Source organism: Phenylobacterium sp. (assembly GCF_046291545.1).
In the GTDB taxonomy this organism is placed as follows: Bacteria; Pseudomonadota; Alphaproteobacteria; order Caulobacterales; family Caulobacteraceae; genus Phenylobacterium.
In genome coordinates this window covers 1-109,505 of sequence record NZ_JBKBSM010000004.1, presented here as the reverse complement: position 1 = coordinate 109,505, position 109,505 = coordinate 1, and the positions used below count along the sequence as shown (strand labels likewise).

The window sequence follows — 109,505 nt, the reverse complement described above, 5'->3', positions numbered from 1 at the left end:
GCGGCGGTGCTGTTGTTGCTGATGACGATGCGCGGATCGACGTCCAGCCGGCCGAGCCTGGCGGCGTCTACGATGGCGCGCAGGCTCGAGCCGTTGCGCGAGGCCAGGAACCCCAGGCGAAGGGGGCGCGAAGCATGGGTGTTCAAGCGGGAAGCTCGTGTTCGAAGCGAAGTCCGTCGACGGCCGGCTCCACGCCGGGAGGCAGCTTGGCGGCCAGCTCGGCGTAGTCCAGGTCGATGTGCATGTTGGTCAGGATCGCCCGCCGGGGTCTGGCCCGTGCGATCCACTCCAGGGCCTTGTCCACGTGGGCGTGGGTGGGATGCGCCCGCCAGCGCAGGGCGTCCACGATCCAGACGTCCAGGTTCTCGAGGGCGGCGAAGGCCGCATCGTCGAGGTCGACGACGTCGCTGGAGTAGGCCACCCCGCCGAAGCGGTAGCCGACCGAGCGGACGCCGCCGTGGTCCTGGTCGAACGTCGTCACCGGGATGGCGCCGGAGGGACCATCGATGCTCCAGGCTTGCCCGTGCTCCGGCAGCCGGTGATGGGCGCAGATCGCCGGATAGCCGCCCTCGGCCTCGAAGATGTAGCCGAAGCGGCGCATGAGCGAGGCTTCCGTCGCCTCGTCGGACCACAGGGGAATGCGCGCGCGCTGGCGGATGAAGAAGGCGCGCACGTCGTCGATCCCGTGGATCTGGTCGGCATGGTCGTGGGTGAGCAGCACCGCGTCGAGCCGCGCGACGCCCGCCGAGGCGGCCTGCAGCCGAAAGTCCGGCGAAGTGTCGACGATGATGGTGGTCTCCGCGTCCGGCGACGCGCCCCGGCGCCGCACGAGCATCGAGCAGCGCGAGCGAAAGTTCCGGGGATCGGCGGGGTCGCACGCTCCCCAGTCGCCGTCGGCCCGAGGCACGCCGCCCGAGGAGCCGCAGCCCAGGATCGTCACCTCCAGGGTCCCGGTCATGGGCGCGGTATCCGGTCGAAGAGGTCGAAGAAGGCCTGCTGCGTGCGGCCCTCGGCCTCCGAGAGGCTCCAGCCGCGCAGCTCTGCGAGCTTGGCCAGAACGTGCGGCAGGTAGGCCGGCTCGTTGCGCCGGCCGCGATAGGGCACGGGCGCCAGGTAGGGGCAGTCGGTCTCCACGATGATCCGGTCGGCAGGCATGTCCCGGATGATCGCCCGTACATCCTCCGCCGTGCGGAAGGTCGCGATGCCGGACACCGAGAACCAGGCGCCAAGAGCGGCGGCGCGGGCGGCCAGTTCCGCCCCGGAGGTGTAGCAGTGCATCAGCATGCGAAAGGGTGCGCGGGCGTACTCCTCCTCCAGGATGTCGCCCATCACCTCGTCGGCCTCGCGGGTGTGGACCACCAGCGGCAGGCCCATGCGCCGTGCGGCCTCCACATGGGCGCGGAAGACCTTCGCCTGCACGTCCCTGGGGCTGAGGTCATAGTGAAAGTCGAGGCCGGTCTCCCCAATTCCGACGACCTTCGGATCGCCAGCCAGTGCGCACAAGGTCTCGGGCGTAAGCGCAGGATCTTCCTTGGCTTCATGCGGATGCGTTCCGACGGTGCACCAGATGTCGGCGGCTTCGGCCACTGCGCGCACGGCGGGGAAGTTGGAGACCCGGTCGCAGATGTTGACCATCAGTTCGACGCCCGCTTCACGGGCGCGGTGGATCACCTCGTCCCGATCCGCGTCGAACTGGTGCGCGTGGAGATTGACGTGGCTGTCGATCAGCATGGCGGCGGGGAGCTTCAGGCGCGCGCGGCGAGGCGCAACTCGGACAAGGCGGTGAAGAAGGCGTCGGCGCGATCGAGATTGACGGCTTCCACCTCGCGGGGCAGGCGCTGCAGCGTCTCCCACGCCGCGGCCCAGCGATCAAGCGCTCCGGCGCCTTCCCGCGCGTGCTCGGCCAGCTGCTGGTGCAGGCGGTCGGCCAGGCGTTCGAACAGGAGGTTGAACTGGGCCTGGCCCTCGCCACCGCGAAAACGGTCCGCGAGCGCCAGGGCCGCGGCCTCGTCGAGCCTCGGCAGATCCTGCAGGATCTGTCGGGCCGCATCGTCGATCGCGACGGCCTGGGCGCCCGCCAGGGTGAGGGCCCGTCCCGGCGCGCCCCCGCTCATTCGCGCCAGCCGCAGGGAGTCCTCGACGGTCACACCGGTGCGCGCGCGCACGAAGTCGCTGGTGACGTCCTCCGGCAGGGGATGGAAGCCGAGCCGGCGGCAACGGGACCTGATCGTCGGCAGCAGCCGCCCCGGGGAATGGGAGATGAGCAGCAGCACGCCCCGCGGCGGCGGCTCCTCCAGCGTCTTCAGCACCGCGTTCGCGGCGTTGACGTTCAGGTCGTCGGCCGCGTCGATGATCGCCACGCGGTGCGCGGCGACGGCCGGCGACTTGGAGAAAAACTCCGACAGCCCGCGGGCTTCGTCGACCGGGATCACCTTGCGCGCCTTGCCGTCCTCGCCGATGCGCTCGAGCACCATCAGATCGGGGTGGGACCGGGCGATGATCTGGCGGCAGACCGGATGGGCGGGATCAGCGCCGAGGGCGCCCTCCCCGGCCGGCGGAGCGCCCAGGAGCCGGCGGGCTGCACGATAGGCGAAGGTGGCCTTGCCCACGCCCTCCGGGCCGTTCAGCAGCCAGGCGTGATGCAGGCGCCCCCGGCCGCGGGCGTCCTCGAAGGCGATCTGAGCGCCATCGTGCCCCATCAGCTCGAAGGTCTCGCGCGGGTGCGCGATGGCGGCGCGCTCAGCCATCGGGATTCGCCCCGACCGCGGCCTGGATCGCCGCGGACACCGTGTCGAGATCCGCCGCGGCGTCGATGACCACGCAACGGTCGGGCTCGGCCCGGGCGATCGCCAGGAACGCCTGGCGCAGGCGCTCGTGGAACGCCGCGCCCTTGGATTCAAAGCGGGTCTCGCCGCCGGCGCGGGCGCCGGCGCGCTGAAGCCCGACCGCGACCGGCAGGTCGAGGATGAGGGTCAGGTCGGGGCGGACCCCCTCCAGCACATGATCCTCCAGGGCCGCGATCAGGACGGCGTTGGTTCCGCCGGCCGCACCCTGGTAGGCCCGCGTCGAATCGGCGAAGCGGTCGCAGACCACCCAGGCGCCCCGTTCGAGCGCCGGGCGAATGACGCGCTCGATATGGTCGCGCCGCGCCGCGTACATCAGAAGCGTCTCGGTGACCGGGGACCAGCGGTCCGCCGCGCCGTTCACCAACAGGTTGCGGATGGCCTCAGCGCCGGGAGAGCCGCCCGGCTCGCGCGTGGCGACGACCTCGTGGCCCTCGGCCTTCAGCCGATCGACCAGCAGGCGAAGCTGGGTGGATTTTCCCGCCCCCTCTCCGCCCTCGAAAGTGATGAACCGCCCGCGCGCCACGGGCTCAAATTGGCCCGTTCGGCGGCGATGTCCAGAGGCGGCGCCCGCGTCAGAACGGCCGGATCACCTGGGCGTCCGAAAAGCCATAGCCGGCGAGCTGGTCGCGAAGGGCGAAGGCCGCGCTCTCGTCGCCGGAGGCCAGCACGATCACCCGGTAGATTGAGCCGCCGTCGCGATCGACCCGTTCGATCTCCGCCGCCGCGCCCGCGCGGTTCAGGATCTGGACCGCGCGCTCCGCATTGGCCGATTGGCTGAACGCCCCGGCCTGGATGCGGAAGCCGCTCCCCGAGGCCGGCGCGATGAGGCCGAGCGGAGCGGAGGGCGCCAGCCGCGCGACCTGCGGGTCCGGCGGATTGATCGGCGGCGGCGCCGAGACGAGCGGCTCGAGCGCGGCCGTGGCCACCGCGGCAGGCGCCGGCGCGGTCCAGGTGACGTCGCCCTCCTCGCCGCGGGCCTCGTCGGCGCCGACCGGCGGGAGCGGCGCCTGGGCCACGCTCACCGTCGCCGTCGCCGGCGCCGTGGGGGCGGGCTGCGCGGGCGGGGGTGAGGCGGGCGGCGGCGGGGCCGCAGCGATCCGGTAGTCCCCGAGGGGAGCGGGTCCCACGTAGCGAACCCGGACCTTGGCCAGGCCCTGGCGGTCGAATCCGAGTTCGCGAGCGGCCGCGTGCGACATGTCGATCACCCGGCCGCCGACGAAGGGGCCGCGGTCGTTCACCCGCACCCGCAGCGAGCGGCCGTTCTCAAGATTGGTCACCTCCACGATGCTGGGCAGGGGCAGCGTCGGGTGGGCCGCGGACAGGGCGTTCTTGTCGAACACCTCGCCGTTGGCGGTGCGCTTCATGTGGAATTGGTCGCCGTACCACGAGGCGACGCCCCGCACGTCGTAGTTCTTGTCCTCGCGGGGCACGTACCAGATGCCGCCGACCTGATAGGGCTTGCCCACCTTGTAGGTTCCCCCGGCGCCCGAGGGCATGCCGGCGTGGCCTGCATCGGGCGTGCGCGCCGAGTATCGTGGCTGCGGGGTGGCGCAGGCGGCGAGCGTAGCGGCGGCCAGCGCCAGCAAAGCGAGGCTGCGACAGGCGCTGAGCGAGCGTGCGAACGCGGGCATGTCAGCCCCTCCCCCGGAACGGCGTGCGTGAAACCGCCATCATGGTGAACAGAAGGTTTGGAGCCGGTTAAGCCGGATGGTTAACCGCCGGTCCTCCGGCCCGCCCGCCTGCCCTGTGGAGCGGCGCGCGCGGCCCTGCTATAGCCGCCGATCCGGACGGGTGGCCGAGTGGTTTAAGGCAGCGGTCTTGAAAACCGCCGTGGGTTCACGCCCACCGTGGGTTCGAATCCCACCCCGTCCGCCACCCGCGCGCGTTTCCCTTGCCAGCCGGCCGCTCCAGCGTAGGGTGAGGCGACGGGGCGTCGCCCAGGCGAGACTGGGGCGCTGAGGGGAAGCGGCGCTTCGGGGACTGGCTGCAGATGACGATCTATCTGGCGGCGCTTCTGATCGGGGTGATCGCGGGACTGCGCACAATGACCGCGCCGGCAGCCGTCAGCGCCTCGGCGGCGCTCGGGTGGATGTCGCTGGCCGGCACGCCCCTCGCCTTCCTCGGCCTGAAGATCACCGCCTATGTGCTGGTGGTGCTCGCCTTGGTCGAACTGGTGGCGGACCAGCTGCGTAGGACCCCAAGCCGCAAGTCCGCGCTGCCGTTCGGCGCCCGCATCGCCTCCGGCGCCCTGTCCGGAGCCGCCTTGGGCGCCACCGGGGGCGCCCTGGCCGGCGGGGCCATCGCAGGCGCCGCCGGGGCGGTCGTCGGCACGCTCGGGGGCTATGAAGCCCGCACCCGGTTGACGGCGGCGGCCGGAGGGCGCGACCGCCCGATCGCCCTTCTGGAAGACGTAGTCGCGATCGGGGGGGCGATCCTGCTGGTGGCCCCGCTCTCCTGAACCGCGCACGGCAGACGCGCGGGCCCTCATCGTGTAGAGGGGCGGCTCCTGCCCTTAGACGGTGACCAATGAACATGGACATGGCGGTCCTGCGGGCCCACGCCCACCAGGTGCTCGACGATGCGACGATCCCGGAACTGCCGGGCGCCTACCACGGCAAGGTTCGCGACAACTACGACCTGCCGGACGGGCGGCGGATCATCATCGCCACCGACCGCCTCAGCGCCTTCGACCGGATCCTGGCGGCCATCCCGTTCAAGGGGCAGGTGCTGACGCAGACGGCCCGCTTCTGGTTCGAGGCGACGGCCGACATCTGCCCCAACCACGTGCTGGACTACCCCGACCCGAACGTCGTCGTCGGCCGCCGGCTCGACATTCTGCCCGTGGAGATCGTGGTCCGCGGCTATCTCGCCGGAACGACCGCCACCTCGATCCTGACGATGTACCGAAGGGGCGAGCGCGAGATGTACGGCGTGCGCCTGCCCGACGGCCTGAAGCCCAACGAACGGTTGCCGGAGGCGATCATCACGCCGACGACCAAGGCGTTCGACGGCGGCCACGACGAGCCGCTGTCCCCTGTCCAGATCATCGATCAGGGCCTGCTCACCCCTGAACAGTGGAAGACCCTGTCGCACTACGCCCTGGCCCTGTTCGCCAGAGGTCAGGCCATGGCCGCCGAACGGGGGCTGATCCTGGCCGACACCAAGTACGAGTTCGGCGTAGACAAGGACGGGCGCATCCTGCTGGCTGACGAAATCCACACCCCCGATTCCAGCCGCTACTGGATCGCCGCGAGCTACGCCGAGCGCTTTGCGGCGGGCGAAAGGCCGGAGAGCTTCGACAAGGACTTCGTGCGCAACTGGGTGGCCGAGCGCTGCGACCCCTACAAGGACCCCATCCCGCCGATCCCCGCCGACCTGATCCTGGAGACCGCCGGGGTCTATGTGCGCGCCTTCGAGATGATCACCGGCCAGGCCTTCGCGCCGCCCTCGCCGGACGAGCCCATCCTGGAGCGCGTCCGGCGCAACCTGGCGCCCTACTTTTCGGGCTGAGCCCTACTTCTTCACCCAGGCGCCCTCGGGCATCTTGTAGTACTCGCCCGGCGCGATCTTGGCCTCGACGAGCGTCTTGAAGGCCGAGACGCCGGCCGCTTCGGGGGTGACGTTGTTGCGCGCGGCCGCCTGGCGATAGAGCTGGGCGCGTCCGGCGTTGATCTCGGCGACGGCGGCCTTGAGCGCGGGGTCCGACACGCTGGTGACGAAGCCGAGATAGCCGTCGTACTGCTCGCCGACCTCTCCGCGGGTCTTGGCGGCGTCCACAAGGGCCTTGGACTGGGCCGGATCAGCGGCGGCGGTCCCGGCCAGGGCCAGGGCGCCGATCGCGCCGGCCAGCATGGCGGTGAGGGTGTTCCTGGTCATCAGCAGGGTCCTTAGAACAGGTTTGGGTTCTGCTGGATCAGCGCCTTGACGTCCTCGTCGAGGCGCACGCGCACGTCGGCGTCCAGCTTGGCGTAGATGGTGATCGGCTGCACATCGAGCTTGATGGTGTGGGTGCATCCCGCAAGCGTCACGCCCGCGCCGCCTGCGGCCAGGCCCACGCCCAGCGATCTCCGCGTCAAATTCATCTGCCTCGCCCTTCCATGGGGGTGGATGTGTCGGTTGTCGCGCCTCAGGGCTGAACGGCGCCTGAACCGGCCCGTTGAGTCTCGGCGAAGTCCTTGAGGAGTTGATCCAGGTTGAGCGTGGTGTCGAGGGTCAAGTTGACCTTGGTGTGCGACGGCAGCGGCAGGCGGCGCTGCAGCAGGTCCTTGCGAAGCAGGTCGCCGATTCCGAGTTCCAGGCTCTGCTCCTGCGGCGGCTCGTGCGCTCCCTGGATCTTGAACAGCACGCCAAGACGGCCCTCTGGCAGGCTGTTGACCTCGGCCGAAAGGCTCTCGAACGCGAGGTTCTCAAGCGCCTGGAAGGCGAACTCCGTAACCGTGTTGGTCTCCTGGGGCGCTGCGAGGGCGGCCGCCGGCCCGTCGGCGACCGCCGCCTCGCCGCCCTCGGCCGCCACGTTGCTCAGAGCCTCGCGGCGGATCGACAGGCGGCCAGGCTGAACGGCGTGCAATTGGCCTTCTATGAAGCGAACGCCTTCGGGGCCCAGCACGAACGGCAGGCGCCCGCTGACCTTGGCGTCCAGGGACACCCGGTCGGCGAACGGCGAACGGGCGACGAGGTCCGACAGCTGCACGCCCTCGACCAGCACCACGCCTTCAAAGGCCGCGCCGCTCAGGGGCGCGGTCAGGGGCTCCAGTTCCAGTCGCCCGCCCCCCACTTCCAGCGAGCCGGCCTGGACCTTGAGGAGTTCGTCGACGAGCTGGAAGTCGAGGGCGACGTGGGTCAGAGGCGCGAGGCTCTCCACCGATTCGACGCGCAGTTGCTGGCCTGGAGCGGTCTCGAGGGGAACCAGGCTCGTGAACCGGATCGTTCCCGACAAGCCGACGACGGGGCCGGCCGCGCTGCGGAAGGCCAGCGAGGGCACCTTAAGGACGCCAGAACTGCTCAGGGTTTCCCCCGACCACTCCATGCCGCCCTCGAAGCGCGCCCGGCCATCGACCGGCGGGCCCAGCGCCGAGGCCATCGGCGACAGGTCGCCGGGCTGCAGCGCGCCCTGGGCGAACACGAGCTCTCCGGTGTCGAGAACGACGCCGCCGCGCTGGGCGCGCATGTCGTGCTCCAGGCGGGCGACGCCCAGAGCGCGGCCGGCGCTGTCGGACAGGTCGAAACGGCCCGTCCAGCGCTCGCCGGCGAGGCTAGCGTTCCCCGCCGCCTGCACGGGTTGAAAGCGCGTCTCGGACGCCGTGTCGATCAGCCGGGCCTGGGCGACCTGCGTGGTCAGCTTCAAGTCCTGCCCGGCGCCGTCCGCGGCCAGCCGTGCGGCGGCCTCCTCGATCCGGGTCTCCAGGAACGGCGCCTCGGCGCGGAGGCCGTCAAGCCTCGCGCGGGCTCGCCAGCGGCCCTGGTCCAGTGAGAACAGCGGCCCCTCCCCGGCGCAGATGCGCCCCTCCACGCCGGTGATGTCGGTCTCGCCGAGTTCGATTCGCGAGACTCGCGCCGGATGGCAGCCGGCCTGAACGAAGCTGACGGCGCCGCCCTGAACCGCCAGCGTCCCAGAGGTCGCAACGATCGCCTCTCGCATCGGCCCGAACGACCCGTCGGCGTTCGCCGCCACGGCCGCGTCGAGACCTTCCTCCGTCAGGGTGTAGCGGCCGACGGCGAGGTCGACCTCAGGCGCTTCGCCGCCGGTCAGGTGAAGCCGGAACGCGCCGGATCCGTCACCGTAGAGCGGCTCGCCGGCCTTGGCCGAGAGCACGGCCCGCACGCCGTTTCGGCCTCTCGCCTGGATGGGCGCGGGCAATCCGACGCGAAGGGTTTGCGGGCCGGCGGCGATGGCGACGGCCGGGGCGCTGAGGGCGAAGTCAGCGGCCGCCCGCTTGAGAGCGGCGAGTTCGGCCGCGTCCTGGGCCGCGGGCGCGCCGAGCGCGCTCCAGCCGCCACGCAGCCCGCCGGACGCGGCGCCCTGGACCCGCCAGTCCTTGGCCGACCAGCGGACCTGGCCGGCGAACCCCGCGTCGAGTTCGGACGCATGCGCGTCAGGCGCCCTGACCTCGCCGGCCCGCAGACTCGCGCGGATCGGTCCGGCCAGCGCCAGCGTATCGGCCCAGCCGGTGGCGCGCCCCTCGAACCGGGCGGTGAGCGCAGCCTCGCCCGCCTCGCTGCGCCCTGAGCGCAAGGTCTGCGCGGACGCGGCCAGGGTGGCGGTCACTCCCCCGTCTCCCCGCTTCCCCTCGAAGTCGGGATAGGGCGCAAGACCCGCCAGCGAGAGGTCAACCCGTTCCGCCGCGCCGGCGTCCGCCGCCACCGCCGGCGCGCGCAAGCGCAGGCTGATGGCGATGCGATCGCCCGTGGTCCGCAGCGAGAGGGCGCCGGCGGCGATCTGCGACTTCACGCCCTCGCCGCTCAGCTCTGTGGGGCCGAGCCGCGCGTCCAGCGACATCAGCTTGGCGTCGGCGATGCGGGCGTCGGCCTGAAGGGCCAGGAGGCCGTAGTCGGTCTCCACGCGTGCGCGCCCGCCCTCGACCAGGATAAGGGGCTTGGTCGCATCCGGTTCGGGTGGCCGCCTGCGGAATTCGTCGACGATCGGATCGAGGGAACCCAGGCTGAGGACGCCGTTGCGCAGGCTGGCGCGAACGACGGGCCTCACGAGCCGCACGGAACTGACATCCACCCCCAGCGGGCGCGCCGACCAGAAGCCCCGCGCCGAATAGACGACCTCCACCCGCTCGACGCTGAGCTCCGGCGCCTCGGGCGGCCCCACCCGGATGGACGCGGTGACGCCGTCCACCTCGAAGCGCTCGACGTCCACATCGGCGCGCACCCCGCGGGACTCCAGCCACCCGACCAGCACTTCGCGCGCAATGATGCGGCGAGCCAGGTAGATGGCGACCACCATGACAGCGAGAATCGCCAGCGCGCCGACGAGCACGCGCAGGAGTCCGAGGCGCCGTACTGCGGGAGCGCCCGGCGAGCTCTTGGATGGGTCGTTCAACTTGTGCCTGCCGGCGCCATGACTCAGCTCTTAACGCACGAGCCGCAGGCCGAGACCAGCCCCTGCGTCGGTCCGGCGTCAGGCGATCCGGGTCTGCTGGTGCGGCGGCGCCTCGGCTGCGGCCGCCTGCCTGGCCTCGATGATGGCCTCGATCAGGCTGGACGCCCGGATGGGCTTTGACAGGTGGCGGTCGGCGCCGGCCTCGAGGCTCGCCCGAACGTGTTCGTCGAGGGCGTTGGCCGTCAGCATGATCACCGGGGTGCGGGGCAGCCCCCGCGCCGCCTCGATGCGGCGCAGCTCCGCGGTCGCCGCGAGCCCGTCGAGCTCGGGCATCTGCATGTCCATCAGGACGATGTCGAACGGCTCGACCGCGAGACGGTCCAGCGCCTGACGGCCGTTCTCGACGATCTCCGGCTCGACCCCGATGGACTGCAGGATCAGCTGGACCACCTTCTGGTTGGTGGGGTGGTCCTCGGCGAGCAGGACGCGCAGGCCTGCGGCGTCGATGGCCGGGCCCTGGTCGGTGTCGCGGGCCGGCTTGGCCTCCTCCCCGCGTTGGAGAGGAAGGCGGACGATGAACTCCGACCCCTCGTTGGGGCGCGAGGTCACCTGGATTGTCCCGCCCATCAACTCGATCAGCGAGCGGCTGATCGCCAGTCCCAGCCCCGTGCCGCCGAAGCGCCGGCGTATTGAGGCGTCGGCCTGCTCGAAACGGCGGAACAGCCGCGCCTTGACCGCGTCATCGAAGCCGATGCCGGTGTCGCTCACGGCGATGCGGACGCCCTCGCCGTCGCCCTGCACGGCCAGGCGCACCACGCCAGCCTCGGTGAACTTCACCGCATTGCTCAACAGGTTCGAAAGCACCTGCGTCAGGCGCACGGCGTCGCCGACGAACGCCCCCTCGGCGTCCGGCTCGACACGCCATTCCAGGGCCAGTCCCTTGGCCTCGGCCGCCGCCCGGTGCAGTTCGGCGATACGCTCGACGAGCGCGGCCATGTCGAACTCGTCGCGGCTGAGGGTGATTTCTCCAGCCTCGATCTTCGAGAAGTCCAGAATGTCGGTGAGCACGCGTTCCAGGAGCCGGCCAGACGAGGCGATCAGCTCGGCGAGTTCGCGGCCTCGCGTCGTCGCCTGTTCGCGCGCCAGGGTTTCGGAAATGGCGATCACCCCATTGAGCGGGGTTCTCAACTCGTGGCTCATATTGGCGAGGAAGCGGGATTTCTCGGCGTTGGCGCGCTCGAGTTCCGCGGTCCGCTCATGCACCCGGTCTTCCAGGGAGGCCATGACGGTCTCGACTTTCTCGCGCTCGGTGCGAAGCGCCGTGGCCAGCACCCCGATCTCGTCCTGGCGCTGCTCGATGTCGATCACGTCGGGGCGCTGCTCTGCGCCAAACCGCTCCGGCTCGCAGGTCGCCGCCAGCCGTTGCACCGGCGCGACGATCGCCCGCCGGGCCATGCCCATGACCAGCATCGCCTGCACGATGCACGCAAGGACGCCCAGGATCAGGACCCAGGAGGCCGAACGCGCCGCCGAGGCTGCGACGGCCGCCCGCGGGTAGCTCATCAGGAGGTACCAGTTGGGCCCCTCAAGGCGACCGTAGGCGATGATGTCCTTGCCGCCGCGCGCCTGCACCACCCCGTACGGCTTCCGCTCCGCCGCGATCTGCCGCACCACGTGCTGAAGGTCCAGGCGGCGCTCCAACTCGGCGATCGTCGCCTCCGCCGGACCGCTCCTGGAGAGCCTGCCAGGAGCGCCGATGCCTGGATAGGCGATCAGTTGGCCCTTGTCCGTGACGATCAGGCTGGACGCCCCCGGCAGGGGGTTCTGCACGGCGTCGAGAAAGAAGCCGGAAAGCTCGATCGTCGAGCCGAATGAGCCAATGTAGCGCCCCTGAACATAGGCCGGGGTGATGCAGCCGGTGGCCAGGCGCTCGCCGACGTTGTCCTGCACGAGGCGCTGGAGATTGGTGCAGCGGGTCCGGCGGGTCGGGTCGTTCTGCGGCAAGGTGAGCTGGGCCATCTCCTCCTTGCTCACGTCCAGTTCCGGCGGCGCGTGCTGACGGTAGAACATCAGCCGATCCGGGCGGTCTGGTCCGAACATCACCAGCCGGGTGGCGGGGGTGAAGAAATAGAAGTTGTCATAGTCATGCCACGCCGCCTGGCCGAAGCTGGACACGAGGGGGAACGCGGCGACGAGCGCCTTGAGCTCGTGCATCGGGGTCTGCTCGGCGCGGCCGATGAACGCCCCCATGCCATAGGTGAAACCGCCGCCCGGCTCCTTGCGGCCGTCGAAGTATTCGGGCCGGCTGCGGCGCGTGCCGTCGGAGCGCATCGGGAAGTACTGATCCGCCAGGGCGCGGGCCTCGGCGTCGGACAGGTGTGCGACACGACGCTCAAGCTCAATCGCCGCACGCCGGTGAAGCGCGCTCAGGTTGGAGAACCGGCGGTCAACGTTGCGGCTGCGCTCGCGCACGTACTCGCCGAGATAGGCGATCTGCCGTTTGGACAGTTCCTGCTGGAAGACCACGAAGGCGCCCACCGAGGCGAGCACGGTCACCGCCAGGGACATCAGGCCGACGCCAAAAAGGAACCTTCTGGAGAGGGATTTCATCGGTCGGCCACGCCCAAGTCTTTGGCGATCCTAGAAAACCATCCTTGAGGAGGGGTTACGGAGGCCCGCATTCGGGTGCGGCAGGATGTCAAGCACGGGAGCCTCGTCCATAGTGGCGGCTGTGTATCGAGGAGCCGCTCATGTCCGTGACCGACACTGCGCTTGAAGACCTGATGCGCCTGTCGGGCCGCATTCGGCCGTCATGGCTGAGGGTGGAATCCGGCGCCAACGCGCTGAAGACCGCCGCTTTCGCAGAGGAAGCCGCCGCGGCCGCCCTGGGCGCCATCGGCGTTGAGGCGGCGGACCTGTGGACCCAGCGCACCGGTGAGGCGCAGGAGGTCCGCGTCGCCACCCGGGAAGCGGCCGCGGCCCTCGTCAGCTTCGCGCACCAGAGCTTCGCCGACCCGACCCGCGCGCCGCCGATGCGCCCCGACGACGCGGGAGGCGGCCGCGGCACTCCGGCCATGGGCTTCTTCCAGGCCTCCGACGGCGAATGGGTGTTCCTGCACCCGAGCTTCCCCGATAGCGCCGCCAGGCTGCACGCCCTGCTCGGATCGCCCGCCGACCGGGACGCCGTGGCCGCCGAGGTCCGGCGCTGGACCGGCCAGGGCCTGGAGGATGCGATCGCCGAAGCGGGGCTTTGCGGCGCCCGCGCGCGGCGGGCCGCCGAATGGGGCCAGACCGAACAGGGCCGGCTGCTGGCAGCCCAGCCGGTGATCGAGATCGTGCGGATCGGCGACAGCCCGCCGGAGCCGTTTCCGGCGGGCGGCGCGGCGCCCCTGCACGGCCTGCGCGTTCTGGATCTAACCCGGGTGCTCGCCGGCCCGACGTGCGCGCGCACCCTCGCTCAGCACGGGGCGGACACGCTCTACGTCTCCTCTCCCAATCTGCCGTCGACCGAATGGTTCGTCTCGGACACCAATCCCGGCAAACGGGCGACGTTCCTGGACCTGCGTGATCCCCGGGATCACGCACGCTTGCTCGAGCTTGTGCGGGACGCCGATGTGTTCAGCCAGGGCTACCGCGCCGGCGGCATGGATCGGCTGGGTCTTGGCCCGCTGGATCTCGCCCGCGTCCGTCCAGGCCTCGTCTATGTGGCGATCAACGCCTACGGCCATGAAGGGCCGTGGCGCGGGCGTCCCGGCTGGGAGCAGTTGGCGCAGACCGTCAGCGGCATGGCGTGGTCCCACGGCGACGACGTGTTCGGCGGCGAGCGCGGCCCCCAGCTGCAGCCCGGCGCCGTCACCGACTACACGACGGGGTTCCTGGCCGCGCTCGGCGCAATGATCGCGTTGGGGCGCCGGGCGCGCTTCGGCGGGAGCTATCTGGTGCGGGTGTCGCTGACACGGACGGCCATGTGGGTGCAGGGCCTTGGCCGCGCGCCCGCCAGGCTCGAGCACGCCGAGCCCCTCTCGTCGGAGGAGCTCTCCGCCTGGATGATCGAGGTCCCGCAGACCGGGTTCGGACCGATGCGCCGGCTTCGCCCGCCGCTGCAGATGTCGCGCACGCCGCCCGGCTGGTCCCTGCCCGTCTCGCGCCTCGGCGCCCATCCGCCGACCTGGATTCCCGAGGGAGCGGTCCTTGAAGCCGCATCGCCAATCTGACCGGAATGGCCTAAGCGGCGGATATGAGCGACGACGAGATCCTGGTGGACGCCCGCGGCCACCGCTGCCCTGTTCCCACCCTGCGCCTGAGGCGCGCGCTGGAGGCCGCCCGGCCGGGCGCGCGGGTGCGGCTCCTGGCGGACGATCCGCTGGCGCGCATCGACGTGCCGCACTTCGCCGGCGGGATCGGCGCGGAGATCCTCGAACAGGGCGCCGAGGGGGCGCTGCTCACCTTCCTGATCGCGAAACCAGCCTAGGCTTCTGAGGCGCCGCCGCCTCCGGCTCGGCCGGGACCGCCGCCGGGCGCCGCGCGGCGTTCAGCGCCAGTTCGATCTCGGTCGCCAAGGCGCCTCCGAAGAAGACTGCGTTCACGTTCCAGGACAGCCAGATCAGGAACACCACGACGGCGGAGACCGAGCCGTAGGTGGCGCCAAGGTGGGCGATCTGTTCGACATAGAAGGCGCTGGCCCAGGATGCGCCCAGGCACATAAAGGCCGCACAGACGCCGCCGGCTATGGAGGCGCGCCACGCCACCGGCGAGCTCGACATGGCGAAGCGGTAGATGAGGCTCATCGCCAGGGTCAGGCTGGCGCTTGTCCAGGTCCACTCGCTGTAGAGCCAGGAGACGCCCGCCAGGGGACGAAGATCGAAAGTCGCCGCGATCAGCCGCAGGCCGAGGAACAGGGCCGAGGCCAGGGACACCAGGGCGAAGGCGGCCACCAGCACCCCAAGGGCCAGGAGATTGAAACCTACGAATCCGCGCGGACGCACCTCGTCGTGAATGAACGAGAGGCCCGCGAGCAGGGCCTTGAAGCCGCGAAAGGCGGCGTAGCCCCCGATCACCAGGGCGACGCCGCTCTGCGCGGAAACCGCCTGGGTGGGCGCGTGCGCCAGGCGGGTCAGTTCGCCTTCAAAAAGCGACTGCGCCCCGGCGGGCATGAGCCGGGTCACGGCCTCGGCCTCCGCGGTCGCGTGGGCCGGGTTGGCCAGGAGACTGTAGACCCCGATCAGGATCGCCAGCGCAGGAAACACCGCCAGCATAATGAAGAACGAGACGCCGCCCACGTAGAGCATGACATCGCGACCCCACAGACGCGCGAGCGCCTTGCCGAGGATCTGCAGGGCGCGGCGCAGCCAGTGCGTCGGGTCCCAGTCTACTTCGCTCAGTCGCTGGCGAATCCGCGGGCTCAGCATTGCAGGACCCTGGGCAACTCGCGTCCGAGACGCAAGCTTGGACTCCAAATGGACGCGGCGCGCCACCCGGAACGGGCGACGCGCCGCCGATGGGCGTGCCAGTCCATCGAGCCGACCGTCGCTTCGAGGGACGGGAGATCGCAACGATCAGCCTGCACGCAGGATCGCTTCCCGCGCCTGAACCCCGGCTGAACGCGCCTGTCAGGTCGCGGCTCAGGCCGTCGCGGGAGCGGCCAGGGCGCCGGAGGCCTGCAGGCTCTCGATGTCGGCCTTCGAGAAACCCCACTCGGTGAGGGCGTCGACGTCGTGCGCGCCGATCGCCGGCGGCGGTCCCTGAATTCTGCCCGGCGTGGCCGAGAACCGGGGCGCCGGCGCCGGCTGAACCACGCCCGCGACCTCCACGAAGGTCTCCCTGGCCACGTTGTGCGGGTGGCGCGGCGCCTCGTCGAGGTCGAGCACCGGGGCGAAGCAGACGTCGGTCGCTCCCATGATCTCGGTCCACTCGGCCTGGGTCTTGGTGGCGATCACCTCGGCCAGCTTGGTGCGAAGGCTGTCCCACTGCCCCCGATCCATCTGGGCGGCGAAGGCCGGATCCTTGATGCCCGTCTTCTCCAGCAACAGGGCGTAAAACTGAGGTTCAATCGAGCCGATCGAGACCCACTTGCCGTCCTTGCACTGGTAGGTGTCGTAGAAGTGGGCGCCGCCGTCGAGCATGTTGGCGCGGCGCTCCTCCTTCCACATCCCCGACGCTTTGAAGCCGTAGAACATGGCCATCAAGGACGCCGCCCCGTCGCTCATGGCGCAATCGACGACCTGTCCCTTGCCCGTCTCACGGGCCTGGATCACCCCCGCCAGCAGGCCGAACGCCAGGTAGAGGGCGCCGCCGCCGAAATCGCCCACCAGGTTCAAGGGCGGCACAGGTTTGTCCTTGGTTCCGATCGCGTGCAGCGCGCCGGTGATGGCGATGTAGTTCATGTCGTGTCCGGCCGCCTGGGCGTACGGGCCGAACTGGCCCCAGCCGGTCATGCGCCCGTAGACGAGCTTGGGATTGCGCTTAAGCGCCACCTCGGGGCCCAGCCCCAGCCGCTCCATTACGCCCGGTCGAAACCCCTCGAAGACCGCGTCGGCCTTCTCCATGAGCTTCAGGCAGGTCTCCACCGAGGCGGGATTCTTCAGGTCCAGCGCCACCGACCGCCGGCCCCGGCTGGTGATGTCGGCGGGCGAACCGCGGCCGCCGCCCTTGCGGTCGATGCGGACCACGTCGGCCCCCAGATCGGACAGCAGCATGCCGCAGAACGGCCCCGGGCCGATGCCCGCGAACTCCACGACCTTCAGCCCGCTCAACGGTCCCTGGCGCATGCTCTTCCTCCCGGACTCCAACGATGTAGATGCATCTAACGGGCCTGACGCCCGGTCAGCCAAGCCTCTCAGCCAAGCCTCACGGGAGCGACTGGCCGTCGTCGATGGTGATCAGCGTGCCGGTGATGGCCCGCGCGGCGGGACCCGCCAGCATCAGGAGGGCGGCGTCCAGGTCGCTTGCTTCGGCCAGCCGGCGGCGCGGAAAGCCCTTCAACTGCTTCTGCCCCCCTTCGGTCCTGAACCAGTCGGCGTTGATGTCGGTCTCGATGTAGCCGGGACAGATGGCGTTCACGGCGATCTGGGGCCGCGCCCACTCGCGGGCCAACACCTTTGTCAGCATGCCGACCGCCGCCTTGGAGGCGCAGTAGGCGCCCAGGCCGCCCTTGGGCTCGAAGGTGTGGATCGAGGCGATGTTGATGATCCGCGCCTCGCCGCGCTCTGCGACGCCCGAGGCCATCATGCGGCGGGCGGCCTCGCGGGCGCAGAGGAAGACGCCGCGCACATTGACGTTGAAGGTCTGGTCCCAGTCCTCGACCGAAATGTCCAAGGCCAGGCCCTGGCCGCCGACACCGGCGTTGTTGACGAGGATCGCCAGGGGGCCGAGTTCAGCCTCGATCCGGTCCATGGCCGGACCGATCGCTTGGGGGTCGGCCACGTCGAGGGACAGCGCGAGCGCCTTTCCGCCTGCGGCGCGGATCGCCTCGGCCCGCGCCTCGACCATCGCCACCCGCCGCGCCGCCAGAGCCACCGTCGCACCCTCCGCCGCCAACCGCTCGGCGAAATGCGCGCCCAGGCCGCCCGATGCGCCGGTCACCAGCGCCACCCGCCCCGCCAGAGTCTGATCCATCCCCGCCTATCGACCTCCCATGCCTGTCCCGCGCCTGCGCCGCCGTATAAGCTGCATGGCGATTCTCTGTCGCCGAGAGGCGTGGAGACAGCAGGGGCGTGCGTCAAGGGTGAAGGAATGGCAGGGATCCAAGCGCGCGTTCTGATCGTCGCGCGCGACGATGCGCTGGCCGGCCCCCTCGCCGAGGGGCTGGATCGCCTCGGCTGGCGCACCATCACCGCCCGCGGGCCCTATGCCGCCGCGGCGGCGCTCGCTGACATGAAGATCGAGGCGGCGATCATCGACCTGTCCAGCGCCGGGGAAGACCCGGTCGGACTCGTGCGCCGGCTGAAGGAAGTCTGTTCGCCCCGCCGCCTGCCGGTCCTGGCCATCGGCGAGCCGCAGGGCGACGGGCCGCACGGCTACGATCTCATGCTTGCGCCGCCGCTGCATCCCTCGCAGGCGGTGCTCAGGCTGGAGAGCCTGGTGCGTCTGGCCGTGGCGGAAGAGGAGTTCGAGCTGCGCGCGGAAACCCTCGCCGAGCGCGGCCGCCAACTGGATCCGCCGGAGTTCGACCAGGCGCCGTTCCGCGTCCTGGCCATCGGCGAGCCGGCGCCTCAGTTCCTGGCCCTTTCGAACGCCCTCGCCCGCAGCGGCGCCGAGATCGTCGGCGCCTTCACGGCTTACACGGCGTTCGACTACCTGCACGAGCGGCCGTTCGACGCCGTCGTCCTCTGGGCGGGCGACAATTCCCAGGAGGCGCTGTCGATCGCCGCCGGAATGCGCCGCAACACTCGCCTCTACCACGTGCCCGCGCTGCTCTACATGCGCGAGGAATCCTACGTGACCACGGCGGAGGCCTATCATCGGGGCATCTCGGACGTGGCCTCCCCCGAAACGCCCGAGCGCGAGACGGCGCGGCGCGTCATCGAGCTCGCCCGCAGCTATCGCCGCCAGACCGGCATCCGCAAGGCCCTCGAGAAGGCGCGGAACTCCGGCCTGATGGACGCGGCGACCGGCCTGTTCACCCGCGACCTCTTCGCCCACCACCTCATCCGCCTCGCCCAGGCCTCGCGCCAGCGCAACCGCGCGCTGTCGGTCTGCGTGCTGCGGGTGGCCGACCGGCCTGATGTCGCCATCGCCCGCGCCGGCGGATGGCTGGAGCGCGCCGTGCCGCAGATCGGTTCGATGATCGGCCGGCTCGTTCGGGTCGAGGACACGGCCGCGCGACTGGGGCCCGAGGTCTTCGCCCTCGCCCTGCCCGCGACGGCGCAGGCCGCGGCGCGGGCCGCCGGTGAGCGGATCGGCGCGGTGATCGGCTGCACGGCCTTCGAATCCGGCGAGGGCAAGGCGCCGTTCGTCGTCGAGTTCGACATCGGCGTGGCCGAGGTCGCCTCTCCCGAACTTGCCGGCCGCGCGCTGGAGGAAGCGGCGGCCCGCGCCCTGACCCGGCAGGCGAGCTAGAGCCAGCCAGACTCCGAAAGCCGGTCCAGAAGCCACAGCCGCGCCGGCGGCAGCGGCCGGTTTAGGGGCGCGAAGACGAAGGCCTCGAGGAAGTGGGCGGTGAGGTCGAGCCCCGCGCGCACGTCGCCGGGCGCGAGCCGCGCCTGCGCCCCCAGCATGAACGGCGGCAAGGGCAGGAGCCGGTCCTTGTAGGGTTCGCCCGCCTGCCGGCTGACGGCGCGGCCGGTGCGCGGGCTCACATAGATCAGATCGTCCACCGCTCCCGTCGCCGCGCACCGGCTGAGATCGAGTCCAAAGCCGAGGTCCTGGAGCAGGCCCGCCTCGAAGCGCACGTACACCGCCGGCCAGATGTCTGGATGGGGCAAGGCGCTCTGCAGGGCTTCGAACGCAAGAAAAGCCCCCGGATGCGGCTCGCGCTCCGGCAGGGCCCCCGCCGCCACCGCCGCCGCGGCCGAGAGCCCCGCCAGGGCCAACGCATCGTCGAACAGCGCCGAAGGCCCCTCACCCACCGGCTCGAGGCTGGCCGAACCGAGCTGGTCGGAAACCCGCGCCCGGTAGCGGACCAGCGCCCGGGCGCCGGCCTGTAGGAAGGGGCGCAGCTTGCGCGAGGCGCCGCCCGCCACATGCGCCGCATACTTGCCGTGCCGTTCGGTCAGGAGTTCGACGATGGCTCCCGTCTCGCCGAAGGCGCGGGCCGAGAGCACGAAGGCGTCGTCCTCGAATTCCATGGCTCAGAGGCTCACGGGGTCAGGCGTCGAAGTCCAGCCCCACGTCCCCGTAGAGCTCGCGGCGGTCCTGCCAACGCTCGTCGACTTTGACGTGCAGGAACAGGTGCACCTTGCGCTCCAGCAGCCCCTCCAGCTCCTCGCGGGCGTGCTGGCCGATCCACTTCAGCGTCTGGCCGTTCTTGCCGAGGATGATCGGCCGCTGGCTCTCACGCTCCACATAGATGGACTGTTCGATGCGGACCGAGCCGTCCTTGCGCTCCTCGAACGCGGTCGTTTCCACGGCCGCGGCGTAGGGCAGCTCCTCGTGGACCCGCAGGTAGAGCTTCTCGCGCGTGATCTCCGCGGCGAGCAACCGCGCGGGCAGGTCGGCGGTCTGGTCTTCCGGATAGAGCCAAGGGCCTTCCGGCATCAGCTCCGCCAGCCGACGCTTCAAGTCCTCGACCCCAGAGCCGTCGGCCGCGGAAATCATGAAGACCTCGGAATAGGCCCCAGTGTCGAAAAGGGTTTTCGCCAGCTCGAGCAGGCGCTCTCGCTTGACGCCATCGATCTTGTTGAGCGCCAGGATCGCCTGCCGGCCGCTGGCCTTCAGGCCCTCGACGATGGTCTGGACGTCGTGGGCGGCGCGCTTGTCCGCGCTCTTGGCGCCGGGCTCCGCTGCGGCGAGTTCGGCGGCGGCGTCGACCAGGTGGAGCACCGCGTCCGCGTCTTCTGCCCCGGTCCAGGCTGACCTGACCATCGCGCGGTCCAGGCGCCGCCGGGGAGCGAAGATGCCGGGCGTGTCCACCAGCACGATCTGAGCTTCTCCCGCGATGGCGACCCCGCGCACCGGAAAGCGGGTCGTCTGCACCTTTTGGGTGACGATCGACACCTTCGCCCCGACCAGGCGGTTGGTCAGGGTGGATTTGCCCGCATTGGGGGCGCCGATCACGGCGACGAAACCTGCGCGCGTCAAAGTCCGCTCTCCCGTTGCTGCAACATGAGCCTGGCGGCGGATTTTTCCGCCTCCTGCTTTGACCGTCCGCGCGCCGAGACCGGCGCAAACCCCTCGATCGCGACTTCGACCGTGAAGTCGGGCGCGTGGTCGGGCCCCTCGCGCCCCACGATCCGGTAGGCCGGCAGCGGCAAGCCGCGTCCCTGGGCCCATTCCTGAAGGGCGGTCTTGGAGTCCTTCACCCTAGGCGCATCGAGGCGCTCGATCTCCTCGTCCCAGAAACGGGCGAAGAACTCGCGCGCGGCGTCAAGGCCCGCGTCCTGGTAGATCGCCCCGATCAGCGCCTCGGCGGCGTCGCCCAGGATGGAGTCGTTGTCACGCGCTCCGATCTTGCTGGCGCTGGCCGACAGCCGCATCGCCGCGGGCAGGCCGATGCGGCGGGCCACCCGGGCGCAGGTCTGGTAGTTCACGAGCGCGGCCACCATCCGCGAGAGCTCGCCCTCGCGGGCTTCGCCGTGCCGACGCATCAACGCCTCGGCGGCCAGCAGATTCAGGACCCGGTCGCCCAGGAACTCCAACTGCTCGTTGTGGGCGACCTTGACCGCCCCCTCGCCGACGCTGGCGTGCGTGAGCGCCTGCTCAAGCAGCGCTGGATCGCCGAACGGCCGGCCGATCAGGGTTTCCAGCTCGGCGACTGCGGCTTGGCGCCTGTTCATTTCAGCAGGTTGAAGAACCGGCCGGGCCGGGCGTCGGTGAACCAGGTCCAGGGCTTGAAGACCGAAACGTCCTTGTCCCAGGACAACAGGATGATCTCGGCCTTGCCCACCAGGTTCTCGGCCGGCACGTAGCCGACGCCGACCGCCGAGGGGACCCGGCTGTCCAGGGAGTTGTCGCGATTGTCGCCCATGAAAAAGTAGTAGCCCTCGGGCACCACATAGACGTCAGTGTCGTCGACCTCCCCGTCCGGGCCGAAATCGTAGGTCACGTAGGAGCGGCCGTTGGGTAGGGTCTCGCGGAAACGCTCGACCTCCCTGGAGAAGCCATAGCCGGTGTCGACCATTTGCGGCGACAGGGGCTCGCGCGGGACTTCCTTGCCGTTGATGAAGACCGCGCCGCCCTTCACCTGGACGCGGTCGCCCGGCAGGCCGATGAGGCGCTTGATGTAGTCGGTGCGCCCGTCCCGCGGCAGCTTGAAGACGACGATGTCGCCCCGGTGCGGCGCTCGCTCGAACACGCGGCCCCGGAACAGCGGCGGGCTGAACGGGATCGAGTGATGGGACCAGCCGTACGCGTATTTTGAGACGATGATGTAGTCGCCTTCCAGAAGCGTCGGCTCCATGGAGGCCGAGGGGATCGTGAACGGCTGGAACAGCAGCACCCGCAGGAACAGCGCGATCAACAGCGCATAGACGACGGTCTTGACGATCTCGACGATCTCCGAGACCGCGCCGGACTTCTGGGTTGGCTCGGCGCTCTGCGCTTGGTCGGACATGAAGCTGCCTTGGAAACTCCGGATACGCCGGAACGGGCGTTAGCTAGACGCTGGACCGGCGCGGAGCAAGCTTTGCGCCCGTGAACTCTGCGTCATGGGGCGGTTCGTCGCCGCCGATGGTGACAGGGCGCACGCTCAAGGTCTATTCGCGGCGCATGACCAGACCTTCCTTGCCCTGGCCGCATGTCGCGCTCGCACTGGCCGTGGTGGCGGTCTGGGGCACCAACTTCGTCGTGATCAAGGTGGCGCTGGAGCATCTGCCGCCGCTGACGCTGGCGGCGCTCCGATTCGCCTGCGTGGTCCTTCCGGCGGTGTTCGTGCTGAAGCGGCCGCCGGCGTCGTGGCGCAATCTCGCCGGCTACGGACTGCTGATCGGCGCCGGCCAGTTCGGCCTGCTGTTCCTGGCGATGAAGGGCCACATCTCGCCGGGCCTGGCCTCGCTGGTCGTGCAGATGCAGGTGTTCTTCACTATCGGCCTGTCGATGCGGCTGACGGGCGAGCAGGTGCGTCCCTTCCAGCTCGCCGCCCTTGGCCTGGCCGCGCTGGGCCTCATCGTGATCTTCAGCCACACCGGGGGCGATGTGACGCCGCTGGGCCTGGCGATGGTGCTCGGCGCGGCGCTCAGTTGGGCCGGCGGCAACACCGTCTCGCGGGCGGCCGGGCCGGTGAACGCCGTCGCCTACGTAGTCTGGTCCAGCATCTTCGCCGTTCCGCCGCTCGCCATCCTGGCGCTTAGCGTCGAAGGCTGGCCGGCCATCCTGGCGGGTGTGCGCGACGCCGATGCGGGAACATGGGCGGCGGTGATCTGGCAGGCGGTGGGCAACAGCCTGTTCGGCTATGCGGCCTGGAGCTGGCTGCTCTCGCGCCATCCAGCCGCGACCATCACGCCCATGGCCCTGCTGATCCCGATCTTCGGCATGGGCGCTTCCACCCTGGTCCTCGGCGAACCCCTGCCCCTCTGGAAGATCGCGGCGGCCGGGCTGGTGATGAGCGGCCTGGCGGTGAACCTGTTCTGGCCGATGCTGCGCCGAAGCATGCGGACGGCGGTCTGATCAGCCCTCCGCCGGCAGGGCCTCGATGATCACGAACGCCTGGGCGTAAGGGTGGTCGTCGGTCAGCGACAGGTGGATCACCGGGCGCATGCCGGCCGGGGTGATGGCGTTCAGTCGCGCCAGCGCGCCGCCGGTCAGGGCCATGGTCGGCTGGCCCGAGCGCCGGTTCACCACACCCATGTCGCGCCAGAAGACCCCGGCCCGCATGCCCGTGCCCAGCGCCTTGGCGCAGGCTTCCTTGGCCGCGAAGCGCTTGGCGTAACTGGCCGCCGGATCGTTCTTTCGGTCCGAACGAGTGCGCTCGATCTCGGTGAACACCCGGTGACGGAAACGGTCGCCGAAGCGCCTGAGGCTGTTCTCGATGCGGCGGATATCGGACAGGTCCGAGCCGATGCCGATGATCACGCCGCCTGCTCCGCCCGGGCTTCATCCATCAGCGCGCGCATCCGCTGTATCGCCGCGGGCAGGCCGATGAAGATCGCTTCGCCGATCAGGAAGTGGCCGATGTTGAGCTCCATCAGCTCAGGAATGGCCGCCACCGGCTTGACCGTCTCATAGTCGATGCCGTGGCCGGCGTGGACCTCCAGGCCCAGGCGCGCGGCCTCGGCGGCGGCGGTCTTCAGCGCTTCCAGCCTCGTCTGCGCTTCGGGCGAGCGGTGGCGGACGGCTTCGCAGTAGGCGCCGGTGTGCAGCTCGACGACCGCCGCCCCCGCCGTCTTCGCCGCCGCCACCTGGGTCAGGTCCGGATCGATGAACAGGGACACGCGGACGCCCGCCGCCGACAGCCGTCCGACGACCGGGGCGATGGCGTTGTGGCCCTTGACCACGTCCAGGCCGCCCTCCGTGGTCACCTCCTCGCGGCGCTCGGGCACCAGGCAGGCGGCGTGCGGCCGGTGCGCGAGCGCGATGGTCTCCATTTCGGCGGTGACCGCCATTTCGAGGTTCAGCGGCCGTCCCCGCCGACGCAGGATCACCGCCAGGGCGTCGATGTCGGCGTCGGAGATGTGCCGGCGGTCCTCGCGCAGGTGCGCCGTGATCCCGTCCGCCCCGGCCATCAGCGCCATCTCCGCAGCGCGTACGGGGTCGGGATAGCTCTCCCCCCGCGCATTGCGGATGGTGGCCACGTGGTCGATGTTGACGCCCAGGCGCAGCCGCTTCACGCCGAGAGCCTCCTGCTGCCGGGATCTTCCACCGGGATCGCCGCGAGTTCGGGCGGCAGTTGATCGGCGGGATAGGCCGGCACGTCCAGCCGAGCCAGGGCGATGAACGGGGCTCCGGGGTCGGCCCGGCCGCCCGAGCGGTCGACCAGGCAGGCGGCGCAGACGACGTTCCCGCCCGCCGCCTTGATCGCATCCACGCACTCGCGCGAGGACAGGCCGGTGGAGACGATGTCTTCCACCATGGCGATGCGCGCCCCCGGCTTGATCGAAAAGGCCCGGCGGAACTTGAAGACGCCGCCCTCGCGCTCGACGTAGATCGACGGCACGCCGAGGTGCCGGGCGGTTTCGTAGCCCGGGATGATGCCGCCGACGGCGGGGGAGACGCAGACGTCCACCTCTCCCACCTTCTCGCGGATCTTGGCCGCCAGCGCCCGGCAGAGGCGCTCGGTGCGGTCCGGATACTGGAACACCAGGTTCTTCTGCAGGAAGACGCCCGAGTGCAGCCCGGAGGACAGCACGAAGTGCCCCTCTCTCAGCGCGCCGGCGGCGCGAAATTCCTCGAGGACTTCGTCGGTGTTCATGGGCGCTCTCCTGACCTGACGCGGATTAGCGAACCCGACCGCGGCTGTCATCAGGCACGGTGGCGGAGAAAGTCGAGGATCAAACCTGGGCGGCGATGGCGCGCTTAACGGCCGCAAGCTGCGCCTCATCGCGGCGATAGAAGGTCCATTGCTTGATGCGCTTGGCGCTCACCAGTCCGGCGCTGGTCAGCACCTTCATGTGCTCGCTGAGGGTCGGCTGGGAAATCCCAAGCTTCTCAGCGATGAAGAGCGCGCAAACCCCATCCTGCAGGAGGTCGCCGTCCACCTGCGGCGGGAAGTTGGCGACGGGGTCCTTCAGCCAGTCGAGGATCTGCAGGCGCTTGTCGCTGGCGAGGGCGCGGAGGATGTCGGCGAGTTCCATTTTGCCACTTTGCCAACTCCCGAATTCATGTCAAGGAGCGGGCTCCACCAGCCCTGAGAGTCGTCATGCCGGCCTTTCCCTTCGTCACCGTCGACGTGTTCACCGACCGCCGCTTCGGGGGCAACCCCCTCGCCGTCTTCACGGACGCCCGCGGACTGTCGGACGCGGACATGCTCCACCTGGCCAACGAGATGAACCTCAGCGAGACGACCTTCGTGCTGCCGCCGGCGGATCCGGCCAACACGGCCCGGGTCCGCATCTTCAACACCACGGCCGAGATGCCCTTCGCCGGCCACCCCATGATCGGCACGGGCTGGGTGTTGGCCCAGCGCGGACTGGGGCGCGACGGCGTGCTCTCCTTCGAGGTCCCCGCAGGACTTGTCGAGGTGCAGGCGACGGCCGCGGGCGCGGTCATCTCGGCGCCTCGTCCGCTCGTGATCGGTCAGGAGCTTCCCGTGGAGGCGGTCGCCGCCTGCGCCAGCCTGACCGCCGCGGATATCGTGACCGGTGCGCACCGGCCGGTCTGCGCCTCGGTCGGCGTCGATTTCGCGTTTGCGGAGGTGACCCTGGACGCATTGTCCCGCGCCGCGCCCGACGTCACCGCATTCCGCCGGGCGCTTGCCGAGGCGCCCGCCATGGACGACCAGCGCATGTCCCTGCATCTCTATGCTCGCGAGGCGCCGGGCCGGCTGCGCGCGCGCATGTTCGCGCCGCTGACCGGCACCTTCGAAGACCCCGCCACCGGCAGCGCCAATGCGACCCTGGCCGCCCTGCTCCTGTCGCTGGGCGAAGAGGAGCGCGCGACCTTCGAGATCGTCCAGGGCGTGGAGATGGGGCGCCCGAGCCGGCTCACGGCCACCGCGACCCGTCAGGCCGACGGGGTGCGGGCCACCGTCGGCGGCGGTTGCGTGCCGGTCTTGAGCGGTCAGGCCGAACTCTGAGCCGGGCGGCGTGAGCAATCCCGAGGTCGCCATCGTCGGCGCAGGTCCGGCCGGCTTGATGGCCGCCGAAGTCCTGTCCGCCGCCGGTCATTCGGTCGGCGTCTATGAGCGGATGCCGAGCGCTGGGCGGAAGTTCCTCATGGCCGGCCGCGGCGGGCTCAATCTCACCCATTCCGAGCCGTTCGAGGCCTTCGCCGCCCGATATGGCGAGGCGAGCACTCGCCTGAGGCCTTGCCTGGAGACGTTTCCACCCGCCGCGCTGGTCGCCTGGGCCGAGGGGCTGAGCCAGCCGACCTTCGTCGGTTCGGGCGGGCGGGTGTTCCCAAGGTCGATGAAGGCCTCGCCCCTTCTGCGCGCCTGGCTCGCACGGCTGGCGCAGCAGGGCGTGGACCTTCGCACCCGACGGTCGTGGGCAGGTTGGTCTTCGGACGGGGCGCTCGTCTTCGACGCCCCTGACGGGGCGCGGGAGGTGGTGAGGCCGCGCGCCGCGATCCTGGCCCTGGGCGGTGCGAGCTGGCCGCGGCTGGGCGCCGACGGCGGGTGGACTCCCTTGCTGGAGGCGATCGGCGCGCCGGTCGCACCGTTCCGCCCCTCCAACTGCGGCTTCGACGTCGCCTGGAGCGATATCTTCCGGCAACGCTTCGCCGGCCAGCCGCTGAAGGGCGTCGCCCTCACCTTCCAGGGGCGCACGGCGCGCGGGGATGCGATGGTCACGGCCTATGGGCTGGAGGGCGGGCCGGTCTACGCCCTCTCGGGCGCGCTGCGGCAGGCGATCGCCGACGAGGGCGCGGCCCGCCTGGTCGTCGACCTGCGGCCGGACCTTTCGAGAGATGATCTGGCCGCCAGGCTGGCCAAGCCGCGCCGGGGACAGACGCTCTCCAGCCACCTCCGGCGCGCCCTCAAGCTAAGCCCCGTCGCCGTGAACCTTCTGCGTGAAGCGCATGGGCTTGGCCTGCCTGCCGAAGAGCAGGCGCTGGCCGGGCTGGTCAAGGCCGCTCCCCTGGACCTGATCGGCGTCCAGTCCCTGGAACGCGCGATCTCCAGCGCCGGCGGCGTCGCCTGGACGGCCGTCGACGAGACCTTGGCGCTGAAGGCCCGCCCCGAGGTCTTCGTCGCCGGCGAGATGCTGGACTGGGAAGCGCCCACCGGCGGCTATCTGCTGCAGGCGTGCTTTGCGACGGGCGTCGCAGCCGCCAGGGGTGTGCTCGCAGCGCTGGACCGCTAAGGTCCCGCTTCGTTCAAATCGGACGGATCACGTGACCACCATCCTGCGCCTCGCCTTCGTCGCCCTCCTCTTCTTCACCGCGCCCGCGGCAAGCCTGGCGCGCGAAGCGCCCGCGCCCGCCGTGCTGGACGCCGGCGCCGTGGCCTCGCCCGACCGCTACGGCGCAGAGGCGGCCCGGGATGTCCTGAAGGCCGGCGGCAACGCCGTGGACGCCGCGGTCGCCACGGCCTTCGCCCTGGCCGTGACCTATCCCGAGGCGGGCAATCTGGGCGGCGGCGGCTTCATGACGCTTTATGTCGACGGCAAGCCCTACTTCCTCGACTACCGTGAACGCGCGCCTGGCAAGGCGAGCGCCGAGATGTACCTGGACGCCGAGGGCGAGGTCGTGCCGGACCTGTCCATCGTCGGCAACCTGGCCGCAGGCGTGCCCGGCACTGTTCGCGGCCTGGCCGAGGCCCACGCCCGTTTCGGCAAGCTGCCCTGGAAGCGCGTGCTGTCGCCGGCCATCCGCTATGCGCGCCGCGGCTTCGTCGTCTCCCCGCAGTTGATCGCCGTGCGCGACGGGACCCAAGGCGCCTTCGAGGGACGCACGAACTTCGCCCGCTATTTCGGCGCCATGCGCGCCGGCCAGACCTTCAGGCAGCCTGAGCTGGCCGCCACGCTGGAGCGCATCGCCAAGAACGGAGCAGATGAGTTCTACACCGGCGAGACCGCTGACCTGCTGGTCGCCCAGATGCAGCGGGGTGAGCGGCCCGGCTTGATCACGAAGGCGGACTTGGCGGCGTACAAGGCGGTGTGGCGCGATCCGATCGTCGCCGAATGGAACGGATTTCAGGTGGTGACGGCCCCGCCGCCGAGCTCGGGCGGCATCGCCCTCCTGCAGATGCTGACCATGAAGGCGAACGCTGCGCCCCTGTTCGAAGGCGTGGAACTCAATTCAGATCAGTACGTGCATCTGGTGGCCGAGATCGAGAAGCGGGTCTTCGCCGATCGCGCCGTCTATCTCGGGGACCCGGACTTCGTGGACGTGCCCACCTCGCGTCTGCTCGATCCCGCCTACCTCGCGCGACGCGCCCGCGAGATCGACCCCAAGCGTCCATCGCGGCTGAGGTCGGTGAAGCCGGGTCTCGAAAAGCCGCAAACCACTCACTTTTCGATCGTCGACCGCTGGGGAAATGCGGTGTCCAACACTTACACTCTGAACGGCTGGTACGGGTCGGGAGTGGTGGTCGAGGGCGCCGGCTTCCTGCTGAATGACGAGATGGACGACTTCTCGGCCAAGCCAGGCGCGCCCAACATGTACGGCGTCGTCGGCGGAGAGGCCAACGCCATCGCCCCCGGCAAGCGCCCGCTTTCCTCGATGACGCCGACGATCCTCGTCAAGGACGGCGCGCCAGCCATGGTGATCGGCACCCCCGGCGGCTCGCGCATCTTCACCTCGGTCTTCCAGGTCCTCGCAAACGTCTACGACTTCGGCATGCCCTTGGATCGGGCGGTGGCCGCCATGCGCTTCCACCATCAGCTCGTCCCCGAGAACGTGGTCTTCTTCGAACCCTACGCCATGGCGCCGGCCGATCTCGCCCACACCCTGATCCCGCGCGGCTACAGGATCGAAACCCAGGACTTCAGCGGCGACATCGAGGCGGTGCAGGTGGTCGGCCGCACCCCCGTCGTCGCTCCGGATCCTCGCGCCCGCGGCTTTGGCCTTATCGTTCCCTGAGCTCAAAGAGTGCTTCCCATGCGTCTGTCCCGCCGCGGCGACATCCCGCCATTCGTCGTCATGGAGATGAGCAAGGCCGCGTTCGAGATGGAGCGCGCCGGACGGCGCGTGTTCCACATGGAGGTCGGCCAGCCGTCCACGCGCGCGCCCGCCCTGGCCCGCGCCGCCGCCGCCAGGGCTCTGGAAGAGGATCTGCTGGCCTATACCGACGCCAACGGCGTGCCCGGCCTGCGCAACCGCATCAGCCGCTTCTACGCCGACCGCTACGGCGTCTCCGTGCCGGCCGAGCGGATCATCGCGACCACGGGCTCCTCGGCGGCCTTCGTCTTGACGTTCCTCGCCGCCTTCGACGCCGGCGCGCGGGTGGCGATCGCCGCCCCGGCCTATCCCTGCTACCGCAATGTGCTGGGCGCCGTGGACGTCGAGGTCGTGCCGATCCCGGTCGGGCCCGACACCCACTACCAGGTCACGCCGCAGCTTCTGGAAGCCGCCGGCCCCCTGGCCGGCGTGATGGTCGCCAGCCCCTCGAACCCTACGGGCTCCATCATCGACCATGCGGCGATGAAGGCGCTGGCCGACTACTGCTCCGCCGCCGGAATCACCCTGATCTCCGACGAGATCTATCATGGCCTGGAGTACGCCACGCCGGCGGTGACGGCGGCGGCCTATGACGAAAACGCCATCGTCATCAACAGCTTCTCGAAGTATTTTTCCATGACGGGTTGGCGGATCGGCTGGATGATCGCCCCGCCCGCCTTCGTGCGTCCCATCGAAAAGCTGGCGCAGAACCTCTTCATATCGCCGCCGACGATCTCGCAGATCGCCGCGACGGCGGCCTTCGACGCATCCGAAGAGCTTGACGGACACGTCGCCCGCTATCGGCAGAACCGCGACGTCGTGATCGCCGGCCTTCCGGCGCTTGGCGTGACGAGCTTCGCCCCGCCGGACGGCGCCTTCTACGTCTACGCCGACGTCAGCCATCTGACGGACGACAGCGTTCGCTTCTGCCGCGATCTGTTGGACGCCACCGGCGTGGCCGTCACCCCCGGCGTGGACTTCGACCGGGAACGCGGCCGTTCGACCATCCGCATCAGCTACGCCCGCAACCTGGCGACCGTGACCGAAGCCATGCAGCGGATGGCCGAGTTCGCGCGCCGCTAGATCAGGTCCCCGCCGGCCGCCGCCGCGGTCGTGCCGTCGCGCTCGTAGGCCTTGATGACGTTGCGGCCGACGGTCCAGCGATGCACCTCGTCCGGCCCGTCGACGAGCCGTTGCGAGCGGATGTGCGTGTACCAACGGGCCAGCGGGGTATCCATCGAGTAGCCCAGGGCGCCGTGCAACTGGATCGCCGTGTCCACCACCTTGTGCACCATGTGCGCCAGGAACACCTTGGCGATGGAGTTCTCCTGGCGCAGGTCCAGCCCCTTCTCGGCCTTGTAGGCGATGTGCAGCAGCATCAGCCGGGCCATGTAGAGCTCGCTGGCGCAGTCGGCGAGCATCCACTGAACGCCTTGGCGTTCCGACAGCTTCTTGCCGAAGGTCTCGCGCTTCGTGACGTGAGCGGTCGCCAGGTCGAGCGCCCGCTGGGCCATGGCGACGTTGTGCATCCCGTGCCGCAGGCGCCCATAGGCCAGGCGATGCTGGCCCATGTTGAAGCCGTTGCCCTCCCCGCCCAGCAGGTTCTCGGCCGGCACGACCAGATCCTTGATCTCGATCTCGGAATGGCCGCCGCCCATGATGTGCGACAGCGGCCCCTCCGCGGCCATGGTGTCGATGTCGCGTATGATCCGATAGCCGGGGTTCGGCAGCTCGACGATGAAGGTGGAGTAGCGCTGGTGGCGCGGCGCGTCGGGATCGGTCATGGCCATGACCAGGGCGATGTCGGCGACGCTCGCGGCCGAGGAGAACCACTTCTCCCCGTTCAGGATGTAGTTCTCGTTGCCGTCCTTAACTGCGCGGGTCTGCATGCCGGTGGCGTCCGCGCCGGCGGCTTTCTCGGTCATCGAATAGCAGATGCGCTTTTCGCCGTTCAGCAGCGGCTTGAGGTACTTTTCCTTCTGGAACTCGGTCCCGTGCGCCAGCAGGGTCATCATGGTGGCGTCGTCGGGACCCTGGGTGTTCATCGACAGCGCGCCCAGGTGGCTCTGGCCGAGCTCCATCTGCACCAGGGCGTTGGCCAGCGGTCCCAGCCCCATGCCGCCGTATTCCTTGGGAATGAAGGGACACCACAGGCCTTGGGCCCGCGCCTTGGCGCGCAGCTCGTCCAGGGTGGTCTTGTAGTCGGCGCCGGCGATCAGGCGCTGCTCGGCCGGAATGCATTCGTCCTGCACCCACTGGCGCACCCGTTCACGGATGGCCTTCGCCTCGGGCGGAATCTCGAAATCAATGGACATGTGCTTTTCCTCGCCTGCTGTCTCTTTGGGTCGAGCGCAGGGTCGGACGTTTCGCGCTGCGATGGCAAGGCGCCGCAACGACAGGCGGATCTAGGCCTTGGCCCGGTCCACGGTCTCGACGCTGGGGTTGGCCCGCAGGGCGGCGGCGATGTGCGTCAGGTGCTTGGCGTCCTTCACGTCGATTTCGAAGTCGACGTCGAAGAAGTCCTGCTGACGATGGTGCATGCGCAGGTTTGCGATGTTGCCGCCGGCCTCGCCGATGATGGTGCAGACCTGGCCCAGCACCCCCGGGGCGTTCTTGATCGTGGCGGTCAGACGCGCGCGGGCGACGGTGTTGCGCTCCGCCTCGGGCGTCCACTGCAGGTCGCGCCAGACGTCTTCGTCGTCCTCGAACTCGGCCAGGCGTTCGCAGTCGATCGTGTGAACGGTCAGGCCCGAGCCGTCGCGTTCCAGGATGCCGACGATACGGTCGCCGGGCACCGGGCTGCAGCACTCGGCGAAATGCAGGGAAACGCCGGGGGTCAGTCCGCTTCCGCGCACATAGAGGCGCGCGCCCTTGCCGTCCTCGATCCGCCGCAGCGCCGCCGCAGCCTCGCGCTCGGCGGTGTTCAGGCCCGGGAAGGCGATGTCCAGAAGCTGTGCGGGCGAGACGCGGCCGCGGCCGACGGCCTCGAACAGCTCGTCCTCGCTGCCGACGGCGAAGCGGTCCAGGGCCGGGCGCAGGGACACGTTCTGCCGGTTCTTGCCGGCGCGCTCGAAGGTCTGGTCCACGGTGGCCCGGCCGAGGCGGACGAACTCTTCCTTCTCGGTCTGACGGATGTGGCGGCGGATCGCCGAGCGCGCACGACCGGTGACCGTCAGCGAGCGCCAGTCGGGCGGCACCACGGGCTTGGGGCCGCGGATCACCTCCACGACGTCCCCGTTGGACAACTGGGTGCGCATCGGCTTCAGCTCGCCGTTGATCTTCACCCCGATGCAGGTGTCGCCCACGTCGGTGTGGACGGCGTAGGCGAAGTCCAGCGGCATGGCGCCGCGCGGAAGGCTCACGAGCCGCCCCTTCGGCGTGAAGACGAACACCTGGTCGAGGAACATCTCGAGCTTGGCGTGCTCCATCAGTTCCTCGGCGTCCCCGCCGTGCTCCAGCACCTGGACGAGGTGACGCAGGTTCACCAGCGGGTCGCGCCCGCCGGCTGCGGCCTGGGCTTCGGCGTCGAAACCGTAAGACTGGTCCTTGTAGCGCCAGTGGGCGGCCACGCCGTCCTCAGCGACCCGGTCCATGGTCTCGGTGCGGATCTGCATCTCGATCCGCATGCCCTTGGGCCCCACGACGGTGGTGTGCAGGGAGCGGTAGTTGTTCCGCTTGGGTGTGGAGATGAAGTCCTTGAAGCGCTCGGGCACGCTCGGCCAGGCGCGGTGGATCACCCCCAGGGCCCGATAGCAGGCGTCCTCCGTGTCGACGATCACGCGGAAGGCGTAGATGTCCGAAAGCTGGGAAAAGCCGATCGACTTGCGCTGCAGCTTGCGCCAGATCGAATAGGGATGCTTCTCGCGGCCGAAGACCCGGGCCGGGATTCCGGCCGCTTCGAGCCGCGCGGCGATCTCCTGGGAGACCAGCGACACCGCCCCGCCCTGATCGTGGCGCAGGGCCTCGAGCCTGCGGCGGATCGCGTCCCGCGCAACCGGGTTCAGGTGCTCGAACGCCAGCTCCTCCAGCTCCGAGCAGATGCGGTGGCAACCGATGGAGCGAGCCAGCGGCGCGTAGATGTCCAGGGTCTCGCGGGCGATCCGCTCGCGCTTGGCCGGATTGGGGATGAACTCCAGCGTGCGCATGTTGTGCAGCCGGTCGGCCAGCTTCACCATCAGGACGCGCACGTCCTTGGAGATCGCCAGGATGAACTTGCGAAGGTTTTCGGCCTGGCGCGTCAGCTCGCTGGAGAGTTCCAGCTTGGAGAGCTTGGTGACGCCCTGGACCAGCTCGCTGATCTCCGGGCCGAACAGGTCCTCGATGTCCTGCGGCGTGACGGGGCAATCCTCGATCACGTCGTGCAGCAGCGCCGTGACGATCGTCGCGGTGTCCAGCCGATAGTCCGTGAGGATGCCGGCGACCTCGATAGGATGGGCGAAGTAAGGATCGCCCGAGGCGCGCTTCTGCGAACCATGCATGCGCATGGCGTAGACATAGGCGCGGTTCAGCAGCGCCTCGTCGGCTGTGGGATCGTACGAGCAGACCTTTTCGATCAGCTCGTACTGGCGAAGCATCTTCGGGCGTCGCGGCGCGGTGGGCGCGACGGAGGGAACGGCGGCGGCCTTCGGCGCCGCCTCAAGAGCCAGAGGGTCTGCGCCTTCGGGGCTCAGTAGCGCTCCTCCTGGCCGCCGTCGCGGTCGCTTTGCAGGGCGCGCACCAGCTCAAGCTCGCTCATCTGCATGTGCGTGGGGTCGGCCAGCAGCGCCAGGGTCTCGGCCTCTTCCTCGGCTTCGGAGCGCTCGTCGACCCGCTGCAGGGTGCCGATCAGGCTTTCCCGCAGTTCCTCGCTGTCCACCACGTCGTCGGCGATCTCGCGAAGCGCCACGACCGGGTTCTTGTCGTTGTCGCGGTCGACCAGGAGCTGGGCGCCGGCGGAAATGCCGCGCGCGCGGTGCGCCGCCAGCAGCACGAGGCTGAAGCGGTTCGGGACCTTTTCGATGCAGTCTTCGACGGTGACGCGAGCCATGGAGTCTCTCAGAAGCGGGGTAGAACTCTGTAAAATAGAGGCTCCGCCCTCATTGTGCAACGCGACAATGCCGCCTCAGGCCGGATGGGCGTCGCGTCCCACGCTCGCCCGCGCGGCGAGTTCGGCGGCGGTCGCGCCCAGCACCGGATGGCGCCAGCCGGGCGCCACCTGGGCGAGCGGGCCCATCACGAACAGCCGCTCGTGGGCGCGCGGGTGCGGCAGGGTGAGCTCGGGCGTCGTGCGCACCTGGCGGCCGAAGGCGATCAGATCCAGGTCCAGCGTGCGCGAATCGTTCGCCGCGCCGCGTCGGCGACCGAACTGCGCCTCAATGTTGAACAACGTTCGAATCGTCTCTTCCGGACCTAGCGGCGCCTCGACAAGCACGACTCCATTGCGATACTCAGGCTTCAGAGGATCGGGCCAGGCGGTGGAAACCCACCAGCTCGAACGACTTACCACAGGCAATCCCGCCTGGGCGAAACCCGCGAGCGCTGCTTCGAGAAGGGCTTCGGACGACGCATAGCCGCCGGCAAGATTGCTGCCCAAGGCGACGATGACCGCTTCGTCCAGATCCGCCGCCCCGGCCATTGAAGGAATTTCCAACCTTATGACTTTCTACCCCACGGACAGGCTGGCCCTCTTCATCGACGGGGCGAACCTCTATTCCGCCGCGAAGGGGCTGGGGTTCGACATCGACTACCGCAAGTTGCTGGAGGAATTCCGCAAGCGCGGGGTGCTGATCCGGGCCTACTATTACACCGCCCTCGTCGAGGACCAGGAGTATTCCCCCATCCGCCCGCTGGTCGACTGGCTCGACTACAACGGCTTCCGCCTGGTGACCAAGCCGGCCCGGGAATACACCGACGCCCAGGGCCGCAAGCGCTGGCGGGGCGACATGGACGTGGAGATCGCCGTCGACATGATGACGATGAGCGACCACGCCGACCATCTGGTGCTGTTCTCCGGCGACGGCGATTTCCGGTGTCTGGTCGAAGCCGTTCAGCGCAAGGGCGCGCGGGTGACCGTGGTCTCGACAGTCAAGTCGCAGCCGCCGATGGCCTCCGACGACTTGCGCCGCCAGGCGGATAATTTCGTGGACCTCGCGGACCTGGCCGACATCATCGGCCGGCCTTCGCGCCTGCCGCGCTTCATCCAGGAGAGCCGGACCCACACGGATCGCGAGAACCAAGCGGATGCCGACGCCTGAAGCGGCGTCCGCGGAGCCTCACCGCGACTGCCCGATCTGCCCCCGGCTCGTGGCCTACCGCGAGGCGAACCGCGCCGCCCACCCCGACTGGTTCAACGGCCCGGCGCCGTCGTTCGGCGATCCTGAAGCGCGCCTGCTGGTCGCCGGTCTCGCGCCTGGCCGCACTGGCGCCAACCGGACAGGGCGGCCGTTCACCGGCGATTTCGCCGGCGTCCTGCTCTACGAGACGCTGATCAAGAGCGGCTTCGCCGAAGGCCGCTACGAGGCGCGGCCGGACGACGGCCTGCGGCTGGTCGACTGCATGATCACCAATGCGGTGCGCTGCGCGCCGCCAGGCAACAAGCCCGAATCCTCGGAAGAGGCCAACTGCCGCCCCTTCCTGACGGCCCGGCTCGCCGCCCTTCCCCGGCTCAAGGTCATCGTCACGCTCGGCGACGTGGCGCGGCGCAACGTGCTGCGCGCCATGGGGCTGAAGGCTTCCGCCGGGATCGCCGGCCACGGCTCCGAGTTCGCGGCGGGGGCCTATGTGGTGATCAACAGCTATCACTGCTCAAGGCTCAACACGAACACTGGCCGCCTCACGCCGGCGATGTTCGAGGCCGTGTTCCAGCGTGCGCGCGAACTCCTGGACGGGCCGAGCGCCTAACCCTTGCTCCAGTAGAAATAGCGCCATACCGGCCGAAAGCCGGCGCGCCGATAGAGCGCGCGCGCCGGTGCGTTCGCCTCCTCCACCTGCAGGAACACCTTAGCCACGTCGCGCGCGGCGCAGGCCTCGGCCAGTCCCGCCAGCACCCGACCCGCCAGCCCCTCGCCTCGGCGGGCCTTGCTGGTGCGCATGCCGTGGACGCTCGCCCAGCCATGGCCGAACGCGGCCACGCCGACCGCCAGCGTCGTCCCGCCCTCGCGCACGGCGCCGTAGGCCGCGTCCGCCGAGCGGCTGAGCGCCGCCACGCGATGGGCCCCGTCGATCGGATCAAACCCCTCGCCCGTGAACACGCTCGCCCAGGCCTCATCGGGGCGGTGGAGCATGTCGGCGGGCGCGGCCCTGCTGACCGCTCGCATGTCCGCGACGGCGGCGGTCTTCACCAGGGTCGGCTGTTCGGACCGGTAGCCTCGGCGGAGCAGCTCTGCGCGGACGCTCTCCAGGGCCGGGGCGTCACAAAGCCTCACCGCCGGCCTCAGGCCTTCGGACGCGAACGCGGCCTCGATCGCGTCCAGGACGGCGGGATCGGCGATCAGGTCATGGCGCAGCGGCGCGGCGCTGGCGGCTCGACGGATCGTGCCGGCGTCGAGCGCGACGATCCAGCCGCCGATCTCGCGCACCGCGCGTGGCGAGACCGCGGCGATCGTGGCCCGTTCAATGGCCTCGACCTCCTCCGGCGTCATCCCTTGTCCCGAAGCAGGCGCGCCTTGTCCCGCTGCCAGTCCCGCTCGGCGGTGGCCTCTCGCTTGTCGTGCGCCTTCTTGCCCTTGGCCAGGGCCAGCTCCAGCTTGGCCACGCCCTTGTCGTTCCAATAGAGGCGCGTCGGCACGATGGTGCGCCCTTCCCGCTGGACCGCGCCGATCAGCCGGTTGATCTGCTTGCGGTGCAGCAGCAGCTTTCGGGGGCGGCGCGGCTCGTGGTTGAAGCGGTTGGCCTGGACGTAGGGCGGGATGTCGGCGTTGATCAGCCAGATCTCGTCCCCCTCCACCCCGGCGTATGACTCCGCGATGTTGGCCCGCCCGTTGCGCAGGCTCTTCACCTCGGTGCCGGTCAGCGCCAGACCGGCCTCGAAGGTGTCCTCAAGGAAGTAGTCGAACCGCGCGCGCCGGTTCTCGGCGATGACCTTGCCGGCCATCAGATCACGCCCGCCTCGCGCATGGCGGCCAGCACCTCGGCGCGGGCGGCTTCCGAGCAGGAAATGATCGGCAACCGGGCGTCCTCGAGGCAGAGCCCCAGGTGCGCAAGCGCGAACTTGGTGGGCGACGGCGAGGCGTCGGCGAACAGGGCCTTGTGCAGACCGATCAGCCGGTCCTGCCAGTAGAGCGCCGTCTTCCAGTCGTCCGCGAGCGCGGCGTTGTAGAAGGCCGCGCACAGGTCCGGCGCGACGTTGGCGGTGACCGAGATGCAGCCGTGGCCTCCGTGCGCCATGTAGCCCAGGGCGCTGGGATCGTCGCCGGACAGCATCACCCAGCCCGTCCCGCACATCAGGCGCTGCTGGCTGGCCCGCGGCAGGTCGCCGGTGGCGTCCTTGATCCCGACGATGTTCGGCAGCTTGGCGAGCCGCGCGAGCGTCTCGTTGGAGATGTCCACGCCGCAGCGCGAAGGCACGTTGTAGACGAGCACCGGCAACTGAACGGCCTCGTTGATCGCCGCGTAGTGGGCGTAGAGCCCCTCCTGGCTGGGCCGGTTGTAATAGGGCGTCACCACCAGGGCCGCGTCCGCGCCGATGGTCTTTGCGTGACGGACGAGCTCGATCGCCTCTTCGGTGGAGTTGGACCCTGCGCCGGCGATCACCGGCACGCGCCCACCCGCCGTCTCGACGCAGAGCTCCACCACGCGGCGATGCTCGTCATGGCTGAGGGTGGCGGTCTCGCCGGTGGTGCCCACGGGCACGAGCCCGTGAACGCCGCCCGCGATCTGCCGCTCGACGAGGGAGACGAACGCCGCCTCATCGACTGCGCCGTCGCGGAACGGCGTCACCAGGGCGGGCATCACGCCCTTGAACAGGGGATCTGACATGGTCAACGAAAAGCCAAGAAGACTGCCGCTTGTTATTGCGGCCTAAAGATTTGGGCGGACAATATGGCGGCCAGCCCCGACGCCGCAACGTCACATTTTCCGCAGCAGCGCCCGGAGATCGATTTTGATTCCAAAGGCCCGCAAAGCGCTCCTGAGCTCCGTCGCCGTTCTCCTGCTCGCCAGCGTGGCCGATGCGCAGACGGTCGATTCGCCTTCGCCCAGGCCTGCGCCGGCTGCGCAGCCCCGCGTGGAGACCCCGCCGACCGCGACCTATCAGCGTCTGAACGACGCCGAAAGCCAGCTTCTGCGTCAGGCCCTGGAGTCGGCGCGCCGCGGCGACATCGCCGGCGCCCAGTCCGCTATCTCCGGCCTGAACGATCCCGTCGCCAAGAAGATCGCCATCTGGGCGCTCACCGACACCTCTGGCGAATCGCTGAGTTTCTTTGAGGTCGAACGGGCCCGCGGCGATCTCTCGGGCTGGCCTCGCGGGGCCAAGCGCCAGGCCGTGGCGGAGCGCCTCGTGGCGACCTCCGGCATGCCGCCGGCGCGGATGGTCGAATGGTTCGGCGGGGCCGAGCCCGCCACGGCCGAAGGCGCGATGGCCCTGGCGTCGGCGTATCAGGCCCTTGGGCGCGCGGACGACGCTGCGCGGCTGATCCGCAACGTCTGGAGGAACCGCTCTTTCGAGGTCGACGCCCAGCGCGCCATGCTCGCCAGGTTCGGCTCGCTGCTGACGCCCGAAGACCACGTCCGCCGGGCGGACATCCTGCTCTATGGACCGCAGGGCCCCGCAGCCAGGGACATGCTGGCGCTCCTGCCGGCCGACCAGCGCGCGGCCGCCGAGGCCCGCATCGCCCTGCGCTCCAATGCGGCCAACGCCAACGACCTGGCCGCCGCCCTGCCCCCCAGCGTGGCGGACAGCCCTGGCGTGGCGTTCGAAAAGGCCAGCTATCTGCGCCGCCGCGGCCTCGACACCCTGGCCCTGCAGATGGTCGACAAGCTGCCGACCGAGATCGCCACCGAGGAGGCGGCGGACCGGATCTGGAACGAGCGCTATCAACTCACGCTCAAGGCGCTGCGCAACGGCGACGCCCAAGGCGCCTACAAGGCCTCGGCCAACACCGGCCTCACCGAGGGCGCCGACGCCGCGGAGGCCGAGTTCTACGCCGGCTGGATCGCCCTGACGCGGCTGAACAATCCGGCTGCGGCCGATCGCCATTTCGCGGCCATCGAGCGGATCGGCTCCCCGCCCACCCCCCGCGGCGGGGCGCTCTTGGGGCGCGGCCGCGCCGCCGAGGCTCGCGGCGACGCGGCCGCCGCACAGGCCTTCTATTCCGCCGCTGCGCGGCACAACACCACCTTTTACGGTCAACTCGCCGGGGAAAAGGTCGGCGACGGCCGATTGGTCCTGGGCAGGGATCCGGTCATCACGCCGGCCGACCGCGCCCGGTTCGAATCGCGCGAAACGGTGCGGGCCGCGCGCATGCTCTACGACATGGGCGAGAAGAACCTCTTCCGCGTGTTCGTCCTCGCCCTCGACGACGTGCTGCCGAGCGCCGAGGAGGAGGCCCTCCTGGTGGACCTTGCGCGCAGTTACGGCGACCAGGACGCCTCGATGAAGGTGGTCCGCGCCGCCGCTCAGCGGGGCTTCATCTTGCCTGAGCGCGGCTATCCTCTGCGCGACGCCCCGCAGCTGGCCCGGGCGCCGGAGCCCGCCCTCATCCTCGGCATCACCCGCCAGGAGAGCGGCTTCGATCCCATGGTCCGCTCCGGCGCCGGCGCCCGCGGGATGATGCAGCTCATGCCGGCCACCGCGCAGCTCGTCGCGCGCGGCCTGGGCGTGGACTACGCCGCCCACCGTCTGGACGACCCGGACTACAACATGCGCCTGGGCTCGACATACCTGGGCCAGATGGTCGACCGGTTCAGCGGCTCCTACGTCATGGGGGTCGCCGCCTACAACGCCGGGCCCGGGCGTCCGCCCCAATGGTCGAGCTTCTGCGGCGATCCGCGGGGGTCCGGCACCGACCCCATCGACTTCATCGAGTGCATTCCCTTCTCGGAAACGCGCAACTACGTGATGCGGGTGATGGAAGGACAGCAGGTCTATCGTGCGCGACTGAATGGCGGGGCGGCCAAGATCACGCTCAGCCAGGACCTCGCCCGGGGCAGCTACGGCTTCACGCCCGACGTTCAGACCGCCTCGTCCAGCCAGTAGGCGTCAGGACGCTGGCCGGGTCCTCACCCAGCTTGCGGTGAACAGCACGGCCCAGATCAGGTCGACGGCGCTGAACGCCGCCACTACGCCGGGGACACGGCCGGCGAGCCAAAGCGGAATCACCGCCCCGCCGAACGAGACCTTCTCGAGGATCGAGGGGATGATCGCCGCCCGGTATCGGCCGGGATCGGTGGAGATCACGAAGAACAGGGCCTGGAAGGCCAGCGCCGCACCGATGAAGCCGTAGTAGTTCTCCGGATGATTGACCGGAGAGACCGCGCTCACCTGCGCTTCGAGGAAATAGAGGGGGGCCAGGACGATCACGCCGTAGATGGCCGCCACCCTGAACACCCAGCGCGCAAAGGCCATCGCCCCTCCCCTGGGCGGCGTTCAATCGGCGATCAGGCCGTGGAGCAGTCCGTCCAGCGTCACGTCGATCAGCTCCTGCTGCCCGGCCCATTCGAACGCCGGGCGGGAGATGACGAGCTGCACCACTCCGTGGCAGGCGCCCCAGAGCGCCTGGGCCGCGCTGTCGGCCGTGCCGGTGCGCAGCCGTCCGGACGCGGCGATCTCCCGCACGACGCCGCTGAAGATCTCATAGCAGCGTGCGCCCAGGTCGGCGGTGCCCTCATGCCAGACGCTGCTGATGGTCGGACCGCCCGAGAACACGAGCTGGTAGGCGTTGGAATGTTCGAAGCCCCAGCGCATGTAAGACTCCAGCATCATGCGCACGCGGGTGACTGCGTCCAACGGCAAGGCCGACAGTTCGGTGTTGCGCTCCAGGAGCTGCTTGATCGTCGCTTCGCAGATCTCCAGGAGGATGCAGCCCTTGTCCTGGAAATGCATGTAGAGCGCGGTCGAGGAGACGCCGACCTCGTCGGCGATCTTCCTGATCGTGGCCCCCTCGTAGCCCTCGGCTACAAAGATCCGTTCCGCCGCTTCCAGGATCTCGGCGCGGCGAAGGTGGCCATCGCCCTTGGGCTTGCGGGCCGAACGCCGTGGGGTCGTCGCTACTGCCGTCAAAACGTCATTTCCCTCCCAGCTGAACGTTGTTAGGGGACGGCAAATCGCCCGCTGTTGCAAGACCGTAACACCCGATTGGTCCCTGGGGCGCCTTGTCGCGCAGGCCTGCGCGCCTGGCCTGGACTGGACGCGCGCGCCTTGCGGCGTCTAAAGCACCGGCCATGAGCGCAGGCCGTCCCGTTGTCGCCCAAGCCCCAGAGGTCATGCGCACCCGTGCGTGGTCCGACTACGCCCTGCTCGATTCGGGCGGCGGACGGAAACTGGAACGCTACGGCCGCTTCACCGTCGTCCGGCCCGAGCCTCAGTGCCTGTGGAGTCCGCGGTTGCCGCCCTCGGTCTGGGAACAGGCCGATGCGGTGTTCGATCCGGCGGACGAGGAGGATGCGGGTCGCTGGCGATTCTCGGGCAGGCCGGTGGAAGCCTGGCCCCTCGCCTGGGGCGATGTGCGCTTCAACGGGCGATTCACCGCCTTCCGCCACCTGGCGTTCTTTCCGGAGCAGGCGGCGAACTGGGCGTGGCTCGAGGGCCGCCTGCGCGGCCTCACCGACACCCCGAAGGTGCTCAACCTCTTCGGCTACACCGGCGTTGCGAGCCTGGTCTGCGCGGCGGCCGGCGCGGCGGTCACCCATGTGGACGCCAGCAAGAAGGCCATCGGCTGGGCGCGGGAGAACGCTGCGCTCTCCGGCCTCGAGGACCGACCGATCCGCTGGATCTGCGAGGACGCGCGCCGCTATGTCCAGCGCGAGGCCAGGCGCGGCTCGCGCTATGAAGGCATCATCCTCGATCCCCCGAAGTACGGGCGGGGTCCGACGGGCGAGGTCTGGCGGCTGTTCGAGGATCTGCCCGAGCTTTCCGCCCTTTGCGCCGAACTCCTGTCCGAACGGGCGTCCTTCCTGATCCTCAACGCCTATGCGGCGCGGATTTCCGGGGCGGCCCTGGCGGGGCTGCTCGCCGACCGGCTGAACGGACGCGGGGGCGCCGTCGAGTGGGGCGAGCTGGCCCTGGTGGAGGACGGTGGCGAGCGGGAGATCGGCCTGTCGTTCTTTGCGCGGTGGACGGCATGAACGCCCGCCTCGTCACCTCCCTGACCAATCCCACGGTGAAGGCGGTGCGTGCGCTCCACCTTCGCAAGGAGCGTGAGGTTTCCGGCCGGTTCGTCGCCGAAGGCCTGAAGATCGTCACCGAGGCGGTCGAACTGGGACGAGCGCCCAAGGTGCTGCTCTATGGACGCGAGGCGGCCGATCATCCGCTGCTCAAGAAAGCCGTCGCCACGACCCTCGCCGCCCGCGGCGAGGTGATCGAGGTCACCCAGGAGATCCTCGCCAAGGTCTCGCGGCGCGACAATCCCCAAGCGGTCGTGGCTGTGTTCGACCAGGTGTTCACGCCGCTCGAAGCCCTTCGCCCCGAGGCGGCCGACTGCTTCGTCGCCCTTCACCGCGTGCGCGACCCGGGCAACCTGGGGACCATCGTGCGCACGGCCGACGCGGCCGGATGCGGGGCGGTGATCCTGGTCGGCGAGTGCTGCGATCCCTATTCGGTAGAAGCGGTGCGCGCCACCATGGGGTCGATCTTCGCCGTGCCCGTCGTCCGCGCCGAGGAAGCCGCCTTCGCCGCATGGCGCAGGACGTGGCCGGGATCGGTGGTCGGCACGCTGCTGACCGCCACAGTGGCCCACCATGAGGCGACCTATCGCAAGCCCGCCCTGATCCTGATGGGGAACGAGCAGCAGGGCCTGCCGCAGGACATGGCTTCGCTCTGCGACGTCAACGTCAAGATTCCCATGCGCGGCCGCGCCGACAGCCTGAACCTCTCGGTCGCCACCGGCGTCATGATCTACGCCGCCACGGCCTGAGGCCGCCTGATGAAGACGCTCCTCATCGTCTGGCACTCCCGAACCGGCGGTTCGCGTCAGATGGCCGAGGCCGCGGCGCTGGCCGCCCGCGAGCTGGGCGAGGTCAAGGTTCGCCTGCTGACGGCCGAGGCCGCCCAGGCCGAAGACCTGGCGGCCGCCGACGGCTACGTCTTCGTCTGCCCCGAGAACCTGGCGGCGATCAGCGGCCAGATGAAGGAGTTCTTCGACCGCACCTACTATCCTGTGCTGGAGCGCCTGAACGGCCGGCCCTACGCGATCATGGTGTGCGCCGGCTCGGACGGGGACGGCGCCGTGCGCCAGATCGCCCGGATCGCCACCGGCTGGCGGCTGAAGCAGGTCGCTGATCCGATCGTCGTGAACACCGCGGCCCAGACCCCCGAGGCGATCCTTGCGCCCAAGACCATCGACCAGGCGGCGCTCGACCGCTGCGGCGAACTCGGCGCCGCCCTTGCGGCGGGCCTCGCGATGGGCGTGTTCTAGGGGCGCGCCTCCGCTAGGACCGCCCCTTGGAGATCGCAAAGGCGAGGACGATCGCCAGGCCGATGCCGATGCCGGCGACGACGCTGTTGATGACCAGCCCGATGGCCACCCCCACGGCGATCCCGATGGCGATCGTGACGCCCGAGAGCTCGAACTTCGGCATAACGCGCTCCTGGTCCTGCGAGGCGCCCGCCCCGAGCCTTGGACACGAACAGCGCGTCTGCGGGGCGGACCTTAGGCCTCGATGAACGGCTTGAAGCCGCCGAAGATCATCCGCTTGCCGTCGAAGGGCACGTTTTCGGGGGACGGGTGCAGGCGCGGATCGGCCATGACCTTGGCGTTGATCTCGTCTCGGGCCTCGCGGGAGGCGTAGACGATCCAGGAGAACACCACGACTTCGTCGTCCTGCGCCTGGACCGCGCGGGGGAAGGACGTGAGTTCGCCATAAGGCACGTCGTCGCCCACGCATTCGACATAGGCCAGGGCGCCGTACTCCTTCCAGACGATGCTGGCGGTGCGGGCGAGCGCCTCGTAGTCGCCAAGCTTGGCTTTAGGAACGGCGAGAAGGAATCCGTCGACGTACGCCATGGGTCATCTCCTGATCTGACAGGCCAAGGACGGCCGAAGCGCCGATCATCCGACATCCTGTGCAGTTTTTTTGTCAGCGGGCGGCCATGGCCCCCGCGAAATCGATCACGCACATCGCGGTGTAGACCCGGTGCGTCCCGCACCCCACGCCTGCGGCCTGGTAGCCATGGCCGAAGATGTTCCGGCGATGGCCGCGGCCAGCGACCCCGCTGTCAATGACCAGTTGCGCCACGACGGTCCGTGGATCGGCGAAGCCATAGGAGATGTTTTCCGCCATCAGCCCGGCCCCGACGCCGTGCCGCTGGAGACGCTGGCCCAGGCCCTCCCCTCCAGGCCCCGCATGACCGATCTGGCCGGAAGCGCCCTGGGCAAGCGCGTGGTCAAGGGCGGCGGCCGAGAGTCTGGCGTCCAGCCTCAACGGCGGCAGCGGCGTCTGGCGCGCCAGAAAATCCAGCGCCTCGGCGAAGGCGTCCGGATCGATGTGGGCGTAACTCAGATAGCCGTGCCTCCCCGCCAGTTCCGCCGCCTCGCGCCGCAGGGCCTCGGCATAGGCCTGAGGTCGCGTCCGGGCGAAGTTGATCTCCTCCAGGACGCCGCGTTCCAGGGATTGGGCGGTGGCTGGCGGCGTATGAAGGAAGGCGAGCAGGAGGCCGCAGAGCGCGCCCGATGCGGGCAGGCGGAAGGGCGTGCGCATGATGCACCCGTCGTTCGACGCCCCTCGCGATTCCCTTAGCACGCGGTGGTTTCCTCTCCGTAACTCGGCGTCCTGCGACCCGGCGTCACGTCCCGCGGGGCTTGGCTCGGGTCGTCGGCGCGGCGAGCGCGGGATCCTCCGGCCACGGGTGCTTGGGGTAGCGGCCGCGCATCTCGGCCCGGACGTCCTTCCACGAGCCGCGCCAGAACCCCGGCAGGTCCTTCGTCATCTGGATTGGCCGATGCGCCGGCGACAGCAGCGCCAGGGTCAGCGGAACCTTGCCGTGCGCGATGCACGGGTGGTCGGCGAGCCCGAACACCTCCTGCACCCGAACGTCCACACGAGGCCCGCCCTCCGCGGAATAGTCGATGGCCAGGCGCGAGCCGGTAGGCGCGGTCCAGTGGGTGGGCAGGGCGGCGTCCATCCTGCGCAGCTGCTCCCACGGAACCAGGGCGCGAACGGCCCCGTCCAGCGCCTCGGGCGTCAGCGCCTTGAGGGAGCGCGCATTGGCGAGCAGCGGCGCGAGCCACTCCTCCAAGCGCGTGAGCAGCGCCTCGTCCGACAGGTCGGGCCAGTCGCCCTCGCCCAGACCGCGCAGGAACACCGCCCGCTGGCGCAGGGCCGCCGTCGCGGCGCCCCACGACAGGGCGTCGAGTCCGTCGAGCCGTACGCGGTCGAGCAGAGCGCCGACGATCAGCTCCGGATCGGGGTTTTCGTCGATCGTCTCCCGCACAACGATGCGGCCCAGGCGGGTCAGCCGTTTGGCGCGCAGCCGCCCCGCTCCGCTCTCCTCCAGCCGGTCCTCGTGCTCCAGAACATCGTGGAAAGCCCGCAGAAGCTCGGCCTCGTCGACCGGCGCGGCTAGGAGGATGCGGTCGCGCCGCTCGCCGCCCCCCAGTTCGGCGACCGCCAGCCAGCGCTCGCGCGCCAGGGCGTCGGTCGGCTCCAGGAAGGCCCCTCGCCCGCTGACGAGCTGGAACTCGCCGGCCGCCCCTCGGGCGCGAGCGACACGCTCAGGATAGGCGAAGGCGAGCAGCAGGCCGTCGTCGAGCGGCTCGTCGCGTCCCGCGGTCCCGGCCAGTCGCGCCCAACGGTCGGCGAGCCCCCGGGCGTCCCGGCCCCTTGGGCTGCGGTCGCGCTCCAGCGACTCCAGCCGATGGCGCAGGTCGACGTCACGGCCGCCCAGGCCCCGCTCGGTGACGAGGGCGGCGATCCGCGCCGCCCTGGGCGCCTGGCCCCCTTCGGCGGCGCGCAGCACCATGTGGGCCAGGCGCGGCGGCAAGGGGAACTCGCTGAGCCGCTCGCCGTGCGCGGTGAGCAATCCGTCCTCGCTCAACGCCCCCAGCCGGGCAAGCAGCGACCTGGCTTCGGCGAAAGCGGCCCCAGGCGGCGGATCGAGAAAAGCCAGGGCCGAGGGATCGCGCGCGCCCCAGCGGGCCAGGTCCAGAGCCAGGCTGGAGAGGTCGGCGTCCAGGATCTCGGGGTCGGCGAAGGCCGGCAGGGCCCGGGTCTCGGCCTCGTCCCACAGGCGGTAGCAGACGCCCGGCTGGGTCCGTCCCGCCCGGCCCCGGCGCTGATCTGCGGCGGCGCGGCTGACGCGCACTGTGGCGAGGCGGACAAGGCCGCTGGCCGGATCGAACCTCGGGACCCTGGACAGGCCGCAGTCGACCACCACACGCACGCCCTCGATCGTCAGGCTGGTTTCGGCGATCGACGTGGCCAGCACCACCTTGCGCCGTCCGGACGGCGCGGGCGCGATCGCCCGGTCCTGATCGCGCGGGTCCAAGGCGCCGTAGAGCGGATCGACGTCGACCTCCGGGCGGCGAACCCGCTCACGAAGGAGGTCCTCCACGCGCCGTATCTCGCCCTGGCCAGGCAGGAACACCAGAACGCCGCCGGTTTCTTCGGCCAGCCCGCGCTCGACGGCGCGGACCACCCGCTCCTCCAGGCGCTGGCGCTCGTCGCGCCCGAGATAGCGCGTCTCCACGGGAAAGGCCCGGCCCTGGCTCTCGATCACCGGCGCCCCGTCCAGAAGCCGCGCCACCGCCGCCCCGTCCAGCGTCGCGGACATCACCAGGATGCGCAGGTCGTCGCGTAGGAGCTGCTGGGCGTCCCGCGCGAGGGCGAGGCCCAGGTCGGCGTCCAGGCTGCGCTCATGAAACTCGTCGAAGATCACCGCGGCGACGCCTGCAAGCCCCGGATCGGCGAGGATCATCCGGGTGAAGACGCCCTCGGTGACCACCTCGATCCGCGTGCGGGCCGAGACCCGGGACTGCATGCGCACGCGGTAGCCCACGGTCTCGCCCACGCTCTCGCCCAGGGTCGCGGCCATCCGCTCGGCGGCGGCGCGGGCGGCCAGCCGCCGCGGCTCGAGCACGATGATCCGCCCCTCCGCCCGCCAGGGCGCCTCCAGCAGCGCCAGAGGCACGACCGTGGTCTTGCCGGCTCCGGGCGGCGCCACGAGCACGGCCGAAGTCCGCTCGGCCATCGCCGCCTGAAGCTTCGGCAGAATGTCGTGAATGGGCAGCATCTGGGCGGTCTAGCCGCGCGCCGAGGCGCAGCCAAGCTGGCGCTCGGTGCGGCGGCGCTTGTCGCTTGACCGCAGCATGACAACCACGCAACGCTCCGCGCCAGCTCTGAGCGGCATGGGGGTCGCTCTCTCAGGAGGTAATATGTGGCGCGTTAAGCCGCTCGACGCGATCCTTGCGACCGCGGAGAAGAAGTCGCTGCACCGATCGTTGGGTGCATTCCAGCTCACCATGCTCGGCATCGGCGCGATCATCGGCACCGGGATCTTCGTGCTGACCGCGGAGGCGGCGCAGAAGGCCGGCCCGGGCATGATCCTGGCTTTCATCATCGCCGGGTTCGTCTGCGCCGTGGCCGCGCTCTGTTATGCGGAGATGTCGTCCATGGTCCCGGTGTCGGGATCGGCCTACACCTACAGCTACGCCGTAATGGGCGAGATGCTGGCCTGGATGGTGGGCTGGGCTCTGATCCTGGAATACGCCGTCGCCGCCGGCGCCGTTTCCGTCGGCTGGTCGGGCTATGTGGTCGGCCTGCTCGAGAATGCTCTGCACATCGACATACCCAACACGCTGGTGCGCGGCCCCCTCGACGGCGGCCTGGTGAACCTGCCTGCGGCGGGCATCGCCCTGGTGGTCACCGCCCTTCTGGTGATCGGCACGCGGGAGTCGGCGACCGTCAACGCCATCCTGGTGGCGGTCAAAGTCGCGGCCCTGACCCTGTTCATCATCCTGGCGTTCCCGGTGATGAACATGGAGAACTTCAACCCGTTCATGCCCCTGGGCTTCGGCGGCGTGTCCGCGGCCGCGGCTTCGATCTTCTTCGCCTATGTCGGCTTCGACGCCGTCTCCACCGCAGCCGAGGAGACGAAGAACCCGCAGCGGAACATGCCCATCGGCCTGATCGGCTCGCTCGGGATCTGCACCATCTTCTACATCCTGGTGGCCTCGGGCGTGATCGGCACCGTGGGCGCCCAGCCGATCGTCGACTCTGCGGGCCAGGGCCTGCGCCCCGGCAGCCCGGCGTTGTCGGCCGCCTGCCAGGCGATCGGCGAGAGCAAGGTGGTGTGCTCCAAGGAGGCGCTCGCCTGGACGCTGCGCAACATCGGCTGGCCCCAGATCGGCAACCTGATCGGCCTGGCCGCCGGCCTCGCCCTGCCCTCGGTCATCCTGATGATGATGTTCGGCCAGACCCGCATCTTCTTCGTGATGAGCCGCGACGGCCTGCTGCCCAGCAGGCTGTCGGCCGTGCATCCAAAGTTCCATACGCCGCACGTGATCACCATCATCACCGGCGTGTTCGTCGCGCTGTTCTCGGCGTTCTTCCCGGTGGGCGTTCTGGCGGACATCTCGAACTCCGGCACCCTCTTCGCCTTCGCCATGGTGGCGATCGCCGTGCTGGTGCTGCGGCGCACCGATCCGGACCGCAAGCGTCCGTTCCGCACCCCCGCGGTGACGGTCGTCGCGCCCCTGGCGGCGGTGGGCTGCATCTATCTGTTCTTCAGCCTGTCGGCAGAAACGCAGTTGATGTTCGCCGGCTGGGCGATCGTCGGCCTGGTGGTCTATTTCCTCTACGGCTACCGCAACAGCCACCTGGCTCGCGGCGTGGTCGAGGTGCCAGAGCTGTCGCCCGACGCGCCGCCGGAATCGGTGCCGCCGATGCCGGGCGCGCCGCCCCCCGGCGCCCGCTGAGCACGGCTCGGACGAAATTGACGCAGGGCCCGGGGCGCATGCCCCGGGCCCTTTTCTTGTGCGGCCCAAGCGCCGATGTTAGGCGGACCCGCCAACCGAGGAGAGGCCGTGTCCGCCGAGCCCCCCATCCGCGCGCTGATCGCGCCCGTCACGCCGCTGCAGCAGAACTGCACGATCGTCTGGTGCGCCAAGACCGGGAAGGCCGCGGTGATCGACCCCGGCGGCGAAGTCCCGCGCCTCCTGAAGGCGCTCGCAGACCAGGGACTGACCCTGGAGAAGATCTGGATCACCCACGGCCACCTCGATCACGCCGGGGGAGCCGAAGCCCTGAAGGCGGCCACCGGCGCGCCGATCGAAGGCCCGCACCGCGAGGACGCCTTCTGGATCGACAAGATCACGGACGACGGCGCCCGCTGGGGCATGACGGAGGCGCGTTCGTTCACCCCGGATCGCTGGCTCGAGGACGGCGACAAGGTGACGCTTGGAGAGACCGAGTTCGAGGTCCTGCACTGTCCCGGCCATACGCCCGGCCATGTCGTGTTCTTCCACCGCGGCGCGCGCTTCGCCCAGGTGGGCGACGTCCTGTTTCAGGGCTCCATCGGCCGCACGGACTTTCCCCGCGGGGACTACAAGGCGCTGATCTCGGCGATCACGGGCAAGCTCTGGCCGCTTGGCGAGGATGTGCAGTTCGTTCCCGGCCACGGTCCGATGTCGACCTTCGGCCATGAACGGCGCACCAATCCCTTCGTCGCCGACGACGTTCTCGCCGACGGCTGAAGCGCGGTTTCAGCGGTGAAATCCCACTGTCATTCGGGGACCTGAAAATGGTGCGCATGGACACACGCACGGACCAGGCCGCCGAGAACGCCCGCATCCTGATGGTCGACGACGACCCGGGCATCCGCGACGTGGTCTCCGACTTCCTGGGCCGGCACGGCTATCAGGTCGAAACGGCGGCCGACGCGCGGGAGATGGAGCTGGCGCTCGAACGCGGTCCTGTGGATCTCGTGGTGCTCGACGTCATGCTCCCAGGCGAGGACGGCCTGGCGATCTGCCGGCGCATGGCCGCCTCGGGCGGGCCGCCGATCATCATGCTCTCGGCCATGGGCGAGGACACAGACCGCATTGTCGGGCTGGAACTCGGCGCCGACGACTATCTGGCCAAGCCCTGCAACCCGCGTGAGCTCCTGGCCCGAGTGCGCGCCGTCCTGCGTCGGGCCGAGCTGCGCGGCGGGGCCAACGGCATCGGCGCCGGCTGCGAGTTCGCCGGCTGGCGTCTGGACCTCGTGCGCCGCGAGCTGCGCTCGCCGCAGGGGGTGGTGGTCAACCTCTCCAGCGGGGAGTTCTCCCTGCTGCGCGCCTTTGTGGAGCGGCCCCAGCGCGTGCTCACCCGGGACCAACTCCTCGACTTCGCGCGCGGGCCGGATTCGGACGCCTTCGACCGGGCCATTGACGTGCAGATCAGCCGGCTGCGGCGCAAGCTGGACGACGGCGGCGGCGGCCAGGACCTGATCCGCACCATCCGAAACGAAGGCTACATGTTCACCGCCAAGGTGAAGCGCACATGAAGTCGGCCGGCGCCGCACGGCCCACGGCGTCCCTCTTCGGCCAGCTCCTGGCGCTGATCATCCTCAGCCTGATCGCGGCGCAGGCGATCAGCCTGCTGCTGCTCTTCAACCTGCCGCCGCCGGTGCCCGACTTCTACCGGCTGGACGAGATCGTCCGGACCTACAACGGCGGGCACATGGAGTTCGTCGAGCGCCGTCCGCTGGAGGTCAGGCGGAGTGCCCGCGCGCCCTCGCCCAAGTCCGACAGCCGCCTGGCGCCGATGATCTGCCGCGCCCTGGCCGAGGCGATCGACGTGCCCGTCGACCGCGTGGTGATCTCGTCGGACAAGGGGCCGTTCTCCGACCGGCGGGTGTTCCGCCTGGTGCGCGACCGCATCGAGCGCGAAGGCGGCGACCGCGACGAGCATTTCCTGGTCACGCCCTTCGAGGTGGGCGTCCAGCAGGACGACGGCAGTTGGCGAATCGTGCGGCCGGTCCGCGGCTTCGGGCTGTCGAGCTGGCAGCAGCGCGTGGCGCTCTGGTTCTTCCTGTCCGCCCTGGCCATGGCCCCCGTCGCCTATCTCTTCTCACGTCGGCTTTCGGCGCCCATCAAACTGTTCGCCGAGGCCGCCGAGCGCCTCGGGCGCGACCCCCGAGCGCCGCCGCTCACCATGCGCGGTTCCAGCGAGATCGACGTGGCCGTCCGCGCCTTCAACGACATGCAGGAACGCCTGCGTCGCTATGTGGACGACCGTACGGCCATGGTCGGGGCCATCGCTCATGACCTGCGCACGCCCCTCACCCGGCTGCGGTTCCGCATCGAGAACGCCCCTGAAGACCTGCGGGGCAAGATGGCGGGCGACCTGGACCAGATGGAGGAGATGATCTCGGCGGCGCTGACCTTCGTGCGCGACGCCACCCGGCCGAGCGAACGCACGCCGCTGGAGCTCTCGTCGCTGCTGGAGAGCCTCTGTGACGAAATGGCCGAGACGGGCGCGGAGACCGAGATCGAGCGCGGCGAGAAGGTGGTGATCGAAGGCGATCCCCTGGCGCTTCGGCGGCTGTTCACCAACCTCCTCGACAACGCGGTCAAGTTCGGCGGCCGCGCCCGCACCCGGGTGTATCGTGAGAACCACTACGCCATCGTCGAGATCGCTGACGACGGCCCGGGCATCCCGGCGGAGGACCACGAGCGGGTGTTCGATCCCTTCTATCGCCGCGAGCCGTCTCGCAGCCGGCAGACGGGCGGCATCGGCCTGGGCCTGGCGGTCGTGCGCTCGGTGGCGCGCGGCCATGGCGGGGATGTGACCCTGTTCAACCGCTCCGCCGGCGGATTGACGGCCCGGGTGCAGCTCCCGATCTAGCGCCCCGATGTTGCCGGTGCGCAAGACTGCCGAGCGGCTCTGCAATAGGCCTGTAACGCGGTTCGCAGATGTAGAGGCGATTCCAGCCGCAGCCGTCAGCTGCGGTTCAGACGCGAACGCCAGACTGTCCCTCGCCTCGACATACCCCGAAGAACAGCATCGATGACCCCAACGCCCTCCCGTCCCGTGAAGCGCCGTCGCCGCACGGCCCCGATGCTCTGGGGCGGGGCCGCCGTGCTGCTCGTAGTCGCCGCCGGCTTCGTCGTGTTCCAGATGCGCGGCGGCCCGCCCAAGGACCCCTACCGCACAGAAGCGGTGACCCGCGGCCCCATCACAAAGGCCGTATCGGCGTCCGGCGCCCTGGAGGCGCTGGTCACGGTCGAGGTGGGCTCCCAGATCTCCGGTCAGATCCGCGAGGTGCGCGTCGACTTCAACGACGAGGTCAAGAAGGGCCAGGTGCTCGCCATCCTCGACCCGCAGACCTTCGAATCCCGCGTCGCCCAGGGGCGGGCCGACATCGCCGCGGGCGAGGCGACCCTCAACCAGGCGCGGGCCGAGCTCGCCGCCGCCGAGGCTGACTTCAGGCGCAAGAAGGTCCTGGTCGAACAGGGCTACTACTCGCCGTCCACGCTGGACCTGGCCGAAGCCGCCTACAAGCGCAACGCCGCAGCCGTCGAAGCCGCCCGCGCCCGCATCGCCCAGTCCCGCGCCTCCCTGCGCAGCCAGGAGGTTGACCTGACCCGCACCGTGATCGTCTCGCCGATCGACGGCGTGGTGGTCGACCGCCAGATCGAGCCCGGCCAGACGGTGGCCGCAAGCCTGCAGGCGCCGGTCCTGTTCCGCATCGCCCAGGATCTCTCGAAGGTGCAGGTGAAGATCTCCGTCGACGAGGCCGATATCGGCCAGGTCGCCGAGGGCCAGGCGGTGCGCTTCACCGTCGACGCCTTTCCGGATGACAACTTCCAGGGCGTGGTGACCCAGGTGCGCAAGCAGCCCGTCACCGAATCCAATGTCGTCGCCTATACGGTGATGGCCGAGGCCGACAATCCCCGCGGACGCCTCCTGCCGGGCATGACGGCCAACGCCGACATCATCATCGAGCAGCGGCCCAACGTGCTGAAGGTGCCCGCTGCAGCGCTGCGCTGGAAGCCGGCGAGCGCCAACCTGCAGGCCGCTTCGGGGCCGCCCGGCTTCGGCGGACCGCCGCGCAACTCCCCGGGCGCGGGCGGCGGCCGCGTGCGCATGGGGGGGCCTCGCGTGGCGGAGGAGCTGGATCTCGACGCGAGCCAGCGCGAGCGCTGGAGCGTGATTCAGGCTGACCTGCGGGCCAAGATGGCTTCGAGCCTTGCGGAAGGCGGCGATCGCGAGGCCATGCGTGCAGCCATGCGCCGGAACATGGAGTCGGCGCTCGCCCAGCTCGAACCTTACCTGAAGCCGGAGCAGAAAGCCAAGCTGTCGGCCCTGAAGGCCACCCTGGCCGAAGGGCGAGCCGGGGCCGACGGCTTCACAGGCGGGGTCGTCTACGTGCTTCGTGACGGCAAGCCGGTCCCTGTGCCGGTGCAGGTCGGCGCCACCGACGGCTCCTCCACCCAGATCCGCGGCGCATTGCAGCCTGGCGACCTTGTGATCACCGGCGGCGGCCCCAAGGCCAAGGTGCAGGCGCGCTCCCCCATGGGCGGCCCCGGCGGCGGGGCGCCCGTTCGCGTGCGGATGTAGGCCGGTGATCGAGATCCGAGACCTGCGAAAGGTCTACGTCATGGGCGAGGAGGAGGTCGCCGCCCTCGCCGGGGTGAGCATGAGCATCGACCGTGGCGAGAGCGTCGCGGTGATCGGCCCGTCCGGCTCGGGCAAATCGTCCCTGATGAACATCCTGGGCGGCCTCGATCGGCCCACGAGCGGCTCCTATCTGTTCGAGGGCGAGGACGTGGGCCGCTTCGACGACGACCAACTCGCAGAGTTCCGGCGCCGCCGGATCGGCTTCATCTTCCAGTCCTTCCAGCTCCTGCCGAGGCTGACCGCCCTGCAGAACGTCGAGCTGCCGATGATCTACGCCGGGCTCGAGCCGGCCGATCGGCGGGCCAGGGCCGCGGACCTCCTCGAGCGCGTCGGACTGGGGACTCGCATGGGACACAAGCCCACGCAGCTCTCCGGCGGTCAGCAGCAACGTGTGGCCATCGCCCGGGCCCTGGCGAACGCGCCGGACCTCCTGCTGGCGGACGAGCCTACCGGCGCCCTCGACACCCACACGGGAGAAGAGGTCATGGCGCTCTTCAAGGAGCTCAATCGCGAGGGCCTGACGCTGGTCATCGTCACCCATGACCCCGAGGTGGCCGCCGAGGCGGCTCGGCGCGTCTCCTTCCGGGACGGCCTGATCATCAGCGATGACCGGGGAGCGGCGGCGTGAAGGCGATCGAGCTCGTCCGCTTCGCGACCGGCGCCATCGTCGCCCATCCCCTGCGCAGCGGCCTCACCTCCCTTGGGGTGGTGATCGGCGTCGCCGCCGTGGTCATGATGACCTCCATCGGGCTTGGGGCCCAGCAACGGGTCACCAGCACGATCGCCGGCCTGGGCTCCAACCTGATCATCGTCTCTCCGGCTTCCACCCGTGGCGGCGGCGGCGGGTTCGTGATGCAGGCCGCAGGATCCAGCAACTCCCTGACCGACCGCGACGCTCAGGCCCTCCTCCAGCAGGTCGACGGTGTCGCGGCCGTGGCCCCGGCGGTGCGCGGTCAGGCTCAGCTCGTAGCCGACGGCGCCAACTGGAACACCCGTATCGAGGGCGTCACCCCCGACTACCTGATCGCGCGAGACCTGGTGGTCGCCCAGGGTCGGATGTTCGACGACCGCGAAGCCCGCCAGGGCCGCAAGGTGGTGGTGATCGGCCCCACGGTGGCGCGCGAGCTGTGGGGCGAGGCCGATCCGATCGGGCGGCGGGTTCGGGTGCGATCCGTCCCGTTCGAGGTGATCGGCGTCCTGGAATCCAAAGGGCAGTCAAGCTTCGGCCAGGATCAGGATGACATCGTGCTGGGGCCGCTGCAGGCCGTGCGCTCGCGGATCGTCGGCCGGCGCCTCCGCGGCGACGAGGTCCAGACCATCTACGTCAAGGCCGCCTCCGAAGACGTTCTCGACCGGGTGCAGGAGGACGTCTCAGACGTCCTGCGCCAGCAGCACCGCATCCGCCCAGGGGACGACGACGACTTCTCGACCCAGAACATGGCGTCGATCCTCCAGGCTTCGCAGGCCGCCGTGGCGACGTTCACGATCCTGCTGGCCGCCGTGGCCGCGGTCTCCCTGGTCGTGGGCGGCGTCGGGATCATGAACATCATGCTGGTCGCGGTGACCGAACGGACACGGGAGATCGGCCTGCGCATGGCCCTGGGCGCCAAGCGCTCGCACGTCCTCATCCAGTTCGCCCTGGAGTCGGTGGCGCTGTCCCTCGCCGGCGGCGTAGTCGGCTTGACGATCGGGGTGATCGGCGCGGTGGTCATCGCCCGGATCGGCTCGTGGCCCGCCGCGGTGCCGTCGTGGGCGGGACCATTGTCCCTCGGTTTCTCCGTGCTCGTGGGCCTAGTCTTTGGCGCCTATCCCTCCTGGCGCGCGGCGCGGCTGGACCCGATCGAAGCCCTCAGACGGGAATAAACCTGACGCTGCGCAACCGTCAGCATGCTTCGCGGGTTTGCCTAGCTGTACAGCCGCCGCGAGACCTCGCGCTCGTGTCCGATTCGCCTTCGGGGCGGCAGGCGATCGGACCGACGCCCGCGCCGTGCGGCGACGTCTCCAGCCGCGAGGAGAAACTGATGGCAAGTGTCGAAACCAATTCCAAGCCGAGGGCCCGTCGTGGGTTCGCCGCCATGAATCCCGAGCGCCGCCGCGAGATTGCGCGCAAGGGCGGCGCCAGCGTGCCGGGCGAGAAGCGCAGCTTCGCCAAGGACCGGGATCTCGCGGCCTCGGCCGGCCGCAAGGGCGGTGAAGCGTCCCGCGGCGGAGGCCGGCGCGGGAACGACCTGGAAAGCTGACTATCCGGCCGGGTCGGCGATGCCGGCCCGGCCCCCCTTTCCCTACGCTGACAGCAGCACGACCGCGAACGCCGGGTCCTCGCTGGACCACGTGCGGCGCACCTGCCAGCCCGCTTCTCCCGCCAGCGCCGAAAAGCCCTCCAGGGTGAACTTGTAGGAGTTCTCCGTGTGCAGGCTTTCCCCTGCGGCGAAACGGAAGGCGCGCCCGGCGACGTGGACGACCTGGTCGGTCCGGCTCACCAGATGCATCTCGATGCGCCGCTCGGCCGCGTTCCACACGGCTTGGTGCCTGAAGCGGCCGGGTTCGAAGTCGCCGCCAAGCTCACGGTTCATGCGCACCAGCAGGTTCTTGTTGAAGGCGGCGGTGACGCCCGCGGCGTCGTCATAGGCCGCCTCGAGCACAGCCGGGTCCTTCACGAGATCGATACCGACGATGAAGCTTGAGTCCTTGCCCAACAGGCGGCGGGCCGAGGCGAGGAAGGCGCGGGCCTCTTCCGGCGTGAAGTTCCCGATCGTCGAGCCAGGGAAGAAGCCGACGACCGGACGGCCGGCCACGGCGCCCGGGAGCCCCAGCGCCTTCGTGAAGTCCTCCGCCAGCGACGCGACCTCCAGGGCGGGATAGTCGCGGCGGATCGCGCGCTCGGCCTCGGCCAGGGCGTCGGGGCTGATGTCGATGGGCGCATAGACCGCGATCTGCGGTGCGGCGTCCAGAAGGACGCGGGTCTTGACGCTGGCCCCGCTGCCGAACTCCACCAGCGCCGCGGCTTCAGCGATCTCGGCGGAGAGATCTTCGGCGATGCGCCGCAGCAAGGCGACCTCGGTGCGGGTGGGATAGTACTCGGCCGTCTCACAAATCGCCTCGAACAGGCGCGAGCCCTCCGCGTCGTAGAAGTACTTGGGCGATAGCGTCTTCGTCGGATGCGACAACCCGGACACGACGTCCCGCGCAAACTCCGACGAATGAACCGGATGGCGCTTGCGCTGCGCGTCCTCGGCCAGGCGGACGCCGGAGAACATCCAGCGCTGGTGCGGGTGGAAGAAGTTGCGATAGGTCGCGCGGACATGCCCGTCCGGGGTCACGCAGGCGCCGCCCCGCAGCACCATCTGGCCGGCCATGAACTTGCCGTTGTACTCGCCGACGGCGCCCTCGGCGGCGCGGAACCCCGGATAGGGCGAATAGGCGCTGCGGGTCCATTCCCAGACCTCGCCGAACATCTGGCGCAGCCCGCCGCTCGGCAGCGCCGACGGTCCGGAGAGGCGGCCCTTGACCGTGAACGTGCCGCGGATCGGCAGGCCCTCGGCGGCGTGCTCCCACTCCGCTTCGCTCGGCAGCCGCCGGCCGGCCCAGGCGGCGTAGGCGTCGGCCTCGTAGTAGCTGACATGGCAGACCGGCGCGTGCGGATCCAGCGGCCGCAGCCCATGGAGGGTCATGGAGCGCCAGGCGCCGTCGTCGCCCCGCCGCCAATAGGCCGGGGCGGTCCAACCCTCGGCCTGCGCCCGCGCCCATCCGTCCGCCAGCCAGTACTGAGGGTTCGCATAGCCGCCGTCCTCGATGAACCGCAGCCACTCGGCGTTGGTGACAAGCCGGTCGGCCAGGCGGTAGGGCTCCAGATAGACCGAATGGCGCGGGCCTTCGTTGTCGAAGGCGAAGCCCTCGCCGTCATGGCCGATGGCCACGAGCCCGCCTTCGAAATCGACGAACCCCATCGCACCGGGGTCGGGCGCCGCGTGTGCGGCCGAGGCTGGCGCGTAGGCCGGCTTCAGCGGCGACTGGGCGAAGAGGTGCAGCACGTCCATCAGGATCAGTTCCTGGTGCTGCTCTTCGTGGGCGAGGCCCAGGTCCAGGAGCTCGGCGACCGAGGCGGCGTTGCTGGACAGCATCCGCTGCATGGCTTCGTCGACATGGCCGCGATAGGCCATGACGTCGGATGCGCTCGGACGGGTGAGCAGCCCTCGCTCCGGCCGCGGCTGGCGGGGGCCCAGCGTCTCATAGTAGGAGTTGAACAGATAGGCGAAGCGCGGATCGAAGACGCGATATCCCGGCAGGCGCGGCAGCAGGATGAAGGTCTCGAAGAACCAGGTCGTGTGCGCCAGGTGCCACTTGGTCGGACTGGCGTCCGGCATCGACTGGGCGGACTGATCCTCGGCCGAGAGCGGCAGCGCCAGGGTCTCGGACACCCGGCGGACCGCCAGGTAGCGCTCGACGGGAGACATCGCGCTCGCCGCCTGCGGCCGCGCCGCGTCCCCGACCCTGTCCCGTGAAAGCGGCGCCATCGTCTGTCTCCACCCTAAGTCTGCAACAGGCGGCCGCTGGGGTGAGCCGCGGCGCGCGTCAGGCCCTCAGCGACATAGTTGTCCCCTTCGCCCGATCCAACCTGAGCGCCTGCGACTGCTGACGCTTGCTGACGGAACAGTTGATCGGGCGGGGCGTTCCATGTCGGCTTCGCGGGGCGGGCGTTCGCAAAGGACGGGAGACGCCATGACCACTCCTGCCGAGTGGCGTGACAACATCGTCGACATGATCCCGACGCTGCGAGCGTTCGCCTGGTCCCTCTGCCAGAATGGGTCGGACGCCGACGACATGGTCCAGGAGACCCTGACCAAGGCGTGGGCGGCGCGGGATCGGTTCGAGCCGGGGACGAACCTGCGCGCATGGCTGTTCACCATCCTGCGCAACACCTACTACACCCACGCCACGCGCCGTCAGCGCGAGGTGCGCGACCAGGACGGCGCCTACGCCGGCGCCCTCACCTCCCCGGCTTCACAGGAGTGGACCGTCGCCGTCAGCGCCCTGCGGCGCGCACTCGACCGCCTGCCCGCAGACTATCGCGAAGCCCTGATCCTCGTCGGCGCGGCCGGCCTCAGCTACGAGGAAGCCGCAGAGATCTGCGGCTGCGCCCTGGGCACGGTGAAAAGCCGCGTCAACCGCGCCCGCGCCCGGCTCTTGAAGGAGATGGAAGAAGCGCCCGAGGACGCCGACAAGGGCCGCGCCGACGGCGCGTGAATCGGGGTTCAGCCGCGCCTGCGGGCGGTCTTGGCCGCCGGCCGGCCTTCGCCGTCCAGTTGCTCGACCAGGGATCGGAGCCGATCAGGTAGGGGGCGCTGCTCGACCGCGCGGTACATTTCCCGCAGCGCCTCGTCGATCGCCTTGTCGCGACTCTTGTCCCTGCTCGCTCGTTCGCCCGCCATGGCCCGCTCCCGAAGAGGAAGATGGCATAGCATGCGCCAGTAGGGTTAACAGACTGCGTTCGCTTAAAGGTAGAGCCGCCGGCGGGCGGCGCACCCGTCGCTGGACTTGCGGAGGCAGAAGGTCCCGACTGCGCGCGGGAATGGCGGTGACGGAGGGATTCGAACCCTCGGTACGGCTTTACACCGTACAACGGTTTAGCAAACCGCCGCCTTCAGCCACTCGGCCACGTCACCAGCGTCGTTTGTTCAGCGGGTTGTCTCCCGCTCCGTCGCCCCGTGTCGACTCGGCGCGCCGCGACGCGCCGGCCGCCCGGGCCCAGGAGGAGCCTCCATAGCCGAAACTGCCCCGCCGGAGCAACGGCGTATGCTGATCAGCGTGCTGCGACCGCCCGTGCATTCCCCGGCACAGCCGAACGCAGGAAGCAATCGCGTCCCGTCGCCTTGTAGGCTGCGCAGAAGGCCTCCGCGTCCGACGTCGACGCAAAGCCGTGCACCAGGGCGCGATAGAGCGTGCGGCCGCCGGACTCCACCGGCACGGTGGAGATCGCCGTCCCGCTGAGCTGGGCTGCGAAGGTCGATTGCGCCGATCGCAGAGCTCGCACGGCCTTGGCTTCCGAATCGGCGGCGGCGATCTGCACAGCGACCGACGAGCGCCGGCCGGAAGAGGCCGGACGCGGCGGCGCCTGGGCCGGCGCGGGCGCCCGGGAGACGGCGGGAGCGCCCGGAGCCGCGGCCTGGGCGGCAGGCGCCGGCGCCCGCGGGGCCGTCGCGATCGCCGCCGGCGCCTGGGCAGGCGACTGGGCAGGCGACGCCGGCGGTCTGGCGGATGGTCGCTGGGGCGCGGCCGCGACCTGTTGGCCGGCCGCGAGCGGACGCTGGAAGTTGGCGTCGCAGACCGCCGCGACAACGGTGTAGAGGTGGGTTCCCGGGGGCGGCGACACCCACTCCGCCGAGCCGCCAGCCTCCCTCGCCTGCCCCACCAGGTTGCGTTGGGGAAAATCGAGGATACGGTTCACCTTCCCCTTGCGGGTCTGGCAATCCACCTCGACATCGGCCGCCCAGGAGCTGTTGCCGGCCTCGCGGATCGTCTGGGCGCTGATCACCTCCGAGCGGATCTGCGCTCGGAACACCCGGCCGGACCCACCCTCGACGCGATTGACCGCCATCACGCCGATGATGTTGGCCGGACTGACGGAGATGACGTTGGTCGGATCCAGGTCGGTGTTGGCCTTGAGCCAGGACACCAGCGCTGCGCGGTCGAGCGACGCCGGCAGCGAAGCAGAGCCCTGCGACCAGGCGACGGTGGCGAATGCAGCGCAGAGGCCCACGCCCCCCACAGCCGCTAACACTATTGGTCGCACCCTACGCGCCCCCTGGTCCATCGGTCGGAGCTGGCGCCGAACCGGCCCTCAGGGCCAACCTAGCGAGAGTTAACGACAAACGCCAGACGGGCGGTCTCTCCCGAGGGCTTTCGCCATGGGGCAGCGGCCGCCGCGCCTGCGGCGATGCGGCGCAGGCGACGCATAGTGACGAAAGGAACAAGGCTCAGACAAAATTAGGCCTACTTTGGCTTCAATCGTTAACGCGCTGGGGCAGTGGCACGAAATCGGGCGCTAGACGTTTCGGTTTCGAAGGAGGAGATGTCGGCGATGGTATCGCTGTCCTACACTGATACCCGCATGCGGCGCAGCGGGAAGCTGCTGCAGCGCAGCAGTTCTTTCGCGGGACTGTTCAACTGGCGTCTGGCCCTGGCGTTGATCTTGAACGTCGCCCTCTGGACTGGCGTCGCCAAGCTACTCGGCCAGTTCGCGGCCTGAGACCGGCCCGGCGTCTCTGGGCAACGAAGTCTTCACGCGTGGCTCCTATCGGTGGCGGGGGAGACGTCAACCATGCCCCTGCCCGCCCCTCATATCCTCGCCCGCGTGGCGCTCGTGGCGGGCGGAACGGTTTGCGCCATCGGCATGGTCGGTCCCTTCCAGGGCGTCGAGGAAGCGCTGATCCCCTGGGACAAGGCCGCCCACTTCGTCGCCTTCTACGGGCTGACCGTCCTGCTGTTCCTGGCCCTGCCGCACCGGCGGCGGATCGACCTGACCTTCATGGCGATCCTTGCCGGCGCAGGCGTCGAACTCGCCCAGGCGCTGAGCGGGCGGGACGCAGACATCGGCGACATCCTCGCCAACGCCCTCGGCGCCTGCGCCGTGCTGGCGCCGACGTTCATCGAACCCCTGCGCTCGATCTCCCGCGCCCCCGACGCCCGTCCCGTCGAGCGCCGCGGCGCCGAGCGTCGCGCCGCCGGGCCCGCGCCTGCGGCTCCGGAAACCGCCAGCTCCTGAAGCTGCGCCGCGTTTACGAAGCTTACATCCTGAAAAGATAGAGTTTCTTTCGTGCGGATCGTAGGTGGCGAGCATGCCCAAGTTCGATCTTTACGCGAAGACTCCTGCCGTGGCTCGGCGCACCCAGCCATGGAACGTCCTGCGCATCCTTATCTGGACGCTGCTGTTCACATCCCTATGCCTGTGGATATACAGTCTCTGGGCCCGATAGACCCGGCGGAGCGAAGTTCACGCGCCTGCACCTAGGTCTTCAATTTCAACACCGCGGCGACAAGCCAGGCCGCCACGCCCCACAACGCTGTTGAAACGGCCAGCATACCCAGCCGAGACCATCGAATCTCGCTCACCAGAACCTCCCCCTGCCAGGGTCCGGCGGCGTCGTCTCGCCGCAGAGGCACTGTTGTCCTGCGGGATCGGACTGTCTTCTGTCGTCAACTCACACGAGAACCTGCAGCCAGGCGTTCAGACGTCACGGCGCCGCCACGGGCATTAACCGGACAATCAGACCGAACACGCATTGTGCCGTCGCCGAGGCCAGTTCACCGAGTCGATGACCCCAGTCGCCAAGCTCAACGCCCCCGTCAGCGAGGCTCCGACCACTCGTACCGCCCAGCCGCCCGGCGTCGCGCCAGGGGCGGCGTCCGGATCGGCGGCGGACCGGCGCGGCCCCTTCCGTCCCGAGCGCCTGACCCCGGCGCGTGAGCGGCTGCACGGCCGCCTGGTCGCGCGCCTGTTCCAACTCGGCGATGCGGCCGCGCTCGTCCTGGCCGGTTTCAGTCTTCTGGCGTCGCAGGCCGCTTCCCCGGTCCAGGGGCTTGCGTTCCTTGCGACCGGCCTTGGCGTCCTGGCCTGCCTCGGGATCTTCAAGACCTACGATTTCGGGCGCCGCGAAAGCCTCGCTCAACATCTGTCCCGCGTCCTGGTCGCCGTGATCGTCGGTCACGCCTGCGGATACCTGGCGCTGGCGCCGTCCACGCCCATCCAGGAACTGGCTGACGCCGTCCTGCTCTGGGCCCCGGCCGCCCTGGCCATGATCACCAGCCTGCACCTGATCTGGTTCGCCCTGGTTCGCCGCTGGCGCGCCAATGGACGGCTGGTGCCCAACATCGTCATCGTCGGCGCCACGGGCGCGGCCGAACGCCTGATCGAGGCCGTGCTGGCGAGCCGCGAGGTCAACGTCCTTGGCGTGTTCGACGATCGGCTCGGCCGGGTGCCGGGCTCAGTCCGCGGCGTGCCGGTCCTCGGAAACACCCGCGCCCTGCTCGACCATCGCATCATGCCCTACGTCGACCGCATCGTGATCACCGTGCCGGCCGCCGCCCGGCCCAGGGTGCGCGAACTGATCGAGCGGCTGCGCATCCTGCCGAACGAGATCTCGCTGCTGCTGGACGGAGAGCCGTCCGGAGACGAGGCGGCGGCGATCTCGCGGGTCGCCGACGTCCCCCTGGCGTACATCTCCGGGCCGCCGATGGACCACGCACGGGCCCTGGTGAAGCGAATGCAGGACCTCGTCGTCGGCGTGATCGCCCTAGTGCTCACGACGCCGGTGATGCTGGGCATCGCCCTCGCCGTGAGGCTCGACAGCCCCGGCCCCATCCTCTTCCGCCAGCGTCGGCACGGCTTCAACAACGAAGAGATCGTGGTCTGGAAGTTCCGCTCGATGCGGGTCGCCGACCAGGACCTGAAGGCGACGCGCCAGGTCAGCGCCGAAGATGACCGCGTGACCCGCGTTGGCCGCTTCATCCGCCGCACAAGCCTGGACGAGCTGCCGCAACTCCTGAACGTGCTCAAGGGCGAGATGTCGCTCGTGGGGCCGCGCCCCCACGCCATCGGCATGATGACCGGCGACGTCGAGTCCGCCCGTCTTGTCGCCGAGTACGCCCATCGCCACCGCATGAAGCCGGGCATGACCGGCTGGGCCGCCATCCACGGCTCCCGCGGGCCGGTCGACACGCCCGAGGCGGTGCGCCGGCGCGTGGCCCTGGACGTCGAGTACATCGAGCGTCAGTCGTTCTGGCTCGACCTCTACATCATGGCCATGACCCTGCCCTGCCTGCTCGGCGACTCCAAGGCGGTGCGGTAGGCGCCCCGTTCGCTGGCTTCAGGAACTTGAAACGGGTCCGCCGCCATCCTGAGGGGCAGTGAACGGGCGCGCGCCCGCCAAGGAAAGGCCACGGATGTTCTGGCGCGGGGTGCTCGGCTACCTGCCGGTCAATATCGTCCAGGGGGTCGTGGGCCTGCTCACGATCGTCACGTTCACGCGCTTGCTCACTCCCGGCCAGTTCGGCGACTACGCCCTGGGCTTTGCGGTGATGAGCCTCGCCCACACGGCGCTGTTCACGTGGAACGAGGCGGCCATGGCGCGGCTCTGGGCCTCGGCGGAGGTCGAGGGACGCACCGCCGACCACGCCGCCACCGTCTTCCGCACGTGGCTGATGCTGCTTCTGGTGTTGCCGCTGGTCGCCGGCGTCGCCCTGCTGTGGCCGATGGGCGCCGGCCTGAAGATCGCGGTGCTCGCCGGCCTCGTCTCGGTCGTGCCCCGCACCTTCGTCAAGCTGGTGCAGGAGCGCCAGCGGGCCGCCGGCGAGGTGGCCGGCGCAGCCAGCCTCGACATCGCCCAGACCCTCGGAGGTTTCGTCCTCGGCGCTGGCTTCGCCCTCGCCGGGTTCGGCGGCGCTTCGCCGCTGATCGGCTTCGGACTCGCCGCCGCGGCCTGCCTGGTCTGGCGTTGGCCGGCGGAACTTCGCCTTGCGGGGCCGGGACGGTTCGAAGCCGGCCGGCTGCGCCCCCACGCCGCCTTCGGCGTGCCCGTCGCCCTGTCGCTGATCCTGGCGCTGGTCCTGTCCAGCACCGACCGCTTCCTGCTGGCCGCCCTCCTGGACGCCGAAGCGGTGGGCGTCTACCACGCGGGCTACAGCCTGGCGAACCGAACTCTCGACGTGCTCTTCATCTGGCTCGGCGCGGCTGGCGGCCCGGCGCTCGTCATGGCCCTGGAGCGCGGCGGACGCGCGTCCCTGATCCCGGCCGCCCGGGAACAGGCCGCGGTCATGCTTCTGTTGACCTTGCCCGCGGCCGTCGGGGTGGGCCTCGTCGCCTCGCCGCTGTCGGAGCTGATGATCGGCCCGGCGCTCAGCGCGCGCGCCGCGCACGTCACGCCCTGGATCGCCGCCAGCGGCCTGCTGGCGGGGCTCACCACCTACTACTTCCACCAGGCGTTCACCCTCGGGCGACGGACGGGCCTTCTGCTGGGGGCCATGAGCGTACCCGCCGCGGCGAACCTCGGCCTGAACCTGGTCCTGATCCCCCGCTTCGGTCTGGACGGCGCGCTCTACGCCACTCTCGCCAGCTACGGGCTGGGGCTCCTGGCCTCCGTCCTGCTCGGCCGGCGCGCCATGGCCCTGCCGATCCCGTGGACGGCGCTAGCCCAAGCCTCTGCGGCGAGCGCCATTATGGCGCTGGTCGTCCTGCGCATGCCCTCGTGGGGCGGATTGGCCGAACTGACATTGAAGGCGGGCGTGGGCGCCTGCGTCTATGGTCTGGTGATCGCCGTCCTCGACGCGGGCGGCCTTCGCAGCCGCGCCCTGGCGCTGGTGAAAGCCCGGCTGTCGCAGGTCCACGCATGACGCCATCGGCCGAACACATCCTCGACAACCGCGCCTGGGCCCACGCCCGACCGGCCCTGTCGGTGCTCATTCCCTTCAAGGGCGATGATCCGCGCCGCCTGTTGCAGGCCCTGGACGCCGGACCTGCCGAGGCGGAGATCGTCATCCTCGACGACGGCAGCGCGGATGCGGCGCTGTCCGAGGACGTCGGCGCGGTCGTGAGCGGGCTGGCCCTGCCGGCGCGCTTGGTCACCCTGGATCGAAATGAAGGCCGCTCAAAGGGCCGCAACCGTCTCGTCAGTCATGCAAGGGGCGGCCATTTCCTCTTTCTGGACAGCGACATGCTGCCGGATTCCGCGGATTTCCTTCAGGTCTGGCTCCGGCTCGCCATGGAAGAGAACGCCGCCGTCGCCTTTGGCGGCTTCTCGCTGAAGCAGGCTCCGCCCCGGCGTGAGCACGCCCTGCACCGGGCGATGGCCACGCACAGCGACTGCCTGCCCGCCGACGCGCGCAACCTTTCGCCGGAGAAGCATGTCTTTACCTCCAACCTTCTGGTCCGGCGCGACGTGTTCGCGGCCGAGACCTTCGACGAGGGCTTCGCCGGCTGGGGCTGGGAGGACGTCGAGTGGGGCATGCGGGTGGCGCGCCGCTGGCCGATCCGTCACATCGACAATCCCGCCACCCACCTCGGGCTCGACACGGCGCCGGCCATGGCGGCCAAGTACGAGCAGTCCGCGGCCAACTTCGCCCGCGTCGTCGCCGCCCATCCGCAGGTCGTCGCCGGCTATCCCAGCTATCGCGCCGCAATGATCCTGAAGCGGATTCCACTCCGGGGACTCTGGCGGCCGGCGCTCAAGGCGTTCGCCCTGCTCGAGCGGGCCCCGCTGGCGTCCCGCGCGTTCGCCATGCGCCTTTACCGCGCCGCCCTCTATGCGGAGGCGGTCTGATGGCCCAGGGCTACGCCGACGCCTACCAGCCCGACCGCAGCCTCAAGGGCAAGCTGAGACGCCGGCTCGTCCGGCTTGCCCATCGACGCCCGCTTCAGGCCGGCCCGAAGATGCCGATGGTCTCGTTCGCCTTCGACGACGCCCCGCTGACGGCGGCTCAGGCCGGCGCGGCGATCCTGGAGGCCCGGGGCGTGCGCGGGTGCTATTTTGTCTCCGCGGCCCTGGCCGGCCAGCAGGCGCCCATGGGCGTCTGCGCCCGGCCGGACGACTACCGAGCCCTCGCCGCGGCTGGGCATGAGCTGGCGTGCCACACCTATTCGCACCTGGATTGCGGACGGGCGGACGGCGCGGCGGCCGTCCAGGACGTCGAACGCAACGCCGAGGCGTTCCGCGCCTGGGGCCTGCAGCCGCCGACGACCTTCGCCTATCCCTACGGCGACGTCGGGTTCGGCCCCAAGGCCGCCCTTGGGGACCGCTTCGCCCTGCTGCGTGCGCTTCATCCCGGGGTGATCAACCGCGGAACGGATCTCAACCAGTGCCCGGCCGTGGGGATCGAGGGCGAGACCGGCGAGAACGTCGCCCGCCGCTGGCTGGCCGAGGCCAAGGCGCAGGGCGCCTGGGTGATCCTCTTCACCCACGACGTGCGGCCCGATCCGTCGCCCTGGGGCTGCACGCCCGATGCGCTCGGCCGCCTCACGGACGAGGCGCTCGCCCACGGATTTGAGGTGGTCACCGTCGCCGACGGGGCGCGCCGGCTCGGCCTTTGAGACTCAGGGCGCGATCCGCTCGTTCGGCCAGGCCAGCTTTACGGCGACGATCACGAACAGGACCCAGCGGAAGTCGTGGTAGGTCACCGCCACGCTCTCGGTCAGGGTCATCAGGCTGTAGACCGCCAGGAACGGCACGGCCAGCAGGGCGCCACGGTCGCGGAAGATCGCCACGGCCGCCAGGGCCAAGGCCTGAAGGTACATCAGGGCGAAGGCCGCCAGGCCGAACACCCCCAGGCCGAGCCATTGCTCGATCCACGCATTGTGCGCGTGCTGCGGCCGGAAACCGGCCTGTTTGACGATCCAGGGCAATGGCCCCCAGGCCCCGGTCTCGTCCCACACCGAGCCGTAGCCAAACCCGGTCCAGGGCCGCTGCTCGATCTGGCGCATGGCCGCGGCCCAGATCTTCGTGCGCCCGGTCAGCGTCGCGTCCTTGCCCAGGAGGTCAAACACCGCGTCGGCGGCGAACAGCAAGACGCCCGCGGCCGCCAAGGCCCCGACCACGCCCAGCCAAACCATCGCCACCCCGCTGGCCGGGCCGCGCCGGGCCAGGGCGACAAACACCAGGACCGCCAGGCCGACGAGCAGCGAGACCAGGGACGTCTTCGACGTCGACATCAGCACCAGCAGCAGACAGAGCGCGGCGAAGCCCCACCACAGCTTCGCCCGCCGCGGGTTGAGGGCGCCGGCGGCCGCCAGCACCACGAAGCCCAGGGCCATGTTGCCGCCAAGGGCGTTCTTTTCCGGCCACAGGCCGCGCCAGGCGCCGGGGAACAGCTCGCTCATCACGCCGATCGAAGGCGCGGCCACGCAGACCAGCAGCGACCCTACGGCCAGCAGGGCGAAACAGGCGCCGAGCAGTTCGCTCAGGGGCGCCCATCGCCAGCGCGCGGCCATCACCACAGCGCCCAGGGTCGTGCAGGCGATGGCGATGATGCGCCGCACCGTCTGGTCCGGGGAGATGGACCAGAACACCGAGGCGGCGGCGATCGCGAGGAGGATCAGCAGGAAGGGCTGACGAAGCGACGCGGTCCAGGTCTCCCGCGGCGACAGCGCCAGCAGCACGAAGCCTGCCGCATAGGCGGGCAGATACAGCATCCGGACGATCCCGCCCGTGGCGAGGCTCATCGTCTCGCCGAACAGGGGGAAGACCCAGAACTGGCTGTAGATCAGGAACAGCAGGGCCGCCGCGCTGCAGGCGGCCACATCCCAGGCCGTGACGCGCCGGGCCGTGGGCGCCGCGGGGCGTCCCAGGGCCGCCTGGGTCATGGCAGGATGGCCTTCAGGAACGCCGGTTCGTCGATGGCGCTGCGGTTGAAGAACAGGCCCGCGATCTCGGCCCCCGCCGCCACGAGACTGTCGCGCAGCACCGCCGGCGCGCGCACGTCGGGCTCGTCGGCCGCCACCACCAGCACGGTCTGGTCCATGGAGGGCGCCACCGTCAGCGCCGCCTGCGAGCGGTCGGCCGACGGACAGTCAACGACGATCAGGTCGACGTGCTGGCGCAGCGCATTCCAGTAGTCCCGCTCTGGCAGGATGCGCACGCCCTGCTCGCCGCTCAGCGCCTCCCGGCGGAAGCGCGTCACCCACCATCGGGCGTCGCCGACCTGATGGGCGTGCAGATAGCTCGCCGCGGGGGTCGCGCGTCCCTCCGCGTTCAGGGTCGGCGGCTCGACCGCGAAGAACATGGAGCCGTCGGGACTTGCGGCCAGGGCCGGCCCCAGGTCGCCATAGCGCTTCGCGCCGGCCTGGACGGCCGCATACTGAGGACCGGCCATCAGGTCCAGGTCGACCAGCCAGACGGAGAGCCCGCCGCGTCGGGCGGCGACCAGGGCGAATTCCCGCGCCAGGGTCGAGACGCCCTCTCCCCGCCGCGCCGCGACGAACTGGAGCGTGCGCCCACGGCCCGGCCGCCGGGCGCCGAGCGACGCCCAAAGCTCGGTTGCCTCGACGCTTAAGTCCACCATGCCTCGAATCGCCACACGCCTAAGACGCGCAGGCTAGCGCATCCGGCGATCCCGCGAACCGCGCGCTCACGCCTGCTTCAGCCGTGCGGAGGCCAGCACGGGCAGGTCCAGGGTGCGGGCCGCCGCGCGCGGGGTGGGCAGCCCCGGCCGCAGGTACATCCGGACCAGGCCCACGCAGAGCGCCGTGAAGCCGGCGAACAGCAGCGCCAGCATGGCGACAGGCTTCTTCAGGCTCGATCCCTTGGTGGGCGGCAAGGCCCGCGCGACGATGCGGATGTTGTCGTTGGTCTGGGCCGCGATCTGCTGGGCGGCACGGCTCTGCTCTTCCTTGACGGCGAAATCGCGCACGTTGGCCTGGAGCACGTCGCGGTCGAGGCTGAGCGCCTGGAACCTCGGCTCGAGTTCGGCCAGGCGCAGGCGCCGTTGCAGCACCTGCTCGAGCTGCCCCGCCAGGGCGGCCTGCTGCTGGCGCAGGGCCGCCACCTCCGAAGCCAGTTGGATCTTCTCGGTCTGCAGGGTTTGGTAGACCGGATTGACCCCGAAGCGCCGGGCGCTGTCGCCCCGGGTCCGCCCCTCGGCCACCGCCCGCTCCATGTGGGCGATCTGCGCGTCGAGCTCCTGTACGGGCCGCGCGTCGGGCTTGTAGCGGGACAGGAGGTCCTCCCTCTGCACCTTCAGCTCGACCAGCTTGTCCGCGCCGGCGGGGTTCACGTCCCTGTAGAGGCCGACTTCCGGCGAGACCTGGGCGAACTGCCGATCAAGGGCGGAAAGCCGCCCGGTCCGGTCCTGAAGCTGGGCTTCCACCTGGAATTTCTGCTGCTCGATCTGCGCCTGGAGCTGCGACAGCGAGGCCTTTTCGGCCACGAAGTCGCCGATGCGGTTCATGTTGAGGAAGTCCTCGTAGGCCGCGTCGGCCGCGGCCAGCCGGCTCTCGAACGCCAGCCGCTGCTGCTCGAGCACCGGCGAGGAGCTGTCGCCCAGGATCCCCTGCCGGAAGATCAGGTATTCCTCCAGCAGCGTGTTCAGCACCAGGGCCGCGGACTGCGGATCCCTATGCTTGAAGCCGACCCGGATGATCGGCGTGTCGGGCGCGGTCTCGATCGCCAGGTTCTGTTCCAGCGCCCGCTGCGCCGCGCCCATGATCTCGCGCTGCTCGTCCGGCTTGGCTGTCGCGTACTTCTTGGCGAGCTCCGGATAGATGCGGGCCAGCCCCAGGCGCTGGATCACCTTGTCCTTGAGCTGGGCGCTGCCGAGGATTTCGGTCTCAGACTGGATCACCTGGTCGCTGTCGGGCACGGCGCCGCGGGCGGCGTCGCCGGCGCGGGGTTCGTAGACGTACTCCTGTCCAAGGCGCACCAGGACGCTGGCGTAGGCCGGATAGGTGGTCTTCATGCTGAAGGCAGCGGCCATGCCCAGGACGAACAGCACCGCGAAAACCGCGGCCATCAGGAACCGCTCGCGCCACAGCAGCGTGACGAAGTCCGCCGGCGCATAGCGCGGGCGGCTCGCCCAGGCCGAGCCGGACGACGCATCTCGCCTCAATGTCCAAGCGCCGGGCGCGGCCATGGGAATCCGATCGATCGAGCCTCGATGGAGCGACCCTCGCCCCGCCCGATTAACGACTCGTTACCCATACCACGGCGCGGGGGCGAAGCGGCGGGGGTGCGGCCTTGCTTCCCCCTCCATCACCTGTGCATCACGGAGCCTGAAAAGGAGGGACGCCATGGATCTCGGGCTCAAGGGCAGGACCATTTTCGTCGCCGGCGCCAGCCGGGGCATAGGCCTGGGAATCGTCGAGGCCTGTCTAGCCGAAGGCGCGCGGGTGGCGATTACCGCGCGCGGCGCAGACGCGCTGGAAGCCACGCGAGCGCGTCTGGCGGCCCGATACGGCGACGACGCGCTGTGGGCCATGGCCGGCGACATGCGCGCGACCGACACCATCGAACAGGCCCTCTCCGAGGCCGAGACGGCCCTCGGCCCGCTGTGGGGAGCGGTCGCCAACGTGGGTCTTCATCCCTGCCCGCCGGGCGCAGGCGTGGACGACGACACCTGGGATGCAGGCTTCGCCCAGAACCTCGACTCGGCCTGGCGGCTGGCGCGCGGCGCCTACCGCCGAATGGAGCAGCGCGGCGCGGGGTCGATCCTGTTCATCAGTTCGATCGCCGGCCTGGGGGCGTTGGGTACGCCTCTCACCTACGGCACCGCCAAGGCCGGCATGAACCACTTGGCCAAGGAACTGGCGCGCATCGCCGGTCCGAAGGGCGTGCGGGTCAACGCCATAGCCCCAGGAAACATCATCTTTCCCGGCGGAGAGTGGGAACAGCGGTCGAGCGGCGAGCGGGCCGAGGCATGGAACCGCTGGGTTCGGCGCGAGGTGCCGATGCAGCGCTTCGGCCGGCCGGACGAGATCGGCGCGCCGGCGGCGTTCCTCCTGTCGCCGCTCGCCAGCTTCATCACAGGGGCAGTTCTGCCGGTCGACGGCGGACAGACCCGTTAACGCGGCATTAGGCATACGCGCTATCCTGGCGGCCATGCGTCGAGTCGTGGCCTGCGCCCTGCCTGCAATTCTGACGGCGAGCCTCGCCCTGGCGGGATGCGCCGGCGGCGAGAGGCCGCGCGCGGAGGCGACGGCCTTCACCGACATCCCCTACGCCACCTGGAGCGACTACGAGCCGCCGTACCGGTTCTATCCGGGGGACGAGCTGGAGGTTACGGTGCCCTCCGCGCCTGAGCTCTCCAAGACCGTGACTGTTCAGCCCGACGGACGCATCGCCCTGCCCCTGATCGCCCCGGTGATGGCGGCCGACCGTACGGGGGAGGAAGTCCAGGCGGCGCTCGCGGCCGCCTATTCGCGCGAGCTCCTGCGTCCGGAGGTCTATGTCTCAGCCAAGGCCGCGCCGTTGAAGGTGTTCGTGGGCGGCGAGGTGGGCAATCCCGGCATCTACGACATGGCCGGCGACGCCGACGCCCTGCGCGCCGTCATCCAGGCCGGCGGCTTCAAGACCAGCGCCGACCGCTCCAGCGTGATCATCATCCGCCGCGGGCCGGACGGGACCGGCATGATGCGCCGGACGGATCTGTTGAGGGGGCTCGCGAACCCGACGCAGGACCTGGTGCCGCTGCGCCGCTTCGATATCGTCTACGTGCCCCGCAGCGGCGTGGCCAATGCGGGGCTGTTCGTTCAGCAGTACTTCCGCGACCTGTCGCCGATTCAGTTCGGCTTCAGCTACGCGCTCAACGACCAGAACCCCTGAGGCCCTGGGGGGCGCCTCAGCCGTGGGCGAGCCATTCGCGCGCGGCGCGCTGGGCCTCGGCGACCTCCTCGGAGGCCATCTCCTGGCTCAGTTCCTTGCGGTAGACCTTCGCCTCCATGGAACCGCGCATGGCGGCTAGGTTGAACAGCATGTGCGCGGACACATAGTCCAGCGGCGCACCGCCCTGCCCCGTCGAATAGAGCAGCCCCAGCCGGAAGAGCTCGTCGCCGGTCGCGTTCGGATCCGGCAGCGGCAGGCCTTCGGCGTTCCCCGTTTCAATGCTCGCAGGCATCGTCTTCAGTCCCCTCTCCGATCGCCTCGCGCCCCGTTCTGGAGCTGCGCGCAATCATCCATGGGGCAAGAGAAATCGATCCGGCCTGAACATATGGTTAAGCCCCGCGACGCCTCGCTGTCGCAAGCCTCGCCGCCCGGGCGCAGGCGTGCGAGACGCCGAGCGGACATGTGGCGCTCCCCGGACATGACTGCCGCATTCAGCGTCAGTTCAGGCGGCGGCTCTCATCCTTTGCGGGAGATCGGGGGATGAGCCCGGCCTGCCGGGCAAGACCAGGAGAAGACCATGAAACGTCTCGTCATGAGTCTCGCCGTCGCCGCCGCGGTCGCCGCACCCATCGCCATGTCGGCGAGCGCGGCCCAGGCCGACCCGAGGTGGGATCGCCGGGAGGACCGCTGGGATCGGCGCGAAGACCGCTGGGACCGTCGCGAGGACCGGTGGGATCGGCGTGAGGACCGCTGGGACCGCCGCCACCACGGCCGCTGGGACGGCAGGCGCTACAACGGCTACTACTACCGCAACGCATGGCACTATGGCCCGCCGCCGGCCAGCTACTACGGCAATCCCTACTACCGCCCAGGGTATGTCGCCTGGCGCCGCGGCGGCCGCCTGCCGCCCACCTATCGCGGCTACGTGATCACCGACTACCGCAGCCACCACCTGCGCCCGCCGCCGCGGGGCTACGCGTGGCATCAGGTGGGCGACGACTATCTGCTGGTAGCCCTGGCCACCGGCCTGATCATGGAGATCATCAACAACTAGGCCGAAGCGCTCGCGCAGACGAGGCCCTCCCGGCGCCGGGAGGGCCTCGCACGACCTAGTCGACGCCGAGCTTGGCTTTCAGCAGCTGGTTGACCGCGCCCGGGTTGGCCTTGCCGCCGGTCGCCTTCATCACCTGGCCGACGAACCAGCCGATGGCCTGCGGCTTGTCCTTCACCGCGGCGGCCTGGCCGGGGTTGGCGGCGATCAGGTCCTCGATGATCTTCTCCAGGGCGCCGGTGTCCGACACCTGCTGCAGGCCCTGCTTCTCGACGATTTCCCGCGGGCGGCCCTCGCCGGCCCACATCCGCTCGAACACGTCCTTGGCGATCTTGGAGGAGATGACGTCCTCTTCGATCAATGCGACCAGCTCGGCGATCTCGGCGGCCGAAATGGGGCTGTCGCCGATGTCGTGGCCACCCGCGGTCAGCTTGGCCGCCAGGTCGTTGGTCACCCAGTTGGCCACCAGCTTGGCGTCGCGCCCCTTAGCCGCGGCCTCGAAGAAATCGGCGCGCGCAGCGTCGGACACCAGCACGCCGGCGTCATAGGCGCTCAGGCCGTATTCGCTCTGCAGGCGCGCCTTCTTGGCGTCCGGCAGTTCCGGCAACGAGGCCTCGATCGCCTTCACCCAGGCGGGGTCCAGCTCCAGCGGCAGAAGGTCCGGATCGGGAAAGTAGCGGTAATCGTGCGCCTCTTCCTTCGAGCGCATCGACCGCGTCTCGCCCTTGTTCGGGTCGAACAGGCGGGTCTCTTGGTCGATCGTGCCCCCGTCCTCCAGGATCTCGATCTGACGCCTGGCCTCGTACTCGATCGCCTGCTGGATGAAGCGGTAGGAGTTGACGTTCTTGATCTCGCAGCGCGTGCCCAGTTCGCCGCCGGGCCGGCGCACGGAGACGTTCACGTCAGCGCGCAGATTGCCCTTCTCCATGTCGCCGTCGCAGGTGCCGAGGTAGACAAGGATGGTCCGCAGCTTCTTCACATAGGCCGCCGCCTCCTCGGCCGAGCGCATGTCCGGCCGCGAGACGATCTCCATCAGCGCCGTGCCCGCCCGGTTCAGGTCGACGTAGGTGGCGTTCGGGTCCTGGTCGTGCAGGCTCTTGCCCGCGTCCTGCTCCAGGTGCAGGCGCTCGATCCGCACAGTGAACGTCGTGCCGTCGTCGCGCTCGACGATGACCTCCCCCTCGCCGACGATGGGGTCCTTGAACTGGCTGATCTGATAGCCCTGCGGCAGGTCCGGATAGAAGTAGTTCTTCCGGTCGAAGCGGCTCTTCAGGTTGATCTGCGCCTTCAGGCCCAAGCCGGTGCGCACCGCCTGCTCCACGCAGCGTCGATTGATCACCGGCAGCATGCCGGGCATGGCCGCGTCCACCAGGCTGACCTGCTGGTTCGGTCCCGCGCCGAAGCCCACGGCGGCGCCCGAGAAGAGCTTGGCGTTCGAAGCCACCTGGGCATGCACCTCCAGGCCCAGGACGACTTCCCACGGGCCGGTGCGGCCCTGGATCAGCTTGGTGTTCTCAGTCATGTCCGCCTTCTAGATGGGCTCGCGCGGTTGCGAAAGCCACCCCGATGAAAAGCCTTGCGCGAGCCCCGGCGAAGAGGCTTCCTCGGCGCCGCCCGACACCGGGAAACAAGGAAACGCATCATGAAGAGAACGCTCCTCGCCGGCCTCGCCGGCCTTTCGCTGGCCCTCGGCGCCGGCGTCGCCATGGCCGACGAATCGGCGCCCGCTCCCGCGCCGGCCGCCGCCCACGCCGCGGCCTCCGTCGAGTCCACCCCGATCTTCGAGCTGGTGGACAATCCCGCCACCAAGGCCGTCCTCGACAAGCACGTCCCCGGCGTCGCCGAGCACCCCTCCTACGACATGTTCAAGGGCATGACCCTTCGCCAGGTCGAGCCGATGTCCGAAGGCGTGCTTGACGATGCGAAGCTGACCGCCATCCAGGCCGACCTGGACGCCCTGGCCAAGCATTGAGCCCGAAGGCCGGACGAAGGCCGCCCAGGCCTTCGTCCCACGGCCTCACCACCAGCGCTGCGGCCGGCCCTTGAAGTCCGCGGCCTTTTCCAGCGCCCCGCCCAGTGAGAACAGGGTGCCCTCGTCCAGGGCCCGGCCGATCAGTTGCAGGCCCAGCGGCAGGCCGTTGGCGTCAACCCCGGCCGGCAGGCTCATGCCGGGCAGGCCCGCCAGGTTCACCGTCACGGTGAAGATGTCGTTCAGGTACATGGCGATCGGATCGTCGGCGTTCTCGCCCAGGCCGAACGCCGCGCTTGGCGCCGTCGGCGTCAGCAAGGCGTCCACCTTGCCGAACGCCTGCTCAAAGTCGTCGGCGATCCGGCGGCGCACCTTCAGCGCCTTGAGATAGTAGGCGTCGTAGTAGCCGGCCGAGAGCACATAGGTGCCGATCAGGATCCGCCGCTTCACCTCGGTCCCGAAGCCCTCGGCGCGGGTGTTCTCGTAGGTTTCGGTCAGGTTGGCGCCATCGACCCGCAGGCCGTAGCGCATGCCGTCATAGCGGGCCAGGTTCGACGAGGCCTCGGCCGGCGCGACGATGTAGTAGGCCGGCAGGGCGTACTTGGTGTGCGGAAGCGAAACCTCCACGACCTCGCAGCCGGCGTCCTTCAGCCAGGCGATGCCCTTTTCCCAGAGCGCCTCGATCTCGGCGGGCATGCCGTCGACGCGGTACTCCCTGGGCACCCCGATCCTGAGGCCCTTCACCGACTTGCCGACGAAGCTCGGGAAGTCGGGGGTCTCGACGTCGAGGCTCGTGGAGTCCTTCGGATCGTGGCCGGCCATGGACTTGAGCAGGATCGCCGCGTCTTCGACGGTCCGCGCGATGGGCCCCGCCTGATCGAGTGAAGAGGCGAAGGCGACCACGCCCCAGCGCGAACAGCGCCCGTAGGTCGGCTTGATCCCCACCGTGCCGGTGAAGGCCGCCGGCTGACGGATCGAGCCCCCGGTGTCTGTGGCCGTGGCGCCCAGGCAGAGCTCGGCGGCGACGGCGGCTGCCGAGCCGCCGGATGACCCGCCCGGGGTCAGCGGCGCGTTCGCGCCCTGGCGTCGCCAGGGGTTCACCACCGGCCCGAACGCCGAGGTCTCGTTGGACGAGCCCATGGCGAACTCGTCCATGTTCAGCTTTCCGAGCATCACCGCCCCATCGCGCCACAGGTTGGCGGTGACGGTGGATTCATAGGTCGGCACGAACGGCTTGAGGATGTTGGAGCACGCCGTCGAGCGCACGCCTTCGGTGCAGAACAGGTCCTTCACGCCGAGGGGGGCGCCTTCCAAGGCGCCGGCTTCGCCGCGGGCGCGCCGTTCGTCGGCGGCCTTGGCCATCTCCAGCGCCTTGTCCGGCGTTTCCAGGACGAAGGCGTTGAGGGCGCGCGCGGCTTCCACCGCCTCCACGTGGGCCTGGGTGAGCTCCACCGACGAGAACGACTTGTCGGCCAGGCCGTCCAGGGCGACCTTCAGGGTCAGGGACGTGAGATTGCTCATTACTCGACCACCTTCGGCACCACGAAGAAACCGTCGACGCTCTTGGGCGCGTTGGACAGCACCCGGGCCGCGTCGCCGCCGTCGGTCACCACGTCCTCGCGCATCGGCAGCGGCATGGCCACCGCCGAGGTCATCGGCTCGACGCCGTCGGTGTCGACCTCGTTCAGTTGCTCGATCCAGTTCAGGATGCCGGACAGTTCCTTCGCCAGCGGCTCGAGCCGGTCCTCGGCCTCGGCGATGCGCGCAAGTTTGGCGACCTTGCGAACGGTCGCCGCGTCGATGGCCATGGGGCCCTCCTCATACTTCGAGGCAGGGGTTAGCCGTGTGGGGCCGCCTTTGACAAGCGCCGGCCGAGAAAAGGCGCTTTAGTCGCCGTCCGACGCCTCGGCCAGCCGCGCGGCCAGGGCCTGCATATCCTCCACGAACCAGACGTGCCGCCCCTTGTTGGATTCATGGACGAAGTCCCGCAGGGCGCCGCTCCGTGCGAGCGGAGCAGAAAGGTCGCCGACAATCGCCAGGCGAACGCGGTAGTTCACGAACTTCTGGATCATCTCGCCGGCGACGCGGCTCTCCAGGCGAAAGAAGTCGTTCCCAAGGCGCTCGACCGGCGCGGCGACCCATCCGGCTCCCTGCGCCATGGCGAGGCCGATGAGGTCGAGCGCGTCGGCCTCGCCGCACAGGACCGAGCCCTGCGCCGGGCAGACGAGCACCCGCTGTCCCCCCATGACCAGCAGCTCGGGGCTCATGTGCGGACCGCCTTCAGGAACCGATGGATCGCCTCGGCCTGCCCGGTGATGAAATGGCCGGCGTCCTCCAGCCACAGGACTTGCGCCGTCGGCAGGTCCGCCAGCCGGCGACGGATCGACGCGGTGTCGATCAGGACATCCTGGCCGCCGAGCACCGCCAGGATCGGCATCGACAGCGCGGCGAGCGCCGCGCCCGATGCGATCGGGATCTTCACGATCCGCGGCCGCACGTGCCGCATGGCGAGACCAAGGAAATCAAGCAGACGCTGCTGGTCCGCGCCGAGCTTCGCCGGCGGCGGCCCCAGGACCTTGTCGCGCAGCCGGCGATGGCCCAAGGGACCGAGCAGCAGCAGTGGCCAGAATTTCGCCAGGACGTTGACCTGCGGGCCGATTCCGGCCGGCGCGATGAGGACCAGCGCCTCCACGCGCCCTGGACGGCGGATGGCGTAGTCGAGGGCGAGCCAGCCGCCAAGGGAGACTCCGACGAACGCCGCGCGGGCGACGGCGAGCCCGGCTAGGATGTCGTCGAGCCAGAGCGCATGGGCTTCGCCCTCGAGATCGAGGCGGACCGGGGCGCTCAGCCCCGGCTCGCCGATCACGTCGACAGCGAACACCCGGAAATCGGCCGACCAGGCCGCCGCCTCGAACATCCAGCTGGCGGCATTGGTCTGCGCCCCGTGCAGAAGGACAAGCGGCGGCGCCGCCGCCGGCCCGCTGGCGATGACGAAGGTCTCTCCGGCGCGGGTCGGAACGCGAAGGGATTCACACGGGACCGGCCAGTGGGCAAGGAGGTCCGCATAGGCCGCCGCCACCGCCTTTCGTCCGGCCTCCGACTTGTAGGCCGGGTTCATCGGCGCCTCTCCGTCCACGCGCCGATCAGGCGCAAGAAGTCGGCGCACGCCGCCACCTTGCCGATGACGACGATCTTCATGCGCTCGCGCGGCGGGTCGTAGATTGTCTCGACCCGCAGGGAGCCCTCCCCCGGCTTGTGGGCGTTGGCCGACGCCATGGCCAGATTCGCCAGCCGGATCGCCGCCTCGCGGTCCAGTTCCTCCACCTCGACGATGCAGGAGGCTTCCGGAGCGCGGACGGCGGCCAGGCCCGCCGCCCCAGGGCCAAGGAAGGCCTCCAGGTCGCCACGGGTTATCCGGTACTGCTTCCCGATCTTCTGGGCTCTCAGTCGTCCCGTTCGGACGTAGCCGCGCACGGTGCGCACGTGCAGGCCGAGCCGCTCGGCCACCTGTTCTACCGAATAGAGTTCCTGGGTCATCTGCGCCTCCCCGTGAAGGGTATACCCTATTGCTCCCTATTTCGAGTCCAATAGGGTCGTTTTCGGAGTTCCCCCGCGGCCGGCTTCGCGGCGGGGCGTCCCCGGGCTAAGGAAGAGCCATGGCCGTCGTCCAGCTTACTGAACTCGCTCCGCTGCTCCCCCGCTTCGGCGCGCTCGTGGGGCTGGATCTGGGGGAGAAGACCATCGGGCTCGCGGTGTCCGACGCCACCCGCACAGTGGCCACGCCGATCAGGACGATCCGCAAGACGAAGTTCACCCAGGACGCCGAAGCCTTGTTCAAGGTGATGGACGAGCGCCAGTGCGCGGGGGTTGTCATCGGCCTGCCGGTCAACATGGATGGAACCGAAGGCGCGCGATGCCAGTCCAACCGCGCTTTCGCCCGCAATCTCCTGCGCTTGCGGCCGGATCTTCCGATCGCCTTCTGGGACGAGCGCATGTCGACCATGGCGGTCAATCGGGTGCTCATCGAAGAGATGGACGCCAGCCGCGCCCGCCGCGCCGAGCTGGTGGATTCCATGGCCGCCGGGTGGATCCTGCAGGGGGCGCTGGAGCGCCTCCGCGCGCTCGGCGGCTGAGGCCTTCCCTCCCCGCGCAAAGCCGCCTATGACGCCGCTTTGATGAGCGCGCTTCCCACCGGAATGACCGAGGTCCTGGCCAGGACCTTCCCGTTCCCCCGGCGCCATTTCCTGTCGGTCGTGGATCTCAACCCGGTGGAGGTGAACGACCTCCTGAATCTCGCCGACGGCTTCGTGGCGCTCAACCGCCAGACCTCGAAGAAGCTCGACCTGCTCAAGGGTCGGACCTTGATGAACCTGTTCTTCGAGGCCTCCACCCGCACCCAGAGTTCCTTCGAGCTGGCCGGCAAGCGCCTGGGCGCGGATGTGGTCAACATGAGCCCGCGGTCCTCGTCGATCTCCAAGGGGGAAACCCTGATCGACACCGCCGTGACCCTGAACGCCATGCAGCCGGACCTGCTCGTGGTGCGCCACGCCTCCTCCGGCGCCGCGAGCCTCCTGTCGCAGAAGGTCACCTGCTCGGTGGTCAACGCCGGCGACGGTCAGCACGAACACCCCACCCAGGCTCTCCTCGACGCCCTGTCGATGCGTCGGGCCTTCGGCCGCATCGCGGGCCTGAAGGTGGCGATCTGCGGCGACGTGCTGCACAGCCGCGTGGCGCGCTCGAACGTCGGCCTTCTGCAGATGATGGGCGCCGAGGTCCGCCTGGTCGGCCCGCCGACCCTGATGCCGTCGGAGGCCGACCGCTGGGGCGTGCAGGTCTTCCATGACATGCGCAAGGGCGTCGCCGGCTGCGACGTTGTCATGATGCTGCGCCTGCAGCTCGAGCGGATGGACGGGGTGATGGCGCCGTCCCAGCGTGAGTATTTCCGCTTCTACGGCCTGGACCGCGAGAAGCTGGCCTACGCCGCCCCGCACGTGCGGGTGATGCACCCGGGCCCGATGAACCGCGGCGTCGAGATCGATTCGGACGTGGCCGACGACCTTTCGGTCAGCCTGATCCAGAACCAGGTTGAGATGGGTGTCGCGGCCCGCATGGCGGTGCTGGCCTCGCTCGCCGCCCGCCTGGAAAACGCCTGATGGCGGAGCTGACCTCGGTCTGCGTCTTCTGCGGCGCCAACTTTGGCCGGCGCCCGGCCTACGTGGAGGCCGCCCGCGCGTTCGGCGAGCTGGTCGCCCGTCGCGGCCTGCGGCTCGTCTACGGAGGCGCCGACGTGGGCCTGATGGGCGCCTTGGCCGACGCCGCCCTGGAGGCCGGCGGCGAGGTGGTCGGCGTGATGCCGCAGGCGCTGATGGCGCGCGAGATCGGCCACCCACGGATCAGCCGCCTCGAGGTCGTGCCCGACATGCACACGCGCAAGGCGCGGCTGGCCGAGCTTTCCGACGCCTTCGTCGCCCTTCCGGGGGGGATCGGCACCATGGAGGAAGTCTTCGAGGTCTGGACCTGGGGCCAGCTGGGCTTCCATCGCAAGCCCGTCGGACTGCTCAACGTGGCCGGCTACTACGACGCCCTGTCGGCCTTCTTCCGGCACGCGGTTGCGGAGGCCTTTCTGCAGGAGGCGCACCGCGACATGCTCGTCGTCACCGACGACGCCGACGCCATGCTGGACACGCTGGCCGCCTATGAGCCCCCGCTCGTCGAGAAATGGATCGGACGCGCCCAGCTATGACCGCCCGCCCCGTCGCCTTCACGAACGTCCGCCTGGTGGATCCGGCATCAGGCTGGGACGGCCCGGGCACGCTGCTGGTGCGCGACGGGCGGATCGCCGAGGTCGCGCAAGGCCATGACCTCGGAACCCTGGGCGCCGACGTCGAGGTGATCGACGGCCGCGGCGCCATGCTGTCCCCAGGCCTCGTGGACATCCGCGTGAAGTCGGGTGAACCGGGCGCCGAGACAAAGGAGACCCTGAAGTCCGCCTCCCGCGCCGCCGCGGCCGGCGGCGTCACCTCAATCGTGCTGCAGCCTGACACCGATCCCGTGGTGGACGAGCCCTCTGTGGTGGACTTCATCCTACGCCGCGCCCGCGACATCGAACTGGTGCACGTCTACCCCGCCGGCGCGGCCACCAAGGGCGCCAAGGGCGAGCGGATGGCCGAGATCGGCCTGATGCGCGAGGCCGGCTGCCTCTATGTCACCGACGCCGACCGGCCGATCGTGAACTCCAAGGTCCTCCGGCGGGTGCTGGCCTACGCCAAGGGCTTCGATACCCTGGTCGCCCACCGCCCGGCGGACCCGTGGCTGGGGGCCGGCGCCGCGGCGACCGAAGGCGAGTTCGCCGGGCGCATGGGCCTGCCGAGCGTGCCGCCGGCGGCCGAGAAGATCATGCTCGAGCGCGACCTGGCGCTGGCCGAACTCACCGGCGGCCGCCTGCTGGTCGACCAGATCACGACGGCCTGCGCCCTGGAAAGCCTGGAGCGGGCCAAGGCGAAGGGACTTGGCGTCGTCGCCACCACCTCGATCAATCACCTGTCCTTCAACGAACTGGACATCGGCGACTACCGAACCTTCCTGAAGTGGGACCCGCCCGTGCGCGGCGAGAGCGACCGCCAGGCGACCATCCAGGCCTTGGCGACGGGCCTCATCGACATCGTCGTCTCCGCCCATGCGCCTGCCCCGGCCGAGGACAAGCGCCTGCCCTATGACGAGGCCGCGCCCGGCGCCGTCGGTCTGCAGACCCTGCTCCCCGCCCTCCTCGCCTTTCATCATGACGGCCGCATCCCGCTCATCGACCTCGTCCGCTGCGTCACCCAGAGGCCGGCCGACCTGCTCGGCCTCAACGCCGGACGGCTGAGCAAGGGCGCGCCCGCCGACCTGGTGCTCTGCGACCTCGATGCGCCCCAGGTGATCGACGCCGCCGCCCTGATCTCCAAATCGAAGAACTCGCCGTTCGACGGCCGCCGCCTGCAGGGGGTGGTGCGCATGACGTTGGTGGACGGCCGCGTGGTGCACAGCGCCTGACCTCCGCCCGCTAAGCGCGCTGGCGGCCGATCGGCCTAGGCGCTAGGACTCGGCGCACATCAGGGGGACACGCCTATGTTCGAGAACCTCACCCAGCTCCAGCTGGCCGTCGCCCTGGGGGGCGGCTACCTGCTGGGCTCCATTCCCTTCGGCGTCATCGCCACCAAGCTGGGCGGCGCGGGGGACGTGCGCAACATCGGCTCGGGCAACATCGGGGCCACCAATGTCCTGCGCACCGGCCGCAAGGACCTAGCGCTCATCACCCTCCTGGGCGACGGCGGCAAGGGCGCCCTGGCCGTCTTCCTGGCCTGGTGGTTCACTCGCGACGCCGGCGAGGCCGCCCAGGCCGTGCTAACCTCCCTGGCCGGCGGCGCGGCGTTCCTGGGCCACATCTTTCCGGTCTGGCTCGGCTTCAAGGGCGGGCGCGGGGTGGCCACCTTCTTCGGCACCCTGCTCGCCGCCGCCTGGCCCGTCGGGATCCTGGCCGGCCTGGCCTGGATCGCTTTCGCCGTGATCTTTCGGATCTCCTCGCTGGCCGCCCTCGCCGCGGCCGCCCTGGCGCCGGTGTTCGTGTTCATGACCGACCGGCCGCATCCGATCGCCGTGCTGGCGGTGTTCATGGCGGTGCTGATCTACATTCGTCACATCGACAACATCCGGCGTCTGCTCAAGGGCGAGGAGCCGCGCATCGGCGACAAGAAGAAGGAACCGGCCCCGGATCCGGCCGCGTGACACCGTCGCTGTCCGACGCCGAGCGCCTGGCGTGGCTGCGCCTGGCGCGGACGGAGAATGTCGGGCCGGTCACCTTCGACCAGCTCGTCTCGCGGTTCGGCGACGCCTCGAGCGCCCTCGCCGCCATTCCCGACCTCGCCCGTCGCGGGGGGCGCACGGCCGGGCTGAAGATCCCCTCCGAAGACGAGGTCCGGGCTGAGCTTTCCGCCGGCGAGGCGATCGGGGCGACGCTGGTCTGCGCCTGCGAGCCTGCGTTTCCCCAGGCGCTCGCCGCGCTGGATCCCCCGCCCCCGGTGATATGGGCGCTCGGCCGCGCCGAGTTGCTCGACCGCTCCGCCGTCGCGGTGGTCGGCGCCCGCGTCGCCTCGGCCGCCGGCCAGCGCTTCGCACGGGGCCTCGCGGCCGACCTCGGCCAGGCCGGCCACGTCGTGGTCTCCGGTCTAGCGCGCGGCATCGACGGCGCGGCGCACGAGGGCGCCCTTCCCTACGGCACGATCGCCGTGCTCGGCGGCGGCGTCGCCGACGTCTATCCGCCCGAGCACCGCGAGCTCCATGCGAGGATCGCCGAGATGGGGTGCGTGGTCTCGGAAAGCGCGCCCGGCTGGAAGGCGCAGGCCCGCGACTTTCCTCGGCGCAACCGCATCATCTCCGGACTGTCCCGCGCCGTCGTCGTCGTCGAGGCCGAAATCCGGTCCGGCTCCCTCATCACCGCGCGCCTGGCCGCCGAGCAGGGCCGCGAGGTGCTGGCGGTGCCCGGCTCGCCCCTCGACCCGCGCGCCAAGGGGACGAACGACCTGATCCGCCAGGGCGCGGCCCTGTGCGAGGGCGTCGAGGATGTCCTGCGGGCCCTTGAGGGGCTGTCAGGCGTGCGGGAGCGCGAGCGCCGCTACCTCGCGCCGCCAACCGCCCGCGACCTGGACGAGGGCGAGGCGTCGGCCCTCGGGGTCAGGATCGCCGAACTCCTGTCCCCCACCCCGGTCTCACGCGACGAGATCGTCCGGTCCACATCCGCCAGCGCCGGCGCGGTCGCCGCCGCGCTGGTGGAGCTGTCGCTTGCGGGCCGAGCTGAGCTGCTGCCGGGCGGGTGGGTGGTTCGCGGCGAGCCCTGATCGCGCCGCGCGCGAACTCAGCGACCGCGGGTATCGGATGCGCCGTTGACAGGGGGCCTCGCCCGCCACACCTTTCGCGCCCTCTCGTTTCGGGCGATCCGCCCGCGGATTGTCCAAAGACAGCGCATGAACGTCGTCGTCGTCGAAAGCCCCGCCAAGGCCAAGACCATCAACAAATACCTGGGCTCGGACTTCACGGTCCTGGCGTCGTACGGCCATGTCCGCGACCTGCCGGCCAAGGACGGCTCGGTGCGCCCGGACGAAGACTTCGCTATGTCCTGGGACGTCGACGCCAAGGCGGCCAAGCGTCTCAACGATATCGCCGAAGCCGCCAAGGGCGCCGACAGGCTGATCCTGGCCACCGACCCGGACCGCGAGGGCGAAGCGATCTCCTGGCACGTGCTGGAGGTGCTGCAGAAGAAGCGCGCCCTCAAGACGGCCAAGGTCGAACGCGTGGTCTTCAACGCCATCACCAAGTCGGCGGTGACCGAGGCGATGAAGCATCCGCGCCAGATCGACATGGAACTGGTGGACGCCTATCTGGCGCGGCGGGCGCTCGACTATCTGGTGGGCTTCACGCTGTCGCCTGTGCTGTGGCGCAAGCTTCCGGGCTCCCGTTCGGCCGGGCGGGTCCAGTCGGTGGCCCTACGCCTGATCGTCGATCGCGAGATCGAAATCGAACGGTTCAGGACGCAGGAATACTGGACGGTCGAAGCCGACGTCTCGGCCGGCGGCGACCCGTTCCTGGCGCGCCTGGTCAAGCACGAAGGCAAGCGACTCACCAAGTTCGACCTCGCCGACGAGACCGCCGCCCAGGCCGCCCAGGCCGCGGTCAAGGCCGCGAGCTTTCGCGTCGCCGCCGTCGAGAAGAAGCCGGGCAAGCGCTCGCCCGCCCCGCCCTTCACCACCTCGACCCTGCAGCAGGAAGCCGCCCGCAAGCTCGGCTTCTCCGCGCAGCGGACCATGCAGGCGGCTCAGAAGCTCTATGAAGGCGTGGACATCGGCGGCGAGACCGTCGGCCTGATCACCTACATGCGGACCGACGGCGTCCAGGCCGCGCCGGAGGCGATCGACGAGGCCCGCCAGGTCATCGCCGGGCTCTACGGCAAGGACTATGTTCCCGACGGCGCGCGCATCTACAAGACCAAGGCCAAGAACGCCCAGGAGGCGCACGAGGCGATCCGTCCGACGAGCCTGGCCCGCAATCCCGGGTCGCTGCGCCTGGATCCGGACCTTGGCCGCCTCTACGAGCTGATCTGGAAGCGCATGATCGCGTCCCAGATGGAAGCCGCCCGTATCGAGCGGACCACCATCGAACTGGAGAGCGCCGACGGCCGCACGGGCTTGCGGGCCACCGGCCAGGTCGTCCTGTTCGACGGCTATCTCGCCGTCTACGAGGAGGGCCGCGACGACGCCGACGACGAGGAAGGCGGGCGCCTGCCCCAGGTGCGAGAGGGCGCCGACGCCCGCGTCCTGGCCGCCCGCGCCGACCAGCACTTCACCGAACCGCCGCCCCGCTACTCCGAAGCCAGCCTCGTCAAGAAGATGGAGGAGCTCGGCATCGGCCGCCCCTCGACCTACGCCTCGATCCTGACCGTGCTGCGGGACCGGGCCTATGTCAGGATGGAGAAGAACCGCTTCATTCCCGAGGACAAGGGGCGGCTGGTCACCGCATTCCTGGAAGAGTTCTTCAGGAAGTACGTCGAGTACGACTTCACCGCCGATCTGGAAGGCAAGCTCGACCTCGTCTCCGCCGGCGAACTCGACTGGAAGGCGCTGCTGCGCGAGTTCTGGAACGACTTCCACGCCGCCGTGGGCGGGATCGCCGAGCTGCGCGTCACCAATGTGCTCGAGGCGCTGAACGAGGCCCTGGGTCCGCACATCTTCCCCGACAAGGGCGACGGGGTCGATCCGCGCGTCTGCCCCACCTGCGGCTCGGGCCGCCTGTCGCTGAAGACCGGCAAGTTCGGCGCGTTCATCGGCTGCTCCAACTATCCCGAATGCCGCTACACCCGACCGCTGGCGGCGCCGGACGGCGAGGAGGCCGAAGCCCAGAACGGCGACCGCGAACTGGGCGTCGATCCGGAAACCGGGCTGACCGTCTTCCTCAAGGCTGGACGCTTCGGCCCCTATGTGCAGCTCGGCGAGGGCGAAAAGCCCAAGCGCTCCAGCCTGCCCAAGGCCTGGCCGGCGGCGGCCATGGACCTGGAAAAGGCGCTGCGACTGCTGCGCCTGCCCCGGGAGGTCGGCGTCCATCCCGAAGACGGGGAGAAGATTCTCGCCGGGATCGGCCGCTACGGCCCCTTCGTCCAGCACAACGGGACCTACGCCAATCTCGACAACGCTGACGAGGTGTTCGAAGTCGGGCTGAACCGCGCGGTGGACCTGCTCGCCCAGAAGCGTGCGGGCGGCAAGGGCCGGCGGGCCGAGGCGGCGGCGCTCAAGGAACTCGGCGCGCACCCGGGGGACGGACAGCCGGTGCGCGTGCTGTCAGGCCGCTACGGCCCCTACATCAAGCATGGCTCCACCAACGCGAACGTGCCGAAGGGAACCGATCCCCAGGCGATCACCCTCGAGGAAGCCGTCAAGCTGATCACCGAACGGGAAGCCAAGGCCGGCGGCGCTAAGAAGAAGCCCGCCAAGGCGGCCAAGCCAGCCGCCAAGGCCAAGGCGAAAGCCGCCCCGAAGGCGAAGAAGGCGCCGGCCAAGAAGGCCGCAAGCGCCTAGGGGCGGCGCCATGACCCTGACGCTGAAGGGCTTCACGGTCAGGGGCTATCGTTCCCTTCGTCGGATCTCCTATCCGGTGTCCCAGCTCGACGTGTTTGTCGGGGCCAACGGAGTCGGCAAGTCCAACCTGTTCCGCTCTCTGGCCCTGGCCCGGGCGGCCGCGGACAACAGCCTGGGCCGCGAGCTGGCCGCCGAGGGCCTTCGCTCGGCCCTGTGGGCCGGCCCGCGGCGCCGGGACGAGCCGACGGGTCTGGAGCTGTCGGTGGATCTCGCCGCTGCGGGCGCCGCCGGCCATTTCAGGTACGAGGTCAGCGTGGGCTTTCCCGCGCCGACGGCGGGCGCCTTTCCAGGAGAGCCCCAGGTCAAGACCGAAAGCCTGAGCTACGTCACCCGCGCCCGCGCCCATCGGCTGGTGGACCGCAAGGGCGCGTCCGTCATGGTCCGCGACGGCTCCGGCCGCCCCGGCGATCTCGACATCGACGTCCTGCCCTCGGAGACGATCCTCGGCCGCCTGGAAGACCCGGCCAACCACCCGGAGCTCGACCAGGTGCGCCGCACGCTGCTGGAATGGCGGCTCTATCACGACCTGCGGACGGACCCTGCCTCTCCCCTGCGCCGCCCCTGTGTGGCCGTCGCCTCGCCCACCCTCGACGCCGACGGATCCAACCTCGCGGCGGTCTTCGCCACGCTCTCCCAGATCCGCCAGGACACCGCCGACCTGGACCGGGTGATCGACCACGCCTTCCCCGGGACCCGGCTCGTGAGCGAGGCCGAGGGCGAAGCCCGCTTCGCCCTGACCTACCCGGACTTCCCCAACCGTCTGTTCCAGGCGGCTGAACTCTCCGACGGCACCCTGCGTTTTCTGGCGCTGGCCGGGGCGCTCATGGGCTATCGCCTGCCGCCGTTCATCGCGCTGAACGAGCCGGAGACGAGCCTGCACCCCGACCTGATGGAACCTCTCGGCGAAATGATCGTCGAGGCCGCACGTCGCACGCAGGTGTGGCTCGTCACCCACTCGGAGCGCCTGGCCGCGGTGATCGCCCGCTCGGGCGAGGGCGCGGTGCGCACCGTGGTGAAGGCGGAAGGCGCCACGACCGTGGAGGGCCTGACCTTGATGCGGACGTTTCGCGACGAGGACGACTGAGCCGCCTCCATTTGCCCGTCCCTCTGCGCGCATTCCGCGTTAAGAGAGGGCGATGGCCAAAGCCCGTACGCCCAAATCCGAACGCTTCGCGACGAAGACGCCTTCCGCCCGTCCGCCGCAGGGCCTGCCCGACCGCGAAACCCTGCTCGCCTTCATTCGCGACGCCGGTGAGACGGACAAGGCCGAGATCGCCCGCGCCTTCGGCCTGAAGGGCGCCGATCGCAAGGCCCTGCGCGAGATGCTCCGCGAGCTCGAGGAGAGCGGCCGCCTCGGCAAGCGCGGGCGCAAGGGCTACGCCGAATCCGGCGCCCTCCCCCCCGTGGGCGTCGTCGACGTCGTCGAGCGGGACCCGGACGGGGACCTCTTCGTGCGCCTCACCAAGGGCGAGGACGCCCCCTTGGTGCGCCTGGCGCCGGCGCGCCGCGAAGCCGCGGCGGGGGCTCCCGGCCTGGGCGACCGTCTGCTGGTCCGCTTCGAGCCCCTGGAGACCGGGGAAATCGAAGCCCGGCTCATCAAGCATCTGGGTCAGAGCGCGCACAGAATCCTCGGGGTGGTGCGCAAGATGCGCCGCGAGGTGCGGGTCGAGCCCGTGGATCGCCGCTCCAAGGAAAGCCTGGTGCTTCCCGAGCACGAGGCCGCCGACCTGAAGGACGGCGATCTGGTCGTCGCACAGGTCGGAACCGCCCACCGCCGATACGGACCGCACCACGGCAAGCTCCTGGAGGTCGTGGGCCGCGAGGACCAGCCGCGCGCCGCGTCCCTCATCGCGATCTACGCCCACGGCGTGCCCACCGGCTTCCCCGCCGAGGCTCAGGCCGAGGCTGAAGCGGCCGAGCCGCCTACCCTCGCCGGCCGCGAAGACCTGCGGGACGTTCCGCTGATCACCATCGATCCAGCGGACGCGCGCGACCACGACGACGCCGTATTCGCCGAGCCGGACCCTGACCCCAAGAACCCCGGCGGCTGGATCGTTTGGGTCGCCATCGCCGACGTCGCCGCCTACGTGGCCTCCGGCTCGGCTCTCGACCGCACGGCGCGCGACAAGGGCAACAGCGTCTATTTTCCCGATCGCGTCGAGCCGATGCTGCCGGAGCACCTTTCCAACGGGCTCTGCTCTCTTCGTTACGGCGAGGTCCGGGCCTGCCTGGCCGTGCGGATGGTGTTCGGCGCCGACGGCCGCAAGCGCTCCCACAGGTTCGTTCGCGGGCTCATGCGCTCGGCCGCCAAGCTCGCCTACGAACAGGCGCAGGCCGCGGTCGACGGGGCGCCGGACGAGACGACCGGGCCCCTGCTCGACCCGATCCTCAAGCCCCTTTGGGACGCCTACGCCGTGATGAAGAAGGGCCGGGACGCACGTTCCCCCCTCGCCATCGAGAGCCTGGAGCGCAAGATCGTCATCGGTCAGGACGGCCAGGTCGCCTCCATCACGCCTCGGGCCTCGCTGGAGGCGCATCGGCTGATCGAGGAGTTCATGATCCAGGCCAACGTCTGCGCCGCCGAAAGCCTGGAAGCCAAGCGCACGCCGCTGATCTATCGGGTCCATGATGCGCCGAGCCAGGAGAAGCTCCAGTCGCTCTCCGAGTTCCTCGGCACCCTCGGAATCGCCTGGAGCAAGGGCGAAGCCATTCGCACCGACCGTTTCAACCGCCTGCTCGACCAGACCCGCGAGGGGCCGCACGCCGACATCGTCAACGAGGTCGTCCTGCGCACGCAGATGCAGGCTCACTATTCCACCGAGAACATCGGCCACTTCGGGCTGAACCTGCTGCGCTATGCGCACTTCACCTCGCCGATCCGCCGCTATGCCGACCTGGTCGTCCACCGCGCCCTGATCCGCGCGTTGCGCCTGGGCGACGACGGGCTGTCCGAACGGGACATCGCCCAGATGAAGGACACGGCCGAGCGGATCACCTACGCCGAGCGTCGGGCCATGGCCGCCGAACGCGACGCCACCGACCGCTACGTGGCGAGCTTCCTGGCCGACCGCGTGGGGGCCGAGTTCGCCGGGCGGATCACCGGCGTCACCCGCTTTGGCCTCTTCGTGCGCCTGGCCGACACCGGCGCCGACGGGCTCGTGCCCGTTTCCGATCTGGGCGGGGAGTTCTTCGTCCACGACGACCGCGCCCATGCCCTGGTCGGCGAACGCACCGGCGCGCGCTGGCCGCTCGGAATGAGCGTCGAGGTCCGCCTGCGCGAGGCCACGCCGCTCACAGGGGGCCTGCTGTTCGAGATGCTGAGCGATCCCGCCCCGCCGGATCCCACCGCCCCACGGCCGCGCCTGGGCGTGCGGCGCAGGGCCGAGGCCCGGCGCGGCGGCCCGCCGAAGGGCGTGCGTCGGGGCAAGCGCCGCTAGTACGGCTCACGCCGCCGCCAGCGGGTCGGGCACGGCCTCGAACATCCCTCGGGCGATCTCGCGCTCGCCGAGCACGGTGCGATCGGCGCCCAGGCCCTGCAGATGCTCGGCTTCGGCCACCGAGTGGGCGCGGGCGACGATCTCCAGCGCGCCGTTGGCGCGGCGCGCCTGCTCGACCACCTGTCCCGCCTCGAACCCGTCCGGGATCGCCAGATAGAGCTTGCGCGCATGGGCCACGTCTGCCTCCTCCAGGGCCCGGCCCTCGGCCGCGTTCCCCCAGATGGTGGTCAGGCCGGCCGCCTGCGCCTCGGCGGCGACCCGGTCGTCATCGTCGATCACCACCACCCGCTCGCCGGCCATGATCAGCCACCGGGCGAGGGGCGCCCCGACCCGGCCATACCCAACGACGATCGCGTGTCCTTCGGGCGCGGCCGCGCTTTCGACCGGGGCCGGCGCCTTGGCCTCGGCGGCCGGCTTGGCGCGCCCCACCATCAGGGCGAAGATCAGCGGGTTCAGCATGATCGAAAGGATGGCGGCCGCCAGGACCAGGTCGCGCCCCTCCGGCGGCAGGAGCCCGAGGCCCACGCCGAGCCCGGCCAAGATGAACGAGAACTCGCCAATCTGGGCGAGGCTGGCGGCGATCGTGAGGCCCGTGCCCGCCGGGTGTCCGAACAGCCGCAGGATCGCCAGGGCCGCCAGCGACTTGCCGACGATCACGATGGCCAGCGTCGCCGCCAGGGCCAGCGGCTGCTCGACCACCACCGCCGGATTGAAGAGCATGCCCACCGACACGAAGAACAGGACCGCGAAGGCGTCGCGCAGCGGCAGGGTCTCCTCGGCGGCGCGCTGGCTCAATTCGGATTCCGCCAGGATCATTCCCGCGAAGAAGGCGCCCAGGGCGAAGGAGACGCCGAACAGCGCGGCGGCGCCGAAGGCGACCCCCAGGGCGATCGCGAACACGGCCAGGCGGAACAGCTCGCGCGAGCCGGTGTGAGCCACGTAGTGCAGCACCCAGGGAATGACCCGGCGCCCGACGATCAGCATGAAGGCGACGAAGCCGGCGACCTTGGCCAGGGTCAGGGCCAGGGGCCGTCCCCAGCCGGACCATGGATCGGCGACGGGACCGCCCTGCAGCGCGCCGGCCACCGCCGGCAGCAGGACCAGCGCCAGCACCATGGCCAGGTCCTCGACAATCAGCCAGCCGACGGCGATCTTCCCGCGCTCCGTCTGGACGATCCGCCGCTCCTGCAGCGCCCGCAGCAGGACCACGGTGCTGGCGACGGAAAGCGACACGCCAAACACCAGGCCGCCCCCGATCGGCCAGCCCAGCAGAACGCCCAGTCCCGCGCCGAGCAGGGTCGCCACGACCATCTGGACGACCGCCCCGGGGATCGCGACGGCGCGCACCGCCATGAGGTCCTTGAGCGAGAAGTGCAGACCCACCCCGAACATCAGCAGGATCACGCCAAGCTCGGCCAGCTGGTTGGCCAGCGCCTGATCGGCCACGTAGCCAGGAGTGAACGGCCCCACGAGCACGCCGGCCATTAGGTAGCCCACCAGCGGCGACAGCCGGAGCCGCTGGGCCAGCGCCCCGAGGATGAAGGCCCCCACGAGACCCGCGACTATGGTGGCGATGAGCGGCGTGTGCTGGTGCATGTGCTCCCTTGGGTTTTGCGACGCAGGATCAACCTAGCCGACACGGCTCAGGTTTCACGGTCACGGCCGTGTTATTCCGCCGCCTTCGCCCCGGCTGATTGACGTAAGGGCGCCCTTTCCAGGGGCTCCGCCGAGGTCATACACTTGTTTCATGACCGACGCCGTCCTCGCCCGCCGCGCCCCCGAAGGCCCCATTCGCAAGCCCGGCGTCCGCGCCGTCCGCCCCCGCGACGCCGCCACCCTCCTCATCGTGCGGCGCGACGGTCCCAAGCCGCAAGTGCTCATGGGCAAGCGCCATGGCGGCCACAGCTTCATGCCCAACGCCTGGGTCTTCCCCGGCGGACGTGTCGACCGCGCCGACTTCCGCGCCCCGCACGCCACCGACCTTGATCCCGACACGGCCGCCCTGTTCACGGCCCACGGCAAGGGTCCGCGGGGCCGCGCCCTGGGCCTGGCGGCCATCCGAGAGACCTTCGAGGAGGCCGGCCTGCTGCTCGCCCGCCCGTCCGAGCCGCGCCCCGCCGCCGGCCCCTGGCGCGAGTTCGTCGGCCAGGGAGCCCTGCCCGATCTCGCCGCCCTTCAGATCATCGCCCGCGCGATCACCCCGCCGATGGTCGCCAAGCGGTTCGACACCTGGTTTCTGATGGCCGACGCCGAGCGGCTGATCAGCCTCGACCGCCAGCCCGACTGCGGGGAACTCGAGGAGATCGCCTGGGTCGACTTCGAAGAAGCCCTTGGCCTGAACCTGCCGACGATCACCCGGATGGTCGTCAAGGAAGCGGCCCTGCGGCTGGACGAGCCGAACCGCCCCCGCCCCTTTGCGCGCTTCCGCCGCGGCGAGAACTTCACGACGGAATACCTCTAAGACCCCTGCCGCATTGACTTTGCGGCCGCGATTCGTATTGTCCGCGGCTCTTTCGAACACCTGCCGGCGCGTTCCGCTTCGCCGGCCCGCGAGGACCGACCATGGCGAAGCCCGCTTCCATCAAGATCCGCCTGAATTCGTCGGCGGACACCGGCTTCTTCTACGTGACCAAGAAGAACGCCCGCACCAAGACCGACAAGCTCGTGCTGAAGAAGTACGACCCGATCGCGCGCAAGCACGTCGAATTCCGCGAAGGCAAGATCAAGTAAGGCGACCGTCGTCCGAGGATCTCCGAAACACGAAGACGCCCGGTCCTGCGACCGGGCGTTTTTCTTTGCGTGTCACGCCTGCGCCGAGCGTCGTCCCAGCAGGGCGGTTGCGAGTCCCACGACCGTCAGGCCGAACATGAAGCCGATGGCGACGGTCAGGCGATGCTCACGGGCCGACACCTGGGCGCCGGCTTTGAGCATGTCGCCGTAGTGGCCGAAGAACGACATCCAGAACATTGCGCAGCCAAAGCCCCAGCCTGCAGCCAGAAAGCGCTCGCTGCGACGCCTGACGACGGCCAGCCCGCCACTCACCAGGAGGACCGCGGCGACATAGTCGACCACCCAGAACGGCCACCATTGCCAGTCGCCCCAGTTGCGCACCACCTCCAGCACCGCGCCCATCGATCCGAACACGATGGCCAACCAGGCCGACAGCCGCAGCATGACGCCCTCCCCTCCCGTTTGAGGCGAGACTACATCGAAATGCGAGATCAGGTCGAACGCCGGCAGCGCTTTGGACGAAGGAACGCCGATGGCGCGCCGGGAGGTCAGGCCGCCCGCGCCACCACCCGGTTTCGCCCGCCGGCCTTGGCTTCGTAGACCCCCTCGTCGGCCCGCTTGAGCAGAGCCTCGGGCTTGTCCTCGGGGCCACTGGTGGCGGCCACGCCGATGGAAATGGTCACGGTCAGCAGCTCGGCCCCGCCCATCACACGGAAGGGCGAGCCGGCGACGTGCAGACGAATGCGCTCGGCGATCCGCTCGGCGTCCTCCAGCCGCGTGTCCGGCATCACCACTACGAACTCCTCGCCGCCGTAGCGGCACGGCAGATCGATGGCGCGCACGTTGGAAGCCAGGCGCACGGCGAACTCGCGCAGCACCTCGTCGCCGACGTCATGGCCGTAGCCGTCGTTGATCTTCTTGAAGTGGTCGATGTCGATCAGCAGGCACGCCACCGGATCGCCGCCGTGGGTCGCCCGGCGCACCAGCGCCTCGAGCTGGCCGGTCATGTAGCGGCGGTTGTGCAGGCCCGTGAGCTGGTCGGTGACCGCCAGCTCCAGCGACTGGTCGAGATTGTCGCGCAGATAGTCGGTATAGCGCTTGCGGCGGATCTGGGTGCGGGCCCGCGCGGCCAGCTCCTGGGGATCGATCGGCTTAGCCAGGATGTCGTTGACGCCGATCTCCAGCGCCTTCACCAGCCGCGGCCGCTCATCGAAGTCGACGATGGCGAGCACAGGCAGGTGGCGCGTGGCCTCGTCAGTGCGCAACTGCGCAGCGAAGCGCAGGCCGTCAAAGCCGCGGGCCGTCGCATTGACGATCACCAGGTCCACCGGCCCCTTGGCGGTCAGCAGCGCCTTTTCGGCGTCGTTCTCGATCACCGGCCGATGCTCGATCGCCAGCTCGGCGCTCACGCGCTGCGCCTGGCGCTCGCTGTCGTCGACGATCAGCACCCGCCCGCCCGATCCGCCCAGCCGCGAGGCCGCGCCAGCGATCACGCCCATCCGGCGGCCCGAGGCCTCGCGTTCGCGCAGTTCGTCGATCACCATCTTCAGGCGCGTCAGGCTGCGCACCCGGGCGAACAGCATCACGTCGTCGATGGGCTTGGTCAGGAATTCGTCGGCGCCGGCCTCGAGGCCGGCGATGCGGTCGGCGCGGCCGTCGAGCGCCGTCACCAGCACGACGGGCACGTGGCGCGTCTCCGGATCGTCCTTGAGCCGGCGGCAAACCTGGAAGCCGTCCATGCCCGGCATCATCACGTCCAGCAGGACGATGTCCGGCTTTTCCTTGGCGGCCAGGGCCAGGGCGGTCGGCCCGTCGTTGGCCGTCAGCACCTCGTAGTACTCGGCCGTCAGCTTGGCCTCGAGCAACCGGACGTTGGCTTCGATGTCATCGACGACGAGGATACGGGCGGACATGACGGGCTAGTCCAACAAGCGGCGGATGGTTTCCAGGAAGTGCGAAACGGATATGGGCTTGGAAATATAAGCCTCGCACCCGCCTTCGCGGATGCGCTCCTCGTCGCCCTTCATGGCGAAGGCGGTCACCGCGACGACCGGAATGGAGGCGAGCTGGTCGTCCTCCTTCAGCCACTTGGTGACTTCGAGGCCCGATATCTCGGGAAGCTGGATGTCCATCAGAATCAGGTCGGGACGATGCTCGCGGGCCAGCGCAAGCGCCTGCAGCCCCTCGCGAGTCTGCAGGGTTTCATAACCCTGCGCATCGAGCAGATCATGAAAGAGCTTCATGTTCAGCTCGTTATCCTCGACGATGAGGACCTTCTTGGCCATTGTCGTCCCGACGATGCTTATGATCGGGCGGCGAATCGCGCGCCGTCCCCACCTTCTTTTGGTGTGATCGCACGGATATCCTTAAACCAGCGTTAGCCGCGAAGGACCCGCCTTGGCCGACACCGTCGTCCCCGCGCCCGACATCCGAGCCCCAGATCTGACGGGTCTGGGGGTCGATCCGAACCGCCCGCTCCTCATCGTCGATGTGGACGAGGTGCTTGGCCTGTTCATGCAGGGGTTCGGCCAGTTCCTGAAGGCGCGCGGGCTGGAGTTCCGCGTCGAGCGCTTCGCCCTGTTCCAGAACATCTACGAACCCGGCGCGGAGACCCACCTCGACATCGCCGAGGGCCGCCGGCACTACGACGACTTCTTTCGCTACGGCTGTGGAGAGATGGAGCCGGCGCCTGGCGCCGCGGAGGCCCTTCGCGCCCTCTCGCGCCGCGCCGGCGTGGTCATCCTGACCAATGCGCCCACCCAGGCGCGCCTGGCCCGCGCCCGCTGGCTGGGACGCCATGGCCTGGACTATCCGCTTGTCCTGAACAGCGGCCCGAAGGGGCCCTTAGCCGCCGCCCTGGCGGCGCAGGTCGCAGGCCCGGCCGCCTTCGTCGACGACCTGATCCCGAACCTCGACTCGGTCGCCGAGGCGGCGCCGCACGTGGCGCGCTTCCAGATGGTCGCAGACGAGCGCCTGCGCCCTCTGGCGCCCAGCGCGCCGGAGCGTCACCCGCGCATCGACGACTGGCGCCTGCTCGCCGACGCGGTCGCCGAAATCCTGGCCCGCGCCGAACGCGGCGCCGCCTGATCCGCAGGCTTGCGCGGAACAAATCGGGTATAACCCCTTCCATGATCCGCATCGGAGTCGACTTCGGCGGCACCAAGATCGAGGCCGCGGCGCTGGGCGCCGACGGCCGGATCCTGGCGCGCGTTCGCGGGGCCACGCCCAAGGACTACGACGGCGGGCTGGAGACCGTCCGCGGCCTCGTCGAGGAGGCCGAACGGCAGGCGGGCGCGCGGGCGCGCGCGATCGGCGTGGGCGGACCGGGCTCGCCCTCGCCGGCCACGGGCCTGATCCGGAACGCCAACTCCACCCAGCTCAACGGTCGCCCGTTCGCCGCCGACCTCGCCCGCGCCCTCGGCCGGCCGGTGCGCTACGCCAACGACGCCAACTGCCTGGCGCTGTCCGAGGCGCTCGACGGCGCGGGCGCAGGCGCGGGAACGGTCTTCGCCGCCATCCTCGGCACCGGATGCGGCGCGGGAGTGGTCGTGGACGGCCGCCTGGTCGAGGGACGCAATGGCGTCGCCGGCGAGTGGGGCCACATGCCCCTGCCCTGGCCGCGGGAGGAGGAGCGTCCGGGCCCCCGCTGCTGGTGTGGACGTGAGGGGTGCCTGGAGCTTTGGGTGTCGGGGCCGGGCCTCGCCCGCGACCACGGCGCCGGCCTGACCGCCGAGGCCGTGGCGGCGGCGGCGCGCACCGGCGACTCAGCCGCCTCTCAGGCCCTGGACCGCTATGTCGACCGCCTGGCGCGTGGGCTTGCGGTGGTGATCGACATCCTGGATCCCGACGTGGTGGTGCTGGGCGGCGGCATGTCGAACGTGGCCGAGCTCTATGAACGCCTGCCGGCGGCCGTCGCGCCGCACGTGTTCGCGGACGCGTGCGAAATCGCGGTCCGTCCGGCGGTCCACGGCGATTCCTCCGGCGTGCGGGGCGCCGCCTGGCTGTGGCCGCAGGAGGCCCTGGCGTGAGCGCCTTCTGCCGCGATTGCCTGCGCGTGGGCGCGGCGGCGCGGCGATGCTCCGCCTGCGGCTCGCCGCGGATGGTGGCGCACGAGGAGCTGGCGCGCCTGTCCATCGCCCACATGGACTGCGACGCCTTCTACGCCTCGGTGGAAAAGCGCGACCGGCCCGAGCTTCGCGACGTGCCCGTGATCGTGGGCGGCGGCAAGCGGGGGGTGGTCACCACCTGCTGCTACATCGCCCGAATGTCCGGGGTCCGCTCGGCGATGCCCATGTTCAAGGCCCTGCGCGCCTGCCCACAGGCCGTAGTGATCAAGCCGGATTTTCCCAAGTACCGCGCCGAGAGCCGGCGCATCATGGCCCTGATCGGCGAGCTCACGCCCCTCGTCCAGCCGCTGTCCCTCGACGAGGCCTGGATGGACCTTTCAGGCACCGAGCGCCTGCACGGGGCGTGGCCGGCGGTCACACTGGCGCGTCTGCAGGCGCGCATCGAGGCCGAGGTGGGCATCACCGTCTCCATCGGCCTCGCCCCCAACAAGTTCCTGGCCAAGATCGCCTCGGACCTGGACAAGCCGCGGGGCTATTCGGTGATCGGCGCCGCCGAGGCCGCCGCCTTCCTCGCGCCGCGCCCCGTGGGCCTGCTGCCGGGCGTCGGTCCGGCGATGGTCCGATCGCTGGAGGCCGCAGGCTTCTTCACCATCGGAGATCTGGCCCGCGGCGAGCCCAAGCGGCTCGTCCAGCTCTTTGGCGCGCATGGCCTTCGCCTGCACGGACTGGCGCAGGGCCGCGACAGCCGCCCGGTCGATCCCGACCAGGAGCGCAAGGGCATCAGTTCGGAGACCACCTTCAACGAGGACCACGCCGACCTCGCCGAACTCGAGGACCGCCTGGCGCCACTTTGCGACAAGGTGGCGCGCCAGGCGCGGGCGGCCGGGGTCGCAGGCCGGGTCGTGACCCTCAAGCTCAAGACCGACGACTTCCGCCTTCTCACCCGGCGCCGGGCGCTGCCGGTGCCGACCCAGACCGCCAAGACCCTGTTCGCCGTCGCCCGCACGCTGCTCGCCGGCGAGGTCGGCGCGCGCCGCTACCGGCTGATCGGGGTCGGTCTCGCCGAGCTGGTCGACGCCGACGCCGTGGAGGAGGACTTCTTCGCCGGCGATGAGCGCCGCGCGCTCGTGGAGGAGAAGACGATGGACGCGATCCGCGCCCGATTCGGCGCCCAGTCGGTCACTTCTGGCCGCGCCCTGCGCGCAAAGCCCCGCTCCGACGCCTGAACCGGCTTCCCCTACCCCTTGGCGGGTGTGCTAAAAACGACCATGGGCCGGAACTCTCACCCCACGCGACGATTTCGACCCTTCCAAAGCGGACTTATTTCCATATCTAATCCCTAGAGGCGGGGTCGAGGCCCTGCCAGGAGACCTGTTCGATGGCCGAGCGTAAGCAAGGTGATCAGGCGACCGGCGTCAGGTCGGCGGTGGTCACCCAGACCAAGCCGAAGACGCAGAAGCCGTCGATGTATCGCGTGCTGTTGTTGAATGACGACTACACGCCGATGGAATTCGTGGTCTACGTGCTTGAGCAGTACTTCAACAAATCGCGCGAAGACGCGACGCGGATCATGCTGCATGTCCACCAACATGGGGTCGGCGTGTGCGGCGTGTTCACATACGAGGTGGCGGAAACGAAAGTCGCTCAGGTCGTTGATACGGCGCGCCGTCATCAACACCCCCTTCAATGCACCATGGAAAAGGATTGAGAGGCCCTAGATTGCCCTCGTTTTCGCGACCCCTTGAAGAGTCCCTGCACCGCGCCGTCGCCTACGCCAACCAGCGTAAGCACGAGTACGCCACGCTCGAGCACCTGCTCCTGTCGCTGATCGACGACGAGGACGCCGCCGGCGTGATGCGCGCTTGCGACGTGGACCTCGGGGCGCTCAGGACCACCCTGACGAACTATGTCGACAACGAACTGCGCTCGCTGATCGTCGACGACGGCGAGGACGCCAAGCCGACGGCGGGCTTCCAGCGCGTGATCCAGCGCGCCGTCATCCACGTGCAGTCCTCCGGCCGCGAGGAGGTGACCGGCGCGAACGTGCTGGTGGCCATCTTCTCGGAACGGGAGAGCCACGCCGCCTACTTCCTGCAAGAGCAGGACATGACCCGCTATGACGCGGTCAACTACATCGCCCACGGCATCGCCAAGAAGGCCGGCGCCTCGGAAGCCAAGTCCGTCAAGGGCTCGGAGGACGAGGACAAGCCCTCGGTCAAGACCGGCGGCGAGGCGCTCGAGGCCTACTGCATCAACCTCAACGAGAAGGCCAAGCAGGGCAAGGTCGACCCGCTGATCGGCCGCTCGGCCGAGGTGGAGCGCTGCATCCAGATCCTGTGCCGCCGCACCAAGAACAACCCGCTGCTGGTGGGCGACCCGGGCGTCGGCAAGACCGCCATCGCCGAGGGTCTGGCGCGCAAGATCGTCAACGGCCAGGTGCCAGACGTGCTGTCCGGCTCGACCATCTTCTCGCTCGACATGGGCGCGCTGCTGGCGGGCACCCGGTATCGGGGCGACTTCGAAGAGCGCGTGAAGCAGGTCGTCAAGGAGCTGGAGAACCACCCCGACGCCATCCTGTTCATCGACGAGATCCATACGGTGATCGGCGCCGGCGCCACGTCCGGCGGGGCGATGGACGCCTCCAACCTGCTGAAGCCGGCCCTGGCCTCGGGCGCCCTGCGCTGCATGGGCTCGACGACCTACAAGGAGTTCCGTCAGCACTTCGAAAAGGATCGGGCCCTGGTGCGCCGGTTCCAGAAGATCGACGTGAACGAGCCGACCATCGAGGACACGATCAAGATCCTCAAGGGGCTGAAGACCTACTACGAGGAGTTCCACAAGCTCCGCTACACCAACGACGCCATCAAGGCGGCGGTGGAGCTGTCGGCCAAGTACATCACCGACCGCAAGCTGCCGGACAAGGCGATCGACATCATCGACGAAGCCGGCGCCAGCCAGATGCTGCTGCCGGAGGGCAGGCGCAAGAAGACCATCGGCCTCAAGGAGATCGAGGCCGTGGTGGCCAAGATCGCGCGGATCCCGCCCAAGTCGGTGTCCAAGTCCGACACCGAGGCCCTCAAGCAGCTCGAGACCGACCTCAAGCGCGCGGTCTACGGCCAGGACGAGGCGATCGAGCAGCTCTCCGCCGCCATGAAGATGGCGCGCGCGGGCCTGCGCGATCCGAACAAGCCGATCGGCTGCTACCTGTTCTCGGGGCCGACCGGCACCGGCAAGACCGAGACCGCCCGTCAGCTCGCCTCGACGCTGGGCATCGAGCTCCTGCGCTTCGACATGAGCGAGTACATGGAGCGCCACACGGTCAGCCGCCTGATCGGCGCGCCTCCCGGCTATGTGGGCTTCGACCAGGGCGGGCTTCTGACCGACGCGGTGGATCAGCATCCGCACGCGGTGGTGCTGCTCGACGAAATCGAGAAGGCGCACCCGGACGTCTACAACATCCTCCTGCAGGTGATGGACCACGGGCAGCTGACCGACTCCAACGGCAAGAAGATCGACTTCCGCAACGTGGTCCTCATCATGACCACCAACGCGGGGGCCGCCGACGCCCAGCGCAACTCCATCGGCTTCGGCCGCGGCAAGGCCGATCACGAGGCCGAAGAGGCGATCAAGCGCGTCTTCACCCCGGAGTTCCGCAACCGGCTCGACGCCATCGTCGCCTTCCGCGCCCTGACCCCGGAGATCATCCGCAAGGTCGTGCAGAAGTTCGTCATGCAGCTGGAGGCTCAGCTCGCCGACCGCCACGTCACCATCGAGGCGTCCGACGAGGCCACCGACTGGCTGGCCAAGAACGGCTTCGACGAGCTCTACGGCGCCCGGCCGCTGGCCCGGGTCATCCAGGAGCACATCAAGAAGCCGCTGGCCGACGAGATCCTGTTCGGCAAGCTGGTCAAGGGCGGCCACGTCAAGGTGGTCCTCAAGGACGGCAAGCTCGGCTTCGAGATCGAGGACGACGAGCGCGAGCCCGGCGCCCCCATCGTCGAGAATCCGGCGGAGGACGCCGCCGAACTGGCGGACTGATCCGGGCGCTCGCTGCGCCTCGCCTAGCCCAGGGAGCGCGTTTCGGCGCGCTCCCCGGTATTTTCTGCACTTTTTGGCTGCACGCGGCCGATTGACGCAGTAGGTGCTGTTCCTGACGCGGCTTCAGCCGGGTTCGGGTGGGATTGGGCATGACGGGGAAGATCAGGCTGTTCCGAAAGGCGCAGCCGCGGCGGTCGCCGTGGCTCGTGCCGTCGCTGATCCTGGCCTACGCCTTCGCCACCAGCCTGGCTACGATCTGGTCCCTGGGCTCGGGCGGCCTAGCCCTGTTTTGGCTCGGCAACGGGATCATGGCGGCGACCTTCCTGCTGCTGCCGGCCCGCACCGCCATTCCCCTGGCCCTGCTGTTCACCAGCTTCGACATGCTCGCGTCCGCCGGCAGCGGCGCGCCGCCGCAGAGAGTGGCCCTGATGGCCGGCTGCGACGTCGTGGAGTCGGTGCTCGCGGCGATCCTGATCCGCCGCTTCTGCGGCGCGGCCCTGGACATGACGCGGCCCCGGCGGCTGTGGAACCTGATCCTGTTCGCCGCCTTGCCATCCGCCATCGTCATCGGCTCGATCGGTGCGGCCATCTCCCATTTCCTCATGGGCGGACCGCCGTTCGCCGGCCTGTGGAGGTCGTGGGCGGTGGGCGATTTCCTCGGCATGGTGATCGCCGCGCCCGCGATCCTCACCCTCGCCCGCTTCCGGCGCTTCGACGTGACGGGCGCGGCAGGTCCCGTGGAGCGCACGCTCTGGCTCGTCCTGCTGGCGGTGGCCACGACCTTGATCTTCGTCCCCACCCGCCTGCCGGTCTCCTTCCTGCTGTTCCCCCTCGGGCTGGTGGTGATGACGCGGGTCAGCCCCCCGTACGCCATGATCTGCGTGGCCGTGATCGCACTCATCTCCGGTGCGGCGACCGTCGCCGGCCTCGGGCCCTTCGCGACGGACATGGAGCTCAGCCTCAACGCCCGCACGCTGGTGATGCAGGCCTTCGTCGCCTCGTTCCTGTTCACCGCCCTCACCCTATCCAGCCTGCTCTCCGAACGGCGACGCTCACAGGACCGCCTGATCCGCGCCCTCACCAAGGCCCGTGCCGCAAGGCGCGACGCCGAGCACGCCGCCGGGACCCGCTCGCGCTTCCTGGCGGTCATGAGCCACGAGATGCGCACGCCGCTCAACGGCATCGCCGGGTACGCCCAGCTTCTGTCCTCGCGGATGGACCTGCCGCCCATCGTCCGCCACCAGGTCGGCGCCATGCACGCCTCGGCCGACGTGCTCCTCGCCCTCATCAGCGACGTGCTCGACTTCTCCCGGGGCGAGGCCGGAGGCGCGCGCCTCGTCGAGGCGCCGTTCTCCCCGGCGGACGTCGCCGCGCGGGCTGCGGACATGGTGCGCCCGGTGCTGGAAGGCCGACCGATCATTCTTGGCGTCCACGTCGATGAGGCCTCGCGCCGCTGCCTGATCGGCGACGAGCGGCGCATCGCGCAGATTCTGCTCAACCTGCTTGGAAATGCAGTCAAGTTCACCCAGGCTGGCCGTATCGACGTCTCCCTGCGCACCTTGGCCAAGGAGCCTGACGGGCGCGTGCGACTGCGTTTCTCGGTCCGTGACACCGGCGTCGGCGTCGCTGCGGACAAGCTGGACCAGATCTTCCTTCCCTTCGCTCAGGGCGACGCCAGCAGCGCCCGCAGCTACCAGGGCGCCGGCCTGGGCCTCGCCATTTCCAAGTCCCTCGCCGAGCTGATGGGCGGACGCATCGGCGTGACGAGCCAGGAGGGAGAGGGGTCCGAATTCTGGTTCGAAGCGCCCTTCGCCCCGGCGCCTCAGGCGGAAAACCTGGCCGAGCGCGCGCGTCACGCCCAGGGCTCATGCGCGCCCGGGTCGAGCGGCGACGGCGCGCGCGTGCTGGTGGTCGACGACCATCCGATCAACCGCGAGGTCGCCCACCTGATGCTCGCTTCCGCCGGGTTCGAGGTGACCACGGTGGACAGCGCGGCCGCCGCCATCGAGGCCGTGCGCTCGGACGGCTACGACCTCGTGTTCATGGACATCCACATGCCGGGCATGGACGGCGTCCAGGCCTGCCGCGAAATCCGGGCGATCCGCGGGAGCGAGCACCTGCCGATCATCGCGATGACCGCCGCGGCCATGCCCGAGGACGTCGAACGCTGCCTTGCCGCCGGCATGGACGACCATCTGGCCAAGCCCATCCGCCAGGAAGAGATGATCGACAAGGCCGTCCAGCAACTCGCCCGGCGGCGCGTCAGCGCCTGAGCGGGATCAGGCGATCTTGTCGCTGATCTGGTCAGCCAGCCGCTTCAGCTCATCCATGTCGGCCATCCCTCCGTCGCCGTGACGGCCGAGGGCCACGCCCTCCCAGCGGGGGATGATGTGGACGTGCAGGTGATAGATGGTCTGGCCGGAGACCGCGCCGTTGAACTGGCTGATCATGATCCCGTCGGGGTTGAGCGCCGCCCGCACCGCCCGGGCCACGCGCTGCACGCCCAGGATCAGGTGGCTGAGCCGCTCCGGCTCCTCTTCCAGCAGATTGCGCGCCTGCGTGTGCTTGGGAATCACCAGGGTGTGGCCGCGCGCCTGGGGAAAGACGTCCATGAAGGAAAAGACGTGCTCGTCCTCGAAGACCCGCGCGCAGGGCATCTCGCCGCGCAGGATCTTGGCGAAGATGTTGGCGTCGTCGTAGGTCCCGTCCAGGCTCATCGCGTGCTCCCTGATGTGCGCGCTCGTCGTATCAAATCCCGCAGGTGGGTGGAACGTACGGCGCGCCCGTCTCAGCGCCCGGAGGCCAGCCGCCAGTCCAGATGGCTGCGCACCGTGGGCCACTCGTGAGCCAGGATCGAGTAGACGCACGTGTCGCGTAGCGTGCCATCGCGGCTTCGCACGTGGTTGCGCAGAACGCCGTCCAGCTTGGCCCCCAGGCGCTCGATGGCGCGGCGGCTCTGGTGATTGAAGAAGTGCGTGCGGAACTCGACGGCGATGCAGTCCAGCGCCTCGAACGCGTGCGCCAGCAGCATCCGCTTGCATTCGGTGTTGATCGCCGTGCGCTGCACCGAAGCGCGATACCAGGTGCTGCCGATCTCCACCCGGCGGTTCGCCGCATCGATGTTCATGTAGGTGGTCATGCCGACCGCCCGGCCGCTGCGCAGGTCGATCACCGCAAAGGGCGACATCTGCCCGCGGGCGCGCAGGTCCAGCCGCCGGGCGATCTCGGCGTCCATGCCCGCAGGCTCGGGGATCCAGGTGTACCAGAGCCGCCAGAGCTCCCCGTCGGCCACAGCCTCGGCAAGATCCGGCGCATGCGCGGGATCCAACGGCTCCAGGCGGGCATGGGCGCCGGTGAGCACCACCTGGTCGGGCCAGGGAGAAGGAAGATCTGCTGAGCTCATGTCCCTTGCCTGATCCCTTATTTATCAAGGGTTCGCAAGGGAGCCGTTTTCGGCCGCTCCGGCAAAACCCGACTGGAAAACCAGCGTTGGCGACAAAGGTGCGCAAGTCGCAGCCTCTTCGCGTAAGCGTCGCCGAAGCGTCATCGCCCGCCCCTATCGCACCGCGTTCTCAGCGAGGGGATAGGACAATGACCAGCAAGTTCGCACTCTTTCTCGGCGCCAGCCTGGCGACGCTGGCGATCGCCGGCGTCGCCCACGCGCAGGATGCGACCGGCTATGGCGCCGAGGTCGAGGAATTGATCATCACGGCCCAGATGCGCGAGCAGAAGTCGATCGAGGTGCCGATCGCGATCACCGCCTATGGCGACGACGCCCTCGACCGTCTCGGCGTCCAGGAATTCGAGGAGCTCTCCCTCTTCGTGCCGGGCTTCGAGGTGCAGAACCAATCGCCGAACAATCCGGGTTTCGTGATGCGCGGCATCACCTCGGACTCCGGCGAGGCGACCAATGAGCCGCGCGTCTCTGTGTTCCAGGACGGGGTGTCCATCTCGAAGTCCCGCGGCTCCTACGTGGAGTTGTTCGACCTCGAACGGGTGGAAGTCGCCAAGGGGCCGCAGTCGACGCTCTATGGCCGCGGCGCGCTCATCGGCGCGGTGAACCTCGTCCAGGCCAAGGCCGATCCCTCGCGCCTGGCCGCAGCTTCGAAGGTGGAGGTCGGCAACTACGGCTACGCCATGTTCGAGGGCATGCTGAACGTGCCGGTGAGCGACAGCTTCGCCGTCCGCTTCGCCGGTCGGCTCAAGGCGCGCGACGGTTTCGTCGACAACCTCCTCGGCGGCGAGGACTTCAACTCCACCGACACCCAGGCCTTCCGCCTGGCCATGAAGTGGCGTCCGAGCGACCGCTTCAGCGCGGACCTGATCGTGAACTACGAGCAGGACACCCCCTCGGGCACCTCCTTCAAGTCGCTGACCTTCGCCCCCACGGACCCGACGAGCGGGGCGGTCATCGGCGATCTGGGCCGCAACTCCGGCGCAACGCTCTCGTCCTCCGACGGCTTCCTGGGCGGCAAGGACCTGGGGCTGGACCGGACGGTCTGGGGCGTGACCGGACTGGCCACCTATCGGTTCTCCGACGACCTCACCCTGACCTCGATCAGCGCCTATCGGGAATTCGACAGCCTGGAAGTGTTCGACCCCGACGGCTTCTCGCTGCCGCTCTTCGTGTTCGCCGAAGACGCGCAGGGCGAACAGGTGAGCCAGGAGCTGCGCCTGAACTACGACGCGGGCGGCCGCATCACCGCATTCGGCGGGATCAGCTATTTCCACGAGGACGGCTCCCAGGCGGTGCCCCTGCAGTTCAATGAGAAGATCTACGCCCTCTACGCAGGTGGGGCGCTGCGCGCGCCCAACGGCTTGTCGCTGCCGACGGTCAACGCCCTGGCTCCGGCCGCTCTTAAGTCCGCTCACCGGGAAACCTACGCCAACTACGGCGAAACCACCGCCTATGACGTCTTCGCCGACGCCACGTTCAAGCTCACCGATCAGGTCGAACTGACCGCCGGCGTCCGCTACACCTCAGAGGACAAGACCAGCGGCTATCAGGCCTATCTCGTGAACGGCGGCTCGGTGCTGGCTGGAAGCACGGCGGTGCTGGCGCGGGGGCTGTTCGTCCAGCCCACCGCCGGCGGGGCGGTCCAGTCCCAGGACATCTCCGATTCGGGCCTCACCTATCGCCTTGTCGCCCGCTATGCGCCGGCCGAGGGCCTGAGCCTCTACGGGTCCTACGCCCGGGGCCGCCGGCCCAAGGTGCTGAGCGTCGGCTCGCCGACCACGCCCGGCGGCTCCGTCCGCTTCACCGAGCTGCCGGCTGAACAGGTGGATTCCTATGAGATCGGCGCCAAGGGCGAACTCCTCTCGCGCCGGCTGATTCTCGAGGGGTCGGTCTATCACTACACCTACGAGAACTTCCAAACCTCGGTGATCAACAGCGCCGGCCAGATCGTCGCCACCAACGCCGGCGAAGCGGACGCGACCGGCTTCGAGGGCCAGTTCACCTATCGGCCGACGGGGTTGTTCGAAATCTTCGGCACCTATGGCTACAGCCACGCGCGGTTCGGCAACGGCCTGTTCGAGGGCAACAGCTTCCGACTCTCGCCTGACCACTCGGTCTCCCTCGGCCTTCGCGCGGCCCTGCGCCTGGCGGGCGGGGAACTGGCGTTCGTGCCAACCTACACCTGGCAGTCGAAGGTCTATTTCGACAGCAACAACGACCTGCCCCAGTTCCAGACCAGCGACAGGATCCAGGACGAGGTGCAGAAGGCGTACGGACTCCTCAACCTGCGCGTGGCCTACCAGCGCGATGAGGCGCCCTGGAAGGTGGAAGCCTTCGTCACCAACGCCCTGGACCAGGACTACATCAAGGACGCCGGCAATACCGGCGACGCCTTCGGCATCGCCACCTTCATCGCCGGCGAGCCCCGCTACTACGGAATCGGGTTCTCGATGCGCTACTAGGCCGGGCGGCTGGCGGGGCTCACCCCTTGCGAAAGGGCGAATACTCCTCCGCCAGCCACTCCATTTCGCCGTCGACCGCCGCCCGTTCCTGCTCGACGAAACGCTCCACCGGCCCGCGAAGGGCGGGATCGGCGATGTAGTGTGCGGAGCGGACGGGCACGGGCAGATAGCCGCGCGCGATCTTGTGCTGGCCCTGGGCGCCGGCCTCCACCCGGGCGAGCCCGCGGCCGATAGCCCATTCGATCGCCTGGTAGTAGCAGAGCTCGAAGTGGAGGAAGGGCACGTCCTCGATGCAGCCCCAGTTGCGCCCGTAGAGGCAATCCTCCCCGATCAGGTTCAGCGCGCCGGCGATGTACCGGCCGTCGCGCCTGGCCATGACAAGCAGGACCCGATCAGCCATCCGCTCGCCCAGCAGCGAGAAGAACAGACGGTTCAGGTAGGGCCGGCCCCACTTGCGCGAACCGGTGTCCATGTAGAAGGCGAAGAAGGCGTCCCAGCAGTCCTCTGTCAGGTCCTTGCCGGTCATCGCCAGGATCTCGAGCCCCGCCTGGGCGTCGCGCCGCTCCCGGCGGATGGTCTTGCGCCGCCCAGAGGACAGGGCCCCGAGGAAGTCCTCGAAGTCCCCGTAGCCCGCGTTGAGCCAGTGGTACTGTTGGCCCTGGCGCAGCGAGAGCCCCTGCCCGCCCATCCAGAGCCATTCCGCTTCGGTCGGGAAGTTCACGTGCAGCGAGGAGGCGCCGTAGCGCTCACACACCGTCAGCGCGCCGCCAAGCAACATGCGCCAGGCCTCTTCGGGCTGCACGTCCGGCCGCCCGAGTAGGCGCGGGCCGGTGGCCGGCGTGAACGGCGCGGCCGAGAGGAGCTTCGGATAGTAGCGCCCGCCCGCCCGCTCATAGGCGTCGGCCCAGGCGTGGTCGAAGATGTACTCGCCCTGGCTGTGGGACTTCAGATAGAGCGGCGCCACCGCGCCCACGCGCCCCCGCTCGTCCTCCACCGCCAGGTGCTGCGGCCCCCAGCCCATGCGCTCGACCGCGCAGCCAGAGGCCTCGAGGATGTCGAGGAAGTCGTATGAGACGAAGGGATTGCCTGCATAGGCCGGGTTCGTGGCGCAGGCGTCCCAGGCTTCGCGGCCGATCTCGGCGATGCGCCGGTGGATCCGAACCGCCGGCTTCAGCGTCACGCCGCAAAGCCCTCGAAGATCAGGTTGTCGCAGTGGGGCCGCAGCCGCTCCCATTCCGCCGGATCGCGCACCGTCCAGCAGACGACGGGCATGCCGCTTTCACGCAGTTCGGCCGCCCGCGCGTCCGGCAGCATCTCGGTATGGAGGGCGAGGAAGTGCGGCCGCGCGATCTCCACATGCTCCAGCCGGGCGAAGGAGCGGCGCTGCTCCTCGGACAGGCTCTTCGGGGGCGCGGGCTTGTCGCTGTAGCTGTAGCTGTCCAGCCCGCGCAGCACGCCGGGGAAGCGGTCGGCGAACCAGGCGTGGGAATAGGGATTGAAGCCGATGACGCAGGCGGGACCGGCGTGATCGATCAGGATCTCATGCACCCGCTGCTCGAGCGGCCCCACCTGCCCGTAGGCGGTCTTCAGCTCCACATGCACCATGCCGCGCTTGCCGATGACGGCCAGGGCCTCCAGCAGGGTCGGGATGGGCTCGTCGGTGCCCGCCAGGCGCAGCTCGCCCAGTTCGGCCGCCGTGCGCTCGCCGATGCGGCCCTCCGCCCCGGTCATCCGCGCCAGCTTCTCGTCGTGGAAGACCATCGCCTCGCCATCCGCGGAGAGGTGGACGTCGAGTTCGACCCCATAGCCTGCCGCGCAGGCGGCCTGAAAGGCGGCGAGCGAGTTCTCCGGCGCGCCGTCCTTCGACCACAGGCCGCGATGCGCCACCGGCGGGTGGAAGAGAAGGTCCCAGGCCTCGCCAAACCGCGCCTTCACGCCAGTTCCACCACCGCATCGACCTCGACGGCGAAGTTCATCGGCAGGCGGTAGACGCCTACGGCCGAGCGCGCGTGCCGTCCGGCGTCGCCGAACGCCTCCACCATCAGGTCCGACGCCCCGTTCACCACCTGCGGGATCTCGACGAAGGCGGGGCCGGCCTGAACGAAGCCTCCAAGCTTGACCACACGGGCCACGCGGTCGAGGTCGCCGTCGGCGGCGGCCTTCATCTGGGCGAGCAGATTGACGCCGCACAGGCGCGCGGCGCGCCGCGCCGCCTCCAGGTCGACGTCCTCGCCGACCACGCCCCGCACTCCGCCGGCGGCGTCGATCGACACCTGGCCGGAGATGTGGACGAGCGACCCGC

General features: G+C 69.8%; 109 protein-coding genes and 2 tRNA genes (1 of these 111 running past the window's edge). 54 read left to right on the top strand and 57 right to left on the bottom strand.

The features are described from left to right. The 6 genes in view from ACK4YQ_RS11650 to ACK4YQ_RS11625 are tightly spaced (at most 49 nt apart) and all read right to left on the bottom strand, a layout consistent with a single transcriptional unit that may run on beyond the window. Positions 1-146, bottom strand: partial view of a phosphoribosylglycinamide formyltransferase gene (locus tag ACK4YQ_RS11650; RefSeq protein WP_409611546.1) — the 5' portion only. The gene continues 472 nt to the left of window position 1, outside the view; only the first 146 of its 618 coding nucleotides appear in the window; its start codon is at positions 144-146; its stop codon lies off the left edge, out of view. Continuing rightward, on the bottom strand, positions 143-958 hold the full coding sequence (locus ACK4YQ_RS11645; protein WP_409611544.1) for an MBL fold metallo-hydrolase: 816 nt from the start codon (positions 956-958) through the stop codon (positions 143-145). The genes ACK4YQ_RS11650 and ACK4YQ_RS11645 overlap by 4 nt, the downstream gene beginning before the upstream one ends. Continuing rightward, positions 955-1,731, bottom strand: coding sequence for a TatD family hydrolase (locus tag ACK4YQ_RS11640; RefSeq protein WP_409611542.1), 777 nt, complete (start codon positions 1,729-1,731; stop codon positions 955-957). The genes ACK4YQ_RS11645 and ACK4YQ_RS11640 overlap by 4 nt, the downstream gene beginning before the upstream one ends. A 14-nt stretch (positions 1,732-1,745) precedes the next feature. Then, complete coding sequence (locus tag ACK4YQ_RS11635) at positions 1,746-2,747, bottom strand: DNA polymerase III subunit delta' (RefSeq protein WP_409611540.1); 1,002 nt, start codon at positions 2,745-2,747, stop codon at positions 1,746-1,748. After that, positions 2,740-3,369, bottom strand: a complete 630-nt coding sequence (gene tmk / locus ACK4YQ_RS11630; RefSeq protein WP_409611538.1) for a dTMP kinase — start codon at positions 3,367-3,369, stop codon at positions 2,740-2,742. The genes ACK4YQ_RS11635 and tmk overlap by 8 nt, the downstream gene beginning before the upstream one ends. 49 nt (positions 3,370-3,418) lie before the next feature. Beyond that, positions 3,419-4,477, bottom strand: a complete 1,059-nt coding sequence (locus tag ACK4YQ_RS11625) for a septal ring lytic transglycosylase RlpA family protein (protein ID WP_409611536.1) — start codon at positions 4,475-4,477, stop codon at positions 3,419-3,421. Between the two features lie 154 nt (positions 4,478-4,631). Between ACK4YQ_RS11625 and ACK4YQ_RS11620 the strand changes: the two genes are divergently transcribed. From ACK4YQ_RS11620 to ACK4YQ_RS11610, 3 genes are all read left to right on the top strand, one after another. Then, a tRNA-Ser gene (locus ACK4YQ_RS11620) sits at positions 4,632-4,721 on the top strand. A 115-nt stretch (positions 4,722-4,836) separates the two neighbouring features. Next, a complete protein-coding gene (locus ACK4YQ_RS11615) occupies positions 4,837-5,304 on the top strand; it encodes a DUF4126 domain-containing protein (protein ID WP_409611534.1) in 468 nt (155 codons plus the stop codon). Positions 5,305-5,378: 74 nt separating this feature from the next. Continuing rightward, complete coding sequence (locus tag ACK4YQ_RS11610; protein WP_409611751.1) at positions 5,379-6,356, top strand: phosphoribosylaminoimidazolesuccinocarboxamide synthase; 978 nt, start codon at positions 5,379-5,381, stop codon at positions 6,354-6,356. Positions 6,357-6,359: 3 nt separating this feature from the next. Here the strand turns inward: ACK4YQ_RS11610 and ACK4YQ_RS11605 are convergent, their stop codons facing one another. From ACK4YQ_RS11605 to ACK4YQ_RS11590, 4 genes are all read right to left on the bottom strand, one after another. Then, entirely contained in the window at positions 6,360-6,722 is a 363-nt protein-coding gene (locus ACK4YQ_RS11605; protein WP_409611532.1) for a YdbL family protein, read from the bottom strand. An 11-nt stretch (positions 6,723-6,733) separates the two neighbouring features. Then, positions 6,734-6,928, bottom strand: a complete 195-nt coding sequence (locus ACK4YQ_RS11600) for a YnbE family lipoprotein (RefSeq protein ID WP_409611530.1) — start codon at positions 6,926-6,928, stop codon at positions 6,734-6,736. Between the two features lie 44 nt (positions 6,929-6,972). Beyond that, complete coding sequence (locus tag ACK4YQ_RS11595; RefSeq protein ID WP_409611528.1) at positions 6,973-9,831, bottom strand: YdbH domain-containing protein; 2,859 nt, start codon at positions 9,829-9,831, stop codon at positions 6,973-6,975. Between the two features lie 141 nt (positions 9,832-9,972). Then, positions 9,973-12,462, bottom strand: coding sequence for an ATP-binding protein (locus tag ACK4YQ_RS11590; RefSeq protein WP_409611526.1), 2,490 nt, complete (start codon positions 12,460-12,462; stop codon positions 9,973-9,975). Positions 12,463-12,644: 182 nt separating this feature from the next. On the opposite strand from ACK4YQ_RS11590, the gene ACK4YQ_RS11585 reads away from it, so the two are divergent. Beyond that, entirely contained in the window at positions 12,645-14,108 is a 1,464-nt protein-coding gene (locus ACK4YQ_RS11585) for a CoA transferase (protein ID WP_409611524.1), read from the top strand. A 23-nt stretch (positions 14,109-14,131) separates the two neighbouring features. Then, a complete protein-coding gene (locus ACK4YQ_RS11580) occupies positions 14,132-14,365 on the top strand; it encodes a sulfurtransferase TusA family protein (protein ID WP_409611522.1) in 234 nt (77 codons plus the stop codon). On the opposite strand, the gene ACK4YQ_RS11575 is transcribed toward ACK4YQ_RS11580, so the two are convergent. The 3 genes from ACK4YQ_RS11575 to ACK4YQ_RS11565 all read right to left on the bottom strand — a co-directional run bounded on the left by ACK4YQ_RS11575 (position 14,337) and on the right by ACK4YQ_RS11565 (position 17,508). Then, positions 14,337-15,302: a YihY/virulence factor BrkB family protein gene (locus tag ACK4YQ_RS11575; protein WP_409611520.1), complete on the bottom strand. Its 966-nt coding sequence runs from the start codon at positions 15,300-15,302 to the stop codon at positions 14,337-14,339. The two genes, ACK4YQ_RS11580 and ACK4YQ_RS11575, sit on opposite strands and share 29 nt — an antisense overlap. A gap of 213 nt (positions 15,303-15,515) precedes the next feature. Beyond that, positions 15,516-16,661 (bottom strand): CaiB/BaiF CoA transferase family protein, encoded by a 1,146-nt coding sequence (locus ACK4YQ_RS11570; RefSeq protein ID WP_409611518.1) that lies wholly within the window; start codon positions 16,659-16,661, stop codon positions 15,516-15,518. A gap of 79 nt (positions 16,662-16,740) precedes the next feature. Then, entirely contained in the window at positions 16,741-17,508 is a 768-nt protein-coding gene (locus ACK4YQ_RS11565) for an SDR family NAD(P)-dependent oxidoreductase (RefSeq protein WP_409611516.1), read from the bottom strand. A gap of 117 nt (positions 17,509-17,625) precedes the next feature. Here ACK4YQ_RS11565 and ACK4YQ_RS11560 point away from each other — a divergent pair, with 117 nt between their 5' ends. Then, positions 17,626-18,951 (top strand): diguanylate cyclase domain-containing protein, encoded by a 1,326-nt coding sequence (locus ACK4YQ_RS11560; protein WP_409611514.1) that lies wholly within the window; start codon positions 17,626-17,628, stop codon positions 18,949-18,951. Here the strand turns inward: ACK4YQ_RS11560 and recO are convergent. Genes recO through lepB form a run of 4 tightly spaced genes read right to left on the bottom strand, consistent with a single transcriptional unit; the run spans position 18,948 to position 22,102 of the window. After that, positions 18,948-19,679, bottom strand: a complete 732-nt coding sequence (gene recO, locus ACK4YQ_RS11555; protein ID WP_409611512.1) for a DNA repair protein RecO — start codon at positions 19,677-19,679, stop codon at positions 18,948-18,950. The genes ACK4YQ_RS11560 and recO overlap by 4 nt on opposite strands. A 19-nt stretch (positions 19,680-19,698) precedes the next feature. Further along, on the bottom strand, positions 19,699-20,631 hold the full coding sequence (gene era / locus ACK4YQ_RS11550) for a GTPase Era (protein WP_409611510.1): 933 nt from the start codon (positions 20,629-20,631) through the stop codon (positions 19,699-19,701). Then, positions 20,628-21,326 (bottom strand): ribonuclease III, encoded by a 699-nt coding sequence (gene rnc / locus ACK4YQ_RS11545; protein ID WP_409611508.1) that lies wholly within the window; start codon positions 21,324-21,326, stop codon positions 20,628-20,630. The genes era and rnc overlap by 4 nt, the downstream gene beginning before the upstream one ends. Beyond that, positions 21,323-22,102 (bottom strand): signal peptidase I, encoded by a 780-nt coding sequence (lepB, locus tag ACK4YQ_RS11540; RefSeq protein ID WP_409611506.1) that lies wholly within the window; start codon positions 22,100-22,102, stop codon positions 21,323-21,325. The genes rnc and lepB overlap by 4 nt, the downstream gene beginning before the upstream one ends. A gap of 155 nt (positions 22,103-22,257) precedes the next feature. Between lepB and ACK4YQ_RS11535 the strand changes: the two genes are divergently transcribed. Then, on the top strand, positions 22,258-23,154 hold the full coding sequence (locus ACK4YQ_RS11535) for an EamA family transporter (RefSeq protein WP_409611504.1): 897 nt from the start codon (positions 22,258-22,260) through the stop codon (positions 23,152-23,154). Here the strand turns inward: ACK4YQ_RS11535 and acpS are convergent, their stop codons facing one another. The 4 genes from acpS to ACK4YQ_RS11515 form a co-directional block, all read right to left on the bottom strand. Beyond that, a complete protein-coding gene (acpS, locus tag ACK4YQ_RS11530) occupies positions 23,155-23,559 on the bottom strand; it encodes a holo-ACP synthase (protein WP_409611502.1) in 405 nt (134 codons plus the stop codon). Next, positions 23,556-24,314, bottom strand: coding sequence for a pyridoxine 5'-phosphate synthase (locus ACK4YQ_RS11525; protein ID WP_409611500.1), 759 nt, complete (start codon positions 24,312-24,314; stop codon positions 23,556-23,558). The genes acpS and ACK4YQ_RS11525 overlap by 4 nt, the downstream gene beginning before the upstream one ends. Next, complete coding sequence (gene pyrE / locus ACK4YQ_RS11520) at positions 24,311-24,895, bottom strand: orotate phosphoribosyltransferase (RefSeq protein WP_409611498.1); 585 nt, start codon at positions 24,893-24,895, stop codon at positions 24,311-24,313. The genes ACK4YQ_RS11525 and pyrE overlap by 4 nt, the downstream gene beginning before the upstream one ends. A gap of 79 nt (positions 24,896-24,974) precedes the next feature. Then, positions 24,975-25,277, bottom strand: coding sequence for an ArsR/SmtB family transcription factor (locus ACK4YQ_RS11515; RefSeq protein WP_409611496.1), 303 nt, complete (start codon positions 25,275-25,277; stop codon positions 24,975-24,977). A gap of 65 nt (positions 25,278-25,342) precedes the next feature. On the opposite strand from ACK4YQ_RS11515, the gene ACK4YQ_RS11510 reads away from it, so the two are divergent. Genes ACK4YQ_RS11510 through ACK4YQ_RS11495 form a run of 4 tightly spaced genes read left to right on the top strand, consistent with a single transcriptional unit; the run spans position 25,343 to position 30,324 of the window. Beyond that, positions 25,343-26,218: a PhzF family phenazine biosynthesis protein gene (locus ACK4YQ_RS11510; protein WP_409611494.1), complete on the top strand. Its 876-nt coding sequence runs from the start codon at positions 25,343-25,345 to the stop codon at positions 26,216-26,218. Positions 26,219-26,228: 10 nt separating this feature from the next. Then, entirely contained in the window at positions 26,229-27,443 is a 1,215-nt protein-coding gene (locus tag ACK4YQ_RS11505) for an NAD(P)/FAD-dependent oxidoreductase (RefSeq protein WP_409611492.1), read from the top strand. A gap of 31 nt (positions 27,444-27,474) precedes the next feature. Beyond that, entirely contained in the window at positions 27,475-29,163 is a 1,689-nt protein-coding gene (gene ggt / locus ACK4YQ_RS11500; protein ID WP_409611490.1) for a gamma-glutamyltransferase, read from the top strand. Between the two features lie 18 nt (positions 29,164-29,181). Continuing rightward, positions 29,182-30,324 (top strand): pyridoxal phosphate-dependent aminotransferase, encoded by a 1,143-nt coding sequence (locus ACK4YQ_RS11495; RefSeq protein ID WP_409611488.1) that lies wholly within the window; start codon positions 29,182-29,184, stop codon positions 30,322-30,324. Here the strand turns inward: ACK4YQ_RS11495 and ACK4YQ_RS11490 are convergent. The 4 genes from ACK4YQ_RS11490 to folK form a co-directional block, all read right to left on the bottom strand. Beyond that, positions 30,321-31,556 carry an acyl-CoA dehydrogenase family protein gene (locus ACK4YQ_RS11490; protein WP_409611486.1) on the bottom strand — a complete coding sequence of 412 codons (1,236 nt, stop codon included), beginning with the start codon at positions 31,554-31,556 and terminating at the stop codon, positions 30,321-30,323. The two genes, ACK4YQ_RS11495 and ACK4YQ_RS11490, sit on opposite strands and share 4 nt — an antisense overlap. Before the next feature lie 90 nt (positions 31,557-31,646). After that, positions 31,647-33,815 (bottom strand): RelA/SpoT family protein, encoded by a 2,169-nt coding sequence (locus tag ACK4YQ_RS11485; RefSeq protein WP_409611484.1) that lies wholly within the window; start codon positions 33,813-33,815, stop codon positions 31,647-31,649. 92 nt (positions 33,816-33,907) lie between these two features. After that, positions 33,908-34,267, bottom strand: a complete 360-nt coding sequence (rpoZ, locus tag ACK4YQ_RS11480; RefSeq protein WP_409611482.1) for a DNA-directed RNA polymerase subunit omega — start codon at positions 34,265-34,267, stop codon at positions 33,908-33,910. 75 nt (positions 34,268-34,342) lie between these two features. After that, positions 34,343-34,855, bottom strand: coding sequence for a 2-amino-4-hydroxy-6-hydroxymethyldihydropteridine diphosphokinase (gene folK, locus ACK4YQ_RS11475; protein ID WP_409611480.1), 513 nt, complete (start codon positions 34,853-34,855; stop codon positions 34,343-34,345). Between the two features lie 19 nt (positions 34,856-34,874). On the opposite strand from folK, the gene ACK4YQ_RS11470 reads away from it, so the two are divergent. Both ACK4YQ_RS11470 and ACK4YQ_RS11465 read left to right on the top strand, forming a co-directional pair. Further along, positions 34,875-35,474 (top strand): NYN domain-containing protein, encoded by a 600-nt coding sequence (locus ACK4YQ_RS11470; RefSeq protein WP_409611478.1) that lies wholly within the window; start codon positions 34,875-34,877, stop codon positions 35,472-35,474. Next, on the top strand, positions 35,461-36,120 hold the full coding sequence (locus tag ACK4YQ_RS11465) for a uracil-DNA glycosylase (RefSeq protein ID WP_409611476.1): 660 nt from the start codon (positions 35,461-35,463) through the stop codon (positions 36,118-36,120). Before ACK4YQ_RS11470 ends, ACK4YQ_RS11465 begins: the two co-directional genes overlap by 14 nt. Here the strand turns inward: ACK4YQ_RS11465 and ACK4YQ_RS11460 are convergent. Genes ACK4YQ_RS11460 through dapA form a run of 3 tightly spaced genes read right to left on the bottom strand, consistent with a single transcriptional unit; the run spans position 36,117 to position 38,196 of the window. Next, positions 36,117-36,860 carry a GNAT family N-acetyltransferase gene (locus ACK4YQ_RS11460; protein WP_409611474.1) on the bottom strand — a complete coding sequence of 248 codons (744 nt, stop codon included), beginning with the start codon at positions 36,858-36,860 and terminating at the stop codon, positions 36,117-36,119. The genes ACK4YQ_RS11465 and ACK4YQ_RS11460 overlap by 4 nt on opposite strands. After that, the gene (smpB, locus tag ACK4YQ_RS11455; protein WP_409611472.1) at positions 36,857-37,312 is read right to left on the bottom strand and encodes an SsrA-binding protein SmpB; all 456 of its coding nucleotides are present in this window, start codon (positions 37,310-37,312) and stop codon (positions 36,857-36,859) included. The genes ACK4YQ_RS11460 and smpB overlap by 4 nt, the downstream gene beginning before the upstream one ends. Beyond that, a complete protein-coding gene (dapA, locus tag ACK4YQ_RS11450; protein ID WP_409611470.1) occupies positions 37,312-38,196 on the bottom strand; it encodes a 4-hydroxy-tetrahydrodipicolinate synthase in 885 nt (294 codons plus the stop codon). The genes smpB and dapA overlap by 1 nt, the downstream gene beginning before the upstream one ends. A 124-nt stretch (positions 38,197-38,320) precedes the next feature. Here dapA and ACK4YQ_RS11445 point away from each other — a divergent pair, with 124 nt between their 5' ends. Further along, on the top strand, positions 38,321-40,414 hold the full coding sequence (locus ACK4YQ_RS11445) for a transglycosylase SLT domain-containing protein (protein WP_409611468.1): 2,094 nt from the start codon (positions 38,321-38,323) through the stop codon (positions 40,412-40,414). Between the two features lie 3 nt (positions 40,415-40,417). On the opposite strand, the gene ACK4YQ_RS11440 is transcribed toward ACK4YQ_RS11445, so the two are convergent. Together ACK4YQ_RS11440 and ACK4YQ_RS11435 are read right to left on the bottom strand one after the other, a co-directional pair. Further along, positions 40,418-40,783, bottom strand: a complete 366-nt coding sequence (locus ACK4YQ_RS11440) for a hypothetical protein (protein ID WP_409611466.1) — start codon at positions 40,781-40,783, stop codon at positions 40,418-40,420. Positions 40,784-40,804: 21 nt separating this feature from the next. Further along, positions 40,805-41,437: a TetR/AcrR family transcriptional regulator gene (locus ACK4YQ_RS11435; RefSeq protein ID WP_409611464.1), complete on the bottom strand. Its 633-nt coding sequence runs from the start codon at positions 41,435-41,437 to the stop codon at positions 40,805-40,807. A 203-nt stretch (positions 41,438-41,640) separates the two neighbouring features. On the opposite strand from ACK4YQ_RS11435, the gene ACK4YQ_RS11430 reads away from it, so the two are divergent. Genes ACK4YQ_RS11430 through ACK4YQ_RS11420 form a run of 3 tightly spaced genes read left to right on the top strand, consistent with a single transcriptional unit; the run spans position 41,641 to position 43,790 of the window. Continuing rightward, on the top strand, positions 41,641-42,501 hold the full coding sequence (locus ACK4YQ_RS11430) for a class I SAM-dependent methyltransferase (RefSeq protein WP_409611462.1): 861 nt from the start codon (positions 41,641-41,643) through the stop codon (positions 42,499-42,501). After that, positions 42,498-43,289, top strand: a complete 792-nt coding sequence (locus ACK4YQ_RS11425) for a TrmH family RNA methyltransferase (protein WP_409611460.1) — start codon at positions 42,498-42,500, stop codon at positions 43,287-43,289. The genes ACK4YQ_RS11430 and ACK4YQ_RS11425 overlap by 4 nt, the downstream gene beginning before the upstream one ends. Before the next feature lie 9 nt (positions 43,290-43,298). Beyond that, a complete protein-coding gene (locus ACK4YQ_RS11420) occupies positions 43,299-43,790 on the top strand; it encodes a flavodoxin family protein (RefSeq protein ID WP_409611458.1) in 492 nt (163 codons plus the stop codon). Between the two features lie 13 nt (positions 43,791-43,803). Here ACK4YQ_RS11420 and ACK4YQ_RS11415 read toward each other — a convergent pair whose 3' ends face one another. From ACK4YQ_RS11415 to hrpB, 4 genes are all read right to left on the bottom strand, one after another. Next, positions 43,804-43,953, bottom strand: coding sequence for a hypothetical protein (locus tag ACK4YQ_RS11415; RefSeq protein ID WP_409611456.1), 150 nt, complete (start codon positions 43,951-43,953; stop codon positions 43,804-43,806). 71 nt (positions 43,954-44,024) lie between these two features. Next, positions 44,025-44,378, bottom strand: a complete 354-nt coding sequence (locus ACK4YQ_RS11410) for a DUF1428 domain-containing protein (protein ID WP_409611454.1) — start codon at positions 44,376-44,378, stop codon at positions 44,025-44,027. Between the two features lie 73 nt (positions 44,379-44,451). After that, the gene (locus ACK4YQ_RS11405) at positions 44,452-45,072 is read right to left on the bottom strand and encodes a CAP domain-containing protein (RefSeq protein ID WP_409611452.1); all 621 of its coding nucleotides are present in this window, start codon (positions 45,070-45,072) and stop codon (positions 44,452-44,454) included. A gap of 85 nt (positions 45,073-45,157) precedes the next feature. After that, positions 45,158-47,602, bottom strand: a complete 2,445-nt coding sequence (hrpB, locus tag ACK4YQ_RS11400; RefSeq protein WP_409611450.1) for an ATP-dependent helicase HrpB — start codon at positions 47,600-47,602, stop codon at positions 45,158-45,160. 142 nt (positions 47,603-47,744) lie between these two features. Between hrpB and ACK4YQ_RS11395 the strand changes: the two genes are divergently transcribed. The 8 genes from ACK4YQ_RS11395 (at position 47,745) to ACK4YQ_RS11360 (ending at position 56,213) form a co-directional block, all read left to right on the top strand. Next, complete coding sequence (locus tag ACK4YQ_RS11395) at positions 47,745-49,286, top strand: amino acid permease (protein WP_409611448.1); 1,542 nt, start codon at positions 47,745-47,747, stop codon at positions 49,284-49,286. 108 nt (positions 49,287-49,394) lie between these two features. Then, entirely contained in the window at positions 49,395-50,063 is a 669-nt protein-coding gene (locus ACK4YQ_RS11390; protein WP_409611446.1) for an MBL fold metallo-hydrolase, read from the top strand. Positions 50,064-50,119: 56 nt separating this feature from the next. After that, on the top strand, positions 50,120-50,854 hold the full coding sequence (locus tag ACK4YQ_RS11385; RefSeq protein WP_409611444.1) for a response regulator: 735 nt from the start codon (positions 50,120-50,122) through the stop codon (positions 50,852-50,854). After that, positions 50,851-52,197 carry an ATP-binding protein gene (locus tag ACK4YQ_RS11380; protein ID WP_409611442.1) on the top strand — a complete coding sequence of 449 codons (1,347 nt, stop codon included), beginning with the start codon at positions 50,851-50,853 and terminating at the stop codon, positions 52,195-52,197. The genes ACK4YQ_RS11385 and ACK4YQ_RS11380 overlap by 4 nt, the downstream gene beginning before the upstream one ends. A 162-nt stretch (positions 52,198-52,359) precedes the next feature. Then, entirely contained in the window at positions 52,360-53,913 is a 1,554-nt protein-coding gene (locus ACK4YQ_RS11375) for an efflux RND transporter periplasmic adaptor subunit (RefSeq protein WP_409611440.1), read from the top strand. Positions 53,914-53,917: 4 nt separating this feature from the next. Beyond that, positions 53,918-54,601, top strand: a complete 684-nt coding sequence (locus ACK4YQ_RS11370; RefSeq protein WP_409611438.1) for an ABC transporter ATP-binding protein — start codon at positions 53,918-53,920, stop codon at positions 54,599-54,601. Further along, entirely contained in the window at positions 54,598-55,836 is a 1,239-nt protein-coding gene (locus ACK4YQ_RS11365; RefSeq protein WP_409611436.1) for an ABC transporter permease, read from the top strand. The genes ACK4YQ_RS11370 and ACK4YQ_RS11365 overlap by 4 nt, the downstream gene beginning before the upstream one ends. A gap of 158 nt (positions 55,837-55,994) precedes the next feature. Next, on the top strand, positions 55,995-56,213 hold the full coding sequence (locus tag ACK4YQ_RS11360) for a general stress protein (RefSeq protein ID WP_409611434.1): 219 nt from the start codon (positions 55,995-55,997) through the stop codon (positions 56,211-56,213). A gap of 42 nt (positions 56,214-56,255) precedes the next feature. Here ACK4YQ_RS11360 and egtB read toward each other — a convergent pair whose 3' ends face one another. After that, positions 56,256-58,487: an ergothioneine biosynthesis protein EgtB gene (gene egtB, locus ACK4YQ_RS11355; RefSeq protein WP_409611432.1), complete on the bottom strand. Its 2,232-nt coding sequence runs from the start codon at positions 58,485-58,487 to the stop codon at positions 56,256-56,258. A 205-nt stretch (positions 58,488-58,692) separates the two neighbouring features. Here egtB and ACK4YQ_RS11350 point away from each other — a divergent pair, with 205 nt between their 5' ends. Beyond that, positions 58,693-59,217 (top strand): sigma-70 family RNA polymerase sigma factor, encoded by a 525-nt coding sequence (locus ACK4YQ_RS11350; RefSeq protein ID WP_409611430.1) that lies wholly within the window; start codon positions 58,693-58,695, stop codon positions 59,215-59,217. Between the two features lie 8 nt (positions 59,218-59,225). Here ACK4YQ_RS11350 and ACK4YQ_RS11345 read toward each other — a convergent pair whose 3' ends face one another. The 3 genes from ACK4YQ_RS11345 to ACK4YQ_RS11335 all read right to left on the bottom strand — a co-directional run bounded on the left by ACK4YQ_RS11345 (position 59,226) and on the right by ACK4YQ_RS11335 (position 60,751). Further along, positions 59,226-59,402 (bottom strand): NepR family anti-sigma factor, encoded by a 177-nt coding sequence (locus tag ACK4YQ_RS11345; RefSeq protein WP_409611428.1) that lies wholly within the window; start codon positions 59,400-59,402, stop codon positions 59,226-59,228. A gap of 141 nt (positions 59,403-59,543) precedes the next feature. Next, a tRNA-Ser gene (locus ACK4YQ_RS11340) sits at positions 59,544-59,636 on the bottom strand. Between the two features lie 137 nt (positions 59,637-59,773). Then, complete coding sequence (locus tag ACK4YQ_RS11335) at positions 59,774-60,751, bottom strand: SPOR domain-containing protein (RefSeq protein ID WP_409611426.1); 978 nt, start codon at positions 60,749-60,751, stop codon at positions 59,774-59,776. 291 nt (positions 60,752-61,042) lie between these two features. Between ACK4YQ_RS11335 and ACK4YQ_RS11330 the strand changes: the two genes are divergently transcribed. From ACK4YQ_RS11330 to ACK4YQ_RS11305, 6 genes are all read left to right on the top strand, one after another. Further along, complete coding sequence (locus ACK4YQ_RS11330; protein WP_409611424.1) at positions 61,043-61,219, top strand: hypothetical protein; 177 nt, start codon at positions 61,043-61,045, stop codon at positions 61,217-61,219. A gap of 72 nt (positions 61,220-61,291) precedes the next feature. Then, on the top strand, positions 61,292-61,735 hold the full coding sequence (locus tag ACK4YQ_RS11325) for a VanZ family protein (RefSeq protein WP_409611422.1): 444 nt from the start codon (positions 61,292-61,294) through the stop codon (positions 61,733-61,735). A 550-nt stretch (positions 61,736-62,285) separates the two neighbouring features. Beyond that, a complete protein-coding gene (locus ACK4YQ_RS11320; RefSeq protein ID WP_409611420.1) occupies positions 62,286-63,818 on the top strand; it encodes an exopolysaccharide biosynthesis polyprenyl glycosylphosphotransferase in 1,533 nt (510 codons plus the stop codon). A 94-nt stretch (positions 63,819-63,912) separates the two neighbouring features. Next, on the top strand, positions 63,913-65,358 hold the full coding sequence (locus ACK4YQ_RS11315) for a lipopolysaccharide biosynthesis protein (protein WP_409611418.1): 1,446 nt from the start codon (positions 63,913-63,915) through the stop codon (positions 65,356-65,358). Next, the gene (locus tag ACK4YQ_RS11310; protein ID WP_409611416.1) at positions 65,355-66,284 is read left to right on the top strand and encodes a glycosyltransferase family 2 protein; all 930 of its coding nucleotides are present in this window, start codon (positions 65,355-65,357) and stop codon (positions 66,282-66,284) included. The genes ACK4YQ_RS11315 and ACK4YQ_RS11310 overlap by 4 nt, the downstream gene beginning before the upstream one ends. Beyond that, positions 66,284-67,051, top strand: coding sequence for a polysaccharide deacetylase family protein (locus ACK4YQ_RS11305; protein WP_409611414.1), 768 nt, complete (start codon positions 66,284-66,286; stop codon positions 67,049-67,051). Before ACK4YQ_RS11310 ends, ACK4YQ_RS11305 begins: the two co-directional genes overlap by 1 nt. 3 nt (positions 67,052-67,054) lie before the next feature. On the opposite strand, the gene ACK4YQ_RS11300 is transcribed toward ACK4YQ_RS11305, so the two are convergent. From ACK4YQ_RS11300 to ACK4YQ_RS11290, 3 genes are all read right to left on the bottom strand, one after another. After that, the gene (locus ACK4YQ_RS11300) at positions 67,055-68,320 is read right to left on the bottom strand and encodes an O-antigen ligase family protein (protein ID WP_409611412.1); all 1,266 of its coding nucleotides are present in this window, start codon (positions 68,318-68,320) and stop codon (positions 67,055-67,057) included. After that, a complete protein-coding gene (locus ACK4YQ_RS11295; protein WP_409611410.1) occupies positions 68,317-69,018 on the bottom strand; it encodes a sugar kinase in 702 nt (233 codons plus the stop codon). Before ACK4YQ_RS11295 ends, ACK4YQ_RS11300 begins: the two co-directional genes overlap by 4 nt. A 66-nt stretch (positions 69,019-69,084) precedes the next feature. Then, positions 69,085-70,560: a GumC family protein gene (locus ACK4YQ_RS11290; RefSeq protein WP_409611408.1), complete on the bottom strand. Its 1,476-nt coding sequence runs from the start codon at positions 70,558-70,560 to the stop codon at positions 69,085-69,087. Between the two features lie 181 nt (positions 70,561-70,741). Here ACK4YQ_RS11290 and ACK4YQ_RS11285 point away from each other — a divergent pair, with 181 nt between their 5' ends. Then, positions 70,742-71,515, top strand: coding sequence for an SDR family NAD(P)-dependent oxidoreductase (locus tag ACK4YQ_RS11285; RefSeq protein WP_409611406.1), 774 nt, complete (start codon positions 70,742-70,744; stop codon positions 71,513-71,515). Between the two features lie 34 nt (positions 71,516-71,549). Continuing rightward, on the top strand, positions 71,550-72,272 hold the full coding sequence (locus tag ACK4YQ_RS11280) for a polysaccharide biosynthesis/export family protein (protein ID WP_409611404.1): 723 nt from the start codon (positions 71,550-71,552) through the stop codon (positions 72,270-72,272). 16 nt (positions 72,273-72,288) lie between these two features. On the opposite strand, the gene ACK4YQ_RS11275 is transcribed toward ACK4YQ_RS11280, so the two are convergent. Beyond that, complete coding sequence (locus ACK4YQ_RS11275) at positions 72,289-72,564, bottom strand: sel1 repeat family protein (protein ID WP_409611402.1); 276 nt, start codon at positions 72,562-72,564, stop codon at positions 72,289-72,291. Between the two features lie 285 nt (positions 72,565-72,849). Here ACK4YQ_RS11275 and ACK4YQ_RS11270 point away from each other — a divergent pair, with 285 nt between their 5' ends. Beyond that, positions 72,850-73,326: an RcnB family protein gene (locus ACK4YQ_RS11270; protein ID WP_409611400.1), complete on the top strand. Its 477-nt coding sequence runs from the start codon at positions 72,850-72,852 to the stop codon at positions 73,324-73,326. 55 nt (positions 73,327-73,381) lie between these two features. On the opposite strand, the gene gatB is transcribed toward ACK4YQ_RS11270, so the two are convergent. After that, positions 73,382-74,845: an Asp-tRNA(Asn)/Glu-tRNA(Gln) amidotransferase subunit GatB gene (gene gatB, locus ACK4YQ_RS11265; RefSeq protein WP_409611398.1), complete on the bottom strand. Its 1,464-nt coding sequence runs from the start codon at positions 74,843-74,845 to the stop codon at positions 73,382-73,384. A 120-nt stretch (positions 74,846-74,965) separates the two neighbouring features. Between gatB and ACK4YQ_RS11260 the strand changes: the two genes are divergently transcribed. Then, positions 74,966-75,295 carry a hypothetical protein gene (locus ACK4YQ_RS11260; RefSeq protein ID WP_409611396.1) on the top strand — a complete coding sequence of 110 codons (330 nt, stop codon included), beginning with the start codon at positions 74,966-74,968 and terminating at the stop codon, positions 75,293-75,295. Positions 75,296-75,340: 45 nt separating this feature from the next. Here the strand turns inward: ACK4YQ_RS11260 and gatA are convergent, their stop codons facing one another. The 5 genes from gatA to ACK4YQ_RS11235 all read right to left on the bottom strand — a co-directional run bounded on the left by gatA (position 75,341) and on the right by ACK4YQ_RS11235 (position 78,829). Next, positions 75,341-76,813 (bottom strand): Asp-tRNA(Asn)/Glu-tRNA(Gln) amidotransferase subunit GatA, encoded by a 1,473-nt coding sequence (gene gatA / locus ACK4YQ_RS11255; RefSeq protein WP_409611394.1) that lies wholly within the window; start codon positions 76,811-76,813, stop codon positions 75,341-75,343. Continuing rightward, on the bottom strand, positions 76,813-77,100 hold the full coding sequence (gene gatC / locus ACK4YQ_RS11250; protein ID WP_409611392.1) for an Asp-tRNA(Asn)/Glu-tRNA(Gln) amidotransferase subunit GatC: 288 nt from the start codon (positions 77,098-77,100) through the stop codon (positions 76,813-76,815). Before gatC ends, gatA begins: the two co-directional genes overlap by 1 nt. A gap of 78 nt (positions 77,101-77,178) precedes the next feature. After that, positions 77,179-77,559, bottom strand: coding sequence for a DUF4180 domain-containing protein (locus ACK4YQ_RS11245; protein WP_409611390.1), 381 nt, complete (start codon positions 77,557-77,559; stop codon positions 77,179-77,181). Further along, positions 77,556-78,410 (bottom strand): alpha/beta fold hydrolase, encoded by an 855-nt coding sequence (locus tag ACK4YQ_RS11240; RefSeq protein WP_409611388.1) that lies wholly within the window; start codon positions 78,408-78,410, stop codon positions 77,556-77,558. The genes ACK4YQ_RS11245 and ACK4YQ_RS11240 overlap by 4 nt, the downstream gene beginning before the upstream one ends. After that, positions 78,407-78,829, bottom strand: a complete 423-nt coding sequence (locus tag ACK4YQ_RS11235) for a helix-turn-helix domain-containing protein (RefSeq protein WP_409611386.1) — start codon at positions 78,827-78,829, stop codon at positions 78,407-78,409. Before ACK4YQ_RS11235 ends, ACK4YQ_RS11240 begins: the two co-directional genes overlap by 4 nt. Positions 78,830-78,948: 119 nt before the next feature. On the opposite strand from ACK4YQ_RS11235, the gene ruvX reads away from it, so the two are divergent. The 9 genes from ruvX (at position 78,949) to rnr (ending at position 90,389) form a co-directional block, all read left to right on the top strand. After that, positions 78,949-79,425: a Holliday junction resolvase RuvX gene (gene ruvX, locus ACK4YQ_RS11230; RefSeq protein ID WP_409611384.1), complete on the top strand. Its 477-nt coding sequence runs from the start codon at positions 78,949-78,951 to the stop codon at positions 79,423-79,425. Positions 79,426-79,467: 42 nt separating this feature from the next. Then, entirely contained in the window at positions 79,468-80,445 is a 978-nt protein-coding gene (locus ACK4YQ_RS11225) for an aspartate carbamoyltransferase catalytic subunit (protein WP_409611382.1), read from the top strand. Beyond that, entirely contained in the window at positions 80,445-81,035 is a 591-nt protein-coding gene (locus ACK4YQ_RS11220; protein WP_409611380.1) for a TIGR00730 family Rossman fold protein, read from the top strand. Before ACK4YQ_RS11225 ends, ACK4YQ_RS11220 begins: the two co-directional genes overlap by 1 nt. Continuing rightward, positions 81,032-82,324: a dihydroorotase gene (pyrC, locus tag ACK4YQ_RS11215; RefSeq protein ID WP_409611378.1), complete on the top strand. Its 1,293-nt coding sequence runs from the start codon at positions 81,032-81,034 to the stop codon at positions 82,322-82,324. Before ACK4YQ_RS11220 ends, pyrC begins: the two co-directional genes overlap by 4 nt. Positions 82,325-82,399: 75 nt before the next feature. Continuing rightward, entirely contained in the window at positions 82,400-83,056 is a 657-nt protein-coding gene (gene plsY / locus ACK4YQ_RS11210; protein WP_409611376.1) for a glycerol-3-phosphate 1-O-acyltransferase PlsY, read from the top strand. After that, positions 83,053-84,165, top strand: coding sequence for a DNA-processing protein DprA (gene dprA / locus ACK4YQ_RS11205; protein WP_409611374.1), 1,113 nt, complete (start codon positions 83,053-83,055; stop codon positions 84,163-84,165). The genes plsY and dprA overlap by 4 nt, the downstream gene beginning before the upstream one ends. Before the next feature lie 126 nt (positions 84,166-84,291). Next, the gene (topA, locus tag ACK4YQ_RS11200) at positions 84,292-86,892 is read left to right on the top strand and encodes a type I DNA topoisomerase (protein ID WP_409611372.1); all 2,601 of its coding nucleotides are present in this window, start codon (positions 84,292-84,294) and stop codon (positions 86,890-86,892) included. A 10-nt stretch (positions 86,893-86,902) separates the two neighbouring features. Continuing rightward, positions 86,903-88,036, top strand: a complete 1,134-nt coding sequence (locus ACK4YQ_RS11195) for an AAA family ATPase (protein WP_409611370.1) — start codon at positions 86,903-86,905, stop codon at positions 88,034-88,036. Positions 88,037-88,088: 52 nt separating this feature from the next. Continuing rightward, positions 88,089-90,389 (top strand): ribonuclease R, encoded by a 2,301-nt coding sequence (gene rnr, locus ACK4YQ_RS11190; RefSeq protein WP_409611368.1) that lies wholly within the window; start codon positions 88,089-88,091, stop codon positions 90,387-90,389. 6 nt (positions 90,390-90,395) lie between these two features. On the opposite strand, the gene ybaL is transcribed toward rnr, so the two are convergent. Beyond that, complete coding sequence (gene ybaL / locus ACK4YQ_RS11185) at positions 90,396-92,045, bottom strand: YbaL family putative K(+) efflux transporter (RefSeq protein ID WP_409611366.1); 1,650 nt, start codon at positions 92,043-92,045, stop codon at positions 90,396-90,398. Positions 92,046-92,196: 151 nt separating this feature from the next. Between ybaL and ACK4YQ_RS11180 the strand changes: the two genes are divergently transcribed. Together ACK4YQ_RS11180 and rpmG are read left to right on the top strand one after the other, a co-directional pair. Further along, positions 92,197-92,910 (top strand): NUDIX hydrolase, encoded by a 714-nt coding sequence (locus tag ACK4YQ_RS11180; protein WP_409611364.1) that lies wholly within the window; start codon positions 92,197-92,199, stop codon positions 92,908-92,910. Positions 92,911-93,011: 101 nt separating this feature from the next. Then, on the top strand, positions 93,012-93,179 hold the full coding sequence (gene rpmG, locus ACK4YQ_RS11175; protein ID WP_111529313.1) for a 50S ribosomal protein L33: 168 nt from the start codon (positions 93,012-93,014) through the stop codon (positions 93,177-93,179). 72 nt (positions 93,180-93,251) lie between these two features. Here rpmG and ACK4YQ_RS11170 read toward each other — a convergent pair whose 3' ends face one another. From ACK4YQ_RS11170 to ACK4YQ_RS11160, 3 genes are all read right to left on the bottom strand, one after another. Further along, positions 93,252-93,623 (bottom strand): hypothetical protein, encoded by a 372-nt coding sequence (locus ACK4YQ_RS11170; RefSeq protein ID WP_409611362.1) that lies wholly within the window; start codon positions 93,621-93,623, stop codon positions 93,252-93,254. Between the two features lie 104 nt (positions 93,624-93,727). Then, entirely contained in the window at positions 93,728-95,092 is a 1,365-nt protein-coding gene (locus ACK4YQ_RS11165) for a PleD family two-component system response regulator (RefSeq protein WP_409611360.1), read from the bottom strand. A gap of 6 nt (positions 95,093-95,098) precedes the next feature. Continuing rightward, complete coding sequence (locus tag ACK4YQ_RS11160) at positions 95,099-95,464, bottom strand: response regulator (RefSeq protein ID WP_409611358.1); 366 nt, start codon at positions 95,462-95,464, stop codon at positions 95,099-95,101. Between the two features lie 112 nt (positions 95,465-95,576). Here ACK4YQ_RS11160 and ACK4YQ_RS11155 point away from each other — a divergent pair, with 112 nt between their 5' ends. From ACK4YQ_RS11155 to ACK4YQ_RS11130, 6 genes are all read left to right on the top strand, one after another. Next, positions 95,577-96,266, top strand: coding sequence for a hypothetical protein (locus ACK4YQ_RS11155; protein WP_409611356.1), 690 nt, complete (start codon positions 95,577-95,579; stop codon positions 96,264-96,266). 41 nt (positions 96,267-96,307) lie between these two features. Continuing rightward, positions 96,308-97,207, top strand: coding sequence for an ROK family protein (locus tag ACK4YQ_RS11150; RefSeq protein ID WP_409611354.1), 900 nt, complete (start codon positions 96,308-96,310; stop codon positions 97,205-97,207). Beyond that, entirely contained in the window at positions 97,204-98,472 is a 1,269-nt protein-coding gene (locus ACK4YQ_RS11145) for a DNA polymerase IV (RefSeq protein WP_409611352.1), read from the top strand. The genes ACK4YQ_RS11150 and ACK4YQ_RS11145 overlap by 4 nt, the downstream gene beginning before the upstream one ends. A 152-nt stretch (positions 98,473-98,624) precedes the next feature. Continuing rightward, a complete protein-coding gene (gene clpS / locus ACK4YQ_RS11140) occupies positions 98,625-98,954 on the top strand; it encodes an ATP-dependent Clp protease adapter ClpS (protein ID WP_374570920.1) in 330 nt (109 codons plus the stop codon). Between the two features lie 11 nt (positions 98,955-98,965). Then, positions 98,966-101,284: an ATP-dependent Clp protease ATP-binding subunit ClpA gene (gene clpA, locus ACK4YQ_RS11135; RefSeq protein ID WP_409611350.1), complete on the top strand. Its 2,319-nt coding sequence runs from the start codon at positions 98,966-98,968 to the stop codon at positions 101,282-101,284. 149 nt (positions 101,285-101,433) lie between these two features. Next, entirely contained in the window at positions 101,434-103,557 is a 2,124-nt protein-coding gene (locus ACK4YQ_RS11130) for a response regulator (RefSeq protein ID WP_409611348.1), read from the top strand. Positions 103,558-103,563: 6 nt separating this feature from the next. On the opposite strand, the gene ACK4YQ_RS11125 is transcribed toward ACK4YQ_RS11130, so the two are convergent. Together ACK4YQ_RS11125 and ACK4YQ_RS11120 are read right to left on the bottom strand one after the other, a co-directional pair. Beyond that, complete coding sequence (locus ACK4YQ_RS11125) at positions 103,564-104,001, bottom strand: HIT family protein (protein WP_409611346.1); 438 nt, start codon at positions 103,999-104,001, stop codon at positions 103,564-103,566. A 71-nt stretch (positions 104,002-104,072) separates the two neighbouring features. Beyond that, a complete protein-coding gene (locus ACK4YQ_RS11120; RefSeq protein ID WP_409611344.1) occupies positions 104,073-104,687 on the bottom strand; it encodes a GNAT family N-acetyltransferase in 615 nt (204 codons plus the stop codon). Positions 104,688-104,875: 188 nt separating this feature from the next. Here ACK4YQ_RS11120 and ACK4YQ_RS11115 point away from each other — a divergent pair, with 188 nt between their 5' ends. Then, positions 104,876-107,203: a TonB-dependent receptor gene (locus tag ACK4YQ_RS11115; protein WP_409611342.1), complete on the top strand. Its 2,328-nt coding sequence runs from the start codon at positions 104,876-104,878 to the stop codon at positions 107,201-107,203. Between the two features lie 19 nt (positions 107,204-107,222). Here the strand turns inward: ACK4YQ_RS11115 and ACK4YQ_RS11110 are convergent, their stop codons facing one another. The 3 genes from ACK4YQ_RS11110 to ACK4YQ_RS11100 form a co-directional block, all read right to left on the bottom strand. Continuing rightward, on the bottom strand, positions 107,223-108,383 hold the full coding sequence (locus ACK4YQ_RS11110) for a GNAT family N-acetyltransferase (RefSeq protein ID WP_409611340.1): 1,161 nt from the start codon (positions 108,381-108,383) through the stop codon (positions 107,223-107,225). Next, on the bottom strand, positions 108,380-109,138 hold the full coding sequence (locus ACK4YQ_RS11105) for a glycerophosphodiester phosphodiesterase family protein (RefSeq protein ID WP_409611338.1): 759 nt from the start codon (positions 109,136-109,138) through the stop codon (positions 108,380-108,382). The genes ACK4YQ_RS11110 and ACK4YQ_RS11105 overlap by 4 nt, the downstream gene beginning before the upstream one ends. Further along, positions 109,135-109,505 (bottom strand): RidA family protein (locus ACK4YQ_RS11100; protein ID WP_409611336.1); only part of this gene is annotated, 371 nt, incomplete at its 5' end. The genes ACK4YQ_RS11105 and ACK4YQ_RS11100, both read right to left, overlap by 4 nt.

What these genes read in the sequence shown, in the direction of transcription:
- ACK4YQ_RS11645 (WP_409611544.1), bottom strand. Translation starts at nt 958, where the DNA reads ATGACCGGGACCCTGGAGGTGACGATCCTGGGCTGCGGCTCCTCGGGC.
- ACK4YQ_RS11640 (WP_409611542.1), bottom strand. Translation starts at nt 1,731, where the DNA reads ATGCTGATCGACAGCCACGTCAATCTCCACGCGCACCAGTTCGACGCG.
- ACK4YQ_RS11635 (WP_409611540.1), bottom strand. Translation starts at nt 2,747, where the DNA reads ATGGCTGAGCGCGCCGCCATCGCGCACCCGCGCGAGACCTTCGAGCTG.
- ACK4YQ_RS11625 (WP_409611536.1), bottom strand. Translation starts at nt 4,477, where the DNA reads ATGCCCGCGTTCGCACGCTCGCTCAGCGCCTGTCGCAGCCTCGCTTTG.
- ACK4YQ_RS11615 (WP_409611534.1), top strand. Translation starts at nt 4,837, where the DNA reads ATGACGATCTATCTGGCGGCGCTTCTGATCGGGGTGATCGCGGGACTG.
- ACK4YQ_RS11610 (WP_409611751.1), top strand. Translation starts at nt 5,379, where the DNA reads ATGGACATGGCGGTCCTGCGGGCCCACGCCCACCAGGTGCTCGACGAT.
- ACK4YQ_RS11605 (WP_409611532.1), bottom strand. Translation starts at nt 6,722, where the DNA reads ATGACCAGGAACACCCTCACCGCCATGCTGGCCGGCGCGATCGGCGCC.
- ACK4YQ_RS11600 (WP_409611530.1), bottom strand. Translation starts at nt 6,928, where the DNA reads ATGAATTTGACGCGGAGATCGCTGGGCGTGGGCCTGGCCGCAGGCGGC.
- ACK4YQ_RS11590 (WP_409611526.1), bottom strand. Translation starts at nt 12,462, where the DNA reads ATGTCCCTGGCGGTGACCGTGCTCGCCTCGGTGGGCGCCTTCGTGGTC.
- ACK4YQ_RS11585 (WP_409611524.1), top strand. Translation starts at nt 12,645, where the DNA reads ATGTCCGTGACCGACACTGCGCTTGAAGACCTGATGCGCCTGTCGGGC.
- ACK4YQ_RS11580 (WP_409611522.1), top strand. Translation starts at nt 14,132, where the DNA reads ATGAGCGACGACGAGATCCTGGTGGACGCCCGCGGCCACCGCTGCCCT.
- ACK4YQ_RS11575 (WP_409611520.1), bottom strand. Translation starts at nt 15,302, where the DNA reads ATGCTGAGCCCGCGGATTCGCCAGCGACTGAGCGAAGTAGACTGGGAC.
- ACK4YQ_RS11570 (WP_409611518.1), bottom strand. Translation starts at nt 16,661, where the DNA reads ATGCGCCAGGGACCGTTGAGCGGGCTGAAGGTCGTGGAGTTCGCGGGC.
- ACK4YQ_RS11565 (WP_409611516.1), bottom strand. Translation starts at nt 17,508, where the DNA reads ATGGATCAGACTCTGGCGGGGCGGGTGGCGCTGGTGACCGGCGCATCG.
- ACK4YQ_RS11560 (WP_409611514.1), top strand. Translation starts at nt 17,626, where the DNA reads ATGGCAGGGATCCAAGCGCGCGTTCTGATCGTCGCGCGCGACGATGCG.
- recO (WP_409611512.1), bottom strand. Translation starts at nt 19,679, where the DNA reads ATGGAATTCGAGGACGACGCCTTCGTGCTCTCGGCCCGCGCCTTCGGC.
- rnc (WP_409611508.1), bottom strand. Translation starts at nt 21,326, where the DNA reads ATGAACAGGCGCCAAGCCGCAGTCGCCGAGCTGGAAACCCTGATCGGC.
- lepB (WP_409611506.1), bottom strand. Translation starts at nt 22,102, where the DNA reads ATGTCCGACCAAGCGCAGAGCGCCGAGCCAACCCAGAAGTCCGGCGCG.
- ACK4YQ_RS11535 (WP_409611504.1), top strand. Translation starts at nt 22,258, where the DNA reads ATGACCAGACCTTCCTTGCCCTGGCCGCATGTCGCGCTCGCACTGGCC.
- pyrE (WP_409611498.1), bottom strand. Translation starts at nt 24,895, where the DNA reads ATGAACACCGACGAAGTCCTCGAGGAATTTCGCGCCGCCGGCGCGCTG.
- ACK4YQ_RS11515 (WP_409611496.1), bottom strand. Translation starts at nt 25,277, where the DNA reads ATGGAACTCGCCGACATCCTCCGCGCCCTCGCCAGCGACAAGCGCCTG.
- ACK4YQ_RS11510 (WP_409611494.1), top strand. Translation starts at nt 25,343, where the DNA reads ATGCCGGCCTTTCCCTTCGTCACCGTCGACGTGTTCACCGACCGCCGC.
- ACK4YQ_RS11495 (WP_409611488.1), top strand. Translation starts at nt 29,182, where the DNA reads ATGCGTCTGTCCCGCCGCGGCGACATCCCGCCATTCGTCGTCATGGAG.
- ACK4YQ_RS11490 (WP_409611486.1), bottom strand. Translation starts at nt 31,556, where the DNA reads ATGTCCATTGATTTCGAGATTCCGCCCGAGGCGAAGGCCATCCGTGAA.
- ACK4YQ_RS11485 (WP_409611484.1), bottom strand. Translation starts at nt 33,815, where the DNA reads ATGCTTCGCCAGTACGAGCTGATCGAAAAGGTCTGCTCGTACGATCCC.
- rpoZ (WP_409611482.1), bottom strand. Translation starts at nt 34,267, where the DNA reads ATGGCTCGCGTCACCGTCGAAGACTGCATCGAAAAGGTCCCGAACCGC.
- folK (WP_409611480.1), bottom strand. Translation starts at nt 34,855, where the DNA reads ATGGCCGGGGCGGCGGATCTGGACGAAGCGGTCATCGTCGCCTTGGGC.
- ACK4YQ_RS11470 (WP_409611478.1), top strand. Translation starts at nt 34,875, where the DNA reads ATGACTTTCTACCCCACGGACAGGCTGGCCCTCTTCATCGACGGGGCG.
- ACK4YQ_RS11465 (WP_409611476.1), top strand. Translation starts at nt 35,461, where the DNA reads ATGCCGACGCCTGAAGCGGCGTCCGCGGAGCCTCACCGCGACTGCCCG.
- ACK4YQ_RS11460 (WP_409611474.1), bottom strand. Translation starts at nt 36,860, where the DNA reads ATGACGCCGGAGGAGGTCGAGGCCATTGAACGGGCCACGATCGCCGCG.
- smpB (WP_409611472.1), bottom strand. Translation starts at nt 37,312, where the DNA reads ATGGCCGGCAAGGTCATCGCCGAGAACCGGCGCGCGCGGTTCGACTAC.
- dapA (WP_409611470.1), bottom strand. Translation starts at nt 38,196, where the DNA reads ATGTCAGATCCCCTGTTCAAGGGCGTGATGCCCGCCCTGGTGACGCCG.
- ACK4YQ_RS11440 (WP_409611466.1), bottom strand. Translation starts at nt 40,783, where the DNA reads ATGGCCTTTGCGCGCTGGGTGTTCAGGGTGGCGGCCATCTACGGCGTG.
- ACK4YQ_RS11430 (WP_409611462.1), top strand. Translation starts at nt 41,641, where the DNA reads ATGCGCACCCGTGCGTGGTCCGACTACGCCCTGCTCGATTCGGGCGGC.
- ACK4YQ_RS11425 (WP_409611460.1), top strand. Translation starts at nt 42,498, where the DNA reads ATGAACGCCCGCCTCGTCACCTCCCTGACCAATCCCACGGTGAAGGCG.
- ACK4YQ_RS11420 (WP_409611458.1), top strand. Translation starts at nt 43,299, where the DNA reads ATGAAGACGCTCCTCATCGTCTGGCACTCCCGAACCGGCGGTTCGCGT.
- ACK4YQ_RS11415 (WP_409611456.1), bottom strand. Translation starts at nt 43,953, where the DNA reads ATGCCGAAGTTCGAGCTCTCGGGCGTCACGATCGCCATCGGGATCGCC.
- ACK4YQ_RS11410 (WP_409611454.1), bottom strand. Translation starts at nt 44,378, where the DNA reads ATGGCGTACGTCGACGGATTCCTTCTCGCCGTTCCTAAAGCCAAGCTT.
- ACK4YQ_RS11405 (WP_409611452.1), bottom strand. Translation starts at nt 45,072, where the DNA reads ATGCGCACGCCCTTCCGCCTGCCCGCATCGGGCGCGCTCTGCGGCCTC.
- hrpB (WP_409611450.1), bottom strand. Translation starts at nt 47,602, where the DNA reads ATGCTGCCCATTCACGACATTCTGCCGAAGCTTCAGGCGGCGATGGCC.
- ACK4YQ_RS11395 (WP_409611448.1), top strand. Translation starts at nt 47,745, where the DNA reads ATGTGGCGCGTTAAGCCGCTCGACGCGATCCTTGCGACCGCGGAGAAG.
- ACK4YQ_RS11385 (WP_409611444.1), top strand. Translation starts at nt 50,120, where the DNA reads ATGGACACACGCACGGACCAGGCCGCCGAGAACGCCCGCATCCTGATG.
- ACK4YQ_RS11380 (WP_409611442.1), top strand. Translation starts at nt 50,851, where the DNA reads ATGAAGTCGGCCGGCGCCGCACGGCCCACGGCGTCCCTCTTCGGCCAG.
- ACK4YQ_RS11375 (WP_409611440.1), top strand. Translation starts at nt 52,360, where the DNA reads ATGACCCCAACGCCCTCCCGTCCCGTGAAGCGCCGTCGCCGCACGGCC.
- ACK4YQ_RS11360 (WP_409611434.1), top strand. Translation starts at nt 55,995, where the DNA reads ATGGCAAGTGTCGAAACCAATTCCAAGCCGAGGGCCCGTCGTGGGTTC.
- egtB (WP_409611432.1), bottom strand. Translation starts at nt 58,487, where the DNA reads ATGGCGCCGCTTTCACGGGACAGGGTCGGGGACGCGGCGCGGCCGCAG.
- ACK4YQ_RS11350 (WP_409611430.1), top strand. Translation starts at nt 58,693, where the DNA reads ATGACCACTCCTGCCGAGTGGCGTGACAACATCGTCGACATGATCCCG.
- ACK4YQ_RS11345 (WP_409611428.1), bottom strand. Translation starts at nt 59,402, where the DNA reads ATGGCGGGCGAACGAGCGAGCAGGGACAAGAGTCGCGACAAGGCGATC.
- ACK4YQ_RS11330 (WP_409611424.1), top strand. Translation starts at nt 61,043, where the DNA reads ATGTCGGCGATGGTATCGCTGTCCTACACTGATACCCGCATGCGGCGC.
- ACK4YQ_RS11325 (WP_409611422.1), top strand. Translation starts at nt 61,292, where the DNA reads ATGCCCCTGCCCGCCCCTCATATCCTCGCCCGCGTGGCGCTCGTGGCG.
- ACK4YQ_RS11320 (WP_409611420.1), top strand. Translation starts at nt 62,286, where the DNA reads ATGACCCCAGTCGCCAAGCTCAACGCCCCCGTCAGCGAGGCTCCGACC.
- ACK4YQ_RS11315 (WP_409611418.1), top strand. Translation starts at nt 63,913, where the DNA reads ATGTTCTGGCGCGGGGTGCTCGGCTACCTGCCGGTCAATATCGTCCAG.
- ACK4YQ_RS11310 (WP_409611416.1), top strand. Translation starts at nt 65,355, where the DNA reads ATGACGCCATCGGCCGAACACATCCTCGACAACCGCGCCTGGGCCCAC.
- ACK4YQ_RS11305 (WP_409611414.1), top strand. Translation starts at nt 66,284, where the DNA reads ATGGCCCAGGGCTACGCCGACGCCTACCAGCCCGACCGCAGCCTCAAG.
- ACK4YQ_RS11300 (WP_409611412.1), bottom strand. Translation starts at nt 68,320, where the DNA reads ATGACCCAGGCGGCCCTGGGACGCCCCGCGGCGCCCACGGCCCGGCGC.
- ACK4YQ_RS11295 (WP_409611410.1), bottom strand. Translation starts at nt 69,018, where the DNA reads ATGGTGGACTTAAGCGTCGAGGCAACCGAGCTTTGGGCGTCGCTCGGC.
- ACK4YQ_RS11285 (WP_409611406.1), top strand. Translation starts at nt 70,742, where the DNA reads ATGGATCTCGGGCTCAAGGGCAGGACCATTTTCGTCGCCGGCGCCAGC.
- ACK4YQ_RS11280 (WP_409611404.1), top strand. Translation starts at nt 71,550, where the DNA reads ATGCGTCGAGTCGTGGCCTGCGCCCTGCCTGCAATTCTGACGGCGAGC.
- ACK4YQ_RS11275 (WP_409611402.1), bottom strand. Translation starts at nt 72,564, where the DNA reads ATGCCTGCGAGCATTGAAACGGGGAACGCCGAAGGCCTGCCGCTGCCG.
- ACK4YQ_RS11270 (WP_409611400.1), top strand. Translation starts at nt 72,850, where the DNA reads ATGAAACGTCTCGTCATGAGTCTCGCCGTCGCCGCCGCGGTCGCCGCA.
- gatB (WP_409611398.1), bottom strand. Translation starts at nt 74,845, where the DNA reads ATGACTGAGAACACCAAGCTGATCCAGGGCCGCACCGGCCCGTGGGAA.
- ACK4YQ_RS11260 (WP_409611396.1), top strand. Translation starts at nt 74,966, where the DNA reads ATGAAGAGAACGCTCCTCGCCGGCCTCGCCGGCCTTTCGCTGGCCCTC.
- gatA (WP_409611394.1), bottom strand. Translation starts at nt 76,813, where the DNA reads ATGAGCAATCTCACGTCCCTGACCCTGAAGGTCGCCCTGGACGGCCTG.
- gatC (WP_409611392.1), bottom strand. Translation starts at nt 77,100, where the DNA reads ATGGCCATCGACGCGGCGACCGTTCGCAAGGTCGCCAAACTTGCGCGC.
- ACK4YQ_RS11245 (WP_409611390.1), bottom strand. Translation starts at nt 77,559, where the DNA reads ATGAGCCCCGAGCTGCTGGTCATGGGGGGACAGCGGGTGCTCGTCTGC.
- ACK4YQ_RS11240 (WP_409611388.1), bottom strand. Translation starts at nt 78,410, where the DNA reads ATGAACCCGGCCTACAAGTCGGAGGCCGGACGAAAGGCGGTGGCGGCG.
- ACK4YQ_RS11235 (WP_409611386.1), bottom strand. Translation starts at nt 78,829, where the DNA reads ATGACCCAGGAACTCTATTCGGTAGAACAGGTGGCCGAGCGGCTCGGC.
- ruvX (WP_409611384.1), top strand. Translation starts at nt 78,949, where the DNA reads ATGGCCGTCGTCCAGCTTACTGAACTCGCTCCGCTGCTCCCCCGCTTC.
- ACK4YQ_RS11225 (WP_409611382.1), top strand. Translation starts at nt 79,468, where the DNA reads ATGAGCGCGCTTCCCACCGGAATGACCGAGGTCCTGGCCAGGACCTTC.
- ACK4YQ_RS11220 (WP_409611380.1), top strand. Translation starts at nt 80,445, where the DNA reads ATGGCGGAGCTGACCTCGGTCTGCGTCTTCTGCGGCGCCAACTTTGGC.
- pyrC (WP_409611378.1), top strand. Translation starts at nt 81,032, where the DNA reads ATGACCGCCCGCCCCGTCGCCTTCACGAACGTCCGCCTGGTGGATCCG.
- plsY (WP_409611376.1), top strand. Translation starts at nt 82,400, where the DNA reads ATGTTCGAGAACCTCACCCAGCTCCAGCTGGCCGTCGCCCTGGGGGGC.
- topA (WP_409611372.1), top strand. Translation starts at nt 84,292, where the DNA reads ATGAACGTCGTCGTCGTCGAAAGCCCCGCCAAGGCCAAGACCATCAAC.
- ACK4YQ_RS11195 (WP_409611370.1), top strand. Translation starts at nt 86,903, where the DNA reads ATGACCCTGACGCTGAAGGGCTTCACGGTCAGGGGCTATCGTTCCCTT.
- rnr (WP_409611368.1), top strand. Translation starts at nt 88,089, where the DNA reads ATGGCCAAAGCCCGTACGCCCAAATCCGAACGCTTCGCGACGAAGACG.
- ybaL (WP_409611366.1), bottom strand. Translation starts at nt 92,045, where the DNA reads ATGCACCAGCACACGCCGCTCATCGCCACCATAGTCGCGGGTCTCGTG.
- ACK4YQ_RS11180 (WP_409611364.1), top strand. Translation starts at nt 92,197, where the DNA reads ATGACCGACGCCGTCCTCGCCCGCCGCGCCCCCGAAGGCCCCATTCGC.
- rpmG (WP_111529313.1), top strand. Translation starts at nt 93,012, where the DNA reads ATGGCGAAGCCCGCTTCCATCAAGATCCGCCTGAATTCGTCGGCGGAC.
- ACK4YQ_RS11170 (WP_409611362.1), bottom strand. Translation starts at nt 93,623, where the DNA reads ATGCTGCGGCTGTCGGCCTGGTTGGCCATCGTGTTCGGATCGATGGGC.
- ACK4YQ_RS11165 (WP_409611360.1), bottom strand. Translation starts at nt 95,092, where the DNA reads ATGTCCGCCCGTATCCTCGTCGTCGATGACATCGAAGCCAACGTCCGG.
- ACK4YQ_RS11160 (WP_409611358.1), bottom strand. Translation starts at nt 95,464, where the DNA reads ATGGCCAAGAAGGTCCTCATCGTCGAGGATAACGAGCTGAACATGAAG.
- ACK4YQ_RS11150 (WP_409611354.1), top strand. Translation starts at nt 96,308, where the DNA reads ATGATCCGCATCGGAGTCGACTTCGGCGGCACCAAGATCGAGGCCGCG.
- clpS (WP_374570920.1), top strand. Translation starts at nt 98,625, where the DNA reads ATGGCCGAGCGTAAGCAAGGTGATCAGGCGACCGGCGTCAGGTCGGCG.
- ACK4YQ_RS11130 (WP_409611348.1), top strand. Translation starts at nt 101,434, where the DNA reads ATGACGGGGAAGATCAGGCTGTTCCGAAAGGCGCAGCCGCGGCGGTCG.
- ACK4YQ_RS11125 (WP_409611346.1), bottom strand. Translation starts at nt 104,001, where the DNA reads ATGAGCCTGGACGGGACCTACGACGACGCCAACATCTTCGCCAAGATC.
- ACK4YQ_RS11120 (WP_409611344.1), bottom strand. Translation starts at nt 104,687, where the DNA reads ATGAGCTCAGCAGATCTTCCTTCTCCCTGGCCCGACCAGGTGGTGCTC.
- ACK4YQ_RS11115 (WP_409611342.1), top strand. Translation starts at nt 104,876, where the DNA reads ATGACCAGCAAGTTCGCACTCTTTCTCGGCGCCAGCCTGGCGACGCTG.